We start from the raw sequence: 115343 nt of genomic DNA on the forward strand, positions 1-115343 counted from the left end.
ATGACTATGAAAATTTATATAATTGTTTTTTTTCTTCTTTTTGGATTATCTGCCAATGCTCAAAAAAAAGAAGTTCAGCAATGTATTGAATCATTTTTCGAAGGATTTCATCAAAGAGATTCTATAAAAATAAAATTAGTTTGTTCTGAAAAAATGATATTGCAGTCTATTAGCGAAAGCACTGCAAAAGGGAATAAATTATCTAATGAAACTGCAAATGAATTTTACAAATCCATAGCATCAATTCCCACAACTTTGAAATTTCAAGAAAAAATATTAAGTTATAATATTCAAATTGATGGATCAATGGCTCATGTTTGGGCTCCTTATGAATTTTATTTGAATGATAAGTTTAGTCATTCTGGTGTGAATACTTTTACTTTGTTTAAAGAGAAAGATTCTTGGAAAATTATTTATTTGATTGATACAAGAAGAAAATAATTAATTTTTGAGGATTTCAGTATTATAATACAAGCAAATATCATTTAGAAGACATTCTGGACATTTTGGTTTAGGTCTGCAGATTTCACGCCCTAAAAAGGAAATTGCCATTCCTATTTCTGACCAAATATTTTTAGGCAAGACTTGCATTAAATCTTTTTCTACTTTATTTCCATCTTTAGATTCTTTAATTATTCCAATTCTTGGAGCAACTCGTATTACATGTAGATCTGCAATAATTCCTTCTGCAGGTTTGCCAGTTTCTCTTAAAATTACATTTGCAGATTTTCTACCAATTCCTTTTAATGCTGTTAATCCAGTCATTGTTAGAGGAATATCCTTATCTTCTTGTATAGTTGTTGCAATATCTAAAAGCCATTGAGCTTTAGTTCCGTGATTTCGAACTTTCGATATAAAAGGTAAAAAAGTTTCTAAATCAGTTTTTGATAAACTTTTAAGTGTAGGGAATTTTTCAAACAAAGCTGGTGCAATTGAGTTAATATTGGCATCAGAATCTTGAGCAGATAAAACAACCATAACCAATAATTGATATGGATTTTGATAATCTAATGGATGTTTTTTGTTTTTGTACTTTTTTAAAATGGGTTTTAATTTAGTTTCCCAGTTTGATGTTTCTCCAAATAGATCCATTTTAATCTCTTTTAAAATAATAATGAAATAGTTATCTATAAAGTTAATTGATTTTGATGAATTCTAGAATTTTTTTGATAACATTTTGATTTCCAAGTATTTTTCTATGCCCCAATCCATCGGTTAAAAACAAAGTTCCATTTTTAAGGTTTTCGTGAATGTGTTTACCGGCTTTTACAGATACCTCAGGGTCATCATTATCATGGATAACTAAAACAGGAATATTAATTTTCTTAGTCGCTCTATAAGCTGAAAAATCATCCATTTTTACTTGGTATTTTTCTTCAAAAGCATCTCTTAAACGATTGCTAATTTCTTTTTGCAAACCTAATTTAAAAGTAAATTCATCTAAAATATCTTGAACAATATCTCCACTTCCTATAATTACTGCCTTTTTTACTCGAAGCCCATCTTTAATTGCGTTTAGAACAGACATTCCACCTAAAGAGTGTCCGATTGCAATTTCAAAAGGTCCAAATTGCTTTTCTATTTCTAAAACAGAAGCAATAAACTCCGACATTATTGTTGTTTTACCTTTTGATTTTCCGTGTGCCGGCGCATCAAAGCTAACTGTGGAATACCCTTTTGCTAAAAGTTCGTCTGCAATTTTAAAAAGTTGTGTTCCTCTTCCAGACCAACCGTGAACCAATAATACTTTACGTTCACTTTGCCCATAAGTATATGTAACAACACTTTTATCAATTGCTGGAACATAAATTAATTCTTGAATGCTTTTGGCATCCATTTCTAATTCTCGTTTAGGAACTTTATGTTTTATTGGTGTTGTGAAAATCTTTGCAGACAAATTTTGTAACTAATTTTGTAGAAATAAAAGCGCATATTTTCGCAGATATTATAATAATCTTAGGAATTTTTAATGATTTAATAGGATTGATTGCCTTTTTTGCCATTTCAATAAAACTTATTTTAGGGAAGGATTTTGCTTGTTTTTTTGCTAAATTTAAAAAACATAAAAGTAGTATATAAATTATTGCTTCTTATGATAATCATAAATTAATTTCTAAAATGGAAATATTTCATATTAGCGCAGAATGTTATCCTGTGGCAAAGGTTGGCGGATTAGGTGATGTTGTGGGTGCTTTACCTAAATATCAACAATCTGCCGGTCATGATGTTAGAGTTGTAATTCCTTGTTATGACACTAAATTTAGAAAAGAAAATGATTTTGAGTGTGTTCATTGGGGTAATGTTAAATTAGGAAATTTTAATTTCCCGTTTAGTGTCTTAAAAGAGACAACAGACAAATTGGGTTTCGAACTGTATTTAATAGAAATTAATGAATTGTTTAATAGACCAGATGTGTATGGTTATGAAGATGATATCGAAAGATTTTTGTCTTTTCAGATAGCAACACTAGATTGGATAATCGCTAGAAGTGCAATTCCAGACATTGTTAATTGCCATGATCATCATACTGGTGTTATTCCGTTTATGTTGCAGTTTGCTTATAAATATGAAAGTTTAAAGAATGTAAAAACAACTATAACTATTCATAATGGTTTATATCAGGGGTGGTTTGGTTTTGATAAATTATATTATTTGCCAGAATTTAATCTAAAACATGTTGGGTTTTTAGAATGGAGCAATTCGATAAATTCATTGGCCGTTGGCATTAAATGTGCAAATGCCATAACTACTGTTTCTCCAAGCTATTTGAATGAAATTAATATATCAGCAAATGGATTAGAATCACTGTTTAATTCTGTAAGAAATAAATCGAAAGGAATTTTAAACGGAATTGACATCGAAGTTTGGAATCCTATGAAAGATCAAATGATTGCCGAAAATTATTCGATTGAAGATTTTGAAACGGGAAAAAGAAAAAATAAAGAAAAGCTGTGCGAAGAATTTGAATTAGATCCGTCAAAACCATTATTTAGTTTTATTGGACGATTGTTTGAAGAAAAAGGAGGCGATTTGCTCCCGCATGCTTCTGCTTTGGCATTGTCTGAACATTTCGAAGAAATTAATATTTTGATTTTAGGATCGGGAAATGCAGAAATTGAATCGCAATTAACGCAACTTCGAAATGATTATAAAGGAAATTACAATGTTTTTATAGGTTATAATGAAGATTTAGCGCATTTGATTTATGCAGGTTCAGATTATATTTTAATGCCTTCTAGGGTTGAACCATGCGGGTTAAATCAAATGTATGCTATGCGTTACGGAACTATTCCGATTGTTAGAAGAACTGGAGGGTTAAGAGATACGGTTGTTGATTTTGGAGATGACGGAAATGGCATTTGTCATGATCAGGCTTCGGTAGCAGATATATGCTATTCAATAAATCGTGCTGTTAGGTTGTATGAGGATAAAATAAATTTAAATAAAGTTTTAACGAAAGGAATGTCAGCAGATCATTCCTGGGAAAGTGTTTGCCAAGAATATATCGAAATATACAACTTAATAATTCAGCAAAATGAAATTTAAAAAGAAAAATGTAGTTGCCATTATTTTAGGAGGTGGACAGGGTTCACGTTTATTTCCATTGACAGAAACAAGATCAAAGCCGGCAGTTCCTATTGGAGGAAAGTACCGTTTGGTCGATATTCCGATTTCGAATTGTATTAATTCTGATATTTTTAAAATATTTGTATTGACGCAATTTAATTCTGCATCTCTAAATGCTCATATTAAAAACACTTTTAATTTTAGTATTTTTAGCCAATCTTTCGTTGATATTTTAGTCGCAGAACAAACTCCTGATAATCCGACTTGGTTTCAGGGAACTGCTGATGCAGTAAGACAATGTATGTCACATTTTTTAAAGCACGATTTTGACCACGCTTTAATTCTTTCTGGAGATCAGTTGTATCAAATGGATTTTAATGAAATGCTTGAAGCGCATATTGCGGCTGATGCTGAAATTTCTATTGCAACTTTACCAGTAAATGCCAAAGATGCTCCAGAATTTGGTATTCTTAAAACAGATCATGAAAACAACATTCATGCGTTTATAGAAAAACCTCATGCTTCTTTATTGCCAGAATGGGAATCTGAAGTGAGTGAGCAAATGCAAGAAAAGGGGAAAAAGTATCTTGCTTCGATGGGAATTTATATTTTCAATAAACCATTGCTAGAAGAATTAATGGCTGACCAAGAAACGAAAGATTTTGGAAAAGAAATTATTCCGCAAGCTGTTGGGAAGCATAAAATCTTAAGTTATCAATATGAAGGATATTGGACAGATATTGGAAATATAGAATCATTTTTTGAAGCAAATATTGGTTTAACTGCAGATATTCCAGAATTTAATTTATTTGATAACGAAAACAAAATCTTTACTAGACCAAGATTATTGCCTCCTTCTAAATTTAGAAATTCGATTATCAATCAATCTTTAATTTCTGAAGGCTGTATTATTAATGCAAAAGAAATTAAAAGCTCTGTAATTGGTATTCGTTCTAGAATTGGCGAAGGAACTGTTTTAGAGAACTGTTACGTAATGGGTAATGATTTCTATCAGGATCTAGAAGAATTAAATCATGAAAGCAGTATTAATAAAATTCATGTTGGTATAGGAGAGAATTGTTATATCAAAAATGCTTTGGTTGATAAAAATGTTCGTATTGGAAACAATGTGCATATTTCGGGAGGAAAGCATTTAGACAATTTTACTAATGAATTATACAGCATAAAAGACGGAATTGTTGTTGTCAAAAAAGGAGTAACATTATCTGATAATTTTAGAATTGAATAATCTAAATTAAGTTTCAATAATAATTCCGATTGCTATCGGAACCATCTTCAATTGTCTTAAAAAATAAATATGACTAAAGTAATCGCACACTCTCTTTTTACCGATTTTGATATAGATTTATTCAAAGCAGGCAAACATTTCAGATTATATGAAAAACTTGGAGCTCATTTAATTGAAGTGAACGGAGTTAAAGGCGTTTATTTTGCTGTTTGGGCTCCAACGGCTCAAGCTGTTTCTGTAATTGGTGATTTTAATTATTGGACGCAAGGTGAACATAATTTAAATGTTCGCTGGGATTCTTCTGGAATTTGGGAAGGGTTTATTCCAGATATTTCAAAAGGAGCACTTTATAAATACAAAATTCAATCTAATATAAATGGCGTAGTTACCGAAAAAGCCGATCCCTTTGCACGTTATTGCGAAAAACCGCCTCATACGGCATCTGTAGTTTGGGACTTGGATTATAAATGGAAAGATGATAATTGGATGCAAAATCGTCAGGATTTTAATGCTCTAGACAAACCCTATTCGGTTTATGAAGTGCATTTAGGTTCTTGGAAACGAGGAGATCATAATCGATTTTTAACTTATCTTGAACTTGCAGATGATTTAGTAAAATATGTAAAAGAAACTGGTTTTACACATGTTGAGTTTATGCCAATTATGGAGTATCCTTATGATCCTTCATGGGGATATCAATTAACAGGATACTTTGCGCCAACTTCTCGCTTTGGGAAACCGCAAGATTTTATGGTCTTGGTAGATAAATTACATCAGGAAGGAATTGGTGTAATTCTAGATTGGGTTCCATCACATTTTCCAGATGATGCGCATGGTTTAGGATATTTTGACGGCTCGCATTTATACGAACATCCAGATAGAAGAAAAGGATATCATCCAGATTGGAAAAGTTTAGTGTTTAATTATGGAAGAAATGAAGTTCGAGCTTTCTTAATAAGTAATGCTGTTTTTTGGCTTCAGAATTATCACATCGATGGACTTCGTGTTGATGCTGTTGCTTCGATGCTTTATTTAGATTATTCTCGAAAAGATGGTGAGTGGGAAGCTAATATTTTTGGGGGAAGGGAAAATTTAGACTCAATTAGTTTTCTTAAAGAATTTAATGAAGTAATCTATTCTAATTTTAATGGTATTCAGACTATTGCAGAAGAAAGCACTTCTTTTTCTATGGTTTCGAGACCCACTTCTTTTGGAGGTTTAGGTTTTGGAATGAAATGGATGATGGGTTGGATGCATGATACTTTAAAATATTTCGAGAAAGAAACGGTTTATAGAAAATACCATCAAAATGAATTGACTTTTTCTATGACATATGCGTTTACTGAAAATTTCATGCTTCCATTTTCTCATGACGAAGTGGTTTATGGCAAAAAATCTCTGATTTATAAAATGCCTGGAGACGAATGGCAACGTTTTGCAAATTTAAGATTGTTGTACGGTTACATGTTTACACATCCAGGAACAAAATTGCTCTTTATGGGTGCTGAATTCGGTCAAACAGGGGAGTGGAATTTCGAACAAAGTTTGGACTGGCATTTATTACAATATGACTTTCATTCTGGGATAAAGAGATTGATTACCGATTTAAATCAATTGTATAAATCACAGCCTGCTTTGTATGAGAAACAATTTACTGGAGACGGTTTTGAATGGATCAATTATTCCGATCATCAAAATGCTGTTTTGTCTTATATCCGAAAAGGAAATAATCCAGATGATAATATTATTGTAGTGTGCAATTTTACTCAAGTTGTTCGAGAAAATTATAGAATTGGTATTCCTAGAAAAGGCAAACTGCAAGAAATTTTTAATAGCGATGCCAAATTATATGGCGGAAGTGGTATAGAAAATTCTAAAATTCTAAAAACAGATTCAATATCTTATGATGGAAGAGATTTTTCTGCCGAACTAGTTTTGCCACCTTTGAGCGTTACCGTATATATTTTAGTTTAATTTAAAATCTTGAAGTAAGATTTTGTTATTATATCGTTTCAAAATTATCAAATTGTTGATTTTTTGTTTGGTAATTTGTAACTCATTCAGAAAAAACGTTTTCGTGAATAAACCTTTTATTCATAGGGTGTTACAGACTTTTTTTGTATGTTTGAATGAAAGAAAATGTTATAAATTAATTCATTGGAGATATGATTACAAACACATCATTAGAATACAAAGGCGATTTATATCCATCAAAAATTGTCTCGTATGAACATGAAGGAGATTCTATTTTCTTTAATACGGATAATAAGGTAATTTTAAAAGTTACTATTCTTCGTGATAGTTTAATTCGATTCCGTTTTACTACAAAAGGCTATTTCAGCAACGATTTTTCATATGCCATTGATAAAACACAACTTCATGGCTACAACTTTTTGGAAGTTACTGAAGAAGAAACCTACTTTCAAATTAGAACTAGTAAAGTTAAATGTAAAATTCAGAAAGCAGATCTTCGTCTTGCGATTTACGATTTAAATGATTTTCTAATTCTTGAAGATGAACTTGGTTTTCATTGGGAAGAAAGCTACGAATATGGCGGGAATATTGTAAAAATGAGCAAATTCGCTAAAGATGGCGAATGTTATTACGGTTTAGGCGATAAAGCCACTCAAATGAATCTTAAAGGCAAAAGAGTAGAAAATTTTGCTACAGATCAATATGCTTACCAGAAAGATCAAGAACCGTTATATAAAGTGGTTCCTTTTTATATTGGACTTCATAACAAACAGTCTTATGGTATATTTTTCGATAATACTTTCAGAACTTTCTTTGATTTTTGTCAAGAAAGAAGAAATGTTACTAGTTTCTGGGCTGAAGGTGGCGAAATGAACTATTATTTTGTTTATGGTCCTCAAATGCAGGACGTTGTTACCACTTATACCGATTTAACAGGTAAGCCAGAATTACCGCCACTTTGGGTTTTAGGATACCATCAATGCAAATGGAGTTATTATCCTGAAAATAAGGTTAAAGAAATTACATCAAAATTTAGAGAGCTTCAGATTCCTTGTGATGCCATTTATTTGGATATCGATTATATGGACGGATTTAGATGCTTTACTTGGAATAAAAACTATTTTCCCGATCCAAAAAGAATGGTTTCTGAATTAGCAGAAGATGGTTTTAAAACTATTGTAATTATTGATCCAGGAATTAAAATTGATAAAGATTACTGGGTTTATAAAGAAGCTTTAGAGAAAGATTATTTCTGTAAAAGAGCCGACGGTCCTTATATGAAAGGAAAAGTTTGGCCAGGAGAATGTAATTTCCCTGATTACACAAATCCCATAGTTAGAGAATGGTGGGCTGGTTTATTTAAAGAATTAATTGCAGAAATTGGAGTAAAGGGAGTTTGGAATGATATGAATGAACCAGCTGTTATGGAGGTTCCTAATAAAACATTTCCCATGGATGTTCGCCATGTTTACGATGGAAATCCTTGTAGCCATAGAAAAGCTCATAATATTTATGGAACTCAAATGGCGAGAGCCACTTATCATGGTGTAAAACGATTTGCATATCCAAAACGTCCGTTTGTCATTACAAGATCGGCTTATGCTGGTGCACAGCGTTATACATCATCATGGACAGGTGATAATGTAGCAACTTGGGAACATTTATGGATTGCAAATATTCAGGTTCAGAGATTATCTATTTCTGGAATGGGATTTACAGGCTCTGATATTGGGGGTTTTGCCGAACAGCCAACAGGAGAATTGTATGCACGTTGGATTCAATTAGGTGTTTTTCACCCTTTCTGTAGAACTCATTCTTCTGGAGATCATGGAAATCAAGAACCTTGGGCTTTTGATGAAGAAGTAATTAATATTACTAGAAAATTTGTGAGTCTTCGTTACCAATTGTTGCCTTATTTGTACACTATGTTTTGGCAATATATTGAGGAGGGAGTTCCTATGCTAAAGCCATTGGTTTATTATGATCAAGATGATACGCAAACACATTATCGCAACGACGAGTTTATCTTTGGAAACCAGATTTTAGTCTGCCCTATACTTGAACCTAATGCTGTAGGTAGACGTATGTATATTCCTAGAGGGGAATGGTATAACTATTGGACCAATGAGTTGTTTATCGGAGGAAGAGAAATTTGGATTGATACCAAATTTGATGAGATTCCTGTCTTTGTAAAAGCTGGAGCAATTATTCCAAAATATCCTGTTCAACAGTATGTAGGCGAATTAGAATTTGATGAATTAACGTTGGATGTTTACTATAAAAATGGTAAAGAACAGTCGGCTGTATATGAAGATGCTCAAGATGGTTACGATTACAAAAAAGGACGCTACAGTTATTTGTCGCTACGAAATGTTGGAAAAGAAAAGGAATTGATTATTCAACTTCATAAAGAAGGGAAGTATATAACTCCTTACACTAAATATAAAATCAATCTTATCGGATTGCCTTTTAAAGTTGTAGAAATAGAAATTGACAACGAAAAGATTGAATTTGACAAAATTAGTTTTGAGCAAAATAATTTCTTAATAGTTGATAAAGAGTTTAATGAACTTCATATTGTTGGCGAATAGTTAAATTTTGATATTTTTTTATTTTAATGTATAAAATATTTTATTTTTTTTAATCGTATTTTTGTTATAAAAATAGCTCGAATTATGAAAAAATATATGTTTTTAGGAGTTTTTGGGGCGCTTGTTATGGCTTGTGCAACAAATCCAATTACTGGAAAACAAAATTTGAATTTTGTTTCGAATAGCGAATTGTTTCCAACTTCTTTTCAGCAATACAGTACTTTTTTGTCTGAAAATAAAGTTATTACAGGAACGGCAGATGCAAAACTTGTTGAAAATGTTGGATTTAAAATTAAAGGTTGCTGCCGAAAAGTATCTAACATATTTAGGACAGTCACAGTATTTAAAAGATTATCGCTGGGAATATAAATTGGTTGATAATAAAGAAGTAAATGCTTGGTGTTTGCCAGGAGGTAAAATTGTGGTTTATTCAGGGATATTACCTGTTACACAAAATGAATCTGGTTTGGCAACAGTTATGGGGCACGAGGTTTCGCACGCTTTAGCCAATCACGGAGCACAAAGAATGAGCGCTGCGCAACTTCAGCAAATTGGGGGAGCCGTTTTAGATGTTGCTACAACAAATAAATCTGCACAAACAAGAGAAATATTTTCACAAGCTTATGGAATGGGAACTGAGGTAGGAGTAATGCTTCCTTTTAGCAGAAGCAACGAAAGCGAAGCAGATAAAATTGGTTTGACATTGATGGCAATTGCAGGCTATAATCCGGATGATGCAGTTGCATTTTGGACAAGAATGTCGGCAAAATCTGGTGGTTCTTCGACTCCAGAATTCATGAGTACTCACCCTTCTGATGCAACAAGGATTGCAAATATTAAAGCTTTAATTCCAGAAGCAAAAGCAATTGCGCTAAAAGTAGGAACTATTAAATAAAATATATTTTTAGAACATCAAGAAAAGCTATTCATAACGAATAGCTTTTTTGTTTATAATTTATTAATGAACGAATTGGATAATTTCTATCTGATTATGATAAAAATTAGATAAATTCGTAGCCTATTAACAAAACCATTTCTATGAAAAACCTACAAAAAGGAGATAAGAAGCTTTTAAATGCTTGGGCATTTTATGATTGGGCAAACTCTGTTTATACTTTGACAATTGCTTCTGCTGTTTTTCCAATTTTTTACGAAGCTTTATTCAGTGATCGCGATCATTACATCGATGTTTTCGGAATGCATCTTAAAAATTCGGCTTTAATTAGTTTTATTACTGCAGTTGCGTTTTTAGTAGTTTCCTTCATTTCTCCATTATTATCAGGAATTGCTGATTACGTAGGAAATAAAAAATCCTTCATGAAGTTTTTCTGTTACATGGGAGCTTTATCCTGTATGGGATTATATTGGTTTGATCTGGATAATATATATATCGGATTAGCATTTTATTTTCTTGGGCTATTGGGATATTGGGGAAGTTTGGTTTTCTATAATTCATACTTGCCAGATATTGCTTTTGAAGAACAACAGGATGGAATAAGTGCAAAAGGGTATTCTTTAGGATACTTCGGAAGCGTTCTTTTGTTGGCTATCAATTTATGGATGATAATGGGAGCTGAAAATGATATTGCAAGAATGGAAGCGATGAAATATTCTTTTGTGATGGTGGGAATATGGTGGATTTTATTTAGTCAATATACGTATTATTATTTGCCAAAAGGAAGTAAAGAAACAGGACAGAAACTAACAAAAGCTGTTGTGTTTAATGGTTTTAAAGAACTAAAAAAAGTCTGGGCATTATTACAGGAAAATATTCCCTTAAAGCGTTACTTAGGAGGTTTCTTTGTTTCTAGTATGGCAGTGCAAACTGTAATGCTTGTTGCAACCTATTTTGGAGCACAGGAAATTCAATGGTCTTCAAAAGAAGAAAGTACAATAGGTTTAATAATTTGTATTTTATTAATTCAGATTGTTGCTATTTTTGGAGCACTTTTAACTTCTTATGCTTCTTCTAAGTGGGGAAATGTTCCCACTTTGATATTTATTAATGGAATCTGGGCTGTATTTTGTGCTTTGGCTTATTTCATAACATTACCTACACATTTTTATGTTATGGCAACCGTAGCAGGATTTGTAATGGGAGGAATTCAGGCTTTATCACGTTCAACCTATTCGAAATTATTGCCAGATACCGAAGATACAGCATCGTTTTTTAGTTTCTATGATGTTGCAGAAAAAATAGGAATCGTGATAGGAATGTGTGTTTACGGAATTATTGATCAAATTACAGGAAGTCCGCGTGCTGCAATTGTAATTTTGGCAATTTTCTTCGTTACATCAATATTTCTGTTAAGAAGAGTACATAAAAAAGACGTTTCAAACTAATTGAAACGCCTTTTTATAAAACCAATATCACGAATTGCAAGGATTATTTTGATTGATGATTTTTTTTGTAACTCGTGATATTTTTTTGAATAGTTAGCTTTTTGAAATAGTTCCTGATCCAGAAACTTTAGTATCTTTTTTTTCAGGATTTCCAACATATCTAATATTTCCAGAACCAGAAACTCTAGCCGTTAAGCTTTCGTCGCAAGCAACTTTACTGTTTCCAGATCCCGAAACATTAGCCTCAACAACCTTCGATTTTAAATCGGCAAGCATTAATATCTCCAGAACCAGAAAGTTTAGCTGAGAAATTAGTAGCAGTTCCTTTTAAACGTACATTTCCTGATCCGCTTACGTTCAGTTCTAAATTATTGGTATCAACCGGTAAAGTAAAATTTCCAGAGCCAGATAATTTGATTGAAAATTTATCATTTTTGATCACATCTTTTGATTGAATATCGCCAGATCCTGCTAAGCTTAATTCAGAGATTTTTTCAAATGGAACGGTAACTTGAATTTTACCTGAACTTGTACGTATTTGAGTACCTTTCTCCACATAAATTTTTAATGAATTATCTTCAACTTCGACTTTGATAACAGCTAATAAATTTTCTTCTCCTTTGATAGTGATTTTCCCCTCTTTTCCAGACACTAAGTCCACATCAAAAGAACCTGCTACTTTAATACCATCGTAATCTCTAGTAGATCTTGTTTCAGTAACTACCTTTCCGTTACCTTGTATTTTGTTTTGTGCATTAACTGTGCTATTTGTAAAAAAAATAGCTAGCGCTAATAATAAAATTGATTTTTTCATTGTTTTGATTTTTAGATGATTAATTTTTTGTTAGCGAAATATTTCCGTAGTTCGAATTTATATTGATTTTATTCTGACCTTTTTTCTTGTAGAAACCTGCAATTCTTTTGTTGTTGCTTTTAATCTCAGTAACAGAAACTTCTAATGAATTATCATGTTTAATGTTTGAATATCTTGCAGAAATATCAAAATCAAAAGCATAATTAGGAACATAACCAATTGTAATGTCTGTATATCCTGAGTTTATTGTGATATTTCCAGCTTTTTCTGTTACTGTTCCGATACTGATTTTACTGTAATTGGTATCGTAGCTAAAGTTGCTTGAAATTTCTCCAATAATAAAAGTCAAATAGTTTCCTGAACCACTCAAAGAATTGATTTTTTGAAATTTAAAAGTTCCATAGTCGCAATCAGCTTTAATATTCTGACCATCATTTAAATTAACATCTGTATAGTTTGCACTTAGATTCAAATTACCAGAATCATTAATCTTAAGATTAGAATATCGAGCATCAATATTTCCTGTTTTAATGTAATCTATACTTGAATTTTGGCAATATTGAATAGAGATTTGATTGTTTGATCCGTTTAGTTTGCCTAAAGCAACTTTTCCGTACTTGCAGTCAATATCTGTAGAAGATTCTGCATTTGGAACCGAGATATTACCGTATTTATTGACCAATTTCATAGATCCATTTTTTGGAATTTTAATCACATAATTGATCTCAAAACTATTATTACTTCCTTTACTTTTAACATTAGAGCTTCCAAGTTTTGTCACAGCAGAAACCAATCCCTTAAGAGCAGTAATATCAACGTCTATACTATTTAAACGTTCATTTACCCAATTTTCATTTGGTCCATTTACTTTTATAGTAATGTCCAAATCAATTTTGTCTTCGTCCCAAGTTGTAACCGTTATGCTTCCGTATTTGTTGTCAACATCTATTCCTGCATTTGAATTGACGATATAAGTTTTTTTGATGTTTTTTTGTTTAGTGATATAAGTGTCATCGTTTGAAAACCCTAATATAGGAATCAAAAGAAACAAGATTAGTAAGTTATAGTGTTTTTTCATTAGAGTTGTTTTTTAGTTTTTCGTTGTCTTCAATTCTTTTCAGAACGGTTTGCAAAAAAGAAATACGCGTTTGAAGATTGCTAATCATGGCATATATAATTTGTTTGTTCTCACCATTTTTTTGCAGTTCATTTATAATTTTTTGATAATCAGCATCAAAAGTTTTCATCTGATTCATCGCATCATTAATAATCTGCTGATTTTCTGGCGAATTTTTCTCTTTCAGTTTAACCAGTTCGTTGTCAATTAGAATATTGAAAATAGAATCGGTGCGTTTAGTTTCTTTAGAAGCAAATTTGAATTCTTTTGGTTTTTCATTTTTATAAAAAAGTGATACTCCTAACATCAATACGATCGAAGCGGCAATAGCAGTTGCGAACCAATATCTTTTCTTAGGCTCTTTTTTATTTAATTTTTGTAGAAAATCGACCTGATGATCAGAATTTAATTCCTGAATATCCCATTGGTTTTCAAATCTGTTGAATAATTCGTCTAAATTGTCTTTTTCATTTTTCATAATTCCAATTCATTTTATATCTCTTCCAATTTTTTTCTCAAACTGTCTTTGGCTCTGCTCAAGGTTGTTCTGCAATTTGCATATGTGATGTTTAAAATTTCGCAGATTTCTTCTTGATCATAACCTTCAATGTAAAAAAGCGTCAATACCATTCTGTAATTATCTTTCAGCTGTAAAATGGTATCTAAAACTTGTTTTACTTTAAGTGAGTTCAAGTCAATGTTTTCAGAAATAATTCCATCATTTTCTTCAATTTTATAAAGTTGTTTACTTAAATCTTCTACCTGAAAAGAGTTGTTTTTCTTGTAAAAATCGATGCTATAATTGATGATTATTTTTTTTAACCATGCGCCAAAAGCCACTTCTTGTTTATAGTCATTGATTTTTGTAAAAGCTTTTAAGAAACCTTCCTGCATGACGTCTTGTGCAAAATGTTCGTCTTTTACAATACGAAAAGCCACATTATACATCGCTTTACAATAGCGATTGTATATTTCAAATTGCGCTTTTTGATTGTTGTCTTTACAAAGCGCAATTAGTTCTTCGATATTTTGGTTGTTTATATTCAAGTAGTGGCTTTTGGTTTTTAGTAATGACTGTGCTTTTTTTGGTTTGTTACACTTTTATAAAATTAATTTTATTTTTTTTGAAATGAGTTGATAATTTTGATAATAATAGAGAGTAGGATTTTTATTTCATTTTATAAAATCTATATTTGCAGATAAAACGAATAGCTATGAAAAAAAAATATTTTTTGTTTCTTTTAATTTCAACAATCGGCTTTTTAAGCTCTTGTAATCAAGATTTTGATAGTGGCCTGGATTTTTCGAACTCTGAAAACAATGGAAATGAAAGTGCAGGCGAAAAAGCCATTTTTAGTGCCAAAATTGGAGACGAAGAGTTTGTTGCAAATACTACAACTGCTGTTGTAACTGATGACTATGTATTAATAGCAGGGACTAGATCGTCAAAAGGAGATTTAATTCAAATCATTTTGCCTAGTAATAAAGTAGGGACATATACATGGGCAGAAAACCAAGAAAATGCAGAAAAATTTGTTTTAGCTTATGTTCAAGGAGTAGATGGATATGCATTTGTTAGTGCCTCAAACGAAGATGCGGCATTTTTAGGCGTACAGAATTATACAGATACAGCAATCATTAAAATCACTGGAGTAAATAAAACTAAAAAAACAATTTCTGGCACATTTCAGTTTACTGGATTTAGTGATACAGAAGATGGTTCAACTGCGATAAAAGTTATTACAAAAGGTAATTTTGAAAATATACCTTATACAGATGATATTCCTGCTGAAGATTCTGATGATGTTTTGAAAGCAAAAATAGACGGAGTTGATTATACAAACAATAAAGTTGATGTAAGTAGTGTAATTGCAAGCGGTAGTAATCCGTATTATAGTATAGTAGGTAAAAACAACAATGATAATTCTAGCGTCGGTTTAATGATTAATAAATCATATTCTGTTGGAACCTATGAAGCTTCAAGCAATTTATCAGTTGAAGAAGGCGAGCTTGTAAATGTTATTGGCGCTTCTTACAGAACAAATGACCTTTTGTATAATTCTAAATCAGGGTCACTTACAATAACCTCAAAAACAGCAGAAAAAATGGAAGGGACTTTTAATTTTGTCGTTCATAATTTCACTACAGATGATGAAAAGACTATTACAGGCTCTTTTAGTATAGATATAAAGATTTAGAGCAAAGATACTATATACAAATTTAATCCGCCTTGTGCGGATTTTTTTGGTAATGCAATTTGATTTTATTAGTTTGGCTAATTAAATAGATATCATATCTTCCATTCTTGGCATAGTGATTGTCTGTTTTAATAATATATCTTGCAAATTAAGCGTATAGTCTGTTTTTATTAGAAAAAAATGAATTTTAAACGTTAATTGCAAGTTGTATTAAACTTTTAATGACAAAACGACTTATATATTATTATGTCAAACCATAAAATACTTACTATTGACAATCTGTCACTTCAAGAATTTGACTCAGAGGCAGAATTAATTCCATTGTTGACTCCAGAAGACGAAGAGGAAATGAATAATGAAGAACTTCCTGTTTCGCTTCCAATTTTACCTTTACGTAATACTGTTTTATTTCCAGGAGTTGTTATTCCAATTTCAGCAGGAAGAGATAAGTCAATTAAACTGATTAATGACGCTAATGCAGGTGGAAAAATCATCGGTGTTGTATCTCAAATTAACGAAGAAGACGAAGATCCATCAAAAGATGATATTCATAAAGTAGGAACTGTTGCACGTATTTTACGTGTTTTAAAAATGCCTGACGGAAACGTAACAGTTATCCTTCAAGGAAAAAAACGTTTTGAAATTGACGAAGTGGTTTCTGAAGAACCATACATGACAGCAACTATTAAAGAAGTTACTGAGGAGCGTCCAGACGAAAATGATTCTGAATTTACTGCAATTTTAGATTCTGTAAAAGAATTAGCAATACAAATCATTAAGGAAAGTCCAAATATTCCTTCTGAAGCTACATTTGCAATAAAAAACATTGAAAGCCAGTCGTTTTTGATCAATTTTGTATCTTCAAATATGAATTTATCAGTAAAAGAAAAACAAGGCCTTTTATCGATAAATGGATTAAAAGAACGTGCTTTAGAGACTTTGCGTTATATGAATGTAGAACTTCAAAAATTAGAATTGAAGAACGATATTCAATCAAAAGTTCGTTTTGATTTAGACCAGCAACAAAGAGAATATTTCCTTCACCAGCAAATGAAAACCATTCAAGAAGAATTGGGAGGTGTTTCTCAGGAAGAGGAAATGGATGAAATGGGGCAGAAGGCTAAAACAAAAAAATGGGACGAAAAAACGCAGAAACATTTCGAAAAAGAATTGTCTAAAATGCGTCGTATGAATCCGCAGTCTCCTGATTTTGGAATTCAAAGAAATTATTTGGAATTGTTTTTAGAATTGCCTTGGGGTGAATATTCTAAAGATAAATTCGATTTAAAACATGCTCAGAAAATTTTAGATAAAGATCATTTTGGACTTGATGAAGTTAAGAAAAGAATGATCGAGCATTTGGCAGTTTTAAAATTGCGAAATGACATGAAATCGCCAATTATATGTTTAACAGGACCTCCGGGAGTTGGTAAAACTTCTATTGGACGTTCTGTGGCGGAAGCTTTAGGACGTGAATATGTTCGTATTTCTTTAGGAGGTTTACGCGACGAAGCGGAGATTCGTGGACACAGAAAAACCTATATTGGAGCAATGCCTGGACGTATTATTCAGAGTTTAAAAAAGGCAGGAACATCAAATCCTGTATTTATTCTAGATGAGATTGATAAACTATCAAATGGCAATAGCGGTGATCCGTCTTCGGCTTTATTAGAAGTTTTAGATCCAGAGCAAAACAGTGCTTTTTATGATAATTTCCTTGAAATGGGATACGATTTATCTAAAGTTATGTTCATTGCCACTTCAAATAATATGGCGAGCAATTCAACCTGCTTTACGTGACAGAATGGAAGTAATAAAAATGTCAGGCTATACAATTGAAGAAAAGGTTGAAATTGCCAAAAGACATTTATTTCCAAAACAATTAGAAGCTCACGGTTTAACAGCAAAAGATTTGACTATTGGCAAAAAGCAATTAGAAAAAATCATAGAAGGTTATACAAGAGAATCTGGTGTTCGTAACTTAGAAACTAAAATTGCTCAAGTAATCAGAAATGCGAGCAAAATCGGTTGCCATGGAAGAGGAGTACAACAAAAAAGTTACGGATGAAGATATCGTAGCAATTTTGGGAGTGCCAAGACTTGAGCGTGATAAATACGAAAACAATGATGTTGCTGGTGTTGTAACAGGTTTAGCTTGGACAAGTGTTGGAGGAGATATTCTGTTTATTGAATCTTTAATTTCTGAAGGAAAAGGTTCATTGACCATCACGGGAAATCTTGGAACTGTAATGAAAGAATCTGCTACAATTGCATTAGAATATATAAAAGCAAATGCTAAGAAATTAGATATTAGCACTGAACTTTTCCAGAAATATAACATTCACTTACACGTTCCGGAAGGAGCGACTCCAAAAGACGGACCAAGTGCTGGTATTGCAATGCTTACTTCATTAGTTTCGCTTTTAACTCAGAAAAAGTAAAGAAAAACCTTGCTATGACTGGAGAAATTACACTTCGAGGAAAAGTACTGCCAGTTGGCGGTATTAAAGAAAAAATCTTAGTCGCCAAAAGAGCAGGAATTAAAGAAATTATTCTTTGTCACGAAAACAAAAGCGATATCGATGAAATCAAAGCAGAATACTTAGAAGGTTTGAGTTTTCACTATGTTAAAGAAATGAGCGAAGTTTTAGCTTTAGCTTTGACAGATCAGAAAGTAAAAAATGCTAAAGAATTAAAATAAAAATCTTTTAGTTACATATATAAATTCCAAATTCCAATTTAACGATTGGGATTTGGAATTTTTTTATTTGACTTTAATTTAAGTGTTATATAATTTTATATTTGCACTTGCGTTATTCCCATATAGTGCGACAAAAACAAATGCTCAAAAAAGTTGTTTTATTTTTTCTAATCTTAATCTGTTCGTGTTCTTTCGGACAAGTTGGAGGGCGCTACACTTATCAATTTTTAAACTTAACTACTTCGCCAAGACAAGCGGCATTAGGAGGAGACATTATTACAATATATGATGATGATGTTAATCAAGCCATGTCGAATCCTGCTCTTATAAATGCGGATATGGATAATCATTTAGCGTTGAATTACGGAAGTTATTATGGCGAGGCTTCTTACGGTACTGGATCGTATGCTTATACTTACGATAGGCATCTTCAGACTTTTTATGCTGGAGTTACTTATGTTAACTACGGCACATTTGAAGGATATGACGAAAATGGCCAGGCAACTTCGAATTTTACAGGAAGTGAAGGTGCTTTATCGCTTGGATATGCATACAATGTTCCTTTTACAGATTTATACATTGGTGCAAGTGCTAAGCTTATAACTTCATCTTTAGAAACATATAATTCAATAGGAGGTGCGGTCGATTTGGGGTTTTTATATGTAGATGAAAAGAACGATTTGAATTTTGCTCTTGTATTTAGAAATATGGGAACTCAGTTTACTACTTATTCAGGGATTAAGGAGAATCTTCCGTTTGAAATTGTTGCGGGTATTTCGCAAGAATTAGAGCATGTGCCTATTCGTTGGCATCTTTCGGTAGAAAATATACAGCAATGGAATATCTCTTTTTCGAATCCTGTTCGCGGAGAAACTAATATCGACGGATCTACTAGTCCAGAGAAAGTCTCTTTTGTAAACAACGCTTTAAGGCACGTAGCTTTTGGAGTTGAGCTTTTTCCTAAAAAAGCATTCAATTTTCGCGTAGGTTATAATTTTAGAAGAGGCGAAGAATTGCGTGTAGAAGAACAGCGTAACTTTTCGGGAGTTTCGTTAGGGTTTGGTTTGAGAATGAATAAACTGAAATTTAATTACTCTTATTCAAGATATACATTAGCGACAAATACAAGTCTTTTTGGTTTAACCTTAAATTTTCAATAATTGCTCTTGTTCGATTATTTATTGATCAAAAAACAAATAATTTTAATACTTCATATCCAGATAAAGATGGCTACATTTGCAGTAACTTTGATACCGAAATCTCTATTATTGCGATAAAGCAGTCATAAAAAGAATAAAAATTAAAAAATAAAAAATTGAAAAAAATTACCATTGCTATCGACGGATTTTCATCTACAGGAAAAAGCACGCTTGCAAAACAATTGGCAAAAGAATTAGAATATGTTTATGTAGATACAGGTGCGATGTACCGTGCTGTAGCTTATTTTGCAATGCAACATACTTTAATTGGAGCTGATTTTTTCAAGAAAGAAGCTTTGATTGAGGCTTTATCTGGCATTAAATTAGAATTTAAGTTTAATTCGGATTTAGGTTTTGCAGAAATGTATTTAAATGGTGAAAACGTAGAGAAACAAATTCGAACTATTGAAGTTTCTAATTTTGTTAGTAAAGTGGCGACCGTTTCAGAAGTTCGTGCTAAATTAGTAGAACAACAGCAAGAAATGGGAGCCAATAAAGCTATTGTAATGGATGGAAGAGATATTGGAACAGTAGTTTTTCCAAACGCAGAATTGAAAATTTTTATGACCGCAAGTGCCGAAACACGCGCACAAAGACGTTTTGATGAATTACAGCAAAAAGGAGATAATGTTTCCTATGAAGAAGTTTTGAAAAATGTAGTTGAAAGAGATCATATGGACACACACCGTGAAGATTCTCCTTTAGTAATCGCAGATGATGCAATTGAGATTGATAATTCTTACTTAAATAAAGAAGAGCAATTTGTCTGCAGTTCTAGAATTAGTGAATGATGTTGTTAAAACTGCATAATTTTTTGCAGATATTATTTTAAATGGTAGTTTTACCGCTTCATTTTTACAAAAGAACAAATTTATCATATGGGGATTAAAAATAGATTGATTTTAATGAGCTTTCTTCAATTTTTTGTTTGGGGAGCCTGGCTTATAACAATTGGAAATTATTGGTTTGGCACAAAAGCATGGGAAGGAACTCAATTCGGGCTCGTTTTTGGAACCATGGGAATCGCTTCTCTTTTTATGCCTACGCTTACAGGTATTATTGCCGATAGATGGATTAATGCCGAAAAATTATACGGTGCTCTACATATTCTTTACGCGGTAGTTCTATTCGGAATTGCGCAAGTTACTACACCAGATACTTTTATTATTGTAATGCTTTTGGCAATGTGCTGTTATATGCCAACAATCGCTTTAAGTAACTCGATATCTTATACTTCACTTAAATTAAACAACAAAAACATCGTAAAGGATTTTCCGCCAATTCGTGTTTGGGGAACTATCGGATTTATTGTTGCCATGTGGATTACCAATTTAAGCGGAAGTAAGGCAACTGAATATCAATTTTATATTGCTGGAGTTGGAGCTTTAATTCTTGGAATTTACGCTTTTACTTTGCCAAAATGTGAGCCACAGCGTTTGATTAAAGAAAATGCAACTTGGATAGAAACTTTTGGTTTAGAGTCTTTTAAGTTGTTTGCAAACTATAAAATGGCTTTGTTTTTTGTGTTTTCTATGTTTTTAGGAGGAGCACTTCAGTTGACAAATGCTTATGGAGATGTGTTTTTGGATGAGTTTAAGCACTTCCCAAAATATGCCGATTCTTTCGTTATTCAATATTCGACTATTATTATGTCAATTTCTCAGGTTTCTGAGACATTGTTTATTCTTGCGATTCCGTTTTTCTTGAGACGTTTTGGAATCAAACAAGTAATGCTGATTAGTATGCTAGCTTGGGTTCTGCGTTTCGGATTATTTGCTTTTGGAGACCCTATAAATGGTTTATGGATGATTATCCTTTCTTGTATCGTTTACGGAATGGCATTTGATTTCTTCAATATTTCAGGTTCTTTATTCGTAGAAAGCAATACTGATTCTAAAATTCGTTCTTCTGCACAAGGTTTATTTATGATGATGACCAATGGAGTAGGAGCTGTTTTGGGAAGTTTGACTTCTGGTTGGGCAATTGATCGTTTCTTTACAAAATCGTTTGCTAATACAACTGAATTAGCGGGATTTTTACAAACGGATGCTTCAAATGAAAAGATGGCAGAATTTGTAAAAAGTCAAGGGAATTCAATTTCTGCAGATGGAATTTTTTCAAATCCAGTCCTAATGAAAGACTGGCACACTATCTGGCTTTCGTTTGCGCTTTATGCTTTGGTGATTGCGATTGCTTTTGCTGTTTTGTTTAAGCACAAACATGATCCAAAAGAGATAGAAAATTTAAGTCATTAATATTTTAGACCTATGAAAAAATCCCGTTTTCGATTTATTGAAAACGGGATTTTTTTCTTTATGTGTATATTTGAAATAATATTCTTAATTTTTAATATGCAGCATCAGCAGAAAAAAACACTTCCACCTTTTAAATCTATTAATTCAAAACCAATGCTTTTCTTAAATGCAGTTTTTGGTTTGTTTTGGGTATTCTGTGCGCTTTTCTTTTTGGGAGGAATCGTTTTTTTATCAATAAATTCTCGTGAAGAAACTGGACTGGATGAAAAAGGAACTCTTGCCTTATTTTGTATATTCTCTCTAATTATTCTAGCGATAATAGCCTTGATACTATATTCTAGAAAAAAGATGTACACATCAATTATAATTGACGAAAAAGGAATCCGCTATTTGAATGTATTCAATAACAAAGTTAGAAAAGAAATTCGCTGGAGTAATTTTGCGAAAAGAGAGAAGGTTGCTTATTTATTAGAACCTCCAAAATTTGATGTTTCTTATATTCGACAATCCAAATCTTTTTTTGACCAGTTTTTCTGGCCGGTCTTAATAAATAATAAAATAGAAGTTCATAGTGAAATGTTTTTAGGTAAACATTTTTTTGCAATGCTCTATGCAAATCGATTAGAATTGATTAGAACTTTTTTACTTGGATTGGCACATTACAGACCAGATATTACAATAAATCCGGAAATTTTTAGTAATCATTATATTGATAAGGAAAGTTATACTATTGATTATAGTCAACGCAGAAAAATTGGAATTATAGCAGGATTAGTTTGTGCCTTGATTTTTACAATTATATATTTTTTGGTTTTCTAAATAGTAAGCAGTTTTTTAGGATTACAATTTTTTCAATATTTTAGTGTTTTTAACGTCTATGAGCAGACCAAACAAAAAATCTTCCTCCATTTAATTCAGTAACTTCCAGCCCGTCTAAAATCAAAAATTATGGTTTAGGTTTTCTAATGTTGATTTCTTTTCTATTGGTTTTAGGGGTTTTCTTTTTTATTTTGTTTTTTCTGCCTTTTGAACAAAATATGATTTGCATATGCATTTTATTGATTCTTCCTATAATTCTTCAAGTCATTTATTTAAGAAAAACTATGAAGCATACCACTACGATTATTGATAATCGCGGTATTCATTATGTAAATAGATTTAATGATAAAATTGAAAATACAATATCATGGAATAGTTTTGAAAAGAGCGACAATTTTAAAGGAAAAATAACAGGAATAAATTCCTCATCTAATTCAGATCTTTTGCGATATGATGTTTTTGTAAAAACGGTTGGAAGCGGCAAATATAGTCACGAAGCGTTTTTCTGGTTCATTTCGGCAAACGGAAATATAGAAGCTCACAAAGAAACATTTTCTGGAAATCATATTTTTAGTATGCTTTATTCAAACAAACTTGAGTTAGTAAGAGGTCTGCTGTTAGGATTATCACACTTTAGACCTGACTTAAAAATTCATCCTAAAGCTTTTGGTATGTATTATATAAATCCTGATACTTTTGCCGTAGAATATGAAAAAAGAAATGAAGATATTAATTCAGCTCTTTTTATAACGGCACTTGTTATTATAGTTACAGTGTTTGTAATGTTTTTTGTTTTCTTTTAAATTTAATATCTCTCATATTTAATATAAACGCTATAGGCTTTTGAAATCTACAGCGTTTATTTTTTATTTAATTTTTCCTGAAAAGAAAACTTTTATTTTACTTGGAAAACTTAATTTTAATTCAATTTTGCAGGTTATAGAATATATAGCAGTTAGCAATGAGTTGTCATGATTATTGCTAGATAAATAATAAGTTGCTTATCTGTTTGTAATTACAAAAAAAATGTATTAATTTTGCAGTCCTTTTGGCAGAGAAGAGTTTCCATTAGGAATCAACCATTTATGTAAAACAACTTCTGTATTTTCTATCGCATAAAGAAACTCGAGAAAAACAGAATACAAATTTTTTTATCAGCATGTCTGAACAAACAAAATCACAAGAAGAGTTTTTAGCAAATTTTAACTGGCACAACTTCCAAGAAGGAATCGATGCAGTAGATGAAAAAAACTTGCAAGAGTTTGAAGAACTAGTATCAAAAACTTTCATCGCTACAGATCAAGAAGAAGTAGTTGAAGGAGTTGTAGTTAGAATTACAGATAGAGACGTTATCGTTGATATCAATGCTAAATCTGAAGGTGTTATTTCTTTAAACGAATTTCGTTACAACCCAAATTTAAAAGTAGGTGACAAAGTAGAAGTATTAATTGACATCCGTGAGGATAAAACAGGTCAATTAGTATTATCTCACAGAAAAGCACGTACTATCAAATCTTGGGATAGAGTTATTGCGGCTAATGAAACTGGAGAAATCGTTAACGGTTTTGTTAAATGTAGAACTAAAGGAGGTATGATTGTTGACGTATTCGGTATCGAAGCGTTCTTACCTGGATCTCAAATTGACGTTAAGCCAATTAGAGACTACGATGTATATGTAAACAAAATGATGGAATTCAAAGTGGTAAAAATCAACCACGAATTCAAAAACGTAGTTGTATCTCATAAAGCTCTTATCGAGGCTGATATTGAAGTACAGAAAAAAGAGATCATCGGTCAATTACAAAAAGGACAAGTATTAGAAGGTGTTGTTAAAAACATTACTTCTTATGGTGTGTTCATTGACTTAGGTGGTGTTGACGGATTAATTCACATTACTGACCTTTCTTGGAGTAGAATCAACCACCCAAGTGAAGTTCTTGAATTAGACCAAAAATTAAACGTTGTAATCCTTGATTTCGATGATGAGAAAACAAGAATTCAATTAGGATTGAAACAATTAAACGCTCACCCATGGGATGCTTTAGATGCTAACTTAACTGTTGGTGATAAAGTTAAAGGTAAAGTAGTTGTAATCGCTGATTACGGTGCATTTATCGAAGTTGCTGAAGGTGTTGAAGGTTTAATCCACGTTTCTGAAATGTCATGGTCAACTCACTTACGTTCTGCTCAGGACTTCGTGAAAGTTGGAGATGTTGTTGAAGCAGTTATCTTAACTCTTGACAGAGATGATCGTAAGATGTCATTAGGTATCAAACAATTATCTCAAGATCCATGGACTGACATTACTTCTAAATACCCAGTAGGTTCTAAACATACAGGTATCGTTAGAAACTTTACAAACTTTGGTATTTTCGTAGAATTAGAAGAAGGAATTGATGGATTAATCTACATTTCTGACCTTTCTTGGACTAAGAAAATTAAACACCCATCTGAGTTTGTAAACGTTGGTGAAAAACTTGATGTTGTAGTATTAGAATTAGATGTTGAAGGACGTAAATTATCTTTAGGTCACAAACAAACTACTGCTAATCCTTGGGATCAATACGAAGATTCTTTCGCTGTAGGAACTATCCACAACGGTGAGATTTCTGAAATCGTTGACAAAGGAGCTACTGTAGAATTCGGAGATGATATCGTTGCTTTCATTCCTACTCGTCACCTTGAAAAAGAAGACGGAAAGAAATTGAAAAAAGGTGATACAGCTGATTTCAAAGTAATTGAATTCAACAAAGAATTCAAAAGAGTAGTTGCTTCTCACACTGCTATCTTCAGAGAAGAAGAAGAGAAAAACGTGAAAGCCGCAACTGAAAATACTTCATCTAACTCTACTACAAATGCACCAGCTGCAACTTTAGGAGATAACAATGATGTATTAGCCGCATTAAAAGCTAAAATGGAAAAAACTGAGAAAAAATAATTCTTAGTTTTTTATAAATAGAAAGTCCCACAGCAATGTGAGACTTTTTTTTATCCTTTTTTCTAAATTTTAAGATATTTTAACAAATAAAGTTGTGTTATTATCTTAAAAAGTTATTTTTGTATGAAAATACCACATATGAAAAAACTCTACTTTTTACTTTTATTATTTTGCTTCTTTAATCTAGGTAATGCCCAAATTATCAATATTCCGGATATTAATTTTAAAATGAAGTTAATAGCACTTAATGTGGATACAAATTCTAATTTTCAAATAGAGGTTAGTGAAGCATTAAGTTTAAATTTTTTAGATTTAAGCAATTCAAACATTAGTTCTTTTGAAGGATTAGAGAATTTTGTCAATCTTGAGTATTTGAATTGTAGCAACAACCCAGTGAATAGGGATATTGATTTTAATGTTTTAAAAAAACTGGTTTATTTAAATTATTCTTCTATTCAATCAAAAAGGTATTTAAAAATTACAGATCTACCAAATTTAGCTACATTACGAATTGAAGGTCTCATAAACTTAGAATTTTTGGAATGCACAGGTAATCCTAAACTTGCAACATTAAGTGTAAATGGAGCTGTAAATCTAACCGAAATGTGGGCTTCAAATAATGCTTTGACATCGTTAGAGATTGAAGGATTGACAAGTTTAAAAAAATTGTATTGTCAAGTTAATAAATTAGCAACATTAAATATTGACGCTTTAACTAATCTTGAAGATTTAGAATGTGGTGGAAATTTATTAACATCACTAAATTTAACCCAATTAACGAATCTTAAAGGCCTGGCATGCAGTAATAATAAACTATTTAAATTAGATGCCAGCAATTTATCAAACCTTACAACATTAGATTGCAGTTTCAATGAAATTTTTGAGTTAAAATTGAATGGAATAAATAATCTTAAAAATCTAAATTGTCAGTCTAATCAATTGTCAGCTTTAAGTTTGAATAATTTAACAAATTTAGAATCTCTTTGGTGCGGTGTAAATCAATTGCAACAATTAGATCTAAATGCTTTAACAAAACTTGTTGATTTAAGATGCGCTGCTAATCAATTTTCATCTTTAGATTTAAAAGGATTAACTAATATTACAATTTTTGAATGTTATCTTAATCAACTTAAAACTTTAGAATTAAGTGATTTAAAAAAAATCAAGCGCTTAAGATGCGATCAGAACCAGCTTAATACATTATTCATTAAAAATGGCAGTAATGAAACAGAGCTAAATTTTTCAAAAAATCCTGACCTAAAGTATATTTGTGCAGATGAAGGCCAATTGTCTCAAATTCAAGATCTTCTAGATAATTATGGTTATGCTAATTGCAATGTTAATACATATTGCTCTTTTAATCCGGTCGGAGAATATTATACTATTCAAGGGGATAGTAGAGTAGATGAAGATAACAACGGTTGTGATAGTCAAGATTTAAGTTTACCAAATTTAAAGTTTAATCTATCTGATGGAACTAGCAGTTCTGGTTTTATAGCCAATGGAAATAATTATTCTATTTCTTTACCAACTGGGTCACATTCGATAACTCCTGTTTTAGAAAACCCTACATACTTTTCAATTTCACCATCAGTTGTAAATGTCGATTTTCCATCGCAGATAAGTCCATTGAATCAAAATTTTTGTATTACGCCAAACGGAACACATTCCGATTTAGAAGTTGTCATTTTGCAAATCAATGTCGCAAGACCAGGATTTAATGCTACATATAAAGTTATATATAAAAACAAAGGAAATACAATTCAATCTGGAACAGTAAATTTAACTTTTGATGATTCTGTTTTAGATGTGATTTCAGTAAATCCGTCTGCATCTTCTCAAACCACAAACGTTCTATTGTGGGATTTTTTGAATCTAAAACCATTTGAATCTAAGGAAATTACTTTAACAGTTAAAATAAATTCACCAACAGAATCTCCTGCTGTAAATAATGGAGATATTTTAAAATTTACAGCTACTGTTTTATTGCAGGGAAATGATGAAACGCCAATAGATAATGTATTTACATTAAATCAAACAGTTGTTGGTTCTTATGATCCAAATGATAAAACTTGTTTAGAAGGTTCTGTGATTACCTCAAAACTAATAGGAGAATACGTGCATTACATGATTCGTTTTGAAAATACAGGAACATATGCGGCTCAAAATATTGTGGTGAAAGACATGATTGATCCAAATAAATTTGATATATCAACTTTAATTCCGACGAGTTCAAGTCATTCGTTCATTACTAAAATTTCAGAAGAAAACAAGGTAGAATTTATTTTTGAAGGAATTAATCTTCCGTTTGACGACGAAAATAATGACGGTTATATTGCTTTTAAGATAAAGACAAAACCAACATTAAAAGTAGGAGATTCGTTTACAAATGATGCAAACATTTATTTTGATTATAATTTCCCTATTTTAACTAATAAGGCTATTTCTACATTTAATTCAACATTATCAAGTGAAGATTTTAATTTTTCTAGATACGTAAGTTTATATCCAAATCCGGCAAGTCAGTTTTTAAATATTTCGCAGCACCAGAATATCGAGATACAATCGTTTGAAATTTACGATATTTTAGGGCAGTTGGTAATTGCAATTCCAAATGCAAAAACAACTTCGAATATTGATATCTCTAAATTAAAAACAGGCAATTATTTCATAAAAGTAAAATCAGATAAAGGAAATTCTAGTTCAAAATTCATTAAAATTTAAATAGAAAGTCCCACAGCAATGTGGGACTTTTTTTTGCTTCAAGTTTCAAGTTTTTTAGTTTGACTGAGTTGAAACCTTAAAATGATTTCTTTATTTCAAAGCTAATAATTTAGATTCTTGTGGTGTAAAATCATTTACAATTACATATGAACTTATATCTGCAATTGCCATTTCATCTAAAATATTAACTAAATTCTTAAAATTGCTTTTTTTGCTAGGTTTAATAATAACAACCATTCCTTGTCCTGGTCTTCCTAATTGAGCAGAATAATTAAGCATGTTTTTATTTTGTTTTAAAAGCTCTTGTCTTATTCCGTCCTTTCCGTATCCAAACTTTTTAGGAGCAACTTTGGGCACTTCTAGTAATCCCATATAAGACACTAATTTATTATCATCTCCCAGTAAAATTGTATAAGATCTATTTTCTCCACAGCCACCTGTCCAGCCACATGTATGTGCATCATAATCTGGCAGACTTAGATGCATAGCTTTGTTTTTTCGCAATTCTATTGTAACCATAAAAAATATAATTAGCAAAAAAAGAGACACTAACCATTGCAGTTAAATCAACTCTTGAACTTAGCTTTTTACTTCTGACTTTTTGAGGTAGGTTTTTCATGATAAATTGGTTTTGAATTTAAATTTAAAAAGAAAAAGAATGCCAAAAACATCAGGTTAAAAAAAAGAAAAATATAGCATTAAAGGCCTATTAATCAGTGTGAATTGAGAATTTTTCAATATTTTTTTTAATTATTTTAAATTTTCTTAAAACCAAAAGGAATTATTAGCCGTAAATGACATTATAACTTAAAAATTAATAATTATGAAAACTAGAAAATTTTTAGCCACTGCAGTTTTAGCTTTAGCATTCGGATTTACATCTTTTGCACAAAAATCAGTTATGGTTGGCGGTGCAGCGATGTACCCAAATAAAAATATAATTGAAAATGCCGTTAATTCAAAAGATCACACAACATTAGTAGCCGCAGTAAAAGCTGCCGATTTAGTTACAACTTTAGAAGGAAAAGGACCATTTACAGTTTTTGCTCCAACAAACGAAGCTTTTGATAAATTGCCAAAAGGAACAGTTGAAACTTTATTAAAACCAGAAAATAAAAAGAAATTGCAAACAATCTTAACCTATCACGTTGCTTCTGGAAAATGGAGTTCTGCTGATATCGCAAAAGCAATAAAAGACGGAAAAGGTAAAGCAACGATTAAAACAGTAAGTGGCGGAACTCTTACTGCATGGATGAAAGGCAAAGATTTATATATTACAGACGAAAACGGTAATAAAGCTAAAGTAACAATTGCAGATGTGAATCAATCAAATGGTGTAATTCACGTAGTTGATGCAGTATTACTACCTAAAAATTAATAAAAATCTCCAGAATTAGATTTCCTACAATGAAAAGGCCCTGTAATTATTACGGGGCTTTTTTTATTTTTTAGCCGTTAATGTTGCTCCTGCAGAGGCTACAACAACGCAAACTACAGCAAGAATTTCGTGAAAACTTAAATTTTCATGAAGAAATATAAATGCGCAAATAGAAGCCGCTGCTGGCTCTAAGCTCATTAAAATACTAAAAGTACGTGGAGGAAGTTTTCCTAAAGCTTTCATTTCTAAAGTGAATGGAATCGCACTAGATAAAAGAGCAAGTGCAACACCCATTCCGAATAGCTTTGGCGTAAGATTATCTAATCCGCTTTCTAGAAAGCCAAATGGCAGGACTAAAAGTGCCGCAAATAGCATTCCTGTTGAAACGGCGTAACCGTCATTCATTATTTTTGAAATTTTTCCTCCCAAAACAATATACGCACTCCAGAACGCTCCAGCCAAAAGCGCACATATAATCCCAATAGGATCTAATCGATCGTTTGTCCAAGGAGCGATAAGTAAAATGCCAATTGCTGCAAGCATAACCCAGCAATAATCAACTAAACGTTTTGAACCTGCTATAGCAAGCAATAACGGACCAACAAACTCTAAAGTCACGGCTAAACCGATTGGAATTTTTTCTATTGCGATATAAAAAATTAAATTCATGGCTCCTAAAGACAAACCATACGGAATTACAATTTTCCACTGTTGGAGAGTTATCGCTTTTAGATTTGGTCTATAAGCCAATAATAAAATTAATGCTGAAATACCAATACGCATAGATGCTGTACCAGCTGCGCCGATTGTAGGAAATAGTGTTTTGGCAATTGCAGCCCCACATTGCACACTAATAATAGCTAATAGTACTGCTGGAACAGGAGGAAGGCTGATTTCTCTGTTTTTCATAAAAAATAGGACAGAATTATAAATGAGTATATTTCTGTCGGATAAATAAAATGTATTCTAAATTAATTGCCCAATGCTTTTTTTGTAACATAGGCGCGATAACCAATAATAGCCATTTGCCATTTCTTAGCCTTAGAAATATCTAGACCTTGTTTGGTAAAGCTCGGCAAAAGTAGTTTATTTAGTTTAGCTAATAATTTATACATAGTAGATTTGTTTTGGCAAAGATAAAAAAATAAAAGACTTTGTGATTGAAACAAAGTCTTTTGGGTAGTAAAATGTAAATGTATTTAAATTCTGAGAATCAGGTTTTCATCGCCATCAGTTTCACGATTTATTACATTTTTTGGAGCTTCCATCCATCCCGTTTTATTGATGACAAATTTAAAAAGATGCGTTTTATTTTTTTCAAACTGTGATTTAGGTACCGATAATTCAAATGTATTTTTGCTTTTCTGAATCATTTGAAAATTAGGATCGTTAGGATTCCATTTATCAAAAGAACCTGCAATTGAAACATTTTTAACCAATTTTGGATCTAAATTCTTGTCATGTTCGTACAAGAAGACAACATTGTCGTTAACAATTTTGTAACCGTAAATGCCAGATTGTTTTTTGTTTACACTTAATAAATCATTAGAAAGTCTAATAACGGCTTCACCAAGTGCATTGCCTGTATTTTCGTCACTTATATTTACAATAATTGAAATTCCTAAATGACGTTCGGGATAAATAACTAACATGTTTTGAGTTCCAAATGCACCACCATGTTTCCAGCAGTTTTTTCCGTTTTCATCAACTTGGATATAATCCCAAAAATATCCGTTCCAAGTTGTTTCGCTATTTAGGAGATTTCGTTGTGTTTCTTGAATAATTTTATTTTTTGTATTCAGTTCATAAGCAATAAATTTGGTCAAATCACCTAAAGTAGATTTTAGCATTCCAGCAGCGCCCCAAAGATTATCTGAAATGTTTGGCATTAGAACACCTTTTAGATTATAGCCATTTGCAATAACTGCATTTGGATTTAAATTTATGCCACTTGATTGCATGTCAAGTTTTGAAAAAATATTTTCTTTCAAAAGCGTTTCATAACTTTTCTGATAGATATTTTCTAAAATATGAGCCGTAAGGTTGAGACTTCCGTTACTATATTTGAATTTAGTTCCAGGCAAAGTATCTAATTTGATCGTTTTAAGATCTTCGAAAAACTTTTCACGACTATACATTTCGTCCATCTTTTTAAAAGCTAAATAACTGCTGTCATTTCTGTTTTTTCTTAATTCAGCATTATCTGGAAGATCTTTATCGAAACCAGTTCTAAAAGAAACCAAATCTTTAATAGTTATAGGCGTTCCATTATATTCTAGGTTTGGATAGGATCCAGTAATGTATTTTCTAATATCATCATCTGGATTTAATTTTCCTTCTACAACAGCTTGCGCAGTAAGTAATCCGGTAAATAATTTGGTTATAGAAGCAACTTCAAAAATAGTATTGTTGTTGGCAACGTTTTCTTTTCCTTTATCAATTTCTCCGTAATGTCTGGTAAAAGTTTTTCCATTTTTAACAACTCCAATTGAAATGGAATTGGCTTTTGACTTTCCCATTAAAAGTGAAGCAGTTTTGTCCATTGCAATGTAGATGTTCTTTTCTGCTGTATTCTTTTGTGCTAGAATTGAAAAGCTAAAACATAAAAACAAGACTATAATGAGCTTTTTCATTTTCGTAAATATGTTTTTTATTTATTAAAGAAGCTGAAATTACTTTGCTAGCATTTTATTAATTTTCTCAAGCATTTCTTTTGCATTATTGTTATCTGGAGAAAGGGCTAATGCTTTTTGATAATTTTCTTTCGAAAGCGTTAATTGATTGTTTCTAAAATAACCATCAGCCAAACTATCAAAAGCATTTCCAGATTTTGGATTCTCTTTAGCATTAAGTTCAAAAACTTTTAGTCCGTCACTCAATCTTCCGTGATCTAATAAAGTATAACCGATAACATTCAATCGATATTCAAAATCCCAATTAGGGTGATTCTTTTTTATTGCTAGATAATTCTCTTCAGCTTTTGTAATGTTTGGTTTTAAAAAATCTGATTGACTTTTTCTCCCGCCAAAAGAAAGTCATCTGTAAGAGTTTTGTCTACAATCGAAGCAACATGGTTAATTACTTGACTTTGCACATACAAATTCGAATATTTATGACCATTAGACAGAAAGATTATCGTTAAATCACGATCGATGAATTTTCTAAAAGCAGTTTCATTGCCGCCAGTAAAACCATAAGAAAGGACTTTATTAACTGGTACGATTTCCCAACCGAAAGCAAAACGATCTGTGTTGTTAGCAAACGGAAACGATTTCCACATTTCATATTTGATTTCTTTTTGAAGATAAATGTCTTTGTCTAAATTTTCGTTCCAATAAATGAAATTCTGTAAAGAAATATTTAAACCATTGGCAGAATGAGCGTCGGTACCAAAGTTTGAAGTGCTTTTAACGTATTTTCTTGTTTGATCGTTATAATTGTATCGAAAAGCACTATTGGGTATTGCTTCACCAAAATTGGATGAAAAGTAAACACCAGATTTTATAGAAGAAAATTGATTTTGTAAAATATAATCTTCAAAAGTAAAACCAGTGATTTTCTCTACGATTTTGGCAAGAAACAGATAATTAGTTTGATTGTAACGATATTGATTACCTGTTGTAAAATCCATTGGCTTTTTAGACAGTAAAGCTATTTTTTCGGCAAGTGGCGCAGTTGTCGGAATTTCTTGAAACCTTATAATATCTGGGAGCCCAGAAGAATGAGAAAGCAAATTTTTGATTTTTACATCTTGCCATTCTATTGGAGTATTTTCTAGATATTTTGAAATAGGATCTTCAAGTGATAACTTTCCTTGCTCTATAAGTTGAAATATCCCTACATTGGTAATTAATTTGGTAGTAGAAAAATTTTAAAAGCAGTGTTTTTATCCACTGCTTTATTATCTTCTATAGAAGCTTTTCCAAAATATTTTTCATAAACAATTTTACCATCTTTTATTACTGCCAATGCCACACCAGGAATTTCATTTATTGCTATTACTTCTTTTATATAATTGTCAATTTTTTGTTCTGTTGATTTGTCAGCTTTTTTTTGACTAAAAGATAAATTAAGAACGAATAGCAAAAAGACGGTAAGAAAGGACTTCATATAGATTAAGCTTTTTTATTCTGCTTTTCCATTTCCTTCATGTCTTTTGCATGTTGTTTCATGTCCTTAGCATGTTGCTTCATATCTTTTGCATGTTGTTTCATATCAAGCTCATACTGTTTCATGTCTTGCTCATATTGCTTCATGTTGCTTTCGTAGTCTTTAGAGTCATCTCCAAAATCAAACTTAAAGTCATAGCTGAATTTTTCCATGTTAGCATTGAATTTTTCCATTGCTATTTCATATTTCGCCATTTCTTTTTCGTACACCTCTGCTCGTTGTGACATGATAGATTCAATTTGTTTTTCGTAAGCTTTCAATTGTGGCTCAAATGCTTCCATTTGTTTTCCGAAAGCTTCCATGTCTTTTTCAAATTTAGCCATTGCTACTTTGTCAGTTGGGTTTTTAGGAGCAATTGGAGGTTTTGGCATTTTTGACATATCAATTGGTGGAGCAGGAGGAATTGGTCCGCCAGGAAATGTTGGTGGAGTTGGAGGTACTGGTGCCACAACATCAGAATCTGCATGATTGCGAACCACAACTCTTTCGTTTCTGATTATTATTGGCATTCTAAGATTTCTATCAGTATTAATATTGATAGATTTTGCTCCATTCTCGTCTGTTCCAATAGCTAGTTCACAGTCTTTAATAGCGTCGTCACCATCGATTTTGATAGTTTGTTTTTTACCAGAATCTGATTTTACTTTGATTTGAATTGCAGTCAATTCTTCTTTTGTATTTCTTTTTACATCCGAAATTTCGACGTCAAGATTATGGTTTGACTTTAATTTTCCAGGCAATTCATTTAATTCTTTGTCAGTAGTATTTTTAGTGATTTTGATTGTTTCTTCAGCATCTTTTACTGTGTCTCTTTGGATTGTGGGAGTTTCGGTTTGTTTCTTTTCTTGCGCAATGGTCTTTATTTGAAATAAAAGAACAAACGCACCAAGAGCCGGAATTACTGCCGAATACTTCCAGTAATTTCTTTTGTTTGATTGATTTTTGTTTAACATGACAATTCGTTTTTTGATTAATGATTGATAAAAATGATTGGTGATTGCAACGCAAGTTTCATGCGTTGTTATTTTTAATAACGTGTATTGATACGCTTTTTTGTCGGCAATTTTTTTAGAAGCCTCACTGTCTGCAATGAATTCAAGGTTTTGCAAGATGGCTTTTTTATAAAGCCATATAATTGGGTTAAACCAAAATAGTATGCAAAAGATTCTCGAAATCAAAACGTCTATAGTGTGCTTTTGATCGCTATGCACTTTTTCATGTTCTAAAATGCTTTCTAATTCTGCTGAAGTATATAGTGATGAGTTATATACTATGTAATCAAAATAAGAGAAAGGAGCTATATTTTCATTTACATCTATAAATTTAAAATCTTCCTGCTGTTCAATTTTTTTCCTTTTAGAACAGAATTCAGACTGTAAAAGTCAAACGCAAATTTGATAATAAAAGCTAGAAAACCCATTCCGTAAACTACTGCCAAAACCAAACTCCAGTTGATTTCAAAATTTTCTTCTTCAATAACAGATACATTTGTAGGCGAGTAGTGAGCTTGGTATGCGGCTACATTACTATTAGAAACCGGAATGTTTTTTACATCCGTTGTCGTAGTTGTGATTATTGGATCTGGTGTTGGCGCAGGTGGCGCCTCAACCCAAATTACTTTTGTGTATACTACAAAAGGCAATATTACAGAAGTAATTAATCCAGCAATTAAAAACCAGCGTACTACTGTTGAAAAAAGTTTCTTTGCGAAGTAAAAAAATGTAAGCAAAATAAAACATTGCTAATAACCCGCTCGATTTTAGTATAAAAATGAAAAGTGCTTCCATAACTATTTTTATTATTTGCCTTCTGTTGGATTTTCGATCATGTTTAAGATTTCACGTAATTCATCTGCCGAAATTTTTTCTTCTTTAGCAAAAAAAGAAACCATGCTTTTGTATGAGCTATTAAAATAATTATCTATTGCAGTGCTCATGAACCCTTTTCTATAATCTTCTATGCTTACTGCTGGATAATACTGATGTGTATTTCCGAAAGCATTGTGTGCAACATAACCCTTTTCTTCTAGATTGCGAACAATGGTAGATAAAGTGTTATAATGAGGCTGATCTTCTAAAATCTCTGCTTGAATCTCTTTCACAAAAGCTTTTTTTAGCTTCCATAAGATATGCATGATTTCTTCTTCTTTATTGGTCAGTTTTTGCATTTCGTAATTATTTAAAAGATTAAAACGTCTTTATTTCTTAGTTTTAATTTCGACTATGCCATTTTCACCTTTTTCACCAAAAAGAGCTACAGCATCAAGACTTCTATAAACCTTTACCGATTTAATGCTCGCTAGGCGGAAGACTATTCATATCAAAATCAGAAGACATATCTATTCCGTCTAGAATTATAAGTGGCGAACTTGTTTTTACATTAGTTTTTGCGAGCATTTGAAACAGCAACAGTTGTACCTGCATCAGTTGTTGTTATCACTTTAGTATTATTGTCTTTGTCAACAATTACAGTAGTGCTACTAGTAGATGAGTTAGTATTGCTACTAGTTTTTGTGCTAGTATTAGAATTAGTGTTAACATTGGTTTCTGAATTAGAAGTTAAATTTTTGTTTACCGCAGTTTTAGAAGTTTTGTTTTTTTTGTCATTTACGCTTACTCTCTTGCTTGTAGCGGCTTTTTCTTCAAAAGTTTTTATACCAGCTTTTATAGTGCCGTTTTTATTTAAAATTACAAGGATTCCAAAATCTTTGATGGCTTCATCTCCACTTTGTATAGATTGAGATTTTTGTGTTCCATAGACTACATCAACTTTAAGAGATGTTAATTGATTTTCTGAGTTTCTTTTGATGTCAGAAACTTCTAAATCAATGTTGTAAGTTGATTTTAAATCCTTTTTTAGATCTTTAAACTCGGTGTCGGTTGTTTTTTTTGTGATTTTGAAAATATTCACCGATTTAATTTCGTTCGAAACTATTTCTAAATTTTGCTGTCTTTCTTTTGCAACTACTTCTACCTGAAATAAAATTACAAAAGCAGCCAAGGCAGGAATTACGGTATAATACTTCCATGAATTCCTCTTTTTTGATTGATTTTTGTTTAACATGACTATTCGTTTTTTGATTAATGATTGATAAAAATGATTGGTGATTGCAACACAATTTTCGTGCGTTGTTATTTTTAAAAGAGTGTATTGATACGCTTTTTTGTCTGTAAGTTTTTTAGAAGCTTCACTATCAGCAATGAATTCTAAGTTTTGGCTAATTGCTTTTTTGTAAAGCCATACAATTGGATTGAACCAGAAAATAATGCTGAAGATTCTAGAAATCAATACATCAAGAGTATGATTTTGATCGCTATGAACTTTTTCATGTTCCAAAATACTCTCTAATTCTGAAGCAGTGTACAGTGATGAGTTGTACACAATATATTCGAAATAGGAGAAAGGCGCGATGTTTTCGTTTATATCTACAAATTTAAAATCGGCTTGCTGTTTGATTTTTTTCCTTTTATAATAGCATTCAAACTATAAAAGTCAATTGCTAGTTTTATTGTAAAGATTAGAAAACCAATACCGTATAATCCTAGAATAATATAATTCCAATTAAATTCTGCAGATTCATTTTGAGTAACACTTAATAATGTTGATTGAATATTTGTGTTTAAATCGGGAGCAGCATCAATCCAAATTACTTTCGTGTAAGTCAATAATGGTAAAATTATTGAGACAATCAAACCAGATAACAGAAACCATCTGTTGCTATTAAAAAATGTTTCTTTGCGAAGTAAAAAGTAATAAGCGCAATAAAACATAAGCATTAAACTGCTTGATTTTGCGATGTAAATGAAAACTGCTTCCATAACCGATTATTTTTTTTCGTTTTTATTTTCAATCATTGATAAAATTTCACGTAATTCATCTGCCGAAATTTTTTCTTCTTTGGCAAAAAAGGAAACCATGCTTTTGTAAGAACTATTAAAGTAATTATCAATTGCGGTTTTCATAAATCCTTTTCTGTAATCTTCAATTGCTACAATTGGAAAGTATTGATGTGTATTTCCAAAAGCGTTATGTCCAACATATCCTTTCTCTTCCAGATTACGAACAATTGTCGACAATGTATTGTAATGGGGCTGATCTTCGGTGATTTCTGCCTGAATTTCTTTTACAAAAGCTTTTTTAAGCTTCCATAAAATCATCATAATTTCTTCTTCTTTGTTTGTTAACTTCTGCATCTTCTCTAATTTTAATTCAAACTTACAACTATTTTTCTAGTTACGCAACTATAAAAATAGTTATTTAACTAAAAATTAAGTTTGCTTTCGGTTTTGAGCGCAAAAAGACCATTCAAATTTAATAGTAATAAATTGAATTATAAGGATTTAAAAAGTTAAAAGTTGTTTTTAAGAAATCTTCTCGTTGATTAGAGCATTCTTAATCCAGACGCAGCAGCCAGTTGCAACAACGCCAATACATGCCATGAAAAGCCAGTTGATTTGATAACCAAATCGGGTAATAATTTCAAACCCAAGTTTAGAACTAATAATATGAGCTAGACTAAAACTCATAGTGTATAGTGCCATGTATCTGCCTTCTTGTCCGCGAGGTGCACGACTTAAAGCAAAAGCATTAGAAAATGGAAAAGTAAGAACTTCACCAATAGAAATACATACCATACTTACAACCAAAATTCCTGCCCAGAAATTAATTAGTAATAAAAAGAAACTACTAGCCATTACAAAAGATCCTACAATAATAATTCTGATTTTTGGAAAAGCTTTTCGTTCTAAGAATCCAACAGTTGGCATTTCGAGAGTAAAAATCAATAACCCGTTTAAAGTCATTAATAAGCCCGTTTGAAATTCGCTTAGACCAAACTTTTCATTATGATATAAAGGTAGAGTAGTAAATAGTTGGAAGAAAATCATTGCTGTAATGAAGCTTACAAATAAGAAAACCCAGAAAATTTTATCATGAAAAACAGATTTTATATCTGCAGACACTTTCTTCTTTATCATCGTGAGTAACTTTTTTCTTTTCTTTTACTAATAAAGCAAAAATAGAAATGGAAACAATACAAGAAGCTCCATCAACCCAGAAAAGGCCAGAATAACCCATTCCCATAATAATTAAACCTCCAAGAGCTGGTCCTGCGGCAAAACCTAAATTTACAGCAAGACGTACAAGTGTTAGTGCACGAGTACGGTTTTCTGGTTTTGCATAAGCGCCAAGAGATACAAACATAGCAGGACGAAACATATCTGCAATTGTCATAAGAACAAACATTGCGAAGACAAAGTGACCAGAAAGTGGTAATAAATTGCACAAAAAACAGAGAGACTCCACTGGTAAATAAACTGAAAATCATGATTTTATAAAAACCAATTTTGTCTGATAATTTGCCTCCAAGCCAAGAACCCAACATTGATCCTAATCCAAAAGCAACCATAATCCATCCGACTTGATTGTATGTAAAATGAAGATCTTCCTTTAAATATTTAGATAAAAAAGGAAGAACCATTGTTCCAGCGCGGTTAATAAAAGTGATGATGGCAAGGATCCAAACTTCTCTGGTGAAACCTCGAAAGTTGTTAATGTAATGAGTTAGTGCAGTTTTAAGCATTTTATGTGATAAATTATCGTCACAAAGTTAGCAAACTTTGTCTCGTTAAGTGGTTGTTGTTTTGTTACTTTTGAACTATTTTTGCAGAAAATTTCTAAGATGAAAACTATAAACGCCCTAGCTTTATTGTTGGTATTTAATTTTGGCTTTGCCCAAAAAAAGTTCAATAAAGCCGATGCTCAAAAATTCCAAAAGAAAATCAATGCAGAATATGCTGATCCTAAGACGAGTCCGTTGATGGCTGAAGATTTAAAAACTTTTAAAAGCTTAGATTTTTTTCCAATTTCTGAAACTTATTTTGTGAATGCTACTTTAGTAAAAGCAAAAGGCGGAAAAGTTTTTGAAATGAAAACTTCTGGAACGCGTACTCCTAAATATATCAAATACGGAACTTTAAACTTTAAGATAAACGGAAAAGCTTTTCAGCTTGCAGTTTATCAGAGTTTAGAACTTTTGGTTCAGGAGCAATATAAAAACCATCTTTTTTTGCCTTTTTCAGATTTAACAAGCGGGAAACAAAGTTATATTGGCGGTCGTTATATCGACTTAGAAGTTCCAAAAGGAAATACGATAGCAATCGATTTTAATCAAGCTTATAATCCGTATTGCGCTTATAATTATAAATATTCTTGTCCGCTTGTACCGCAGGAAAATGATTTAAAAATCGAAATTAAAGCAGGTGTAAAAGCTTTTCATTAATGGAATATTTTAATTTTCATACTCATCAATTTACCAATCAATCTAACGTTTTAGAACTGGTTAATCAGTATCCAAAAGATTTTGATGCTGAAATTCCATTTTATTCTATTGGAATTCATCCTTGGTATATTGACGAAAGTCGAATTGATGAAGATTTGAAAATTATAGAAGCAAAATTACAAACTCAAAATTGCTTGGCAATTGGCGAATGTGGTTTAGACAAAAAAATTGAGGTTCCTTTTGATTTACAAGTTTCAGTTTTTGAGAAACAGTTAGAATTAGCAGAAAAATACAGAAAACCAGTTGTTATTCATTGTGTTGCGACTTTATCAGGAAGTAATGGCTATCAAGAAAAAAGGAAAGTGACAGTTCCGTTGATTATTCATGGTTTCTCAAAGAATAATCAATTGGCAGAACAATTAATTGTCGCCGATTTTTTTCTTTCATTTGGAAAGTATTTGTTAAAGAATCCAGATTTGAAATCGGTTTTTCAAAACGTTCCAAACGATCGTTTTTTCTTAGAAACGGATACTATTGAAGAATCGATTCAGCAAGTATACGAATTGGCTTCTGAGTATAAAGAGTTAAATTTAATAGAATTAGAAGAAGTTATTTCAAGTAATTATAGAAAGATATTTAAACAATAAAAAGAATAAAAAGTAAATAGTTTTGTGTTCAAAGTTTGTCACCCTGAGCGAAGTCGAAGGGCATTCCAATTAGAAGGGCTTCGACTTCGCTCAGCCTGACAACGGGGGAAAAACTTGAAACATTAAACTTGAAACAAAAAATAAAAATCAACAAAAAAGAATATATGGCAGAATGGACAGAAAGAGCTGAGCTTTTGTTTACTAAAGAAGGATTAGAAAATTTACAAAAATCTAATGTCTTAGTCGTTGGATTAGGAGGTGTTGGATCTTTTGCAAGCAGAATTTTTAGCAAGGGCAGGTGTAGGAAATATGACAATTGTAGATGGAGACGTTGTAGATATTACTAATATCAATCGTCAATTGCCAGCTTTGCATTCAACAGTTGGTCAGCCAAAAATTAAAATTGTAGGTGATCGTTTAATGGATATTAATCCAGAATTAAATCTAACTCGTGTTCAAGAATTTCTTTCTCCAGAACGCGCTTTTGAGATTGTTTCTCCAGAATTTGATTATGTTTTGGACTGTATTGACAGCATTACTCCAAAATTAAATCTAATTATTGCTTCAAAGCGCAAAAGAGTAAAAATCATTAGCAGCATGGGGGCTGGCGGAAAAATGTTGGCTTCTAAAGTAAAAGTAGCTGATATTTCAAAAACTATAAATTGCTATTTTTCTAAAACAATCCGTAAGCGTTTAAAAGAAGTAAAAATTAACAAACTTAAAGTAGTTTTCTCTTCTGAAATTCAAGACGATAAGAGCTTAAAACTAACAGACGGGAAAAACTTCAAAAAATCATTCTACGGAACAAACAGCTATATGCCTGGATTATTTGGTTTACACGCTGCAGAAACAGTGATTAGATATTTGCTTAAAAAATAAGGTTCTAAGATACTAAGATTCTAAGGTGCTAAGTTTTTTGTGGCTGGTAGAGTGAATCTTAATTTTTTAGATCTTATAAATAGAACTTAAAGCAAGCTTTGTCAAAGTTTTAAACTTTGACAAAGTTAAATACAAAAGAGAGAAACCTTAGAATCTTAGTATCTCAGAATCTCAGAAACTTAAAAAAAATGATTAAAACAGTAATTTTTGATATGGATGGCGTAATTGTTGATACAGAGCCTGTTCATCGTTATGCCTATTATTTACAATTTTCAGAATTGAATATCGAAGTTCCTGAAGAGATGTATACCACATTTACAGGATTTTCTACTAGAAACACATTTCAAACTTTAAAAAGTTATTTTCCAAGTGTAGAGCAGGAGGTGGAAGATTTAATTCAGAGAAAAAGAACCATTTTTAATGATGCTTTTGATACTAAGGAAGATTTGCATCTTTTGGATGGTGTTGAAGATCTAATTAAAGACTTGTATAACAACGGAATGCAGTTAATTTTAGCTTCTTCGGCTTCAAAAGTAACAATTGATCGTGTTTTTACAAGATTCAATTTACATCAGTACTTTACACATATTGTAAGTGGAGAAGATTTTCCTCAGTCAAAACCAAATCCGGCGATCTTTATTCATGCAGCTTCACTTTCTGTTGCGCCAAAAGAAGAATGTATCATTATTGAAGACAGTACCAATGGCATAAAAGCGGCAAAAGGCGCAGGAATTTACTGTATAGGATATAAGAGCGAGCATTCGCATCTTCAAGATTTGTCTGAAGCTGATTTAGTTATCGAACATTTTAATGAACTAAATGCTGAAAAAATATCACAGCTAAAGGGTTGAATTATAGAAAATTTAACATTTGTTCCCTGATTGAATTTGTAAATTTGAATAAAAATAAAACTTAAAATAATGAAGAAACTACTTATTGCTTTAGCCCTGATCTTAGCACCATTAGCATCAGAAGCACAAGTAAAAACGCCACAGGCAAGTCCAAAAGGATATATCAAGCAAACTGTTGGTTTAACCGATGTTGAAGTTACCTATTCAAGACCTGGAGCAAGAGGAAGAGCTGTGTTCGGAAATCTAGTTCCTTTTGGAAAATTATGGAGAACTGGAGCTAACGAAAATACAATCATCAACTTTAGCGATGATGTAGTAATTGACGGAAAAACGCTAAAGAAAGGAAAATATGCAATTTATACAGTTCCAAGAATTGAAAGCTGGGATATCATTTTTTACCTTTCTACAGACAACTGGGGATTACCAGAAAACTGGAGCGATGCTTATGTAGCTTTAAAAACTACTGTAAAAGAAGATGCACTTCCAACTCCTGTTGAAACTTTTACAATTGGCATTAACGGTTTAGATCCTAATTTTGGATATTTGGATATTTCTTGGGAAAACTCTCATGTAGCTTTAAAATTTGAAGTTCCAACAGCTAAAATTGCTGTAGCTAGTATTGATAAAGCTTTAGCTGGTCCAACGTGGAATGATTATTTCAATGCTTCTCAATATTTATTTCAATCAAACGGAAATATTGAAACGGCTAGAACTTATGTAGATAAAGCTCTTGATATGAGTTCAGATAAACCATATTATGTTTCAAGATTGAAATCGTTGATTCAAGCAAAACAAGGCGACAAAAAAGGAGCAATTGAAACTGCAAAAGCTTCTTTAGCATCTGCAGAAGCTGCAAACAACGCTGATTATGTGAAATTGAACAAAGATAGTATCGCTGAATGGAGCAGATAAGACTTTAAGTCTCATTTTATAAAATTTAAAAAATTCCAAAGCTTTCGGGTTTTGGAATTTTTTTTGTTTTTTCTTACCGCAAAGAGCGCAAGGTTTTTCGATTTGCTTGTTCTTTAACGCAAAGTTCGCAAAGCTATAGTAAATAAACTTTGCGAACTTTGCGTAATCTTTTGCGTTCTTTGCGGTAAAATAATTTTAATTTAAACTAGGTGGTTCAGGAATTTTCACTGTTTTTTTAATTTTCTTTATTAAAAGATAAAAGGTAATTCCTCCAAGAATAATTAACAAAGCGATCTGAAGCTGGCCAAGTATATTATTTCTATTGTACATTGCATTTGCAGTGGCAAGTTTTGCTTTTCCTTCTTCAATCTGAATTTGCGATAGAGATTCAAGTGTTTTTAAAGCTTCGGCACTAGAGTTGGCTATTCTATCCCAATTTTTGCTTTCTACCTGCTTGTTTATTTCTTTACAGGAAAGTAAAAAAGCATCAAAATATTGTTTTTCTTTATTGGTTAAAACCGTTTTAGCGTACAGATCATCAATTGTGTGAATAATATTTAGCGTATGAATGATTTCATCTTTTTTAATATTATCACTTAGGTTCAATTTTTCGGCTTCAGCTTTTATAAAATGAAGTTCTTTAGAATATTGAAAAATGTAATGCGCTACTACCAATCGGTCCTTATAAATCGCATTAATATTATCGTTTACGTTTTTGGAATTTAGTAAAGTATTAAAATTTCCAAGTAAAATAATCAGCATTACGATTAATAGAATAAAAGCGACTTTGGTTTTGTTGCTGTATTTTTTTGAATCTCTCATAATGACGATTTTTAGGAGTTAAAATAGCATTCTTGCGATAGACTAAAATAGTGTTTTTTACTTAAAATAATGGAAAATCCGATCGCAATCTAAGTTTTCAGGATGTTGTTCACTGCATCTTTTGTTTTTCCTACAGTTATCTGATGTTGCTTTTATCGAGGCTAGGTTATGACGTTTTTTAATAGACGAAAAGGAATCTATTTTTAAAACTTATAGAATTTAATTTGTTTTCCATTTGCTTCAAAAATTAGCTCGTTTTTAAGCTGAAAATCAAACTTGTTTCCTTCCCATATATTTTCAAACTTATTTTTTGATGTTGGTTCAAGAAGAAAAAGTGACTGATTATTGAAATTTGCATATAACCTTTTATTATTAAGTGAAATAGTAATAACTTCCTGATTTTCGTGGTTTTTGTAAATACCAGTTATCATTTCTAAATCTTCCTTAACGGGTTCGTAAGCTTCAAAGTTGATTGTATAAGGTTTGTTGAAGTAGTTGCTTAATGCAAGCAATTAAAATCTTTTTCTTATCATATATTGCACCGTTTGTAACTATAGCAATAGCTAATTTTTCATTTGGAAAATAGGATAGGAGCGAACTAAAACTATCTATTTGGCCACGATGAACAAAACCATTTTTGTTATAAAAAGGAAGTGCAAAAATTCCCATTCCATATTTGTCTTGAATCTGAGTCATCATTTTTAAACTCTCAGAACTAATAATTTTTCCTTGAAAAAGCTTTTCAATAAAAAAAGTCAAATCTGATGGAGTTGAAACAATTGCGCCTGCTCCTAAAGGAACTGACATATCTCCTTCAGAATCTTTTTCCCATTTATCAGAGAAATAGTAAGAGTAACACTCATTATTCTGAATACTAATTTTGCCACCAAAGTAGGTGTTTTTTAGTTTTAAAGGTTTTATTATTTGTTCTTGTAATAGTTCTGAATACGTTTTTTTATACGTTTTTTCGAGAATTAAAGTCAGCAGATAATAATTAGAATTGCTATAATCTGCTTTAGAATCAGGTTCAAAATCACTTGGAAATTTACTTATAATAGAGATCATTTCTTCTTGTGACTTTGCTTCGGTGTATCCATTGGCAAATTCGTCGGTCGCTAAAAGTTCATGAATTCCACTTCTGTGATTTAGTAAATTGCCGATGGTAATTTTTTGCGAATTTACAATTGTTGGAAAAAACGAATTAATAGTCTGGTCAAGACTAATTTTTTTAATTCGACAGCTTTTAATACCAAAGCTGAAGTGAAAATTTTGGTTGTAGAACCAATACGAAATTTAGTATTCGCAGATAAAGATATGTTGTTAGCTATGTCTGCCTTCCCAATAGAATTGGAATAAATCTGATTTCCATTTTTAGAAATGGAAATGCTTCCCATAAATAGGTTTTTATCGTTTAAAGCTTTGAATAGGCTGTCAAGTTTTGCATTATTAAGTTTTTGCGACTGAACAATTGATACTGTAATTGCAAAAGCAAAAACAAGGCAAAATTTAATTTTCATTTTTCTCTATCAATTTAGAATTGAAAGATAGATTATTTTAATATTCGATAGTGTTATTTATTTCTTCTTTTTTAAAAAATAAAAACTGAATTAAAAGCGCCAACACAATCGTTAAAATAGCTCCAATAAAATTTAGCCATAAATAACCCAGTTTTTCTTGTCTGTAAATCATAAAATAATAGATTACAAAAATGGTAAGCTGACTTATAATTGCACTAATAAACATTGATTTTGCTTGAACTCGTTTAGTATAAAAAGCTACAAGAAATATTCCTAAAACGGTTCCGTAAAATATGGAACCAATAATATTTACAAGCTGAATTAAATTTTCAAACAATGTTCCAACGCAAGCAAAAAGTATTGCTACAACTCCCCAGAAAAGCGTAAAAAACTTAGTAACGTTCAAATAATGTTTCTCTGATTTTTCTTCTTTCTGATTTCGCTTATAAATATCAATCGCTGTTGTAGAAGCCAAAGCCGTCAATCCAGAAGCTGTAGAAGACATTGCCGCTGAAAGAATAACGGCCAGCAACAATCCGATTAGGCCTTTTGGTAGATAGTGCAGAATAAAGTGAAAAAATACATAATCTTTATCATTTGTTTCTGAATTGCTATCGGCTCTTGAGATTATTTCTTTGGCTTTATCGCGAAGATCTTTTTCTTTGTTTGATAAAGCAACCAATTCTTTACGCAAAATAGGATTATCGTAATCTTGATTTAACTGATCGATATATAATAAATTTATAACTTTTTTATCTTCAGAAAGCTTAACTAGCTTTTCTTCCAAAACATGATATTCTTGCTTGTAAACAGACTTCTCAATAGCTATTTTATTATTTGGATTAAAATTTAATGGAACTGGGTTGAATTGGAAAAATACAAAAACCATAACTCCCGTTAAGAGAATGAAGAACTGCATTGGAACTTTTAGAAGTCCGTTCATAATTAATCCCATTTGGCTTTCGCGAACTGATTTTCCAGATAAATAACGTCCCACTTGCGATTGGTCTGTACCAAAATAGGCAAGAGCTAGAAAGAAACCTCCTGTAATACCGCTCCAAAAAGTATATTTTTCTTCAGGATCAAAAGAGAAATCAACGATATTCATTTTGTCATTGGCACCGGCAATATGCATTGCGCTATTAAAAGTCATATCGTTTGGCAAGTAATGCAGAATCAAGAAAAATGTGATAAACATTCCAGACATGATTACAAACATCTGCTGTTTTTGCGTAACGTTTACTGCTTTTGTTCCTCCAGAAAAAGTATAAATAATTACCAACACCCCAATAATGATATTCATTACAGTCAAATTCCAACCTAAAAGAGCCGATAAAATAATCGCCGGAGCATAAATGGTCAAACCAGTTCCTAAACCTCTTTGCACTAAAAATAAGATAGCAAGCAAGAGAACGTGTTTTGACATCAAATCTTTTTTCTAGAAATTCATAAGCGGTAAAAACTTTGCTTTTATGATATAATGGAATAAAGGTCAAACAAATGACAATCATCGCAATTGGCAAACCAAAATAGAATTGCACAAAACCCATTCCGTCATGATAGGCTTGTCCAGGCGTAGATAAAAACGTAATTGCACTTGCCTGTGTTGCCATTACAGAAAGTCCGACAGTATACCAAGGCGTTTCATTATTTCCTAGAATGAAATCTTCTACGTTTTTACTGCCTCGGGTTTTCCAAGAGCCATATCCAACAATAAATAATAATGTTACAATAAGTACGATCCAGTCAAATAGCCGCATAGGTTATGAGTATAATTGCATGATTAAGAAAAAAATAGCAATATAAATTGCGTTAGCTACCAAAACATAGGTGTAACTTTTTTTCCATTTTTTTGTCTTTTTAGCTTCCATATTTTATTGCTTTAAATCTTGTTTAGGAGCTTCAATTGGTTGTTTTAGAGAAATAATGTTCGATAACAATCTGTATGCTCCAGAAACTCCTTCTGGTAATTCTCTAAAGAAACTCAAACCTGTGTAAATGTAATATCCTTTTCCGTATGGCGCGACAAGCAAAGCTCCATCTTTTGCAGATTCTCCTTTGTCGTGTGATGAAATAATAGGAGTGAATGCAGGATCATATTCGTTTGGATAGTATAGACCTTGTTCTTGTTTCCAACCTTGAAAATCTTTTTCAGAGATTTTATTTGGTGTATTTAAAACAGGATGATTAGGTGCCAAGAAAGTGATTTTAGCATTTTCTTCTGTTACACGATCGTTCGATAATTTAAGCGGATATGGAGCAATTTTATCTGTTACTAATTTTCCGTTTGTGTTGTATTGAACGATCATATTTTTACCGCTTTTTACAAAATTGAAAAGTATATTTTGCTTGTTTGCCAAAGCATTTACGGTATTGTAAGCGCGAATTCGGTAATTACAGTGCTGAAAGAATCTAATTTTTCAGGTGTAATTTCTTCAGGTTTTAAGATCGAAACTTTATATCCCATTTGAGTCAAACTCTCAGGAACTTCATCTCCTGCGCCCATAATGTAAGCAATAGCTTCACCAGAAATCTTTAAATCAATTCTAATACATTTTGACTCGGCTGATTTTAAAACCATTTGTTTAGTGATGTGGCTGAATTCTATATTAGTTTGATCTTTATCAAAACGCTTATTGTCAACAATTGCGACACTTTTTGCGATAACTTCTTCTGGATTAACAGGCGGAGTCACTTCAAAATAAAAGATTTGCTCGTTGCCTTTTTTGTCTAAAGTAAACGGAATTTCTTTTGGAGAAACAGACCAGCTATTTGGCAATTCAAGTTGTAGATTTCCTTTTACATTATCTTTTCCAGCGCGAACTTTCACTGGAACCATTTTACTTTTGGTATTTCCAAAAATTAAAACTTTTTCAAGAATAGAAGTAGTCACTTCTGGAACGATATCAAGAAAGTTATACATTTCGCCTTTTACGCCATCATTGTATTTGTAGACAACAGTGCGCTCAAACGGAATTTCTATATCGTTGATTTTTACATTAAATACAACTTTTGTATCTCTTATAATATCTGGAGTGCCAATGATTTCTTGATTAGAAACGATGTACATTCCAACAGTAGCTTTTTCTTTTAGCCAATAAGGCTGTGTGTATTCAATATTGTTTGGAAGCTGTAATTGCAGATTGATTTTCTGATCATCGTTGTTTTTTAAAACGATATTTTGAGCTGTTGTTTGGCTGTCTGGAAGCGTAGTAACGCTAATTAATTGCATTTCTACAGCGCATCTGTTAATAGCCTCTAGGCTCAATTTAACAGTACTTCCTGGAGTTGCTTCCTGCTCGTTGGCAACAGCTTCAAGGTACAAACCAGAACAAGATGCAATAATATTTTTTATAGCAACTAACTTAATAGTTTTCCAATGTAGATCGTCTAGAGTTTGAATCATAGAATACGCTTTAACCAAATCTGGAATACTGGCTGATGGATTGCTAAAATCGTATTTTGAAATAATTGACGAAATTAAATCTCCAACTGGTTTTCCGTTTTTAACGCGATTCCAGCTTGTATCAATTCCATCAAATAAATTATCTCGTTCTTTTGGAGTTTCTCCATTAATCAGCTCTAAATATTCTGTTTCTTCACCACGAACGCCTGTACTGCCAAAACCTTGCGATTGATGACGGCTTCGGCTTAAAGCGACAATTTCTTGATTTGACTTCCCAATTCCAGTGTAGTAAACCCCTGTTTCAATCTTTGTAAATTTTGATTTATTGGCTGCATCAAATTTTTCCTGACTTCCATAAAACCACCAAGAAGGATTAAAAAACTGACGTTTTACCTGCCAAGGTTTTACATATTTTAATTGTTCAGGATAAACTTTAGGATCGTTTGTTAATTTGAAACTTTCAACGCTTAACATTGCAGAAGAAGTATGATGACCGTGTGTTGTTCCTGGCGAACGATGATCAAATCTATTGATGATAATATCTGGCTGAAATTTTCTAATAGTCCAAACCACATCGGCAAGTACTTTGTCTTTGTCCCAAATATCTAAAGTTTCTGAAGGATTTTTTGAAAAACCAAAATCATTTGCTCTAGAAAAAAATTGTTCTCCACCATCTATTTTGCGAGCTTCGATCAATTCTTGAGTTCTGATAACGCCAAGTAATTCGCGTAATTGCGGGCCAATTAAGTTTTGTCCGCCATCTCCTCTTGTAAGAGATAAATAACCAGTTCGGGCATTCATATCATTGGCTAAATACGAAATCATTCTAGTGTTTTCGTCATCAGGATGTGCTTGCAACATACAAAACAGAACCTAAAAAATTTAATTTTTTGATTTGATTGTAAATTTCAACTGAATTTAGTTTTTGTGGCTGTTGCGCAAATGAAATTTGAAAACCTATAAAAAATAGAAGAAAGATTTGAGCCTGTACTTTTCGCATATTCTGGTTAATTGTTTTTTTGAAAGTGCATCAAAAATACTAATTATTTTATGGAACAGTATTTAAATGAAATGTTAATGATTGATTATTTAATTGATATTTTAAGAAATAAAATAAAAAAAGTCGCCAGATTATTTCTGACAGCTTTTCGAAAATATATATTTGATGCCGTTTACTGCTTATTTCAATTTGTTTTCTGTATCAACGTAGTTTCCTGTAATAGTTACGCCAGTATTTTTTGTAACTTTACCATAAACTGTAATTGAAGATGTGTTGCCAACGAACTCAATTTGAGCGCCACTATTCAATGTTAAATCTCCCCAGATTACAACCGAACCTTCAACCACTAATTTTGCACCAGAGTTGATAATTAATTGTGTTGGAGTAGATTGTTGGTATTTACCTTGAGATAAACTTCCTCTCATATTGAAAGTACCACCACTATTTAAAGTTAAGTTATTAAGAATCGCAATAGAACCACAATGTGTTAAAACAGCTTTAGAGTTAATAATTGCCGAATTAATAGCTGTTGCTCCTTGGTAGGATTTTATATCATTAGAATTTAAAATCAAATCTTTACCTTGATTATACAAACCGTAAGTTAAACAGCTTGCAAAAGTGGTACTTGGTTTTTCCATTTTAATAATTTTCAAACCACCTGTTCCGCTTGCAACATAAATATAATCACCACTTGATTTTACATAGTTTGAAGAACCAGCAATTCCTACAGAACCTAATAAATTAAGTTGTGTTGTAGATTGGTAAACATTAAGACCTAATGCACCATTTGCAACAAAAGCATAACCGTCATTAAAAGAAACTGCATTTGTTACATTATCTTCGCCCGCAGTTGTGATTCCGATAGTCTGCAATTTTGATCCACTATTGATATCATAGACACCAAGACCATTTGGACCTTCAGAAACAAAAAGTTTTGTTCCGTCAATATCCATTGTTCTTTTTGCTCCACTTACATCATTCGATGTTGCAAAGCTTTTCTGTAAAGCTAGAGTAGACTGATTGTAAATGTTAACACCTTTAGTTCCGCTTAAAGTAACCACCTTATCGCTTGTTAAGGCAATAGAACGCAAATCTGCCAATGCGGCTTTTCCTGCTATTACTTTTGTAGAACTGTTTATTTTATACAAACTCCCGTTATCTCCTGTTACTGCAAAATAGTTAGAAGTATTGGTTGCAACATCTGTTGTAACTCTGCTTTCTAAATAATTTGTTTTTAGTTTATCTGTTAATAGGCCTGAACTAAGCTCCATGTTAAACACAATTGCCGGATTTCCCGCAAGCTGAGTATCTTTATCGACATCTTTTGCAGCTCCGATAATTAAATTTGATCCTGAGAAAGTCAGAGAAGTAATATCAGTATTTGGAATTAAAGCAGAAGTAACCAATTTAGGTTTGTAAGGATCTGAAACATCAATAACGTCAATTGCTCCAGAATAAGCATCGCCTCTCATGATATAAGAAACATAAGCATAATTTCCGTTTACAGTCACGTGACTGGCTTGAAGTGTTCTTCCGATTGCATCAACTGGTGGTTTTACTTCGGCAATTTGAACAAGAGGGAAAGAAGTGTTGGTAGTCTCCGCAGATTTTCCTGTCAAAGCACCATTTTCGATCGAAATTACCCCAGAATTAGTTAAGTCAAGTCTTTTGTTTAAAGTAGATTGATCTGAGGTAATAGTAATGTTATTTGACGATTGTCCATCGTTTTTGTTGTCATTGTTATCGTCACAACCTATTAACAGTGACATTGCTAAAAATGAAAGCAAATAAACATTCTTTTTCATAAATTTCTTTTTTGGATTTTAAAATTCGGCGCAAATATATATCATAATTGTATTAACAAAGTGCTTTTTTTGACGAAACTTATTGCAATACAGTTATTTATGTTGAATATACAACATTTTAACAAAAGATGCAATTAAACAATTCATAAAAAAAGAGAGTATCAAAAAATTGATACTCTCTTATATTGATTGCTAATAATTTAGCATTATCTTCTTCCGTGACCTCTTCCATGATCATCATGCCCGTGATCGTCATGGTGTCTATCGTGTTTGTCATGCTTATCGTAATGTTTGTAGTCTTTACGATCGTAGTGACGACGATCATTGTAGCCGTATACTGGTCTTGGTTTGTATGGTCTTTGTGGAGCTCCATGATATCCTTTATAGTATTTCACTCTGTGACGGTCGAAATAAGTATAAGGAGTTCTACCATGATAATCTGTCAATACTACTTTATAACCTCCATACAAATCATAGTTTCTATATTGCCTTGGCAAGTAACTTGCTCTTACCCATCTTCCTCCTCCGAAATAGATAAATTGAGACGCACGAACATCGTAATAAGCTTCAATATCTGGAAGATAATAATATTCCATTTCGGTATATCCGACTGGTCCCCAAGCAGGTGGGTTTCCTATATTCACGTTTATCGATACTTGGGCTTGTGTGGCGTTTGCAACCATTAGAAATAATCCGGCGATTGCTAATTTTATCGTTTTCATCTTTTGTTAATTTTATAATGTTAATCTTGAATAGGGATATTCATATACTGTGCCAAAAAATAAAAACAGATGTATTTTGTCGGATAAAAATGCATTTCAACGAGTAGCCAAAACGTTATAAATACTTTAATTCGTTGGTTTTTAAAGTTTTATTTCATTTTCGAAATTCTTCAAAAAAAAACAAAAATTACTTGTAATTGACAACTCTTGGTTTTGCAAGTTCAAAGCTTTGAAGTCCATAATCAGTCGTTTCAAAAGTATTTGTTTTAAAGACATTATCTCCTTGTTGTGGAATACTTGGATAATAAGAAAGCGAAAGCTGGAAAGAACTGAAAACCAAATAGTCATTACTGATTAATAGTCCGATCGTTAATTTAGAATAAGGCTTGTTTTTGGTCATAGCGATTTCAGGACTTCCTAAAACCGCGATTGAATAATTAAAAAATGGATTTAAACGGAAACCTAATAAAGAATGTGGAGAATATGTCTGCGTTTGCAATGACAGAACAGCTTTGCTTGTTCCGTACAAATAACTATTAAATCCTGCCAAGCCATTTTGCCCGTTAATGTTTAATTGATCTCCAATAATATCGTCTCTATTTATTCCAATTACGACTTCCGGATTTACGAATTGTCTAATCTTCCATTTTCCTATACTATATAACTTAGTAAAATAATTGGATTCAAACAAAAATGAGGTTTGATAGGTTTTCGACTGATGAAAGAATGTTCCCGCTTCAAAATTCATGCTCAGAAATCCCAAACGGTAATAATTTCCAAAAGAAAACTGAGCTCCAACATAGGGCCTCCAAAACGTATTTTTATATTGATATCCAAAAGTGACTCCATATATTCGTCCTATCGGAACGTCTTCAGTTTGTCCATTTCTAAAAATGTAGCTATCTTTTATAAATTTTCGCGTATTTAACCCAATTCCGCTAAGAATTAATTTTTCAGAAGAATAAAAATGATTCGGGTCATAAATTTCCGAAGGCGTCTCACTATAATTTACATTTAGAAAACGTGCAGTCGTAATTAAATTCGTAATAGCTTTATTTTGGTCTTCGTACATTTTAAAAGCACGACCAACCCAAACATCTTGCGAAGTATATTTTTTAGGCTGATAGGCAAAAGTAGAATCGGGTGCTTGCAATGTGTCTCTCCTAAAGCTTTCGTCCACATAAAATCCTCCTGCCCATTTAGTCAAAGGAGAGTAGAAGTCTCTTTCAATATCTATACTTTTAATATAATTATTGTCCAAATCCATATTGTAATGAAGAACTGTCCCTACATAAGTATTTTTAATATTTGGGATTGTATAAGTTGCGTCGTTGGCAGTTCGACCGTCATCAAAACGGTTGGTAAAACGATATTCTAATTGCTGTCCGCTTCCAAAGAAATCTTTTTCCTTAAAACCAATCGACATTTGATTACTAGAAATCGAAAATTTCGGAATGGTACTCCAGGAATCTAAAACGCGAATTGTTACATCTACAGAATCTGAGGCTTGTCCAACACTTTGATTGGAGATTCTAACAGCAGTTACATAGCGTTGCGCACGAATTAAACGTTCAGACTCGAGTACTTTATATGTATTGTAAGGAGTGTTTTTCTTAAAAAGCAATAAATTATAAATTGCTATTTTTTTCGTTTTTAAATGCATTCTATTACCCATTCTTTCTCCCCAATTTTTAGGCACTTGATTCGTATCAGCAACAGAATAACCAAAAGGATCTAGAGTGATAATATTGATTTTTCTAATTATTTTGCCATCGTAATTGGTTGAATCAATAGGAACGAGCAATTCTTCTTTTTTCTTCGGTTTTTTAGATCTAAAGAATAATTTATGCATTGCCTGCGTAAATTTATTTTTCTTAGAGTAATTTCTAATTCTAGTGTATATTTCTGTGGTATCTTTTTGAGTTTTTGGCTCTTTTTTAGTTTGATCTACCTGCGCATATCCGCTTTGCAAACAAAAGCACAACAAAATAAAAATCAGTATTTTTTTTTGTAAAGACATTCGGTAGTTTTCTTCTAATAGTTTAAAGTTTTATGAATATAAGGAATAAACAAATGCTATGCTAGCATAACGTTCTTTTTAATTTTCTGTTGTAATTTTTCTTTTTCTCCAGACAAATTTCCTCGGAACATGATTTCCCATAAGATATCCCCAGGCAGAAAGCGAGTCAATTCGATCAAAAATAATTTTAAGAATTGCTAATAGCGGAATTGCTAAAAACATTCCCGCAATTCCGGCAGCGGCACCTCCAACAATAATTCCCATAATAGAAACGAAAGCATTTATTTCTACTTTAGTATTAATAATTAATGGAACAAGCAGGTTATTATCAATAAACTGAACAATAATATTTACAATTAGAATTCCGAGAATTACTGAAATTTCTCCAGATCCTGTTAATGATGCTAGAACTGTAATAACTCCAGCAATAAAAATTCCGATATAAGGAATCAAATTTAGAATTCCTGTAATCAATCCGAGAAGAATGAAATATTTTACGTCAATAATCCATAAACCTAAACCAGTTAATATTGATACCACGATCATTTCAATAATTAAACTTACAATATAATTATTGATAGAAACTTTAATCTGAGACAAAATATCCTGCAAAACCGCATGGTTCTCTTGTTTGATTAATTTGGCAAAAAACAATTTAAAATGTTCTTTATAAATTAAAAACAAAAAGGTGTAGACGATCATAATCGTGCTATCTAAAAGAACATCACTTATGGAAATGATAAATGAACCTAATTTAGCCTGACCTGTTTTAACAGAGTCTTTTGTAACAGAATCCAAATATTTTTTTTGATCGCCAATGCTTACCTCAAAATTTTCTCTGATAAATTTATGAATTTCAAGAATAAAAGAATTTGCATTTTTCTTTATCGTCTCAAAATCATTTGCCATATAAGTCGCTTGATAAGAAATGAAGACCAATACCGCCACAATTACAGATATAAAAATAGCGAGGCAAATAATTGCAGCGAGATGCCTTGGCAATTTAAGTTTTGTGTTAAAAAAAGTAAATATCGGAAGCAGTAAAACGGCAAATAAAAACGCCATTAAAACTGGTGTAAGAATATCTTTTCCGATGCAAAAAATAAATGCAAAACAAATTAAGGAAACAAGAATAAAGGAAAGTTTTGCATAAAAGGGTAGTGTTACAGGCCGAGTCATTTTAATTTTATTTAGCTGAATTTATAAAACAAATATTACACTTTATTTGTCTTTTTACGTTCTAGCTTTTCTCGTGCCCGTTATAAAATTCCCATTAGAATTTAGTCAAAAAACTCGCGCTCTTCATGTTTTGCAGGAATAATAGAAATTCCTTTCTGAAGTAATAAATTGTTAGGGAAAATTATTTTTTCTCCTTCTTTTGTTTTTAAGCTTACATGAAAGGTATTAATATCTTCGATTTCAGCTTCAATTGGAAAATCTTTATCATGAATTTTAATGGTGTCTCCAATCCTAAAAGGAAAAGAGAAAAACAGAACCATTCCTGAAGTAATATTGCTCAAAATAGACCATTGCGCAAACATGGCCACACCAATTACAGTTGCAATAGAAGAAATCGTAATAAAAATATCTTCTGTCTGAACTCCCCAGATTATTATCAAAATGGTTACAAGAAGTATATTCATTAAAATATTAATATACTTAATAACCAAATTGGTACGATGTTCAAATAATTGGCTTGTAGCGGCAAAACGCCTTATTAGTTTAGCAATTACTATACGCAATACAATCAAAACTCCAATAAGAATGATTGTTGCGATTATTTCTCGGCTATACTCTTTAAAAGAAAACATAAATAAATTTTTAAACTAATGTAGTCAAAAATTCGTAAACTTTGGCTGTCGGAAGCCCCATTACATTGGTATAAGAGCCTTCTACTTTTGCAACTGCCATAAAACCAAACCATTCCTGAATTCCGTATGCACCAGCTTTATCATAAGGTTTGTAGTTTTCGATATAATATAAAATAGCTTCGTCAGACAAATCGTTGAAAGTTACTTTTGTAATATCGTGCAATAGAGTAGAAGAGTTTACTGTTTTAAAACAAACCGAAGTGATTACGTCATGTGTTGTATTGGACATCGATTTAATCATGGCAAAAGCTTCTTCAGCACTTTTTGGTTTTCCTAAAGCTTTATTTTGATGCCAAACAATCGTATCGCTTGTTACCAAAATCTCATTTTCATTTAATTCACCTTCAAAAGCATTCGCTTTTAATTTGGCAAGATAATCAGTTATTTCAGTTGCTTTTAATTCCGGCGGATAAATTTCCTCGATGTCTTTTAATCGAATTTCAAAATCAAGATCTAAATCCTTAAAAAACTGCTGTCTGCGAGGCGAACCAGAAGCTAGAATGATTTTATATTTTTTTAGTTTTTCTTTAAGCATTGTATTTTATGTTTAAGGCGATAACCAAGATTGATAAAATTCCGAAGAACAAAATAAGTTTTAAAATGGTGCTTAAGTGATGAAATTCTTTTTGAGATTTTGCACTGAAAATTTTAACGATAAAATAAAGTAATGGTGCCAAAACCGTAGCAAAAGCATAAAATACAGCAATATAAAGCTTGTTTTGCATAAGGTAAGTGTTGCAATAAAGTCCAGAGATAATAAACGCAACGATAGCAAAACCTAAAGTAATTTTTGCGACTCTGCTTACCCCAATTGCAACTGGCAAAGTATTCATTCCCATATTATAATCGCCATTTACATCTTCGATATCTTTTACAATTTCTCGGATAAAATTAATTACAAAAGCAAATATGGCATAATCGCTTAGAATTGAGAATAGACTTGCCATTTGAGCTTGATTTTCGATTGTTGTAGCAGGAAAAAGATCAAAAACACCAATTATTAGCACGCTTGTCGCTAAAAGCAAAGCCACAACAAAATTACCTAAAAGCATAATTTGCTTGAGACTTGTAGCATAAAAATACAAAAGTGAGGCAATTAAAATAAAAAGTGAAGCAAAAGTCGGTCTCATGATAATATTCGACAAAATAAAACCAATGGCAACTCCAGAAATATTCAAACCTATATAAATATTGTAAGCAGCAGTTTCTGTGATTCCTTTGCCAACAACAACATCATTTGGTTTGTTTATACTATCTGTTCCTACATCGTAAATGTTATTGATTACATAGCCTGCAGCGGCAAGAAGTATAGTGCTTAAAACTAACAATCCGTATTGCCAATCTGCCAATGCCAGCGGGACTTGTTGTTGTTTTAAAAAAGCATAACGAAAAAGCAACTGCATAAATGCAAGCATTAAAAGGTTTTTGTAACGAATAAGATTTAGGAATTTCATTTTTTTAGGTTCTGAGGGGCTAAGATTCTAAGATGCTAAGTTTTTTCAATTAACAATTCACAATTAGATTAATCGTGTTTTCCGTTAAAGTACTCCATCCATTTTCCTTGTACTTTCATTACTTGTTCGATAACATCTCTTGCAGAACCGCGTCCGCCTTTTACGTGCGAAATATAACGGCAGATATTTTTAATTTCTGGGCTTGCATCTTGCGGACAAGTTGGAAGTCCAACTAATTTCATTACATGAAAATCTGGGATATCGTCTCCCATATACAGTACATTTTCAGGTTTGATATTGTTTGACTCACAATAAGCCGTGAAAGTTTTTACTTTATCAGGAGTTCCTAAATGAATGTCATTTATACCCAAATTACGAAGACGAATACGAACGCCTTCATTGCTTCCTCCAGAAATAATGCAAACATGATAACCGCTTTCAATTGCGGCTTTCATTGCGTAGCCATCACGAATATTCATTGTTCTTAACATTTCGCCTTCATTGGTTACAAAAACAGAACCATCTGTAAGTACGCCGTCTACATCAAAAACAAACGTTGTGATGTCATTCATTATTTCTTTATAACTTTTTCCCATTATGCTGTATAGATTGTGTTAGGATTTTATAGATATTTTTTTTGTTTTCGTCTTGTAAAAAAGCCATGTGCGCATCAGTTGTAATAGAATCATGCCGTATTGCCGGTCCGGTTTGCGCATCAATAGGATCTAATGTATTGATTTTGTCTGCTGTTTCCTGAATTAAAGGTTTTAAAACAGCAAAAGGAACTTGATTTTCTTCACAAATTTCATGTCCTATTTGGTATAAATGATTCGTGAAATTGCTAACAAAAACGGCAGCAACATGAAGTGCTTTGCGTTGTTCTGAACTAATAGAATAAACTGCAGTCGAAACGCTTTTTGCAATGGTTTCCAATAGTTTAAAATCGGCTGTGTTTTCAGCTTCCAAACAAAAAGGAACAACAGAATAATCTAATGTTTTGTTCTTAGAAAATGTCTGCAACGGATAAAAAACACCACGGCGATTTTTCGGATTTAATAGTTCTATTGACGATGTTCCAGAAGTATGAACAACTAATTGATTGTTAAAAGGAAGTTCATTTGAAACCTCTGTAATCGCATTGTCAGAAACTGAAACAATATGTAAGTCAGCAGGTTCTAAAGCTTTAAAATCTGTGACAATCTTTTCAGAATCAATCAAATGGAGTACGGCTTCTTTCTTACGAGAAAAAACCTGTTTAATTTCAACAATTTTGTCGCCAGAAAAAGCTTTTATCAAATGCTGTGCGACATTGCCCGAACCTATTATTGTTATCTGAATCATGAAAGCAAAATTAGTATTATTTTTTTTAATGCTGTTGTGTATTGAGTATACATAAATGCTTTTTTGAAGTTTTTATTGTTCTCTATTTTTTGTTAGAATCCTAACACTTTCTATAAAAAAGCCATTATTTAAAAATAACATCTTTGTTTTGTAAGTTTAAACTTTATATATTATCAATTTGTTTGAAAAATAGTCTTTATTTTTGGTTTTTATTAACAAAAGCCAAAGCCTGCTAATCAACATTTTTAAGTACTTTTGTCGCACTTTTATACAATGTAATCCCTAAGAAATGGATAAAAAAATATTCTCCTTTTTGTTTTCTACACGTTTAATGGCCGTTCTTTTTTTAACATTCGCAATTGCAATGGGTGTTGGAACTTTTATCGAAAGTAAATACAATACCGATACAGCCAGAATACTAATTTACAATACTTGGTGGTTTGAAGCGATTATGGCCATCTTTATGATCAATTTCTTCGGAAATATCAAAAAATACCAATTGCATAAAAAAGAAAAATGGGCAACACTTTTGTTGCACCTTGCTTTTGTTTTTATCATTTTAGGAGCTTTTATTACTAGATATATCAGTTACGAAGGAATGATGCCAATTCGCGAAGGCGCGGCAGAAAACCAAGTTTATTCAGATAAAACCTTTTTAACCATTTTTGCAGACGGTGAATATAAAGGAGAAATGAAAAGAAGAGTTTTTGAAAAAAATCTTTTGTTATCTCCTGCTACTAACAACGATTTTACTATTTCAGGAAAATTTGATGAAACTCCTTTTGAAGTTACTTATTCAAACTATATCATGGGAGCTAAAGAAGTGGTAAAACCGGATCCAAGCGGAACTTTATATCTTAAATTAGTCGAAGCTGGAGCGGGAGGAAGAGAAGAACACTACTTGAAAGAAGGTGAAGTTCAGAATATTCATAATGTTTTATTTGCTTTAAATAAACAGACAGACGGTGCTATTAACATTAATACAACTGGAAAAGAATATACGATCCAGACTCCTTTTGAAGGGGAGTTTATGCGAATGGCAGATCAGTTTAAAGGAAAAGTTACAAAAGACAATGTACAGCCTTTAATGATGCGTTCTTTATATAGCATTGGAGATATTAGAATTGTATTTCCAGAGCCTCCAATGAAAGGAAAAGTAGAGTACGAATCAAATAATGATTTTAAAGCAAAATCTCATACTGACGCTTTAGTGGTTAAAGTAAAGGCTGAAGGCCAAGAAAAAGAAGTAATGGTTTTTGGTTCTAAAGGTCAGGTTGGAGAAGCTAAAACAGTTAAAATTGGTAATATAGAATATTCTTTATTCTACGGAAGTAAAGCTTACATTTTACCATTTAAAGTTCGTTTGAACGATTTTATTGCTGACAAATATCCAGGAACAGAAAAAAGTTATTCTGCTTTTAAAAGTAAAGTAACTGTTCAGGACTCTACAGAAACTTTTGATGCAGATATTTTTATGAACCACGTTTTAGATTACAAAGGATTCCGTTTCTTCCAGTCTTCATTTGATCCAGACGAAAAAGGAACTGTTTTATCTGTAAATCACGATTTCTGGGGAACAAACATTACTTATTTCGGATATTTCCTTTTATATATTGGTTTAATGGCAATTATGTTTACTAAACATTCTCGTTTTGGTGATTTGAAACGTAAACTTGAAGCTATTCAAAAGAAAAAAGAAAAATTGATTACGATTCTGATTCTGATGATTAGTTTAACTGGTTTTGCGCAGCAGAGTCCACATGTTCATTCTCATGATCACGATCACGCGCATTCTGCAGATCCAAATGATCATGCGAATCACGTAACAGCACCACCAAGTAAAAAACAGTTAGATTCGTTATTAAGTATATATAAAGCACCAGAATCTCATGCGAGCAAAATTTGGACGTTTGATTATTCAGGATGCTGGAGGTAGAATGAAGCCAATTAATACGTTTTCATCTGAATTGCTTAGAAAAGTAAGTCATAGTGATACGTATAACGGAATGAATTCAGATCAGGTATTCTTGTCTATGACACAATACGCACAAGTTTGGATTCAGATTCCATTAATATATATTAAATCTGGAAATGATAGTATCCGTAAGATTATCGGAATTGATTCTAAAGATCAATACGCTCCTTTTGTAAAATTCTTTGACGAACAAGGAAACTACAAATTATCTCCATATTTAGATGCAGCTTACAAAGCCGCAAATCCAAATAATTTCGAGAAAGATTTTGTTGAAACCGATAAAAAGGTAAACTTAATGGAATCAGCATTGAGCGGAAGCATTTTGAAAATCTTCCCAGTTCCGAATGATCCAAATCATAAATGGGTTTCTTATTTAGAACGTGAAAGTGCAGGTTTTAAAGGAATGGATTCTACTTACGTAAAACAAATTCTGCCATTATACTTTAGCGCGCTAAATAATGGTTCTATCCAGAAAAACTTTGATACAGCCGATAACTTGGTGGAAAGCATTAATGGTTTCCAAAAGAAATTTGGAGCAAAAGTAAGACCAAGCGAAGATAAAATTGATGCCGAGATTGCTTACAACAAATATGATGTTTTCAAAGTATTGCCATATTGGTACATTACAGCATCTATCTTTATGTTGATGTTTACGATTCTTAATATTTTTTTCGAGAAAAAATGGCTAAGATTTACTGTAAACGGTTTTCATATTATTATCGGATTATTGTTTGCACTTCATACCGTTGGATTAATTGCGCGTTGGTATATTTCGGGTCACGCACCTTGGAGTAACGCGTACGAATCTATTGTATATGTAGCTTGGTCTACGATGTTCTTTGGATTGGCTTTTGATAGAAAATCGAAACTTACAGTAGCTTCATCTGCATTTGTTACAGCAATGATCTTAATGGCGGCATACATGAACTGGATCGATCCAGAAATTGCAAACTTACAGCCAGTTCTTAATTCGTATTGGTTAATGATTCACGTAGCAGTTATCGTAGCTAGTTATGGTCCGACTGCGTTAGGAATGATTTTAGGTTTTGTTGCTCTATTATTGATTTTCTTTACAAATGATAAAAATAAAGCCAAAATGGATTTGCATATTAAAGAAGTAAGTTACATTAACGAAATGGCTCTGACTATTGGCCTTATCATGCTAACAATTGGAAACTTCTTAGGTGGACAATGGGCAAACGAAAGTTGGGGACGTTACTGGGGATGGGATCCAAAAGAAACTTGGGCTTTAATCTCGATTATGATTTATGCTTTTGTAATTCACGCTCGTTTTGTTCCAGCCTTAAGAGGAAAATGGTTCTTTAACTTAATGAGTATGTATGCTTTTGTTTCAATCTTGTTTACGTACTATGGAGTAAACTTCCACTTAGTAGGTTTACACTCTTATGCAAGTGGAGAAGCACATTCATTAAACTGGATTTACTATTGCTTGATTACAATTTCTATAATTGGAGCGGTAACCTATCCAAAGTACCGTAAATACTATAAAACTAAAAAAGTTAAGAAATAAATAATTTACAATAATTATTAATTCATAAAAAAGGTTCAACATGATGTTGAACCTTTTTTTATATCAAATTTTAAAGTTTGCCAAAGAGGAGAAGTACAATAGCAGTTATTAGAAAAAAGCAAATTAGAAAAATAAGATGACTCAACAGAGTTAAGAAAAATGCTTTGATTTTAGACATTTTATTAAAAAACTGCATATTTGTCCAAAAGATTAAAATAATGCCAATAACATACATTACATTGTTGTACTGTGCTATATGTGAAGTATGATTTAGAAAAATCAATACCGGCATTGTTACTAATTGTACAGATATTCTTTGAGCCGCCTTAAAAGTATTGAGTACAAATAGTTCAACAAAATTATACCCCTGTTTTCTAAAAACAAGATAAGTGCCAATAGTATAAATAGGAATTGAGCCTACTGTAACCCAAGAAAAATGTGTGGCAAACCATTCGTTTATATAATCAGAATCGATATTTGAGGTCTTTGCCGCTTCAAAAGTATTAATGTGAAAGTAATGATATAAAAGACCATAAAGCGTTGCAAGGACCACAACCAAAGATAAAGGCTTAAAATGATGAACTCTTTTTCCTTCGATAAATTCTCGGATAGAATGCCCAGGTCTGGTAAATAATTGTTTCAAAGAATACAAAATGCCTTTATCAAAATGCAATAAACCATGCTGAATATCATGCCATAAAAAATGAGCATTAATTTTGTGCGTTTCTGCAGTCTGACCGCAGTTGTTGCAATAATGACCTTTAAAAATCTGATGACAATTTTTGCAAATGATTTCCATTAGAGCTCGGTATTGATTTTATAAATTATTTTTTTTGACGCCATTAGGATACATAATAGCCAATAATACTATTATCAGTAGAAAATTATATTCAACACCATTTCTTCCACCGCCTACAACAAACCAGCCTTCTTTAAAATGCACTAAAACAATTCCCATTATGAGGACAAAAATGGTTACAAAACCAGCAAGTTTAATGTATTTATTAACCAATAAAAGAATTGCCGCAACTACATGCGACAATTTAATGCTCCAAGCAAGAAACACACCATAAGGAGCAAATCCAATTTGATTGAGAAAAAGATTTCCAAAATCATTAATGCCATTATTAAACATTCCGGAAACAGAATGGGTGAGGAGAATAATCGCCATTGCGATTCTCAAGAGTAAGTTTGCATTCATAAATTGGTTTTTGGTGAATTAAAAATAATAAAAAAACGCATATTACTCTGAATATGCGTTTTAGCTTTTTATAAAAGATTAATTTCAAACTTTTCCTAAAGTATAAAGTTGTGTCATTGTTGGAGTTGGGCTTCCACCAGCTGGCTCTAAAGTAATTCCAAATGCTTCTGCAGAATCGGTTTGATTTACAGCGAAAATTTTCTGAGAATTTCCTTCAAAATTATCCAATAAACCAATGCTTGTTGGTGTAAGAACAGGACTTAACTTTAAAGACCAAACCTGATAAACCATTCCTTTTGGAGGAGCTGGTAAACCTGCCGCATCGATATAAGTGGTTTTAGTCTGCTTATTCCAATATACTTTTGCAAAAGAAGTTGGCGAAACAGCCTGACCGCCAAGAGTTACACCAGTATTTTTAATATCTCTAACAATACTCAAGTTTTTCTCGGTTTGCTTATTCTGTTGATCTAAAAAGGCATATTCGCGCTGAATTTTGTTCTTTTCATTTCCAACAGTAGAAATCGCTTCTTTTGTTTTTGTCAATTCTAAAGTCTGATATCCTAACCCTAAAAGCAATAGCACTGCCGCAGCCCAGCCTACATATTGCGACCAGTTTGATGCTGGTTTCATGTCAACTACTTTTCCGTGTTTAAGTTCCAGACGAGCTTTAATTTTTTCGAAATTCTCTACAGAGTGGAAAGGAGAGAAGCTAGAAGAAAGCGCAATGACAGCCTTTTCTATCGAGATAATTTCCTGATCCATTTCTGGGTTCTTTTTTGCCATTTCGGCAATTTCGAGATTTTCTTTTTCACTTAATAGACCGTAAACATACAGCTCTAAAATTCCTGATTCTATATATTCTTGTGCTTCCATTATATCTTCAAATAATTACGTAAATCGTTAATACAGTTTCTGTTTTGTGTTTTGATAGTTCCCAGTGGCAGTGCCAATTCTTCTGAAGCTTCTTGCTGGGTATATCCTTTAAAGAACAATAAATTAATTATTTCGATACATTTTGGTTTTAGTTTTTTTACAAATTCCTGAATTCCAATTGCATCAAGTTTATGACTCAATTTATTGCTCTCGTCTAAGAGATTTACGAAATTATCTGATGAAAGGTTTTTTTGGCTGTTGTTGTAGTCTTTAGAACGAAGTTTATCTATCGAGGTATTCCTGGCTATATTTAAGATCCAAGTATAAAATCGGCCTTTGCCTTCATTGTAGGTGTCAATGTTTTTCCAGATTTTGACAAAAACATCTTGAAGCACGTCTTCTGCTTCTTCTCGATTTTTGATTAACACATGAATGACAGAAAACAGACTTTTTGAGTACATGTCGTACAAATGCGTAAAAGCTTTTTCGTCTTTTTTGTAAATTAAAACTAGCAGTTCTTCTTGACTCATAGATTTGGATTTTTAAGTTTAAACATTAAAAGTTAAGATGTTATTCGCTAACTGTTATAAAGATAATTTATTTTTTTCTGATATTTTTTATTTTTTTTAATAGCCAAAACCCTAAGAAAATAAAGGGTTTTAAAAAAAAGTGCATTTTTTTTCACTTTTTTTAAAACCAAAAACAATCCTATTACGTAAATGTATTTTATAAGGTCAGAATGATCTTATAGAAAGCAAAAAGCCAATTAGAAAATTTAGAAAGCTGTTGTTATAAAATTATTATAGAGAATATGGATAGCAAAATAATAATGAAAATATTAATAGTTGGATTAACAACAGTTTTGACGTTGATCGATTTTACTGAAAAGGATTTTTTAAAAGACATTTTGCCAAATAGCAGTAATAATGCTGGGCAAATGCTGAGATAATAAAGAGAAAACAAAAGATATTGAATAGTTGATGCACTCGGACTTCCAGACCGAAGATTTTTTTAATATGTCTTTCGGATATTTTAGGATTTAAATTTACATCAATACAAGCCAGTTAAAGATTTTTTTGAAAGCCATTTGACATATTGGGGGGAAAGAAATTTTCGAACACAACCGAGTCATCAACTATAATTTATAAAAGATTGCATAATAATTAATTCATGGTTTGATTTGTTTGTATGGGGGGAAGCCTAACGTCTGATTAACGTTAGGCTTCATTTTTTATTTAACTTTTGATTGGCAAAAATTAAAGCCTTAAAATAGTTTTTGTAAAATGGATTTTAGCTAATTTTATAAAAAATTATACGATGAAAAAAATACTATTTATACTATTTGGAGCTACAGTTTTGTCTGCGACAGGATTAAATGCTCAAACCAGTACAAACAAATTATCTAAAAAAGATAAAACCATGGCAAAAGAAACAATTTATCAATTTAAGGTTGAAGATTTATCAGGAGACACTTTTGACTTTGCTTCTTTAAAAGGCAAAAAAATCTTGATTGTCAACACTGCTTCAAAATGCGGTTTAACACCTCAGTACAAAGATTTAGAAGCAGTTTATAAAGAATATAAAGATAAAGGTTTTGTAATTGTTGGTTTTCCAGCAAACAACTTTGCATCTCAAGAACCAGGAACAAATAAAGAAATCGAAACGTTCTGCCAACAGAATTACGGAGTTTCTTTTCCGATGATGAGTAAGGTTTCAGTAAAAGGAAGTGATATGTGCGAAGTATATAAGTTCTTGACCGAAAAATCTAGAAATGGCTTGCAAGATTCTGAAGTAGAGTGGAATTTTCAAAAATACTTAATCAATGAAAAAGGTGAATTGGTTAAAGTAATTAAACCAAAAACTTTAGTTACAGAACCTGAAGTAATTAATTGGATTAAAAGCTAAAAAACATTAAAAAAGCCCAAATTTGCATCTTCAAATTTGGGCTTTTTTTTGTTCTAAAGTTTCAAAGGTACAGGGTTATAAATACTTTGCGTCCTTTGCGTAATTCATCGCGTCCTTTGCTGTTAAACTAAAATAAGTTGCATAAAAACCAAATCGAGCCAGTGATCAAATTTGTATCCAACTTCACGAATTGTGCCTGTAGCAACAAATCCGAATTTTTCATGAAAAGCAATACTTCCTGCATTATCGGCATCAATTGCACCAATCATAACATGATAACCTTGCTCTTTTGCCAAACGAATTAATTCTGTCAAAAGTTTAGAGCCAATTCCTTTTCCTATAATGTTATCAACAACATATACAGAATGCTCAATAGTATATTGATAGCCAATTTTTTCTCTAAACTGTCCGTAACTTCCAAAACCAACCACTTCGCCATCTAAATCGGCTACTATTACAGGAAGATTCTTAGCTGTTTTATCTTCAAACCATTTGGTCTGAACTTCTAAAGTTTGAATTTCATAACTGTAATTAGCAGTTGTATGCAAAATAGAATGATTTACAATTTCTAAAATCTTTTGCAAATCGTTTGGTGTTGCAGGTCTTAATATAATGCTCATTGGTAATTGTTGTCGTTTATTTGGTGTTGAGTTCAGCTAATAGGACGTCTACTTCCTTTGAATTCCAGTCCATTTCTTTGGCTATTGCTTTGGCATTTTTGGCATATTCTAAAGCTTTTTTCTTATTTTTTAATTTATTATAAAGTTTGGCCTCAAGTAAATTTCCGTCGTAAGAGTCATTTAATTCTAGAGAACGATCTACCCAAGAGATAGCTTTTTTTAAACTTTCTGCGTCTTTAATATGCTTAAAATAAGTGTTTCCGATGTCTTTTAAGAAACTAGCATCATTCCAAACCAATTTCTGAGTATCTTCAAGAGTTACTTTTTTATAAAAATCCCATTTCTCGGTTCTTTCTGCCAATGTCAAATCATATTTAAAAACTAAAGAATCTGTCTTTTGCAATCGAATTGATTTTGCAACTTCTCTTTGTTTATAGTAGTTTACAGTATCTAAATTGTCAACCAAAGGTCGAAGTAATTCATTTACAATACTTTCAATTTTACGATCAACACGACTTTGAGAAGCTACCGCGGCAAAATCTTTCTGATGATTTAAAACATATTGAAATTCTCGAGATTTAATATCAGTAACACCATTTGCAATAACACGCCAGTTTAACTCACTAACTAATTGTTTGTCAGATTGTGTGTTCAAATAAATATGCGTTGGTATTGACAACTCCGTTCTATCTTTTCCTTTTCTCAAAGTATTTAAATAATAAAAGAACTTATCTGAATTGCTAGGATCGGCAAGAAATTGTTTTTCTAAATGAGGCAATTGCATCTTGGGATTTAAAGCATTATTAAGCTCGTTAAGAAATTCTGGTTTCTTTAATTCGCCCTTTAAAGCATAAATTAAAGTTTCGTTACTATCGATAAATAAAAAAGTAGGAAGCGATTTGGTGTTGAATTTCTCTTTTAAAGCAATCCCTTCTTCTTTTTCAATGTTTTTGTAAGTGCAGACAAAATTCTTATTCAAAAAATCTATTACAGCAGGATCACTCAAAACTTCTGTTTTCATTAAATTGCAATGTGGGCACCAATCGGCATAAAGCATTACAAAAAGAGGTTTTCCTTCTTTTTTAGCACTTTCTAAGGCCGTTTTATATGGAACATCAACAGGAACAAATTGATTCTGAGAAGTAATGGTTTGAAAAGTAATAGATAAAAATAGTATAAATAAGAAACGCATATTATGTCTGGCTTTTATTAATTATTCGATTTTACAAATATATTCCCTTTTTTGAGAAACAGCCTTAATATATTCCTAATTATAATATAAATCAAGTGCGAAGTTTGTAACTTTGTAAGCAAGATGAAGAAAAATTATATCAGGATTTTTCTTTAAAAAATAGTAATACACGACCGGAATGATTTACCCCAAAATAGCGCTAGCACAAAGCATTATCGAAATTTTATCTGCCAAAGGCATTGTTAATATTATAATTTCTCCAGGATCTAGAAACGCACCGTTAACTATTGGTTTTGCTCAAAATCCAAATTTTACCTGTTACAGTATTGCAGACGAGCGATGTCTCGCTTTTTTTGCATTAGGAATTGCCCAGCAAACCAAACAGCCAACAGCAGTTGTCTGTACTTCAGGATCAGCTTTATTAAATTATTATCCGGCTATTGCAGAAGCATTTTACAGCCAGATTCCCTTGATTGTTATTTCTGCTGATCGTCCGCAGAGCAAAATTGATATCGGAGACGGACAAACCATTCGTCAGGAAAATGTTTTTGCCAATCATTCTGTTTTTAATGCCAATTTAACAGAAGAAGCTTCAGAAGAGAATGATTTAAAGATCAATCTAGCCATTGAAACAGCTATTCTTAAAAAAGGTCCAGTTCATATCAATGCGCCTTTTGAAGAGCCTTTATATGAAACTACAGAAGAGCTTTCTGTAAAGCCAAAAATCACAAATCTTGAGTTTGTAAATTTTTCAAAAATTATAGAAAACAGCAACGAGTTTGTTTCGGTTTGGAATAATACAAAGCGAAAATTAGTTTTAGTTGGAGTAAACGAAGCCAATAGTATTGATCAAGAAATTATCGAAAATCTAGCCTCAGATCCTTCAGTTGTTGTACTTACAGAAACTACTTCAAATCTTCATCATGAGAGTTTTATTAATTCAATAGATACTTTAATTACACCTTTTGATGATTTTGATTTTAAACAATTTAATCCAGAAGTTTTAGTGACTTTTGGTGGAATGGTTGTCTCAAAAAGAATTAAAGGTTTTTTAAGAAAATACAAACCAAAACATCATTGGCATATTGATACTTTACGTGCTTACGATACGTTTGGCGCTTTGACAAAACATTTTGAAATGCAGCCAAATGATTTCTTTAAAGATCTATTTTCAAAAACAGTATTTGTAAAGAGCAATTATTTCAAAAACATTGATACCGTTTATAAAGCAAGATTAGAGAAAAGAAAGGAATACTTAAGTAAAATTGAGTTTTCAGATTTTAAAGCTTTCGAAAAAGTTATACAATCGTTGCCTAAAAACAGTTTGTCGCAAATTAGCAATAGTTCTGCCATTCGTTATGCGCAATTAATTGATATTGATGATTCTATTGAAGTTTTCTGTAACAGAGGAACGAGTGGAATTGACGGAAGTACATCTACAGCAGTGGGTGCTGCGCTTGGAAACGAAAAACAAACTGTTTTTGTTACTGGAGATATTGGCTTTTTGTATGATAGCAATGCGCTATGGAATTCTTACATCCCGAAAAACTTCAAAATTATTTTAATTAATAATGCAGGAGGTGGAATTTTTAGGATTTTACCTGGACATCAGGAAAAACCTGTTTTCAATACTTATTTTGAGACGTCACATAGCTTGACTGCCGAACATCTAGCAAAAATGTACGGATTGAATTACTTTGTGACTCAAGATGTCCAGTCATTAGAAAATGGAATAGAATCTTTGTATAATTCTAATGATGTTCCATGCATTTTGGAAATATTTACTCCAACATTTGAAAATGATAAAATCTTAAAAGAGTATTTTAAATTTTTATACTAAATTGAAGTTAGATATTTGTTAATATGCTTATTAATCATTTTTTGGCTGTAACGTTGGTGCTATTCACTAAATATTTACTGACCCAGCACTTTAAAAAAGAAAGCGTGTTTAAATAATTAAATTTCGCACATCGCAAAATCCCTTTATAACCCAATTCTATAAAGGGATTTTTTAATTTTTGCCTACAGTATAAGTTTTGTTAAATTAATTTCATAGTACCGCTTCAAACTTCGTACCTTTGCGGCTCAGAAACTTAGCAGTTGTACTGCTTAGAAATACATTAAAATGCTAGAAATAGGAAAATACAATACCCTAACTATATTACGTGATACCAAAGTAGGTTTGTTTTTAGGTGATCCTGAAAATGATCCTGATGGAACTCACGATGTTTTACTTCCAAATAAATATGTTCCAAAAGTATTTGAAATTGGTGAAGAATTAATCGTTTTTGTTTACTTAGATCACGAACAGCGACCAGTTGCAACAACTTTAGTTCCGTATATCTTATTAAATGAATTTGCTCTTTTGAGAGTAAATTACATCAATAATGTTGGTGCTTTTATGGATTGGGGAATGGAAAAAGATATTTTGGTTCCGTTTAAAGAACAGGCGCGTCCGATGGAAAAAGGAAAACGTTATTTGGTTTATCTATATATGGACAAACAAACTAATCGTTTGGTAGCTTCCAGCAAAACCAATCAGTTTTTGAACAATGATCAGTTAACAGTAGAAAAAGGAGAAGAAGTCGACTTGATCGTTTCGCATATTACCGATATGGGGATCAATGTCATCATTAACGAGCGCCACAAAGGACTTTTATACAAAGACGAAGTTTATGATGATTCGATAAGAACCGGAAATAGAATGCGTGGCTATATTAAAAACATTCGTCCTGATAACAAAATAGATGTTGCGCTTCAGCCTCAAGGTGTTGAGAGTATAGAACCAAATGCCGAAAAAATATTAAGCGAGCTAAGAGCAAGTAGAGGCTTTCTTAGATTAAACGATAATTCTCATCCAGAAGATATTAAAACTGTTTTGAAAATGAGTAAAAAATCATTCAAAAAAGCAATCGGATCTTTATACAAGGAAAAACTGATTGAAATTAAAGAAGATGGAATATATCTTGTAAAAGAATAAAAATTGAGAAATTCTAATATGGAAATTCCAATTGATAATTGAAATCTATAATTTGACTTTAGCCTTTTGGAATTTGGAGTTTAAAATATTGAAATTTATTTTGCGCTAGCAAAATTATTATAACACAAAAGGTCAGCTCATTACAAGCAGCCTTTCGCTTTTTATTCAGTTTTAAAAAAAATTGTAATTAAAAAAAAACAGAAATAAAATAATTCGAATCCATCTCAGAACAATAGCTTTACGAATTTTAGAAATCGTCCCATTGACGGTATGTCTTTTAAATAATCAATGCACCTATCTTAAAAGCAAAAAAAGAGAATTTCACGGCTCATCCATTGGTTTTATAATATAACTTTTAGAAAGTTGTGAATTAGTACTTTTTTCCTCTTTTCGTTATCATTTCTATACTAATTAATAGACAATTCTAACATTTAACCTTAGGTGTTACTTTTTTCTTTTTGAAGTTTCGACAAACACATAAATCATTTGCTCTTTTAATTGAGGTTTGTTACTTAAAACCCTAAAAAAATGAGCGACAAATTTTTTAAATTTTCTCAAAAAAATCATTTTTTAGGTTAATAAATCAGTGAAAGAAAATCAATCTAAAATCTTTGAAATAGTTTGTATCTCATTGATTTCTAGGGTGTAAAATTAATTATTATTTTTCTAAACTAATGTTAAAAAATGTTATTTTTTGTAGGTAAATACCAATTGTTAACATTAGAAGTCAATTTAGTAAAGACTTAAGACTGATTGAGTAGGTAAAGTAGTAAAAATGATTTATTTTTACCGTATAATTATTTTAAACAAAAAATCAAAATGGATTGGATTACAGCCAGAGAATTTGAAGATATAACTTATAAAAAATGCAATGGAGTAGCGAGAATAGCCTTTAACAGACCAAATGTTAGAAATGCATTCCGTCCAAAAACTACTTCAGAATTATACCAAGCTTTTTACGATGCACAAGAAGATACTTCAATTGGAGTTGTTTTACTTTCTGCTGAGGGACCTTCAACAAAAGATGGAGTTTACTCTTTCTGTAGTGGTGGAGATCAGAATGCACGCGGACATCAAGGATATGTTGGAGACGACGGACAGCACCGTTTGAATATTCTGGAAGTACAGCGTTTAATTCGTTTTATGCCTAAAGTTGTTATTGCAGTAGTTCCAGGATGGACTGTAGGTGGCGGACATAGTTTGCACGTAGTTTGCGATATGACACTTGCAAGTAAAGAACATGCTATTTTTAAACAAACAGATGCTGATGTAACTAGTTTTGATGGCGGTTACGGATCGGCATATTTAGCTAAAATGGTTGGTCAGAAAAAAGCACGTGAAATTTTCTTTTTAGGTAGAAATTATTCTGCTCAAGAAGCTTTTGAAATGGGAATGGTAAATGCTGTAATTCCGCATGATGAGTTAGAAGCTACTGCTTATGAGTGGGCACAAGAAATTCTTCAAAAATCGCCAACATCTATAAAAATGCTGAAATTTGCAATGAACTTAACAGACGACGGAATGGTTGGACAGCAAGTTTTTGCAGGAGAAGCCACTCGTTTAGCTTACATGACCGAAGAAGCTAAAGAAGGTAGAAATGCTTTCTTAGAGAAAAGAAAACCAAACTTCGGCGAAAATAAGTGGTTACCATAAATAAGTTATAAAATAGTTTCAAGTATCAGGTTTCAAGTTAAGAACCTGAAACTTGAAACCTGAAACTAAAAAAACAAAACAAATAATGAAACATTGGATTGAAGCCGCAAGATTGCGCACATTACCTTTATCAGTTTCCGGAATTATAGTTGGAAGTATTTACGCTTTATCAAATCCAACAGAAACCATTAACACTCCAACAGAAGTATTTAGCTGGAAAGTTTTTGGTTTTGCTCTATTGACAACACTGGGATTACAGGTTTTATCCAATTTTGCAAATGACTATGGCGATGGAGTAAAAGGTACTGACAATGCTGATCGAGTAGGGCCACAACGTGCTATTCAGAGCGGTGTAATTACCCCTCAAGCAATGAAAAAAGCCATTATTATTACTTCATTTTTGACTTTATTATCTGCAATTATATTAATTTATTTTGCATTCGGAAAAGACAATTTCGGGTATTCAATCTTTTTTCTATTGTTAGGAATCGCGACTATTATTTCTGCAATTCGCTACACAGTTGGTAATTCTGCCTACGGATATAGAGGTTTTGGAGATTTATTTGTTTTCATTTTCTTCGGATTAGTGAGTACTTTGGGCGTAAACTTTTTATATGCAAAAGAAGTAGAACCGCTTTTAATTCTTCCAGCTGTTGCAATCGGATTATTGAGTGTTGGGGTTTTAAATCTTAACAATATGCGCGATCAGGAATCTGATAAAAAATCGGGTAAAAACACTATTGTAGTGCAAATTGGAGCTCAAAAAGCTAAAAATTACCACTTCTTCTTGATTATTACAGCAATGATTTTGGTGGTTGTATTTGCTATTTTAAGCGATTATAACTTTGACCAATACTTGTTTTTATTGGCATATATCCCGTTGACCAAACATTTAATCACGGTTTACAAAAATCAAGATCCAAAATTATTAGATCCAGAATTAAAAAAACTAGCATTAAGCACGTTCTTGCTTTCTATATTACTTACAGTATGCATGATTTCTTTGATTTCAGACATTATTGTAAACCTCTTTTTAGGAGGAAGATAAAACAATGTTTAACTTAAAAAGTGACAAAATGAAAATTACATACTACGGACACGCTTCATTAGGAATTGAAGTAGGAGGAAAACACATTATTGTAGACCCATTTATTACCGGAAATCCACAAGTCGCTACAATCAATCTGAGCACTATCAAAGCAGATTATATTTTATTGACGCATGCACACGCTGATCACGTTTTGGATGTTGAAGCTATTGCAAAAAATACAAATGCAGTTATTATTTCTAATGCAGAAATTGCAAGCCATTATGCTAAAAAAGGATTCAATTCGCATCCAATGAATCACGGAGGAAGCTGGAAATTTGATTTCGGAAAAGTAAAATATGTAAATGCAATTCACTCAAGCAGTTTTCCTGACGGTTCTTACGGAGGAAATCCTGGAGGTTTTGTAATTGAAGGCGAACATAAAAACATCTATATCGCTGGAGATACAGCTTTGACTTACGACATGAAATTGATTCCGCTTCGCACAAAACTAGATTTAGTTATTCTTCCGATCGGAAATAACTTTACAATGGATGTTGAAGATGCTATTATCGCTTCAGATTTTGTAGAATGCGACAAAGTTTTAGGATACCACTATGATACTTTTGGTTATATTGAAATCAATCATGAAGAAGCAATTCGCAAATTTTTCGATAAAGGAAAAGATTTAATGCTTTTACCTATAGGAGATTCGATCGAATTATAATTGTCATCCTGAGCGGAGTCGAAGGAAGAAGCTAATCCCGCTATACGCTATATCTTTTGTGGCGAACCCCGCCACAAAAGGATATCGCCGCTATCGGGGCTAGGGCACTCAATTCCATAAGAAAGTTATTTGGCATAATCTATGTTAATTGAATTAAAGTTTTTTAAAGTAAAAATCATTTTAATCTGTGAAATCTGTGGCAATTAAAGCATCATCACAAAATACAACTTTCAAACAAATCCTTTTATTACTATTTATCGTAACTTCCTATAACGCTTTTGCACAAAAAGATGGTTATTGGGACAAAGAACGTGCAACAACTAAAGAAATCATGGTTCCCGCACGCGATAGAATTGCTATACCAACGGAAGATTTACCAGTTGGAACTACAGAAATTGTATACAGAATTACACTTTTAGATAAAAACCAAGAAATGGCCAATAGCTTGGTTTCGGTATTAAAAGCCATTCCAGACCCTACAGGTATAAGCCAAGGCTCTGCAGGTGCGGTTTTCTTAATGTCAAAAATTTCTGGAGAAGATAAATGCACCTATTCGATTTTTACATCTAATGAAAATGCTAAAAAGTATATTTCAGATGGTAAAATTGACAATGCCTGTTATTCTCAAGCAGAACCTGTAAGTAAAGATGCTAAACGATTATCTGTAAACAGATCTTCTTGCTTAAAAGAAAATATTAATACCATTTGGTTTGGCTTTGAAAGCAAAAACTGGTTGTTGAGCCAAAAAGTGGTCTTAGAAGTAGTGCCTTGGGTAGACACAAAACTAAATCGCGGTTGGAATCAAGACAACAAAAACGAAATTATAAGCTTGTGCAAAACTTCTACAATGGCACAAAAAATGGCAAACTCAGATGATTTTTGCGTTTGTATTTTAAATAAAATTATGAAGCAATATCGCTATGATGAGTTTCAGAAATTATTGGCTGTCGAAAAAACGAAAGTTTATAAAGATTTTGGAAACAGCTGTTATCAAGATGCTGATATATCTAAAAACGTATTCAACGATTTAAGAACTCAGGTAGCTTCTTTAATAAAGACGCAAAAATATAACGAAGCAATTCCAAAATTGAATACCATTGTAAGCGAAGGAAAAGCAACAGCTGTAGATTACAGTTATTTAGGCTATTGTTATATTTTGACCAAACAATATGCAAAAGCTTTAAAAGTTCTGCAAGAAGGCGAGAAACTTGATGATACAGAATTATTAATCAAATTAAACTTAGCACATACTTATTTAGTAAGTGATGACTACAGTGCGGCCAAAGCAATTTACAAAAAATATCAGACTCAAAACGTAACCGATAGTTTAAGCTGGATTGTTAAAACAAAACTTGATTTTCAGGCTTTTGAAAAAGCGGGTCTGCCTTCAAAAGACTTTGAAAAAATCTTAAAATTATATAACTGAGAAACTTACTGGTGCAGAGCTATTTAAAGTTTTTTAAACTTAACATCTCAGTACTTAGAATCTTAGCATCTTAAAAAAAATGAAAGCATCTTATAATAAATATTTACTAGAATTTAAACGTCCATCTGGAACTTCTAGAGGAATTATGACCGAAAAAGAAACTTGGTTTATAATACTGGAAGAAAATGGCAAAAAAGGAATCGGTGAATGTGGAATATTACGTGGATTAAGTGCTGACGATCGTCCAGATTATGAAGAAAAATTAAAATGGGCTTGCGAAAATATCCATTTGGGAGAAAACGCATTATGGAATGCATTGCTAGAATTTCCTTCTATACAATTTGGATTAGAAATGGCTTTTTTATCTCTTAAAAGCGAAAATCCATATATTTTGTTTCCATCAGATTTTACCACTAATTTAAGTTCAATAGCTATAAACGGATTAGTCTGGATGGGGGAATCTGCTTTTATGAAACAGCAGATAGAAGATAAATTAGCCGATGGTTTTAACTGTATAAAGCTTAAAATTGGAGCAATCGATTTCAACAAAGAATTGGAGTTATTGCAATTTATTAGAAGTTATTTTTCGCCAGAAGAAATAGAAATTAGAGTAGATGCCAACGGCGCTTTTTCTTCAACAGAAGCTTTAGATAAATTAAATAAATTGAATAAATTTCAGCTTCATAGCATAGAACAGCCAATTAAGAAAGGACAGGTTGCAGAAATGGCTCAGTTGTGCAAACAGACACCATTTCCGATTGCTTTAGATGAAGAGCTTATGGGTGTATTTTCATTAGAAGAAAAAGAAAAATTACTGCAAGAAATAAAACCGCAATATATTATTTTAAAGCCAAGTTTTATTGGAGGTTTTCGTGGTACGCAAGAATGGATCACTTTGGCAGAAAAGTATAATATAGGCTGGTGGATAACCTCTGCATTAGAAAGCAATATAGGATTGAACGCTATCGCACAATGGACATTTACCTTGAATTCAGATATGCCTCAAGGTTTAGGAACTGGAGCTTTATATACTAATAATATAGATTGCCCTCTTGAAGTAAAAAAAGGCCAGCTTTGGTATAATATTTCTAAGAATTGGTCAAATTTCTAAGATTTTTTATGACATCTTAAAGTTTGTTAAATCTCAACTTTTGTTTTTGAGACTTAGAAACTTAGTGTCTTTTACTCTTTTCCTCCCAACAAACTATCTTGCCAATCTTTCAATTCTTTCCACTTTCCTTGATAAGCCATTAGTGCTTGTTTTGCCCAAGTGCTTGGATTATGCATAGCGTAATTTTCTCCACCTGCATCCAAAATTGACTGTAGCTTTTCGGTAGAAGCTTGAGATAGATTTTGCCAAGTTTTTATTCCTGCTTCAACAAATAAAGACTCTATTTTAGGGCCAATTCCTTCTACTATTTTGAGGTCATTTTCTTTTATCTTTTTACCTAAAGCATTTTCTGCCAATCCTGGTTCAAAAGGAATTACGACGGGAGCAGTTGCTTTAGTTTTTACAGCAAGATCAGCTTCAAGTTTTAAGATTCTTGCATTCAAATTTCTCGTGTGAGCTTTGCAAACATCTAAGTCGGCTTGAAGAGCAGTTGAGAGAGAATTATCATTCTTAGAATTAACTTTTCCTAGTATGTAACCTAAAATCCCACAGATTACACCTAGTGCTATTGGTATTACAACATAAGGTACATTCATGATTTTTATATTTTAGAATTAAAATTACAGTCAATTTTATATTATGGCAGAAATGATTTCTACTCATAACCAGCTGTTTAATGAGGTGTTAGGTTCTATCAAAATTACTCAAAATACTAATTGCAACATGTTAACAATCAGTTATATTGAAGTTTTTTATTTCTAGTTTCATAGAATAAATTAACTTTTTTTCATTTTTTAGAAGTTCAAAGGCTAGATTAAAATGAGTAACTTGCATAAAAAATAATCTGCATTTAAGATGATCGAAATAGAAAGAAAGTTTCTAGTAAAATCTGATGATTTTAAGAAACAAGCTTTTGCTCAAAATGATATTGCTCAGGGCTATTTGAGTTCTGTACCTGAGCGCACAGTTAGGGTCAGAATAAAAGGACACAAAGGCTTTATAACCATAAAAGGAATAAGCAATACAGCAGGTATGTCTCGTTTTGAGTGGGAAAATGAGATTCCGTTAGACGAAGCTCAAGAGTTACTAAAATTGTGCGAAAAGGGTAAAATTGAAAAAACACGTTACGAAATAAAATCTGGCAAGCATGTGTTTGAAGTTGATGAATTTTATGGCGAAAATGATGGCCTAATAATGGCTGAAATTGAATTGAACTCTGAAGGCGAAACTTTTGAAAAACCTGAATGGCTTGGCGAAGAAGTAACAAACGATGAAAGATATTATAATGCTTATTTAAGCAAAAATCCATATAAAGATTGGCAAAAATAAAATGGCAGAATCAAAATACGACCTTATTATTGTGGGAGGAGGACCAATTGGCCTGGCTTGCGCAATAGAAGCTGAAAAGAAAAAATTAAATTATTTAATCATTGAAAAAGGAGCGATCGTTAATAGCATTTTTAATTATCCGTTATATATGACCTTTTTCTCTACTGCAGAAAGATTAGAAATTGGTGAGATTCCGTTTAATTGTCTTGCACCAAAACCTGGACGTCAGGAAGCTTTAGAATACTACAGAAATATTCATCGTTACTTTAAATTCAATATTAATTTGTTTGAAAGAGTTCTCGATGTTCAAAAGGAAAATACCATTTTCAAAATTAAAACAGATAAGAACAATTACGAAGCTACGAATGTTATAATAGCAACTGGTTTTTATGATATTCCGATTGAAATGAATGTTTTAGGTGAAAGTTTGCCAAAAGTTCGTCATTACTATAAAGAAGCACACGAATATGCTTTTAGAAAAGTTTTGGTAGTTGGAGCCAATAATTCTTCTGTAGACGCAGCTTTAGAATGTTGGAGAAAAGGAGCAGAGGTTACAATGGTAATTCGTAAAAACGAAATTAATAGCCGTGTAAAATATTGGGTAAAACCAGATATTGAAAACAGAATAGAAGAAGGAAGCATAAAAGCTTTTTTTCAATCGAATATTACTGAAATCCGAGAAGATGAAGTAGAAATTGAGACTCCAAACGGAAAAGTTACAATTGAAAATGATTTCGTTTTAGCTTTAACAGGTTATAAACCAGATTTGAGCTTTCTTGAAAAAATTGGAATTCAGCTTTCTGATGATGAATTGAAAATTCCTGTTTACAATCCAGAAACGATGGAAACTAATGTAGAAGGTTTATTTCTTGCAGGAGTAGTTTGCGGTGGAATGCAGACGCATAAATGGTTTATTGAAAACTCAAGAATTCATGCTAGTATGATTGTAGATTATATTACTGCAAAATAAAAAGTTTGCCACAGATTAAAAGGATTTTTAGGATTAATCATTTAAATCTTTTTAATCTGTGGCAAATAAATTTAAGAACTACAAGACAGCATAGAACAGCCAACCTTAGTTCTAGCCCAATCTGGGCGTTTTGCAAACCATTTTTCAAATTCTGGTTGTTCATCGTACGGATTTTTCAAAAGCTGAAATAATTCATCAACCAAAGAATAATCCTCTTTATCTGCAGCATCAATTGCTAATTGTGCCATGTAATTTCTCAGAACATATTTTGGATTAATTTGATTCATTTTTAAAATTCTTTCTTCATCAGAAAGCAATTCAGAGTTTAATCTCTTTAAATAAACTGCAAACCATTTTTGCCAAGCATCGAGTACATTTCCTTTTATCTCTTCTGGAATATAAAATGCATATTCTACTTTTTCGAAGGCTTGTTCTACAGAATCATCTTTTTTTAATCTTACTAAGATTTCTAAAAAAGATGGTCATGTCAGTTTCTGACAATTGTAAAATTTCTTCTAAACCTTTAATTATTTTATCATCAGCTTCACTTGAAGTAAATAGACCTAATTTACTTAAGAACATTTCTTTATATTCAGACTCAAATTCAATTATAAATGAATCCAAAATTTTTTCTAAAGGAGCGGCTTCATTAATTAACGGATAAAGCGCATTGGCTAATTGAAACAAATTCCATTGTGCAACTTGCGGCTGATTTCCGAAACGATATCTTCTATTTTGTCTGTCTGTTGTATTTGGAGTCCAATCTGGATCATAGTTTTCCAACCATCCGTAGGGACCATAATCAATCGTAATTCCATGAACTGACATATTATCAGTATTCATTACTCCATGAACAAATCCGACACGTTGCCAATGCAGAATCATTTCGCGAGTTGTATCGGCAACTTTCTGAAAGAATTGTAAATATTGTTCTTTTGGTTCTCCTTTTATCTCAGGAAAATAATGTTGAATAGTGTATTCAACAAAGTGTTTCAAGTTTTTTAGTTCATTTCTAGCTGTTAACATTTCGAAACTTCCAAAACGAATAAATGAAGGAGCAACACGACAAACAATTGCACCTTTTTCGTATGCAGGATTTCCGTTATATAAAACATCTCTTAATACCTGATCTCCAGAAAGAACAAGCGAAAGCGATCGAGTAGTTGGAACACCCAAATGATACATTGCTTCGGCACATAAATACTCTCTTATAGAAGAGCGTAAAACTGCCAAACCATCTGCAGTTCTTGAATACGGAGTTTTTCCAGCACCTTTTAGTTGCAATGTATAAAACTGATTATTGTTTTCAACTTCAGTTAAATTGATTGCGCGACCGTCGCCCAATTGTCCTGCCCAGTTTCCAAATTGATGACCAGCGTAACACATTGCATAAGGTTGTGATTCTGGAAGAATTTCTTTTCCAGAAAATATATTTAGAAATTCTTCTGAGTGAATTTCATCTTTAGAAATCCCAACTAATTCTGCAACTTCTTCAGATGCATGAATCAATTTTGGATTTGAAGGCTTTACTGGATTTACGTATGAAAACAGCGTGTTTTTAACCTGACGAACTTCGTTTGTCAAATCTGGATCTGCTGGTAGTTCGGCAGTAAATCGATTATTTATTCTAAGATTTTTCATTTTGTTTTCTTTCTATATGCCACAGATTACACAGATTAAAAAGATTTTTTTGTTTGCCACGAATTACACAAATTTCTAGTAATTTTAGGTTTAGTTAGAATAACATTCGTGAGAATTCGTGTAATTCGTGGCAAATAGAGAATAAATAAAAATTTTTCAATCGATATAATCTGTGGTAAACTTAAATTTAGCCAATTAACATATCAGCGTACATTTTTTTAAGTTTTTGAATTTTTGGATCAATTACAACTTGACAGTATCCAGCTTCTTGATTTTCATTATAATAATTTTGATGATAATCTTCAGCTTCATAAAAAACTTCAAAAGGTTTTAATTGCGTTACAATTGGATCGCCATATGCAGGTTGTACTTCTTCAAATACTTTTTCTGCAATCTCTTTCTGTTCATCATTATGATATAGAATGATAGAACGATATTGCGTTCCACTGTCTCCGCCTTGACGGTTTAAAGTTGTTGGATCATGACTTGTCATGAATATAAAAATTAAGTCATGATATGAAATTATGTCAGGATTAAAAGTCACTTGTATTACTTCGGCGTGTCCGGTTCTTCCTGTACATACTTCACGATAAGCAGGATTCTTTATAAATCCGTCTGAATAACCCGATTTTATTGATTCTACACCTTTTAAACGCTGAATTACAGCTTCTATACACCAAAAACATCCGCCACCAAAGGTAGCTACAGATAAATTTCCCATAAATAATACTTTCTTTAAAGTTTAATGCCTATTAATTCGATAGGATATTATGATAATTTATTAAAAAAAGTTGTTTTAACTAAAAATACCAAACGGTAATATAGTGTTTGAAGTTTACTATTGATAAATTCGCAATTTTATAAAAAACTATATATATTTGCAATCAAACACAAGGCACAACTAATGGATAGCAAAAATAGTACCATGACCCTGGAAACTTATTTTCAGGAATTTAGACAAAATATTGTCGGTATAAATCAAGAATTTACTTCGCCTTATGGCAGAAAATCAATAATTTACACAGATTGGACTGCCAGCGGAAGATTATATCGCCCAATTGAAGAAAAACTGCTAAATGCATTTGGACCTTTTGTAGCCAACACGCATACAGAAACGACTGTATCTGGTACTGCTATGACAAAAGCGTATCATCATGCAAGACACATTATTAAGCGTCACGCTAATGCGAATCATGATGATGTTTTGATTACAGACGGAACTGGAATGACGGGAGTTATCAATAAATTTCAGCGTATTTTAGGATTGAAAATTCCAGAAAACTTGAAAAGCTTTACAAATGTCCCTGCCGAGAAAAAGCCAATTGTTTTTATTTCGCATATGGAGCATCATTCTAATCAGACTTCTTGGTTAGAAACTATTGCAGATGTTGAAATTATTCCGTCTTGTGAAAAAGGACTTTTTAATTTAGAGAACCTTGAAGCTTTACTTGAAAAATATAAAGATAGAACGATAAAAATTGCTTCTATTACAGCATGTTCGAATGTTACGGGTTTAAGAACGCCTTTTCACGAAGCAACGAAAATTAATGCATCACTATAATGGTGTTTGTTTTGTTGATTTTGCTTGTTCTGGACCTTATGTAGAAATTGATATGCATCCAGCAGACCCAGAATCTTATTTAGATGCTGTTTTTATGTCTCCGCATAAATTCTTAGGAGGTCCAGGAACATCTGGTGTTTTAATTTTCAATAAGAAATTATACAACAATATGATTCCTGATTGCCCGGGAGGAGGAACGGTAAGTTGGACAAATCCGTGGGGAGAACATAAATATATTGATAATATTGAAGATCGCGAAGATGGAGGAACTCCTGGTTTTCTTCAAGTTATCAAAACTGCTTTGGCAATTGAGTTAAAAGAAGAAATGGGAATTGAAAACATAATGGAGCGTGAGCACGAAATTGTTGATTATGTTTTCTCTCAATTAGAACCAGTTGAAAATATTAAAATTTTAGCAGGTCAGCATAAAGAACGTCTTGGTGTAATTTCATTTTTCATTGATGATCTTCACTTCAACTTAGGAGTTAAGATTTTAAATGATCGTTTTGGAATTCAGACTAGAGGAGGGTGCAGCTGCGCAGGAACTTACGGTCACTATTTATTACATGTTGATCAAGAAACATCTAATAAATTGGTTAATGAAATTACGATTGGCGATTTAATCAAAAAACCGGGATGGATTAGAATGTCGATTCACCCGACAACTACTTATGAAGAAATTGCTTTTGTTTGCAGAAGTATAAAAGAGTTAGTCGCAAATCATAAAGCTTGGGCTTTGGATTATTCTTATGATAAAGAGCGTAATGAGTTTATTCATAAAGATGCAACTTCTTTTGAAGATGAATTAGTGGAAAGCTGGTTTAAATCTTAAGCCCTAATACTTAAAAGGCTTATATTTTTTTTAGCCACAGATTAAAAAGATTAAAGGATTTATAAAAAATATGTCTGAAACTTTCTAATCTGTGGCTAATTTTTTTAACGAAAAGAGCGCAAAGATTTTTATAGATTTTGTGTGATAATCTTTGTGTTTATTGAGGTCGCAAAGGAGAAAAACTGACTTTTTTTTGCTAAAAGTTTCAGAACTGTTGAGTTTGTTATTTCTTATGAAAACTAAACTTCTAATTTAGCCCCGATAGAAGTGAAAATCCTTTTGTGGTGGGGTTCACCGCAAAAGATTGAAACGAATAGCGGGACTGGACGTCTTGAGAAAACGAATTTTTCTGCTTTTAAAAAATTACATAATCAATCGAACACCACCTAAATCGGCAACACGATAGGAGAATTTATTTCCAGGCGAGCCGATAAACATAAAGTTTTTGGGGATTTTCCATTTCTCAGAAAGTTCATCAATGATTTCTGGACCAAATACACCGTCAATTTCTATGTATTCAATGTCTAGCCCTCCATAAGCACGATCTAAAACTTCTAAGTCTTTCTTTAGCACTTCGTTGTTTACAGTGTCTTTTTTGACATGAACAATTTTTAATTTCTTAGTTGTTTCGTTGTCTTCAACATATTGCAAAACTTTATTTAAGATTGTTATATCGTCTCCTTTTGTAAAGAAAACAAATTCTTGCGAATTGATTTCAGAGCTAAGTTTCTCCAAATAACGATTACTGAGAATCACCATTTTACGTAGCGGCTGATAGAAATATTCTAAAGCTTCAATTAATAAACGGATTAAGGTAACGCGATTGAGCATAATTCCGATAAAGATTAAGGCCGGAACCATGTATTGTAAAAAAGTGTAAAATGAATTGATATTAAGGAGCATGTTTCCGAAAAATGTCGCAATCACCGAAGCTACCGCAATAACAACTGAAATGCCACGAGCACGCTCTGGTCTAGGAAGTTTTCTGCGTTTGTATTTTAAGAGTAAATTTCCAATTCCGAAAAGTGCCATTACAGCTAGGAAAGAAAAGGTATAAACTCCAGCTAAAGATTCTAAATGTCCGTTTGTTGCAAAAAGAACTGAAATACAAAGAATTAAAAAACTTAAAACAATTCTATAGTGAGAACCTCTTTTATTTTGTTTTAAAAAATAATTAGGTAAAATACGGTCTAATGTCATTCGATTTAAAAGCCCAGAAACTCCCACAAATGAAGTCAAAACGGCTCCGCAAAGTACCATTACAGCATCAATAGAAATGAGCCAAGCAAGCCATGAACCACCAGTGGTTTCTCCTAAATGTGCCAGAAGCGATTCCTTGTTTTCGCCTACTTCTGTAAGTGGAATTACACTTATTAACAAAATAGCAATTACCGGATTGAAGAAACTCACTATTCCCCACATGTTACCAAGTGTTTTTGGAAAAACGCCTTGTTCCTGTTCTTCTACAAAGTTGGCTGAACTTTCAAAACCAGAAATCCCTAACATAGCGGCAGAAAAACCTAGAAAAAGAGCTGTTTCAATACTTCCAGACGTAATTGGAGTTTGCCAATTAATATGAAAAGTATCTAAACCATGAGTCAAAACAAACCAGATTGATGCCAAAACAAGCAAAGCCAAGGTTCCAATATGCGTCATAAAAATAATAACTGCTACAAATGCAGATTCTCCGATTCCTAAAATAGCTAATCCTGTAAAAAGTACTAAAACTACCACCGTTGCTATAGTTACATTAAGATTCTCAAAGATTCCGTGTAGGTAATGCATTCCTTCAGAAGCTGAAATTACAGCAGTTGCCATATAAGATAAAACCGTTAACGTTGCAGCCAAGGAAGCTAAACGTTTTGTTGAAGTGTTTAATAAAACATTGTAAGCTCCTCCGTTTAAAGGAATTGCACCAACAACTTCTGCATAAATTTTTTCTGAAAAGAAACAATACTGCAAGCAACAATTAAAAGAGAAATCCAAGCATATTGTCCTGCATATAAGATGGTCAAAGCTGAAACATATAGACAAGAAGAGCTAATATCGTTTCCACAAATTGCAGTTGCCTGTAATTGATTTAATTTTTTGTGTACGATTTCTTTCATCAGTATTGATAATTAACACTTTTAATAAAATTTAAGTAACAAAATAATTATAATCGAACGTAGGCAGATAATGTATAAAATACGAAAAATACTTTGTGCTGTTTTATTTGCTTTTTGGAACTGTCTAAGCGCCGATAGCGCTTGTGCCTGAACTTTTTTCTGAAAAAATCCTGTCCATCCCAATAAATAACCAGTTAAGCCAAAGGCTTGTTTTGACCATTTCCAAACGTCAAAGTTATCAGTGTGTTTGATAATTAATCCGTCTTGAAAGATAAATTCGGCCGAGATTTTATTAATAACTTCTCTATTTGTTTTGCTAAAGTTATATGTAGCAGTCCAATTTGCCGAACCAGTTGAATCGTCTGCCTTTACGTTTGAAAATTCGATTTTTAGCTTGCCTTTACTTTTTAAAAGCAACATTTCCCACATTTTAGAAACCTGTTCTTCTTTTAATAAACCAAAAGCTGGATCAATAAAATGAACTTTCGGATGATAGCATTCACTCATTGTTTTAGCATCTGCATTTGCGAAAGCGGTATAGAATTTTGTTATTAAGGCTTCATTTGGATTCATAAAAAAATATTTATGTTAAATATAAGATTTATTAGATTAAAAAATCATTATAAAACACTAATTTCTTTAGCTGTATCAAATGTTTTTTTAGATTTATCAAATGCAGTTGAGAAATACTTCATTTTATTATAAGCTGTAAAATGACCGGTTAGATTTCCAGAAATGTCTGGCCCGCCAACAATTATAAATCGTACAGCATAAATATCTGTCTTTTTAAGTTTTAGCCATTCTGCAGCTGTAAAATAGTAATAAGCAGTTGTTGTTCCGTCTGCAGATTCTTTTACATTTTTGTCTGTACATGCAATAACATCAGCATTTGTCAGATCGACATAAACACCACCAGCTATTTTTGCTTTGTCACTTGCTGTAGAAATGGTTAGTTTTAAAACACCTCCTTTATCTGTTTTAGCTATTTGAACATTGATTTCGCCAGAGTAAGCATATTTATCGCAGATAAAAGGGTATTCCTGCGTTGCAGGATAAGGTGCTGAACCTTTAACGCTTATGGTTTGCTGTGCTGAAGCAAAAGTTGAAACAAATAACAACAGGAGTAGTGGAAGTTTAAAATTCATATATATATAGTATTTATTGATCAGCTAATTTGGCATCAAATTTCTCATCCCAATCCATTGATTTTATGGCAGAAATAAGATTGTCTTCATTTACAAAAATGCGCAATTCTTTATTGGCCACTTTTTTGGTGTACAATGCATGATAGCGGTAAATGACTTCATGTTTGGTTTTGTAAACTCCGTCTAATTTTAAGTCTATGAAACTTCCATAGTATTGCCTAAATCTTTGGCAGGTTTTAGTTAAACGCTCTTCTGTAGTGTTTTCCATAACCGATTTAGTTACTTCAGTTTCATTAAAAGGTTTAAATTTTGAAGTGTTACAAGTTTCTAAAACTCTCTTTCCTAAATCATAGGCTTTTCGTCTGCTGATTTGCACTTACTTCTTCTCCAGAAACTTTTTTAATTTTTAAATCTTCCGTATCTCTACTTACTGTTTTCGATTTACATCCAATTAATAATAACAAACATATAATCAATCCTGCTTTCTTCATAACTATTTAAGTAATTTTTAATAATAAGTTAGGATCGGGACAATTTTCGATATAAAAGTTTAGGTCTTTTGTATTGCATACACCAGGATAATCTCCCCAGTAATCACCAATTTTATGGATAATCTGAAAGTGGACATGCGGCGCATAATCCCCATTTACTAAAGCGCTTCCTAAAGTCGCAATCTTTTCACCTTTCTTAAATTGGTCTCCGATATTTAAATTTTCTATACTTTCTAACGATAAATGTCCATATAAAGTATAAAATTTTTCATTTTCAATTTCATGCTCCAATATAATAGTAGGCCCATAGTCTCCCAATCCAATATTATTTTTAAAACTATGAACTGTTCCATCAAGTGCAGCAAGCACAACTGTTCCTTCTTCTGCCCAAAGATCTAGACCAATATGAATATTACGTTCTGGTCTAGAAGCATCCAAAAAATGGGGCTTCTTTGATATAGAAATCTTCCTTCTATATAACCGCCAAATGCAACTTTAGCGCTATTTTCTTTAAGAAAATTTGAAATGTATTTTTCAAAATCTTCTGAGGTATCTAATTTCTGACTTATTAATTCTTCATTTGAAACCGATAAATTTAACGGCGTATATTCTGAGATATTAATTGAGGCATCAATAATTTTAGTAGGTGGTAGAGAATTTAAGATTGAGGCTAGGGGTTTCATGAAATTTAAGCTACTTTATTAATTATTATTAATTCATTGTGGACTTCTATTCGGGGAAGCATTTTGGTTTGAAATAATTTAGGATTTACTTCTGCAACATACTTTCTATTTCTAATATTATGTGCTTCATCTAATATCATGGTATTGAATAAAATAAAACCATCATCTTTTAGAAGCGTACAGATTCTATCTACAAAAAACTTTTCAAACAAGAAATTCGGCATATGAGTGTCTTCAAAAATGTCAATTATAATAAGATCGTACTTATCTTTTGTTTTTAGAACAAATTCAAATGCATCATCAATAACAACTTCCAATTCCTTAATTTGGTAAAGATTAAAATACTTATTAGCAATTTGGATCATATCTGGATCGATTTCTACTCCAGTTATTTTTTCCTTGTATTCAATCTCATTTACTAATGTTTTAACGACACTTCCACCAGCAACTCCCAATAAAAGAATATGCTCCATTTCTTTAATTTTCTGATAACCAATATTTCTAAGCCCGTATCTTAATATACGTTGCAAACTTCCGTATGAATAATTTGTGTTTTCAGTGTCTAATACTAATTCTCCATTTGCCCACGTGACCTCGATCATTTTGCTTCTGGCCGATTTTTTCTTGAAAATTTTTATTGGAATTATGTAACTGAAAAATTTTTGAATCATTTTTTATGCTTTTACTCAAATTTACCATTAAATCTTTTATTTTGCACCAAATATTAAACCTTTAATGAAAAAACTATTATACAAATTCATATTTTTCAAGCTAATGGGCTGGAAAATAGTAGGTGTAGAAAATGCCGAAGTTAAAAAATGCATACTAATGGTAATGCCTCATACAAGTAATCATGATTTTTATATCGGACTTTTCACTCGCGGAATTTCGGGACTACAGATGAATTGGGTAGGAAAGAAGGAGTTATTTAAATTCCCTTTTGGTTATTATTTTAGAAATGTTGGTGGAGAACCTTTAGATCGCTCTGGCGGATTAAATAAAGTAGATTCTATTGCGACTATTTTTGACAGAAAAGAAATCTTTCGTTTGGCGGTTGCACCAGAAGGAACTAGAAAAGAAGTAAAAGAAATAAAAACGGGATTTTATTTTATAGCGCTTAAAGCGAATGTACCAATTGTTCCGGTAGCTTTTGATTGGGGTAAGAAAGAAGTAAATCTTGGAGCGCCATTTTATCCGACTGGAAATTATGAAGCCGATTTTGAAGTTTTGAAAAAACACTATATTGGTGTTCTAGGAAAAATTCCGCAAAATGGGGTAAAACTATAATTTTTGAGATTTTTTTCAAACGCGTGAGAATCGCGTATTTGAAAATTTTTTGAACAGAGAGTCAAATATGCGCTAAATTTTGCATTATGGTGCATAAGCTTTAAAAGTGCCATTTTTGTAAAATAAAACTATTTTTTCAATTTCATCATCTTCTAAATCAAAGTTTGCATTTTTAGGATTTGGTATTTTTTTTGTTTCCGTTTTTTCTTCTGCATTCACTTTTATAGTAGAAAACAAATCTGTGCTTTGATGTTGATTTTGTAAAATAGGAGCGGAGGTTTGCTGAACTTCCTGAACAGTTTGCTCATTGCTTTTTGGAAAAACTCCTCTTCCAATTAAAATCCAATACAGATCAACATCAGGGAAAACCTCCAGAATTTTCATTACAAAATCTAAACTAGGTTTGTTTCTTCCAGACAAGAGATGAGACATACTAGAACGCTGTACACCAATTTTATCAGCAAAGGCTGATGCATTTAAACCGTAATAATCCAATACGGTTTCGAGTCTTTTAACAAAATCATCGATGTTTACCATTGTAAATTTAGATTTTAATTTTTCGTATTTACAAATGTAAACAAAAACAAGCAATACTCCAATCTTGCTGTTGCAATTTTAAAAGTACTTTAGTTTTATGTTAAATATAAAATTTATATGATAACATATAAGTTATTGAAATTAATATAATTATGTCGTAAAAAGCAAACTAATTAGCTCTATTGAAACCAGTTGAAGCTTTAACTAATAAAAACTTTATAAAACTGTTTACAAATCTAAATTATTAAATACTTCTTTAATTTACAATTGTAAAAATAAAGATATTTACTTTTGTAAACTAATCGAAACACAATGAATTTAGAACAGCTTTTTATACAATACAAAGAAAAGTCCATATCTGGAAGATATCTTACTCTAGACCATATTAAACCGCTTTTGGATAAGTTGAATACAAATGGTCAAGTACAGATTATTGGCACATCTGTTTTAGGCGAACCTATATATAGTTACCAAATCGGAACCGGAAAGACACGTGCTTATTTATGGTCGCAAATGCACGGGAATGAAAGTACGACGACCAAAGCTTTATTTGATTTCATTAATTTATTAAATGATGACACGGGTTTTGCAAAGCAAATGCGAGATACTTTTACATTTTACTGTATTCCGATCCTTAATCCAGATGGCGCAAGACTTTACACTCGTGTAAATGCTAATGAAATAGACCTAAATCGTGATTCGCAAGACTTATCACAGCCAGAAAGCAAAGTATTGCGTGAAGTATTTGAGAAATTCAAACCTGATTTTTGTTTTAATCTTCATGACCAACGCACCATCTTTGGAGCAGGCACAACCGGAAAACCAGCAACAGTTTCTTTTTTAGCTCCATCTTATAATGAGGAAAGAGAAGTAAACGATAATAGATTGAAAGCGATAAATATCATTGCTGGAATCAATGAAGAGCTTCAGAAATACATTCCAGGACAAGTTGGTCGTTTTGATGACTCGTTCAATATTAATTGTATAGGAGACACTTTTCAATTTTTAGGAGTTCCAACTATCTTATTTGAATCAGGACACTTTCCAGGCGACTACGAGCGCGAAATCACTAGGAAATTCATCTTTTTCTCGTTAATTTTAAGCTTCAAACTGATTTTCGAAAACGATTTAGTTGACAATAGATTTGGTGAATATTTGAATATTTCACAAAATAATGTGGTTTTTTATGATTTTATGTATAAAAATGTCAAAATAAATTATGATGGTATCGAAATTATTACGAATTTTGTCGCACAATACAAAGAAGAATTAATCGAAAATAAGATTCATTTTAATGCTTACATAGTTGAAGTAGGCGAGTTGGAAAATTATTTTGGACATTACGAATACGATGCAAAAGGCGCAGAATATTCCGACGATTTTCAAAATCTTCCTAAAATGGGTCAGAAAGCAAATTTTTATTTAAATAAAAATGTTAAATTTGTTAACGGATTAATAAAAAGTTAATTTTTATGTGAATTTGTTGTTTTTTATATATAATTTTATACTTTGTAATAGCAATTAGTAATATTAATTAAACAATTATGAGTAAATTTCGTTTAGATGAAGTAGATCACCAGATTTTAGATATGTTAATAGACAATACGAGAGTTCCGTTTACTGACATTGCAAAAAAACTATTGATTTCTGCTGGTACAGTACACGTTAGAGTTAAAAAGATGGAGGATGCCGGTATTATCATGGGATCTTCATTAGCCTTGGATTACGATAAATTAGGTTATTCATTTATTGCTTATGTTGGGGTTTTCCTTAACAATACATCTCAAACTAAATTTGTATTGGAGAGAATCAATCAAATTCCATTCGTAACTGTAGCTTCTGTAACTACAGGAAAATTCAACATCTTTTGCAAAATTAGAGCAAAAGACACTAAACACGCGAAAGAAGTTATCTTCATGATCGACGATATTGATGGTGTTTACAGAACAGAAACTATGATTTCATTAGAGGAAAGTATTAACGATAAGAAGCGTTTGATGCATACTATTTTCAAAAATATGTAAGAATTTCTCTTGAATGCTATATTAAAATATAACCTCAAGTTTATTCTTGGGGTTTTTTTATGACTAATTAACCAACCAACTATAACACGATTATGTATACGTTGCCAAAAATTGAGCGTTTTAATCAAGACGTTCTCTCAAAATACCACATTTATAATAGTGTTTTTATAACATTACCCTTTGATTCTATCGATAACACAGGAGTTTTACTCCCTTTATTTACAGAAACTTGCGAAACGGGCTTTAAAAAACAGGAAACTCCAAAAGAAATTGTAGATTTCTTCTCTAATAAATTCTTAAGTAACGCTTCTGAAGCTGAAAAAATCGACCTTATGTTTCGATTTATTCAATATATAGAGCGTCAAATTGTATTATTTGATGCTATTGAAGATGCTCGCTTTTCCTGAAGTAAATAATATGGAAGGGCGTGGGTCTCTTCGTGACATTAAAGAAAAATCAGATGCCAAAGAAAAAGATGACGAATTAATTGAATTCTTAGAAAACTTCAACGTTCGTACCGTTTTAACAGCGCATCCAACTCAGTTTTATCCTGGACCTGTTTTAGGAATTATCAATGACTTGACAGAAGCAATTCGTAAAAATGATCTTTTGGAGATTAAACAATTGCTGGCTCAATTAGGAAAAACTCCTTTTATTCAGAAAGAAAAACCAAATCCTTACGACGAAGCGGTAAGTTTAATTTGGTACCTAGAAAATGTATTTTATGCTACAGCAGGAGAAATTGTACATTATCTGCAAAAAAATATTGCGGAAGGAAATCCGATTCAAAATCAGTTAATCAAACTTGGTTTCTGGCCAGGAGGTGACCGCGATGGAAATCCTTTTGTTACTACAGACATTACGCTTAAAGTTGCAGATCGTCTGCGAACTTCAATTTTGAAGTGTTATTATGTAGAAATGAGAAATCTAAAACGTAAGCTAACTTTCTCAGGAGTAGATACTTTAGTAGCAGAACTTGAACATAAACTTTACCGTTCTGTATTCTACTCTAAAGGTGATATTTTTATCACTTTAGAAGAATTATCTACGCAATTAGAGAAAATCCGAACTATAATTATTGAGAAACATCAGTCATTATATTTGGATGAATTAGAAGCGCTTTTAGTAAAAATCAATTTATTTGGTTTTCATTTTGCAACTTTAGATATTCGTCAAAACAGCAAAATTCATAATGCAGTTTTCAAAGATGTAGTAAATTACTATCTGAATTCTGGTTCAGATATTTTTCCTAAAAATTATTTCGAATTAACAGAAGATCAAAAAATTGATGTTTTATCGAAAGTTAAGGGCAATTTAAATCCGGCTGATTTTGAAAGTGAAATTACAAGATATACTTTAGAATCTGTTCAAGCTATTAAAACCATTCAGCAAAATAATGGCGAAGAAGGAGCAAATCGTTATATTATTAGTAATAACGAAAGTGCCTTGAATGTGATGGAAACTTTTGCCATGATTCGTTTGAATAATTGGGAAAAGCCAACAGTAGATATTATTCCGCTTTTCGAATCTGTAGACGATTTACAAAATGCGCATTCTATAATGGAACAGTTGTATACCAATCCCGAATATGCCAAACATTTGAAATCTAGAGGAAACAAACAAACAATCATGCTTGGATTCTCTGACGGAACTAAAGATGGTGGTTATTTAATGGCTAACTGGAGTATTTATCAAGCTAAAATTTCATTGACAAAAATCTCTAGAGAATACGGAATTAAAGCTATTTTCTTTGATGGACGCGGTGGACCTCCGGCTCGTGGCGGTGGAAAAACACATAAATTCTATGCGTCTCTTGGACCAAAAATCGAAAATAACGAAATTCAGATTACAGTTCAAGGTCAGACAATTAGCTCTAATTTTGGAACATTAGATTCTTGCCGTTATAATATCGAGAACTTATTAAGTGCAGGTGTTACTAATCAAGTTTTTAGCAAAGAGAAAAATGAACTGACTGCAGATGAAACTCAAATCTTGACAGATTTAGCTAATTTGGGGTATGATAAATATTTAAGCTTCAAAAATCATCCGAAATTTATTCCGTACTTAGAAAAAATGAGTACGCTGAAATATTATTCAAAAACGAACATTGGAAGCCGTCCTTCAAAAAGAAGCAAATCTGAATCATTAGATTTTGCTGATTTAAGAGCAATTCCGTTTGTGGGTTCATGGAGTCAGTTAAAACAAAACGTTCCAGGATTCTTTGGAGTTGGTTCAGCTTTAAAACATTTTGAAGAAGCTGGTCAGTGGGATAAAGTAAGCGATTTGTATCACAATTCATTATTCTTCAAGACTTTGCTAGAAAATAGTATGATGTCATTAGCAAAATCTTTCCTGCCATTGACAGCTTATATGAAAAATGATCCTGAATTTGGTGAATTCTGGCAGATCATTTATGACGAGTTCTCAGAAACAAAACGTCTTTTATTAAAAATTGCAGATCACAAAACTTTGATGGAAAATTATCCTGATGGTATTGCTTCAATTCAAATTAGAGAACGTATAGTTTTACCTTTATTGACAATTCAACAATATGCTTTATTGAGAATCAATGAGTTAAATAAAGAGCAAACTCCTGATGAAGAATTAATTAAAGTCTATGAGAAAATCGTAACAAGATCTTTATTTGGAAATACTAACGCAAGTAGAAATTCAGCTTAAAATATAAAAAATGAAAGCGAGCAGAATTATTAGATAACGAATATTCAGGTCATTTTGGAACCTACGTCAAAGCAGCTGGAGACGGAATTTTGATTGAAGAATTAGAAATTTCGCTTCACGAGTTTATCCGATTTGTGCAAAATATTCCAATGGATAAATTTGATTATCGCTACGCAGAAGGGAAGTGGACAATCAAAGATATTATCCAGCATGTTATTGATACAGAAAGGATTTTTGCTTATCGTGCTTTGCGATTTTCAAGAAACGATAAAACGCCTTTACCAAGTTTTGAAGAAAGCGATTATGCAGACAATACAGATTCAAACAAGAGAAGCATTCAAGATTTGCTTACTGAATTTTCAGCTGTAAGACATTCAACTTTATTGTTTTACAAAAGTTTGTCAGAAGAACAGTTGAAGAGAATTGGTACAGCGTCTAATAATCCAATTTCTGTTCGTGCTTTAGGTTTTGTAATGATTGGACATCAGAAACATCATCAGAAAGTATTTGAGGAAAGATATTTGTAAAAATTGAATATAAAAAAAGCTGTACTATTGAAGTACAGCTTTTTGCTTTTAGAAATAGAGCTTCGACTCCGCTCAGCCTGACACGCCAATAAACACTATTCATTGTCAGGCTGAGCGGAGTCGAAGCCTTTCTTTTATATCTTTTGATTCTTTCTCTCCAAAAAAGCCAAGCCGAATCGAATCTTATCATAAGACATCTTTTCTTCAAAATATTCGTAGTAAGGCCTTAAAGCGTTCGGATTTTCTAATTCAATTTTTGCTTTTTCAATTTTCAGAATTTCATCTTCAGATACAAATTGACTTAAATCGATATCATTTCCATCAATGTATAATTTAGCCAAATGAGAAATAATAGTAGTTTCTCCTAAATTTCGTTGTCCTGCGATCTCTTCAACAGAAAGCCCACCTTGAAATAATTCTAATGTTTTTTTATAAGTGTTATCTTTTTTTCTTTTTTAACAACCGATTTGTTTCGCTGAAATTCAATTATTGCTTTTATGAAATCATCTCCATATTTTTCGAGTTTCACTTTACCAACACCTTCAACAGCAAGGAATTCTTCATCTGTTACAGGTTTTAGAATTTCCATTTGCCTTAAGGCAAGCATCACTAAAAATAACATAAGCAGGTACTTCTTCTTCTTTGGCAATTTCGTAGCGCAATTTTCTAAGTGTTTCAAAAAGCGAGTTTTTCTCAGTCTTGACTTTAGTTTCTTTTATTTGATTCTTGTCAATTACCTTTTTCACAACAGTTGTCAGTTTTACTTGTTCACCTTCAAACAGAACTTTTTTTGCAAAAGAAGTAAGCAGAATTTTATTATGTTGATGAAAGGCAATTTCGCAATATCCTAAATTGATGAGCTGAATAAGATATTGATTCCAATCGTACCAAGAAACGTCGTGGCCAATTCCGTACGTTTTCAGCTCTTGATAATTTTTTTCGTAAATATACGCGTTTCTCGAGCCTCTCAAGAAATCGACAATAACAGCCAACGGTTCAGATTCTTTTAAACGCACAATAGCAGACAAGGCCTTTTGCGCGAGAATCGTCCCGTCAAAAAAAGTTGGCGGATTTTTGCAAATATCGCAGTTTCCACAATTCTCCGTAACCAATTCACCAAAATAAGACAAAAGAATTTTTCTGCGACAGCTTACAGCATCCGCATATTGCTTCATACGATCTAACTTTGCAAGCTGAATATCTGAGTTCAATCCTTCGGAAGCAAATTTTTGCAATTGGATTACATCTGCGTAACTTTCAAACAAAACGGTTTCTGCAGGAAGACCATCTCGACCAGCACGCCCGATTTCCTGATAATAACCTTCAATATTTTTTGGTAAGTTATAATGAATCACCCAACGAACATTCGATTTGTCAATTCCCATTCCAAAAGCAATTGTAGCGCAAACTACTTGACAGTCATCATTTATAAATTGATCTTGAGTTTTAGCACGCGTTTCATTATCTAAACCAGCATGATAGGCTTTTGCTTCGATGCCATTCTTCTTTAATTTTTCGGCAAGTTCTTCTGTCGTTTTACGACTTAAGCAATAAATTATTCCAGACTCATTGGGTTTATTTTCAATAAAATCAATTATTTGTTTAACGCGATCCAAAGCTGGACGAACTTCTAAACTTAAATTTTTACGATCAAAAGACGCAATAAATGTCTTTGGATTCTTAAGATTTAATTGTTTAGATATATCTGTTCGCGTTGCTTTGTCAGCCGTGGCAGTCAAAGCTAAGATTGGAGTAGAAGGGAAGCGGCTTTTTAAATATCCTAAATTAGTATAAGCAGGTCTAAAATCATGTCCCCAAGACGAAATACAATGCGCTTCATCAATTGCTATTAAACTAATATTCAACTCATTGAAAACCACATCTAAGTAAGAAAGACTTTCGGGAGCGATATAAACTAATTTAAAATGATTTGATTTTAAGTTGTCTATATAATATTGCTGTTCTTGTGATGATTGAGAACTATTAATGTAACAAGCAGATATTCCGTTGGTTTTCAAGCTGTCAACCTGATCTTTCATTAATGCAATCAAAGGCGATATTACAACTGTAATTCCTGGCAAAATTAGAGCCGGAAGCTGAAAACATATTGATTTTCCTCCTCCAGTTGGCATAATAGCCAAGGTATCTTGACCAGATAATATGGTGTTAATTATGGTTTCTTGATTTGGTCTAAATTTTTCGAAACCAAAATTTTCTTTTAATGTGGTATGTAGAATTTCTGAAGTCATAGGCATATATTTTTATTCAAGATTTAAATGTAAAAATAATCCTATAAAAATAAAAATTTAAATTAGTTTTGTTATTGTGCGTATCATAAAAAAAGGAACCCCAAATAGAGTTCCTTTTATTTATTAAAAAGAAAATGAATTAATCTTCATCATCTTCGTCTTCTTCATCATAATCAGTGTCTGCTTTATCGTCATCATCGTCATCGTCGTCACCACCGTCAGTATCTGGTTTGTCATGATTATCATCATCGTCGTCATCGTCGTCGTTACTAATATCATCATCAAGATCCAAACCTTTAACTGGTGCAATTGCATCTACATCAACATCTAAATCGTCATCTTCATCGTAGTTTTCAATTCTGTCAGCAAGTTTAGTACTAATTTTTACTAAGTAAATAGTGTCTTCAGTACGAACTTCAACAGCTTCGACCAATTCGTTTTTAGCATTTCTAAAACGGATTACATCCGAATCATCATAACCATCAGGAAATTTTTCAACCAAAAGGTTTAAAATTTCGTTGGTAAGTTTAGCGTAGTCTACTATAACTCTTTTCATAAATTATCTTATAAATCTAATAAGTATGCAAAAATTAACGGAGCAACAATTGTAGCATCCGATTCAATAATAAATTTAGGGGTTTTGATGTCTAATTTACCCCAAGTGATTTTTTCATTTGGTACTGCCCCAGAGTAAGAACCATAACTAGTTGTTGAATCTGAGATTTGGCAGAAATAACTCCAAAATGGAACATCGTGCATTTCCATATCTTGATATAGCATTGGAACAACACAGATAGGGAAGTCACCCGCGATACCACCACCGATTTGGAAGAATCCAATTCCGTTTGAACTGTTTTTAGAATACCAATCCGCAAGGAAAGTCATGTATTCAATTCCAGATTTCATGGTAGATGCTTTTAAATCTCCTTTAATTACGTATGAAGCAAAGATATTACCCATTGTACTATCTTCCCATCCTGGAACGATAATAGGTAAATTTTTCTCTGCAGCTGCATACATCCAGCTATCTTTTAGATCAATTTCGTAATATTCTTCTAAAACGCCAGACAATAACATTTTATACATAAATTCGTGCGGGAAGTAACGCTCACCTTTGTCGTCAGCATCTTTCCAAATTTTGTAAATATGTTTTTGTAAACGACGGAAAGCTTCATGCTCAGGAATACACGTATCCGTAACACGGTTTAGTCCTCTTTCCAATAAAGCCCATTCGTCTTCTGGTGTTAAATCACGGTAGTTAGGAACTCTCTCGTAGTGAGAATGAGCTACTAAATTCATGATATCTTCTTCTAAGTTTGCTCCAGTACATGAAATAATATGCACTTTGTCTTGTCTGATTACTTCGGCAAAAATTTTACCAATTTCTGCTGTACTCATTGCGCCAGCCATACTTACCAGCATCTTAGCACCATCAGCTAATTGTCTGCTCGTATGCCTTTGCAAGCATCTACTAATGAAGCAGAGTTAAAATGCAAATAGTGTTTTTCAATAAACTGACTGATTGGTCCTTTCATTTTTTTTGTTTTTTTTTGAATTAAAAAGTTTAACCTTTTTGGATGTTAATGCAAATTAAGAATTTTAAACAAATTTCTTTCACTTAATCTACCGTTTTTTATAACTTTTTTTTGTAGCCTAAAATCTTTAAAACATCGTCTGAAGTCTGTTGTTCTGAGAAAACCTCGGTTGCCAGAATTCCATTTTCATCACGATCAATTAAGATATGTTTTGGCTGTGGAATCAGACAGTGGTGTAAACCGCCGTATCCTCCAATTGTTTCTTGATAAGCGCCAGTATTAAAGAATCCGATGTATAATGGTTTCTCTTTGCTGTACTTAGGCAGGTAAATTGCATTCATGTTTTGCTCAGAGTTGTAATAGTCGTCACTATCACAAGTCAGACCTCCCAACAGTACCCGCTCGTAAGTATCATTCCAGCGGTTAATAGCCAGCATGATAAAACGTTTATTTATAGCCCAAGTATCTGGTAAAGTGGTAATGAAAGATGAGTCGATCATATTCCATTTTTCTCTATCATTTTGTTGTTTTTGATACAAAATCTGATAGATTGCACCACCGCTTTCACCTACTGTAAATGATCCAAATTCCGTAAAAATATTTGGAACATCAACTTCAGCTTCATCACAAGCAATTTTAATTTGATTGATAATTTCATCAATCATATATTGATAATCATACTCAAAAGCAAGTGAGTTTTTGATAGGGAAACCACCGCCAATGTTTAGTCCGTCTAGTGTAGGACATTCTCTTTTAAGAGCAATGTAAACTTTAATACATTTTACAAGCTCATTCCAATAATATGATGTATCGTTTATTCCGGTATTGATAAAAAAGTGAAGCATTTTAAGCTCTAATTTATCATTCTCCTGAATTTGTTTTTTATAGAAAGAAACTATGTTTTTATAACCAATACCTAATCTAGAAGTATAAAACTCAAATTTAGGCTCTTCTTCAGCAACAATACGGATTCCAATTTTGAATTTTCCTTTAATTTCTGCTTGAAGCAAATCTAACTCTTCGTAATTATCAATAATCGGAATAGTATTTTTATGTCCGTTATTAATTAATCTTGCGATGTTATTAATGTACTCGTCTCTTTTAAAACCATTGCAAATTACATATGTACTTTTGTTAATTTTACCATTTTCTAATAAATTCTCAACAATATTCACATCAAAAGCAGATGACGTTTCGATATGAATGTTATTCTTGAAAGCTTCATTCATAATGTATTCAAAATGAGAGCTTTTTGTACAATAACAGTAATAGTATTTTGCGTCGTATTTATTCTTTTCCATCGACTTTCTGAACCAAGCTTTTGCTTTGTTGATGTTTTCAGAAATCTGAGGCAAATAAGTAAACTTTAATGGCGTACCATACTGTTCAACCAATTTCATTAAATCGATATTGTGAAACAATAGGTTGTCTTTGTTTAATTTAAATTCCTCTTGCGGAAAGTAATATGTTTGGTTTATTAGATCAGAATATTTTGTATTCATTTATTTATCAATATTTTAGAGATTGTAATTTTATTTAATTTTAGGTTTTTGGGGACTTAATCTTAAATTCAAACTCTAATATTGGCAAATATAATAGGCAGTTTTTCATGCTCCGCTTTTGTACATTGGAAAACATCAAAACAAAATGGGCTTTTACTATTATAAAAACGATTCAACATTCTTAATAAAGAAGTGTTGAGCCTGTTTCTGTAAGAGCTAAAGTGCCTTTGCTGATTGTTTGTTTTCATGGGGCAAATGTAAAAAATAATATATACCAAATGCAATGCTTTTGATTAAAAAAAGTTTAAGATTTATAATCGTCAAACGCTTCTAGAATCAATTTATTTTCAACGGATTGGTTAATTTTTATTTTTCCGATTCCTTCAATCAATGCAAATTGAATTAAACCGTATTCATTTTTTTTGTCGTGAATTAACAATTCTAAGATCGGATCGATGTCTTTTTCCTCAAAAATCACATCGTCATAGATATCTTTAATAACTGCTTTAATTTCTCTATATTCTTCTTCAGAGATTAATCCTTTTTGTAGCGAAATATAACTTTCCAAAATCATTCCAACAGCAATAGCTTCTCCGTGCAGTAAAGTTGTTTTTTCTTCACTTTCTAGAAAGTATCCTTCAATAGCGTGCCCTAGCGTATGTCCGAAGTTTAGAGCTTTACGTATATTTTTCTCAGTTGGGTCTTGAATAACGATTTCATTCTTAATTTCTACAGAACGATAAATCAATTGGTCTAATTCATCAAAAACAATTGATTTTAAATCTGAAAATTGTCTCCAATATGGCGCATCGTATATTAAACCGTGCTTTAGCATTTCTGCCAAACCAGAACGCATTTCGCTTTGAGGTAAAGTTTCTAGATATTGCGTATCAATTAAAACCATTTGCGGCACATTGATAACTCCGATCTGATTTTTAAGATTTCCTAAGTCAACACCTGTTTTTCCTCCAACAGAAGCATCAACCATAGATAATAATGTAGTTGGGATATTAATAAAGTCTACGCCTCTTTTAAAAGTAGAAGCAACAAAACCGCCTAAGTCTGTAACAACACCACCTCCTAAATTAATAATAAGCGATTTTCTATCAGCTCCAAGTTCTGTCAAGATATTCCAGATCTCAATACAGGTTTCTATATTTTTGTTTGCTTCTCCAGCTTCAAACTCTATGATTTCTATTGCTAAATCAGTTTCTAAAAGCGGAATAAATTTAGATAAGCAATATTCATTAGTCTGATCATCAACAATTATAAATATATTAGAATATTTACTTTCTCTTAAATGTTTATTTAAAGCTTCGTAAGCATTCTCATTAAAATGCACGAGATAATTATTGGCTTGAATAGATTGCATAGTTCTTTTAGTTAATTTAAAGCGCAAAATAAGGCATTTTTACCTTAATAATATTCAAACTTTAAGGCTAATTTGTGTAAAATGCGGGTTTGCTTCTTTAAAATTAAGATAAAATTCTTTTAAGTAGTAAACATTTACTTCATAAATTTATGCTTTTGACATTCTTATTAACAATATACAAAAATTTGATGCCGTTTGATAAAGAATATTCAAAACACTCTCTATATTTGCATAAAAAATAAAACTTAATGGAAAAGATATTCGACAACACTCAAGTTGCGTTTTCACTAAAAAGCGACACAGAGCTTGATAGAGCTTATTTCCTTTTCAAAATGATTGACAGCGAACCTCTTGTAAGAATTGGTACAGCTGTAACTAATTTTGCAATTAAAGCTCATTTACCAGTAGAAGGATTAATTCGTGCAACTGTTTTTGACCATTTTTGTGGTGGTGTAAACGAAAATGACTGTCTTACTGTTGTAGACAAAATGTTTACAAAAGGAGTTTCTTCAGTTTTAGATTATTCTGTTGAAGGAAAAGAAGAAGAAGAGCAGTTTGATGCCGCTTTAGAAATGACTTTAAGAACAATCGATTTTGCTAAAGAACGTTTGGCAATTCCATTTGCAGTTTTTAAACCAACTGGTTTAGGCCGTTTCGAATTATATGAGAAATTAGGAGAAAAACAAACTCTTAACCCTGCAGAACAAGCAGAATGGGATAGAGTAGTAGCTCGTTTTGATAAAGTTTGCAGTGAAGCGCATAAAAAAGATGTAGCTTTGTTAATTGACGGTGAGGAAAGCTGGATGCAGGATGCTGCTGATGATTTGGTTACCGACATGATGCGTAAATACAATAAAGAAAAAGCAATTGTATTTAACACTTTACAAATGTACCGTTGGGATCGTTTAGATTATTTGAAAAAAATTCACGAAGTTGCAAAAACTGAAGATTTCTATATCGGAATGAAATTGGTTCGTGGCGCTTACATGGAAAAAGAAAACAAAAGAGCAGAAGAAAAAGGCTATGTTTCTCCAATTTGCGTTTCTAAAGAAGCTACAGACGTAAATTATGACAATGCTGTACAATATATGTTAGAGCATATTGACAAAATGGCCATTTTTGCAGGAACTCATAATGAATTAAGTTCATACAAATTAATGGAAATGATGGCAGAGAAAGGAATCGCTAAAAATGATTCTAGAATCTGGTTTGGACAATTATATGGAATGAGTGATAATATTAGTTATAACTTAGCAGAAAATGGTTATAACGATGCTAAATACTTACCATTTGGACCTGTAAAAGATGTTATGCCGTACTTAATTCGTCGTGCAGAAGAAAACACTTCGGTTGCTGGGCAAACAAGTCGCGAATTATCTATGATTAAAGCAGAACGTAAGAGAAGAAAAGGAAAATAATTTTTAGTTTTCTGTTTTCTGTCTCAGTTTAGAGATAAAAAAAACTCCAATCTTTTTTGATTGGAGTTTTTTTTATCAATTGAGCGGAGTCTAGATCCTGTTTATGAATTACTAAACTGTAAATTACTCAAGTTTTTATAAATACCGTTTTCTAAGTTTATTAATTCTTGGTGCGTTCCTTCTTCTGAAATTTTTCCGTTGTCAAGAACTAGAATTTTATCTGCATTTCTAATTGTCGAAAGACGGTGAGCAATAATAATACTTGTTCTTCCTTCCATTAACACTTCTAAAGCTTCTTGAACAAGTTTTTCGCTTTCGCTATCTAAAGACGATGTAGCTTCATCCAAAATCAAAATACTTGGATTTTTAAGCAATGCTCTCGCGATTGCAATACGCTGACGCTGACCTCCAGAAAGTTTAACGCCTCGTTCTCCAACCAAAGTTTCGAATTTCTCAGGAAAACCATCCACAAAATTATAAGCATTGGCTTGTTTTGCCGCTGTGATAATCTCTTCTTCAGTAGCATTCGGATTTCCGTAAGCAATATTTTCTCTAATTGTTCCTCCAAATAAAATTACGTCTTGAGGAACGATACTCATATTTCCGCGAAGATCTTCTAAATCATAATCCTGAATATTTTTACCATCAACTAATATTTGTCCAGAAGTTATGTCATAAAAACGCAATAAAAGAGAAGAAATAGTAGATTTTCCTGCACCACTTGGTCCTACGATTGCAATTTTTTGTCCGAATTCAGCAGTAAAATTAACATCTTTTAAAACCTGAACTTCTTTTCTTGAAGGATAACTAAAAGCAACATTATTGAAAGAAACGTTTCCTTTAATTTTTTCAACTGCAGAAAGTCTTGGTTTAGCATTAATTTCTTCAGGAGTTTCTTCTAATAATTCAAAAACACGTTCTGTTGCACCAACTGCTTTTTGGATCTGCGCATACATTTCTGCAATTCCGCCAAAAGAAGCTCCAATAAAAGTAGTATACAATACAAACGAAATTAAATCACCAACACCTTCAACTTCTCCTTTAATCGTTAGTGTAATTCCGTACCAAACAACAGCAACAACACATCCGAAAAGGCAAAGAATAATAAATGAAGCAAAATAACCTCTGTATTGACCACCTTTAATGGCAATTTTTACAATTTCTCTAATCTTGTTTTTATAGCGTTGAATTTCGTACCATTCGTTAGCAAATGCTTTTACATTACTAATTCCTTGTAATGTTTCTTCAACAATAACTTGACTTTCAGCAACTTTATCTTGTGTTTTTTTTCCGTATTTACGAATGAATCTTCCAAAGATTACAGCAGCAACCGCCACAACAGGCACAATTGCTAACATCATTAAAGTTAATTTTGGACTAATGCTTCCTAAAATTATAAAACCTCCAATAATTAGAATAAACTGACGTAAAAACTCTGCAATAGTTGTACTAAATGTATCTTGCAATTGCGAAATATCTGCGCTTATCCTACTATTAAGTTCTCCAACGCGTTTTTGCGAATAAAATGACATTGGTAATTTTATCAAATTCTCATATAAAGCAAAACGAATGTTTGAAAGCGAGTTTTCGGTAAAATTCACAAACAATGAAATTCTAAAAAAAGAGAAAATAGCCTGAAGTCCTAAAATTGCTATTAAACCAAGAGCTATTTCATTTGCTTTTGAAAGGTCTTTATTGGTAACACAATCCACTAACATTCCCATTAATTTAGGAAAAGCTAGGGCAGTGGCACTTGTTAAGAATAAGAATATCAAACCAAGGAAGAATTTCCATTTATGGTTTTTAGCATATTTAAAAATTCGGAGAGCTTTTTGAAGGGAGTTAGAGTTTAATTTAGCTTTAGGTAAATCATTTTCTTGAAATCTTGCCATTTGAATATACAATTAAGGTACGCAAAGGTATAACTATAGCAAATGATTACAAAAAGAATATCCTCATTTAGTCTCAAGGCATTCAATTTTTAACTAAATTTTAAAAAACATACATTTTTACTCATTTTTAATTCATTGATAAATAGAATTCTAAAAATTTTATTAGATCTTTTTTTTACTTTTTTCAAAAAAAGACTTGGAAATATAAAATCTAGCTGTATATTTGCACTCGCAATCACAAACGATAGCAACCTAGTAAAATAGGGCGATTAGCTCAGCTGGTTCAGAGCACCTCGTTTACACCGAGGGGGTCGGGGGTTCGAACCCCTCATCGCCCACAAAACTCCTTAACTAATTAAGGAGTTTTTTTTTGATTTTCTTGAATGTAATGATTTATGCTTTACACTCAAATTTTGGGGAGATACTCAAGCGGCCAACGAGGGCAGACTGTAAATCTGCTGTGTGAACTTCGCAGGTTCGAATCCTGCTCTCCCCACAAAAACAATAAAGCCTGTAAATCTTAGAATTACAGGCTTTTATTTTTTAATAAGTTTATTTTATAAGCATAGTTACATATTTAATTTCTTTATCTCTTGATTTACAATAGAAATTAAAATACTGATTTTTAAAACGAGCAAATTATAGAATAGTTCCTATATTTAAACGAAAAAAAACTTATTTAAGTTTTCAACTTCAATCTGAAATCTAAATCTTGAACACAAAAATTGGCAAAACAAAAATCTAACCTAAACTGGTATTTTATATTTACAGGAATTTTAATATTGTATTTAAGTTTATCCTATAATCTGACATCTAAAAAAACAGAGTTACAAGAAATTAGAGTAGAACTAAAAAATGATATCGCCAGTGCAAAGGGCAGAGGTACTTCTGATTATAAAATTTGGACAAAAACCTTTGAGAATCGATTTAATATCTTGAATGCAAGTGTATCTAAAGAAAAACAGGATGTTGTATCAAATTTAAAACAAGGCCAAAAGGTCGATTTATTAATTAAATCATCAGATTTTAAAAAACTTTCTGAAGGCAAAGAAGATGTAACTGTAATCGGGCTTAGTTTAAATGGAAATTCATTAATGACGCAAGATGAATTTTATCATAATCGAGAATTATACAAAATTCGACAAAGAACAACAGCGTTTTTTTTAGCCTTTATGTTATTTTTAAACGGTTTGGCAAAAATTCCTCAGAAAGTGAATTATATTATCATTGGAGTTTTTATTGCTGTGATAATTATTATGCGATTTTTTGAAATAGGTATTTATTAAAATTATAAATGTTTTAAAAATAGTATAGACTTTAATTACTGATTGCTTTTTTCCTTTTAAAAACAAAATCATATTGATTGATTGTAGTTTTAAACCTATCATTTTCAAATTCATATATTGGCTTTTTGTATATAAGTTCATTGGTCTGAAAATGAAAATGATAAAAAAAGCCATTTTTTATCTGAACATTCGTTTCAAGAACGGTTATCAAAAAAGTTTCTTTTGTGTTATAATCCATTACAGTTGTTAAACAGATAAATTTGTAAATTTCATCATTAAACGGCTCAATTTTCAGTTCTATTTTAGAACCAATTGGCATCCAATCTGTCATATTGTAATTGATTCTTAACTGACCAGTTTCTTTAAGCGAAATCCAATCTCCAAGCAATTCGCCTGCACTTACAATGCTAGGCTCATAAAGGGTTTCGAATTTTAATCCGTTTAAAATTGCATTAAAAATATCTGTTACATAAATCTTATTTTCAAGTTGCTCATAGATTATTCGTCCAATTTTCTTGCGATCTTGATTTAAGAACAATTTTGATTGTAATACTTGATTAAAATCATTAGACACTAAATTAAATCTGTTAGAATTAATTGACTCAAATATTTTTATGAATGAAGCTTTGTTCTCCTGATTCAGAACGATGTTTAAATTTAATTCGTTAAAACTGCCATATCTGAGCTTTTCGTTAAATTCAGATAATAGTGTATTATATTCTAAAGGCATTAATTCTTCAAATTCAGGATGGTTTAGCAATTCGAATAGAATGAAAAATACAAATTTTCGTTCGGTAAATGTCTGGTCAAATATTCTTAATATGTTCATTTTTAGATTTTATGAAAGCAAATAATACTTGTGAATTTCTTTATTTAAAAAATGAATCAAGACTTTCTTTTTTCGCTTTTTGATACTTTTCGATATCAGTATTTAAAAATCCGCTTTCTTTTAAAAATTGTAATGGATCTTTTATATTCAATATATCATCTATTGCCTTTTGCTTGTCTTTTTGTTTATTAAAATAAGATTCAATTATTTTATATCCAATCCAATATCCTAAATCATTTGGTCTGTCATCTTTATTTGAAGTTCCATACAACCAATCTTGATAATCGGTATTTTTTAATCTTGTTACAAATTCTTGGCACAATTTATTTTGGTTTTGCGCTCCATATTTATACGAAAACTGATTAATTGATTCTCCAGAAATAAGTTCGCCAATAAAATCTGCACCACCTTCCATCAAACACCATTTTAAGAGCATGTCTTTACCTGTTATGTTTTGCTGATAATGTATTAGTTCGTGCGCAATTAAGCCCGAAATTCCATCTAGATTTTGAAGCTTTTCAATTCCAATAATAACTCCTTCAGGAGCAGAGGTTCCGCCTGAATTAAATCTTCCGTAAACAAAATAAATAGGAGGAAATTTTGCTTTTGGATACCAATATTTTAATGAGCTGTAAATAGCTCTCACTCGCTTTTCTTTAGAAGAAAGACCATCTAAAACATTTCTCGAAGACTCATAATCTAATTTTCTTTTTTTACAACTGTAAAAAGAGAGTCAGCATTAATAATTCTGTTTTCAGTAAAAGCTTTAACTCCAGGAGAACCTTTTTGAATGTACTCCACAAATGGATTCTCTTTTGATTTGTCCATTTTGTCAAAAGCTATCCAGAAATTATCTGAATCTTTAGTTTCAAATACTGCATCTAAAGGATTGTCTGAGAAATTACTTTGTCCAAAAACAGGAACTTTAATGTAAATTATAGCAAATAGAATAATAAATTTAAGCTTCATGGGGTTTCTTTAAAGGAGTTATCTGTATTTTTCTAAAATTAAACACATTAGAAAAATATTCTTTTTCTTTATCTTCTAGAATTAGCAAACCGTTACAATACGTTATTTCAAATCGGGCACTTTCTAGAAATAAATGTTTTAATCTATAATTATAATCGAGTTCTTTCTCAATCGCGCTAATGATGTTTACAGATTCTTCTTTCTCAGTTTTAAACCATTCGCCGATTTCTATTGTTTTTTTGATACTAAAAGGCAGTTCTACATCATCATATTTCCTTTTAAATAAACTCAAGCAAAAATGATAAACCGTTTCCTCTGGCACCAAAAGCGTTTTTTTATCAAAATGCAGATTATACGTAATTCTAAAATTCGTTTCATCTTCGAGCTGAACGCTAATTTTATTTACTTCATTCACAAAAATGATTGAATTCGAGAAAGTATCAGATTTGTGATTGAAACACTCTGATAAAATTTTTAAATTTTCGATAATTGGTTTATCCATTACGCAGGAAGATTGATTTTTCGGAGCACTTATTACAGCAAATTTTGGTTTGCTTTGATCTTATTTGTTTTTATCAAAATCATCTGGCCATAATCCAAATTTAACCATGTTACCACGATATTTTTCTAGCTCTTTCTCTTTAACCAACTTTTCCCATTCTTCATTTTCCATAGATTTTTGATGAAAAGAGGATACTTTTTGTGATTTTGAATAATTATTAATCTCAATCCTTTTATTGATTCTAACTTTTTGATCGGAAGTTAAATTAACAGCAATCTGTTTCCACAAATCGGATATTGGATTTTTTTCAACAAGTTGGGCCAATAATTCTATTTCCTGATCATTCAGGTTTTTTGGAAAATCGTCCGGACTAAAATCTTTCATAAAATATTTCGTTTAATTCTCTATTGTTCATCAAAATATTCATAACCAGAACTCCCTAAATATCTTTTTCTACCGTCGGGTAATTCAAATCTGGTTTTTAAATTTATAAAACATTTCTTTGCGTGGTAAAAGACTTGTATTTTAAATTTTTATCCTTAAAAATTAACGCTTTTATAGAAGTATTCATTGTAAAATAAGTAATACTTATAAAATCTCCAGTTTCGATTTTCTGGTAGTCTCTTTCATAAATAGAAACGTTTCTGTATTTCTCTTCAATTGGAGAATAAATTGTTATTTCATGAGAAATTGTATCCGAATCATAACCTTCATGAGTTACAATCTCTTTTTTTAAAACTTTCACATTTCCCTCTATCTTTTTTTGAAAAAACAAACCTCGTTTTCTTTCTAAAACCGTTATCAATGCTTGGATGGTAATATAGATCCAGAAACCAAAAACTACCAATATCATCAAAATAGCAAATCCTTTGTCTTCATTGTCTTGCTTTTGTACAGCTAAATAAATTAGATAAATTGGCAGAACTATAGAAAAGAGAGCTAAAAGAACTAACAAAATATATCCTTTTTTCAATTTTCGTTTAAGAAATTTTATATCCTCAGTATTTAATTCTTTAATTTCTAGAATTTCTTGCATTGAATAACTTACTATTTATATACGCTAATATAAGCGAAATCCTCTTACTAATATTTTAATATTTATAAAATAAAGCTTCATGCAACTATTGCAGATTATCATAAAAAGCAATATATTACATTCAATCAAAATTAAAATTATGGAACAACAAAAAGACTGGTCAATAGATGAAATTCAGAATGTTTGGAAACTGGTTTCGAAACTTCATGATGGACAAAAATATGGTGGATTTAATGAAGGCGATAGAGTAGAATATCTTAATCATATTGGAAGTGTTGTTTTTGAAGTTCTAAATGCTCTTCGATTTACAGAAAACATGAATGCTGATTTAGCCATTAAATGTGCGATGCTTCATGATACGATAGAAGATACAGAAATAAAATACGAAAAAATAATGGAACTGTTTGGAAATGATGTAGCTTCTGGAGTACTTGCTTTAACAAAAAACGATAAAATCGAAGATTCTTCTGAAAAAATGATAGACAGTTTAAGAAGAATCAAACAACAGCCTAAAGAAGTTTGGGCAGTAAAAATGGCTGACAGAATTTCAAATCTATACCAACCGCCTTTTTATTGGAATGATGACAAAAAACTATATTACATTACTGAAGCAGAAATCATTCATAATGAACTAAAAGAAGGAAACGAATATTTAGCAAACCGATTGAAACTTAAAATAAATGAATATCATCGGTTTTTGAGTTCGAATCAAGTAATATAATAAAAAAACTCCTCAATTTGCTTGATGAGTTTTTTTTTACTTAGAAAGAAATTATTTTACGACTAAATGTGATTTTTAAAGTGTTAATATGACAAGAGTTTCAATTCATTTTTATATTGGTAAATTAAAATATTACAGCCAGCATAAAATGCAGAATCTAAATCTCTTTTTAGCGTTTGTTTTAATTGTTCAAATTCTAAATCGTAAATTATTATATCAAAATTTCTTATAACACAAATCAATCTATCAGTAATATAATGAGTATATAATGTGCCAAATCCTAAATAAGCAAACTTAGTTTTGATTATTCTAGATGGTTTTTCATTATCTAAAATGGAATACTCTAAAATAGAAAAACTGTCAGTGTAAAATTTATCGTTTGTATAAAGTAATACTACAAACCGATCTCCTTTTGAATTAAAGCATAAATTATGAAAAGCTCCATTAAACTCAAGATCGTCCATATCATAAAGCAAATCAATATTATTTGACTCATTAAATTTAAAAATTTTAACGCCTTGAACTCCATAGTTTGCGTGATGAGTTATAAAAGCAAATTGATTAGCAATATTAGTTTTTGTTACTGATTCAATATATTCATAACCAGACCATTCTTTTTCGGGATATAATTCATCATCACTTAATAAAAACTCAAAAGAAGTATCCTCTTTTATCCAATATACTTTAATGGGATTATGCGTATAGTATTCATCTAAAATTGTAACAAACTCATTTTCTTTATGATAAATCAGGAATATTTGGTTCTTTGCTCTAGCAAAATGTTTTTTATAAATATTAACCCCTTCAGAATTAAAATGATAATAATAGATGTTATCACTATCAATCAGGCATAATATTATAAAATTTTGGTCATGCTCTAAAAATGTCTCTATAATAGCACTTCTAGTCACTTCAGGAGAATGGAGAAGTTTAAGATTAATATCTTTTAAAAGATTAAACTGTTCATCATAAATTAATAAGTGATATGAATAGTCCAGTGATACTAATTGATATATTTTTCTATTATTTTTATCAAAATAAATTGTAACAATTAAATCAGTATAGTCTCGAAAATCGTTAAATAAATATTCCAGATCTACAAGATTGCTTGGAAAGTTACTTTCATTTTTATCTTCTAAAAAATTATAGCTTCGAAGAACGGTATGATTTTTATTTGGGTTTTCATTATTTTTTATTGCATAAAATGCAATAAGCGTAATACCAAAAAGTATAATAAGAGTAGAAAATATAATCATTTAAATAAAAGGTTATTTTTTTTAGTTCAATTTAATTAAACATTCTCCTTACTCAACCTATCCAATTCTTTCAACAGAGTAGGAAATCTAAATTCTCCCGCCATACTCTCTACTTTTTTATATGCTTCTTCCAAATCAATTCCGATAGAAGTGATATATAGCGGTTTCTTGCTATCACCTCTAAAAAGTGCTTTTTTATTCTTTTCTATAGAAGCAAAATTGGTTTTTGCAACACCAATAATTGGAATTTCTTTATTTAGTTTTTCATACAAATAGCCGCCTAAACCATATTTGTTTTCATCGTTTAAATAAACAAATCCGTCAACTACAATAACATCAACAGTCGACAAATCAATTTGTTTTAATAAGCTCAAAATACAAGGTAGCTCTCTTTTATAGAACTCTCCAGGAATGTATTCTTCTACATTGTTTATTGTTTCAGAATGAATTTTAAAGTTTTTGTCTTCATTCCATTCTGCAAATTCAAGACAAATTGTTTTTGCTTTTTGGTCAAAATAATAAGTGTCAAAAGCTAAGATCATTTGGTGTAAAATATTTTAATTTTAGCTAATATAGAAAAACCTTACAAGGAAATTATCTGATCTTTAGTAATTAATTATAAACTTTCTGAAACATTTTTTTATGTCCTTCTAATTCAGACATAAAAGAAATTCTAAAATTTAAAATTCAGTTTTTGATAGCTTATCAAATAAATGTAGCTTAGCTAATATTTTTAAGAAACAAATCCAAAAAACTACATCAAAATGAAATGGATTACCAGAGAGAGACCCAAAATAGATCGAATTGCCTGTCCTTGGCTGATTCGAAAGTTTGTCGATCTTGAATCTGAATTTATTTATGTTCCTTTTGATGACGTTATAACCAAAGCAAAGGAACTTGAAGCTATTCCGTTTGATATTCCAAATGTTGAGTTTACTCATTATAATGAAGAAAGCACTTTTGATTATATAGTCAAAAAATATGAAATTAAAGATCCAGCAATTAAGATTATTGCAGGAATTGTACGCGGCGCAGATACTGACCGACATCAAATTTCGAAAGAATCGGCTGGACTTTGGGCAATTTCTTCTGGGTTAGCTTATAACATTAAAGATGATTATGAGCTTTTAGAACAAGGCATGATTCTTTATGATGCTTTGTATAGCTGGGCAACACATTTGTATCAGCAGAATCATTTACAGAATAGTCCGTTTGAGAAATTATTGCATGAAGTTTATAACAAGTTTATTAAAGACAAAAAAACTTCTGGAAAAACGCCTTCTTGGGTTAAAGATTTAAAGAATATCATTCAAGATCAAATAGACACACAATTTACTTTTGATTTAAAGAAAATTTCAAACGAACTTAATTTGAATCCTTCCTATTTATCTCGAGAATTTTCTAAACATTTTGAAGATTTAAATTTTGGTGAATATGTTAGAAAACTTCGTATTGAAAAAGCAATCATTCTTATCGAAAATTCGTCTCATACCTTAACCGAAATAGCTTATATGACAGGATTTTCAGATCAAAGTCATTTTACGAGAATTTTCAAACTTTATACGGGAAAAAATCCTTCTTCTTATAGAAAAAAACAAAAAAGTAAACCAGATACAAAAGGTAAATTGAATTCTATTTTTTGAAAACCAATGCTCATAGCTTTGTTTATCAAATCAAAAACTAGAAACAATGTTATTTAAACGGATTTTATTTTTTACAGTGCTACTTATTGGTTTTACGTCTTTTTCTCAAACTACATATCCTAAAATAGGGGGATATTTTGGTATTATGCATCCAATAGTCACTATTAATGAAGATGAAACTACTGTAAATTTTAGAGATTATTATGCTGTTGGTTTTCCTACTGGAATAAATATCTGGAAAAACGAAAAAATCGGATTCTCATTTGAAGTCGTTCCCAATATAAAAGAAGATCAAGGAACAAGCAAAGTGACCAATTTGCTATTCCATCCAGGCGTTTTGGTCGCTTTAGGAAAAGGCTACACATTTGCTGGACGAGCTGCTTTTGAAAGTGGTGGAAGATATGGTTTTACGCCTGTTTTCAATAAAACAATTATAAAAAATACAAGCTGTAGTTATTACCTTGCTGTGCCATTGCCCGTTCGTTTTGGAAATGATCATCCTGCTAGTTTTACTGTAGGTTTTCAGTTTGGAATTGCTTTTTAAGGTTCTTAAAAAGAATTAAATCAAGTGTTTGCCAAATTAATTGATTAATTTAGTTATCAATAAAAACCTAAGCTTATGAAAACTAAAATGATATGGGCCAACTTGGTTTCGAGCGATATACAGAAAACAATTCAATTTTACACCGCTCTCGGTTTTAAGCAAAACGGACAAGAAACGAAAGAATTGGTAAGTTTTGTTTTTGGAGAAAATGATTTTGTAATTAACTTTTTCACACCAAAAAGATTAGAAAATGCCATAAGAGGAAAACTCTCTAACACAGCTGTAGACAACGAAATTGTATTTTCTTTGTCTGCAAGTAGTGTAGAGGAAGTTGATCTTTGGTACAATAAAATAAAAGAAATCAACGGAACCATTTTCTCAGAACCTGAAAATTTTGAAGTTGGTTATACCTTTGGTTTTTCAGATCCAGACGGGCATAAATTTAATTTTCTGTACTGGCCGGGAATGTAGTTTTTTTGTCATATGGCAAATTCTCAATAAAAACTTATGCCTAACTTTCGTGTATGAAAGAATTAGTAAATTATATATTGCAATTTGGCAATTTAAATCAGCAACAGATTGATTTGATTTTAACGCAGGCCAAAGAAAAAGAAATCAAAAAAGAAGAATATTTTTCTGAAGCTGGAAAAATAGTCACTGAAGTTGGCTTCATTATAGAAGGAATAATGCGCGTTTGCTACTACAATAACAAAGGAGAGGAAATCACAAAATACTTTATTGACGAAAATAATCTAGTGGTAGATTTAGAAAGTTTTGACAATAATATTTGCTCGTCTGCTTATGTACAAGCGGTTACAGATTGCAAAATTATTGTGTTTTCTAAAGCCAATTGGCAAGAATTACTAGACACAATTGTTGGTTGGGACACGATTGTGCATAAAATCATTTCGAAAGCATTAATTCAGAAAGTGGCTAGAAGAAGTCCCTTGGTTTCAGAAGATGCTACAACTCGTTATTTATCTTTTATGG

93 protein-coding genes, 2 tRNA genes and 18 pseudogenes (1 of these 113 cut by a window edge) are annotated in these 115343 nt (G+C 31.7%); 48 read left to right on the forward strand and 65 right to left on the reverse strand.

What is annotated here, in order from left to right:
• Positions 1-6: 6 nt before the first annotated feature.
• Positions 7-441, forward strand: a complete 435-nt coding sequence (locus P5P87_RS03465; RefSeq protein ID WP_278021585.1) for a nuclear transport factor 2 family protein — start codon at positions 7-9, stop codon at positions 439-441.
• Here the strand turns inward: P5P87_RS03465 and P5P87_RS03470 are convergent, their stop codons facing one another.
• Positions 442-1092, reverse strand: coding sequence for an endonuclease III domain-containing protein (locus P5P87_RS03470; protein WP_278021586.1), 651 nt, complete (start codon positions 1090-1092; stop codon positions 442-444).
• A gap of 43 nt (positions 1093-1135) precedes the next feature.
• Positions 1136-2003: pseudogene (locus P5P87_RS03475) on the reverse strand (alpha/beta fold hydrolase).
• Positions 2004-2118: 115 nt separating this feature from the next.
• On the opposite strand from P5P87_RS03475, the gene P5P87_RS03480 reads away from it, so the two are divergent.
• The 6 genes and pseudogenes from P5P87_RS03480 to P5P87_RS03505 all read left to right on the forward strand — a co-directional run bounded on the left by P5P87_RS03480 (position 2119) and on the right by P5P87_RS03505 (position 11724).
• Positions 2119-3546, forward strand: coding sequence for a glycogen synthase (locus tag P5P87_RS03480; protein ID WP_278021587.1), 1428 nt, complete (start codon positions 2119-2121; stop codon positions 3544-3546).
• Entirely contained in the window at positions 3536-4816 is a 1281-nt protein-coding gene (locus P5P87_RS03485; protein WP_278021588.1) for a glucose-1-phosphate adenylyltransferase, read from the forward strand. The genes P5P87_RS03480 and P5P87_RS03485 overlap by 11 nt, the downstream gene beginning before the upstream one ends.
• Positions 4817-4885: 69 nt before the next feature.
• Positions 4886-6790 (forward strand): 1,4-alpha-glucan branching protein GlgB, encoded by a 1905-nt coding sequence (gene glgB / locus P5P87_RS03490; RefSeq protein WP_278021589.1) that lies wholly within the window; start codon positions 4886-4888, stop codon positions 6788-6790.
• 191 nt (positions 6791-6981) lie between these two features.
• A complete protein-coding gene (locus tag P5P87_RS03495) occupies positions 6982-9381 on the forward strand; it encodes a glycoside hydrolase family 31 protein (protein ID WP_278021590.1) in 2400 nt (799 codons plus the stop codon).
• A gap of 84 nt (positions 9382-9465) precedes the next feature.
• Positions 9466-10276 (forward strand): annotated as a pseudogene (locus tag P5P87_RS03500) (M48 family metallopeptidase).
• Positions 10277-10419: 143 nt separating this feature from the next.
• A complete protein-coding gene (locus P5P87_RS03505; protein ID WP_278021591.1) occupies positions 10420-11724 on the forward strand; it encodes an MFS transporter in 1305 nt (434 codons plus the stop codon).
• A 93-nt stretch (positions 11725-11817) separates the two neighbouring features.
• Here P5P87_RS03505 and P5P87_RS03510 read toward each other — a convergent pair whose 3' ends face one another.
• From P5P87_RS03510 to P5P87_RS03530, 5 genes are read right to left on the reverse strand one after another with little or no spacing between them, the layout of a single operon-like run.
• Entirely contained in the window at positions 11818-12000 is a 183-nt protein-coding gene (locus P5P87_RS03510; protein WP_278021592.1) for a GIN domain-containing protein, read from the reverse strand.
• Positions 11969-12538, reverse strand: a complete 570-nt coding sequence (locus P5P87_RS03515; RefSeq protein ID WP_278021593.1) for a head GIN domain-containing protein — start codon at positions 12536-12538, stop codon at positions 11969-11971. Before P5P87_RS03515 ends, P5P87_RS03510 begins: the two co-directional genes overlap by 32 nt.
• A gap of 19 nt (positions 12539-12557) precedes the next feature.
• The gene (locus P5P87_RS03520) at positions 12558-13616 is read right to left on the reverse strand and encodes a hypothetical protein (RefSeq protein WP_278021594.1); all 1059 of its coding nucleotides are present in this window, start codon (positions 13614-13616) and stop codon (positions 12558-12560) included.
• The gene (locus P5P87_RS03525) at positions 13600-14133 is read right to left on the reverse strand and encodes an anti-sigma factor (protein WP_198855549.1); all 534 of its coding nucleotides are present in this window, start codon (positions 14131-14133) and stop codon (positions 13600-13602) included. Before P5P87_RS03525 ends, P5P87_RS03520 begins: the two co-directional genes overlap by 17 nt.
• A 14-nt stretch (positions 14134-14147) precedes the next feature.
• Positions 14148-14702 carry an RNA polymerase sigma factor gene (locus P5P87_RS03530; RefSeq protein ID WP_198855550.1) on the reverse strand — a complete coding sequence of 185 codons (555 nt, stop codon included), beginning with the start codon at positions 14700-14702 and terminating at the stop codon, positions 14148-14150.
• A gap of 167 nt (positions 14703-14869) precedes the next feature.
• On the opposite strand from P5P87_RS03530, the gene P5P87_RS03535 reads away from it, so the two are divergent.
• The 9 genes and pseudogenes from P5P87_RS03535 to P5P87_RS03575 all read left to right on the forward strand — a co-directional run bounded on the left by P5P87_RS03535 (position 14870) and on the right by P5P87_RS03575 (position 28489).
• Positions 14870-15853 (forward strand): DUF6252 domain-containing protein, encoded by a 984-nt coding sequence (locus P5P87_RS03535; protein ID WP_278021595.1) that lies wholly within the window; start codon positions 14870-14872, stop codon positions 15851-15853.
• 246 nt (positions 15854-16099) lie between these two features.
• Positions 16100-18554, forward strand: a pseudogene (gene lon, locus P5P87_RS03540) (endopeptidase La).
• Between the two features lie 140 nt (positions 18555-18694).
• A complete protein-coding gene (gene porQ / locus P5P87_RS03545) occupies positions 18695-19714 on the forward strand; it encodes a type IX secretion system protein PorQ (RefSeq protein ID WP_278021596.1) in 1020 nt (339 codons plus the stop codon).
• 155 nt (positions 19715-19869) lie between these two features.
• A pseudogene (cmk, locus tag P5P87_RS03550) lies at positions 19870-20563 on the forward strand ((d)CMP kinase).
• 68 nt (positions 20564-20631) lie between these two features.
• Complete coding sequence (locus tag P5P87_RS03555; protein WP_278021597.1) at positions 20632-22008, forward strand: nucleoside permease; 1377 nt, start codon at positions 20632-20634, stop codon at positions 22006-22008.
• Between the two features lie 96 nt (positions 22009-22104).
• Entirely contained in the window at positions 22105-22827 is a 723-nt protein-coding gene (locus tag P5P87_RS03560; RefSeq protein WP_278021598.1) for a hypothetical protein, read from the forward strand.
• A gap of 284 nt (positions 22828-23111) precedes the next feature.
• A complete protein-coding gene (locus P5P87_RS03565) occupies positions 23112-23630 on the forward strand; it encodes a hypothetical protein (protein ID WP_278021599.1) in 519 nt (172 codons plus the stop codon).
• 356 nt (positions 23631-23986) lie between these two features.
• Positions 23987-25765 (forward strand): 30S ribosomal protein S1, encoded by a 1779-nt coding sequence (rpsA, locus tag P5P87_RS03570; protein ID WP_198855558.1) that lies wholly within the window; start codon positions 23987-23989, stop codon positions 25763-25765.
• Between the two features lie 228 nt (positions 25766-25993).
• Positions 25994-28489 carry a DUF7619 domain-containing protein gene (locus P5P87_RS03575; RefSeq protein WP_278021600.1) on the forward strand — a complete coding sequence of 832 codons (2496 nt, stop codon included), beginning with the start codon at positions 25994-25996 and terminating at the stop codon, positions 28487-28489.
• A gap of 90 nt (positions 28490-28579) precedes the next feature.
• Here the strand turns inward: P5P87_RS03575 and P5P87_RS03580 are convergent, their stop codons facing one another.
• The gene (locus P5P87_RS03580; protein WP_340696632.1) at positions 28580-29008 is read right to left on the reverse strand and encodes a biopolymer transporter ExbD; all 429 of its coding nucleotides are present in this window, start codon (positions 29006-29008) and stop codon (positions 28580-28582) included.
• A 304-nt stretch (positions 29009-29312) separates the two neighbouring features.
• Between P5P87_RS03580 and P5P87_RS03585 the strand changes: the two genes are divergently transcribed.
• Positions 29313-29867, forward strand: a complete 555-nt coding sequence (locus tag P5P87_RS03585; protein ID WP_198855560.1) for a fasciclin domain-containing protein — start codon at positions 29313-29315, stop codon at positions 29865-29867.
• Between the two features lie 63 nt (positions 29868-29930).
• On the opposite strand, the gene P5P87_RS03590 is transcribed toward P5P87_RS03585, so the two are convergent.
• The 11 genes and pseudogenes from P5P87_RS03590 to P5P87_RS03640 all read right to left on the reverse strand — a co-directional run bounded on the left by P5P87_RS03590 (position 29931) and on the right by P5P87_RS03640 (position 39618).
• Positions 29931-30776 (reverse strand): EamA family transporter, encoded by an 846-nt coding sequence (locus P5P87_RS03590; RefSeq protein ID WP_198855561.1) that lies wholly within the window; start codon positions 30774-30776, stop codon positions 29931-29933.
• Between the two features lie 62 nt (positions 30777-30838).
• On the reverse strand, positions 30839-30982 hold the full coding sequence (locus tag P5P87_RS03595) for an SsrA-binding protein (RefSeq protein WP_111368963.1): 144 nt from the start codon (positions 30980-30982) through the stop codon (positions 30839-30841).
• Positions 30983-31066: 84 nt separating this feature from the next.
• Positions 31067-32500, reverse strand: coding sequence for a serine hydrolase (locus P5P87_RS03600; RefSeq protein WP_278021601.1), 1434 nt, complete (start codon positions 32498-32500; stop codon positions 31067-31069).
• A gap of 39 nt (positions 32501-32539) precedes the next feature.
• Positions 32540-32785, reverse strand: a complete 246-nt coding sequence (locus tag P5P87_RS03605) for a hypothetical protein (RefSeq protein WP_278021602.1) — start codon at positions 32783-32785, stop codon at positions 32540-32542.
• Positions 32786-32862: 77 nt separating this feature from the next.
• A pseudogene (locus tag P5P87_RS03610) lies at positions 32863-33977 on the reverse strand (serine hydrolase domain-containing protein).
• Positions 33978-33982: 5 nt separating this feature from the next.
• Complete coding sequence (locus tag P5P87_RS03620; protein WP_340696633.1) at positions 33983-35248, reverse strand: M56 family metallopeptidase; 1266 nt, start codon at positions 35246-35248, stop codon at positions 33983-33985.
• 104 nt (positions 35249-35352) lie between these two features.
• Positions 35353-35766, reverse strand: a complete 414-nt coding sequence (locus P5P87_RS25755) for a hypothetical protein (protein WP_340696634.1) — start codon at positions 35764-35766, stop codon at positions 35353-35355.
• Between the two features lie 69 nt (positions 35767-35835).
• Positions 35836-36204, reverse strand: a complete 369-nt coding sequence (locus tag P5P87_RS03625; RefSeq protein WP_278021604.1) for a BlaI/MecI/CopY family transcriptional regulator — start codon at positions 36202-36204, stop codon at positions 35836-35838.
• Positions 36205-36793: 589 nt separating this feature from the next.
• A pseudogene (locus tag P5P87_RS26055) lies at positions 36794-37855 on the reverse strand (M56 family metallopeptidase); the annotation flags it as partial.
• Between the two features lie 6 nt (positions 37856-37861).
• Positions 37862-38230 carry a BlaI/MecI/CopY family transcriptional regulator gene (locus P5P87_RS03635; RefSeq protein ID WP_095931146.1) on the reverse strand — a complete coding sequence of 123 codons (369 nt, stop codon included), beginning with the start codon at positions 38228-38230 and terminating at the stop codon, positions 37862-37864.
• 168 nt (positions 38231-38398) lie between these two features.
• Positions 38399-39618, reverse strand: a pseudogene (locus tag P5P87_RS03640) (MDR family MFS transporter).
• Positions 39619-39717: 99 nt separating this feature from the next.
• On the opposite strand from P5P87_RS03640, the gene P5P87_RS03645 reads away from it, so the two are divergent.
• From P5P87_RS03645 to P5P87_RS03665, 5 genes and pseudogenes are all read left to right on the forward strand, one after another.
• Complete coding sequence (locus P5P87_RS03645; protein WP_198855568.1) at positions 39718-40317, forward strand: DUF1684 domain-containing protein; 600 nt, start codon at positions 39718-39720, stop codon at positions 40315-40317.
• On the forward strand, positions 40317-40964 hold the full coding sequence (locus P5P87_RS03650) for a TatD family hydrolase (protein ID WP_278021605.1): 648 nt from the start codon (positions 40317-40319) through the stop codon (positions 40962-40964). The genes P5P87_RS03645 and P5P87_RS03650 overlap by 1 nt, the downstream gene beginning before the upstream one ends.
• A 164-nt stretch (positions 40965-41128) precedes the next feature.
• A pseudogene (locus tag P5P87_RS03655) lies at positions 41129-41843 on the forward strand (tRNA threonylcarbamoyladenosine dehydratase).
• Between the two features lie 188 nt (positions 41844-42031).
• Entirely contained in the window at positions 42032-42694 is a 663-nt protein-coding gene (locus P5P87_RS03660) for an HAD family hydrolase (RefSeq protein WP_278021606.1), read from the forward strand.
• 69 nt (positions 42695-42763) lie between these two features.
• Positions 42764-43606 (forward strand): DUF2911 domain-containing protein, encoded by an 843-nt coding sequence (locus P5P87_RS03665; RefSeq protein ID WP_198855571.1) that lies wholly within the window; start codon positions 42764-42766, stop codon positions 43604-43606.
• A 195-nt stretch (positions 43607-43801) separates the two neighbouring features.
• Here the strand turns inward: P5P87_RS03665 and P5P87_RS03670 are convergent, their stop codons facing one another.
• The 14 genes and pseudogenes from P5P87_RS03670 to P5P87_RS03740 all read right to left on the reverse strand — a co-directional run bounded on the left by P5P87_RS03670 (position 43802) and on the right by P5P87_RS03740 (position 59564).
• Entirely contained in the window at positions 43802-44428 is a 627-nt protein-coding gene (locus P5P87_RS03670; RefSeq protein WP_278021607.1) for an MCP four helix bundle domain-containing protein, read from the reverse strand.
• 203 nt (positions 44429-44631) lie between these two features.
• A complete protein-coding gene (locus P5P87_RS03675) occupies positions 44632-44940 on the reverse strand; it encodes a hypothetical protein (RefSeq protein WP_278021608.1) in 309 nt (102 codons plus the stop codon).
• Positions 44891-45945 (reverse strand): annotated as a pseudogene (locus tag P5P87_RS03680) (serine hydrolase domain-containing protein). The gene P5P87_RS03675 and the pseudogene P5P87_RS03680 overlap by 50 nt, the downstream one beginning before the upstream one ends.
• Positions 45946-45982: 37 nt before the next feature.
• Positions 45983-47705: pseudogene (locus tag P5P87_RS03690) on the reverse strand (sodium:solute symporter family protein).
• 114 nt (positions 47706-47819) lie between these two features.
• A pseudogene (locus P5P87_RS03695) lies at positions 47820-50351 on the reverse strand (PIG-L family deacetylase).
• A gap of 179 nt (positions 50352-50530) precedes the next feature.
• A complete protein-coding gene (locus P5P87_RS03700; RefSeq protein WP_278021610.1) occupies positions 50531-52156 on the reverse strand; it encodes an LVIVD repeat-containing protein in 1626 nt (541 codons plus the stop codon).
• Positions 52157-52362: 206 nt separating this feature from the next.
• Complete coding sequence (locus P5P87_RS03705; RefSeq protein ID WP_198855578.1) at positions 52363-52878, reverse strand: hypothetical protein; 516 nt, start codon at positions 52876-52878, stop codon at positions 52363-52365.
• A gap of 187 nt (positions 52879-53065) precedes the next feature.
• Positions 53066-54898: a BamA/TamA family outer membrane protein gene (locus P5P87_RS03710; protein ID WP_278021611.1), complete on the reverse strand. Its 1833-nt coding sequence runs from the start codon at positions 54896-54898 to the stop codon at positions 53066-53068.
• 78 nt (positions 54899-54976) lie between these two features.
• Entirely contained in the window at positions 54977-56077 is a 1101-nt protein-coding gene (locus P5P87_RS03715; protein ID WP_198855580.1) for an AI-2E family transporter, read from the reverse strand.
• Between the two features lie 101 nt (positions 56078-56178).
• Entirely contained in the window at positions 56179-56709 is a 531-nt protein-coding gene (locus tag P5P87_RS03720) for a mechanosensitive ion channel domain-containing protein (RefSeq protein ID WP_198855581.1), read from the reverse strand.
• A 10-nt stretch (positions 56710-56719) separates the two neighbouring features.
• On the reverse strand, positions 56720-57304 hold the full coding sequence (locus P5P87_RS03725) for a Maf-like protein (protein WP_278021612.1): 585 nt from the start codon (positions 57302-57304) through the stop codon (positions 56720-56722).
• On the reverse strand, positions 57297-58223 hold the full coding sequence (locus P5P87_RS03730; RefSeq protein WP_278021613.1) for a geranylgeranylglycerol-phosphate geranylgeranyltransferase: 927 nt from the start codon (positions 58221-58223) through the stop codon (positions 57297-57299). Before P5P87_RS03730 ends, P5P87_RS03725 begins: the two co-directional genes overlap by 8 nt.
• A gap of 68 nt (positions 58224-58291) precedes the next feature.
• Positions 58292-58819 carry a KdsC family phosphatase gene (locus P5P87_RS03735; protein WP_198855584.1) on the reverse strand — a complete coding sequence of 176 codons (528 nt, stop codon included), beginning with the start codon at positions 58817-58819 and terminating at the stop codon, positions 58292-58294.
• The gene (locus P5P87_RS03740; protein ID WP_278021614.1) at positions 58803-59564 is read right to left on the reverse strand and encodes a Rossmann-like and DUF2520 domain-containing protein; all 762 of its coding nucleotides are present in this window, start codon (positions 59562-59564) and stop codon (positions 58803-58805) included. The genes P5P87_RS03735 and P5P87_RS03740 overlap by 17 nt, the downstream gene beginning before the upstream one ends.
• A gap of 289 nt (positions 59565-59853) precedes the next feature.
• Here P5P87_RS03740 and P5P87_RS03745 point away from each other — a divergent pair.
• Positions 59854-63070, forward strand: a pseudogene (locus P5P87_RS03745) (cytochrome c biogenesis protein).
• A gap of 70 nt (positions 63071-63140) precedes the next feature.
• Here P5P87_RS03745 and P5P87_RS03750 read toward each other — a convergent pair.
• From P5P87_RS03750 to P5P87_RS03765, 4 genes are all read right to left on the reverse strand, one after another.
• Positions 63141-63869 carry a DUF3667 domain-containing protein gene (locus P5P87_RS03750; RefSeq protein WP_278021615.1) on the reverse strand — a complete coding sequence of 243 codons (729 nt, stop codon included), beginning with the start codon at positions 63867-63869 and terminating at the stop codon, positions 63141-63143.
• Between the two features lie 18 nt (positions 63870-63887).
• Positions 63888-64271, reverse strand: coding sequence for a DoxX family protein (locus P5P87_RS03755; RefSeq protein ID WP_278021616.1), 384 nt, complete (start codon positions 64269-64271; stop codon positions 63888-63890).
• Between the two features lie 84 nt (positions 64272-64355).
• The gene (locus P5P87_RS03760; protein ID WP_278021617.1) at positions 64356-65144 is read right to left on the reverse strand and encodes an anti-sigma factor; all 789 of its coding nucleotides are present in this window, start codon (positions 65142-65144) and stop codon (positions 64356-64358) included.
• Positions 65144-65674 (reverse strand): RNA polymerase sigma factor, encoded by a 531-nt coding sequence (locus tag P5P87_RS03765; RefSeq protein WP_198855590.1) that lies wholly within the window; start codon positions 65672-65674, stop codon positions 65144-65146. The genes P5P87_RS03760 and P5P87_RS03765 overlap by 1 nt, the downstream gene beginning before the upstream one ends.
• Before the next feature lie 787 nt (positions 65675-66461).
• Here P5P87_RS03765 and P5P87_RS03770 point away from each other — a divergent pair.
• Entirely contained in the window at positions 66462-67049 is a 588-nt protein-coding gene (locus P5P87_RS03770) for a glutathione peroxidase (protein WP_198855591.1), read from the forward strand.
• A 122-nt stretch (positions 67050-67171) separates the two neighbouring features.
• Here the strand turns inward: P5P87_RS03770 and P5P87_RS03775 are convergent, their stop codons facing one another.
• The gene (locus P5P87_RS03775; RefSeq protein ID WP_198855592.1) at positions 67172-67669 is read right to left on the reverse strand and encodes a GNAT family N-acetyltransferase; all 498 of its coding nucleotides are present in this window, start codon (positions 67667-67669) and stop codon (positions 67172-67174) included.
• Between the two features lie 16 nt (positions 67670-67685).
• Entirely contained in the window at positions 67686-68861 is a 1176-nt protein-coding gene (locus P5P87_RS03780) for a thioredoxin family protein (RefSeq protein ID WP_278021618.1), read from the reverse strand.
• A gap of 178 nt (positions 68862-69039) precedes the next feature.
• Here P5P87_RS03780 and menD point away from each other — a divergent pair, with 178 nt between their 5' ends.
• From menD to P5P87_RS03815, 7 genes are all read left to right on the forward strand, one after another.
• Positions 69040-70701 carry a 2-succinyl-5-enolpyruvyl-6-hydroxy-3-cyclohexene-1-carboxylic-acid synthase gene (gene menD / locus P5P87_RS03785; protein WP_278021619.1) on the forward strand — a complete coding sequence of 554 codons (1662 nt, stop codon included), beginning with the start codon at positions 69040-69042 and terminating at the stop codon, positions 70699-70701.
• A gap of 285 nt (positions 70702-70986) precedes the next feature.
• Positions 70987-71841 (forward strand): CvfB family protein, encoded by an 855-nt coding sequence (locus tag P5P87_RS03790; RefSeq protein WP_278021620.1) that lies wholly within the window; start codon positions 70987-70989, stop codon positions 71839-71841.
• An 819-nt stretch (positions 71842-72660) separates the two neighbouring features.
• The gene (locus tag P5P87_RS03795) at positions 72661-73494 is read left to right on the forward strand and encodes a 1,4-dihydroxy-2-naphthoyl-CoA synthase (RefSeq protein ID WP_278021621.1); all 834 of its coding nucleotides are present in this window, start codon (positions 72661-72663) and stop codon (positions 73492-73494) included.
• An 85-nt stretch (positions 73495-73579) separates the two neighbouring features.
• The gene (gene menA, locus P5P87_RS03800) at positions 73580-74542 is read left to right on the forward strand and encodes a 1,4-dihydroxy-2-naphthoate octaprenyltransferase (protein WP_278021622.1); all 963 of its coding nucleotides are present in this window, start codon (positions 73580-73582) and stop codon (positions 74540-74542) included.
• Between the two features lie 28 nt (positions 74543-74570).
• Positions 74571-75248, forward strand: coding sequence for a metal-dependent hydrolase (locus tag P5P87_RS03805; RefSeq protein WP_278021623.1), 678 nt, complete (start codon positions 74571-74573; stop codon positions 75246-75248).
• A 187-nt stretch (positions 75249-75435) separates the two neighbouring features.
• Positions 75436-76674, forward strand: a complete 1239-nt coding sequence (locus P5P87_RS03810) for a tetratricopeptide repeat protein (protein WP_278021624.1) — start codon at positions 75436-75438, stop codon at positions 76672-76674.
• 79 nt (positions 76675-76753) lie between these two features.
• Complete coding sequence (locus tag P5P87_RS03815) at positions 76754-77785, forward strand: o-succinylbenzoate synthase (RefSeq protein WP_278021625.1); 1032 nt, start codon at positions 76754-76756, stop codon at positions 77783-77785.
• 71 nt (positions 77786-77856) lie between these two features.
• Here P5P87_RS03815 and P5P87_RS03820 read toward each other — a convergent pair whose 3' ends face one another.
• Positions 77857-78381: a hypothetical protein gene (locus P5P87_RS03820; protein ID WP_278021626.1), complete on the reverse strand. Its 525-nt coding sequence runs from the start codon at positions 78379-78381 to the stop codon at positions 77857-77859.
• Positions 78382-78640: 259 nt separating this feature from the next.
• Here P5P87_RS03820 and P5P87_RS03825 point away from each other — a divergent pair, with 259 nt between their 5' ends.
• Both P5P87_RS03825 and P5P87_RS03830 read left to right on the forward strand, forming a co-directional pair.
• Complete coding sequence (locus tag P5P87_RS03825; RefSeq protein WP_198855601.1) at positions 78641-79114, forward strand: CYTH domain-containing protein; 474 nt, start codon at positions 78641-78643, stop codon at positions 79112-79114.
• A 1-nt stretch (position 79115) separates the two neighbouring features.
• Positions 79116-80084 carry a YpdA family putative bacillithiol disulfide reductase gene (locus P5P87_RS03830; RefSeq protein WP_278021627.1) on the forward strand — a complete coding sequence of 323 codons (969 nt, stop codon included), beginning with the start codon at positions 79116-79118 and terminating at the stop codon, positions 80082-80084.
• A 71-nt stretch (positions 80085-80155) separates the two neighbouring features.
• Here the strand turns inward: P5P87_RS03830 and P5P87_RS03835 are convergent.
• Positions 80156-81725: pseudogene (locus tag P5P87_RS03835) on the reverse strand (protein adenylyltransferase SelO).
• A 187-nt stretch (positions 81726-81912) separates the two neighbouring features.
• Entirely contained in the window at positions 81913-82446 is a 534-nt protein-coding gene (gene msrA / locus P5P87_RS03840) for a peptide-methionine (S)-S-oxide reductase MsrA (protein WP_278021628.1), read from the reverse strand.
• A gap of 183 nt (positions 82447-82629) precedes the next feature.
• On the opposite strand from msrA, the pseudogene P5P87_RS03845 reads away from it, so the two are divergent.
• Positions 82630-84118: pseudogene (locus P5P87_RS03845) on the forward strand (aminotransferase class V-fold PLP-dependent enzyme).
• 363 nt (positions 84119-84481) lie between these two features.
• Here the strand turns inward: P5P87_RS03845 and P5P87_RS03850 are convergent.
• The 8 genes and pseudogenes from P5P87_RS03850 to P5P87_RS03880 form a co-directional block, all read right to left on the reverse strand.
• Positions 84482-86080, reverse strand: coding sequence for an APC family permease (locus P5P87_RS03850; RefSeq protein WP_278021629.1), 1599 nt, complete (start codon positions 86078-86080; stop codon positions 84482-84484).
• Entirely contained in the window at positions 86020-86226 is a 207-nt protein-coding gene (locus P5P87_RS03855) for a hypothetical protein (RefSeq protein ID WP_278021630.1), read from the reverse strand. The genes P5P87_RS03850 and P5P87_RS03855 overlap by 61 nt, the downstream gene beginning before the upstream one ends.
• A 21-nt stretch (positions 86227-86247) precedes the next feature.
• Positions 86248-86799: a nuclear transport factor 2 family protein gene (locus P5P87_RS03860; protein ID WP_278021631.1), complete on the reverse strand. Its 552-nt coding sequence runs from the start codon at positions 86797-86799 to the stop codon at positions 86248-86250.
• A 47-nt stretch (positions 86800-86846) separates the two neighbouring features.
• Positions 86847-87371, reverse strand: a complete 525-nt coding sequence (locus P5P87_RS03865) for a hypothetical protein (protein WP_198855608.1) — start codon at positions 87369-87371, stop codon at positions 86847-86849.
• Positions 87372-87384: 13 nt separating this feature from the next.
• Entirely contained in the window at positions 87385-87747 is a 363-nt protein-coding gene (locus tag P5P87_RS03870; protein ID WP_340696637.1) for a hypothetical protein, read from the reverse strand.
• The gene (locus P5P87_RS25770) at positions 87719-87862 is read right to left on the reverse strand and encodes a hypothetical protein (protein ID WP_340696638.1); all 144 of its coding nucleotides are present in this window, start codon (positions 87860-87862) and stop codon (positions 87719-87721) included. Before P5P87_RS25770 ends, P5P87_RS03870 begins: the two co-directional genes overlap by 29 nt.
• 6 nt (positions 87863-87868) lie before the next feature.
• Positions 87869-88545, reverse strand: a pseudogene (locus P5P87_RS03875) (peptidoglycan DD-metalloendopeptidase family protein).
• Between the two features lie 5 nt (positions 88546-88550).
• On the reverse strand, positions 88551-89216 hold the full coding sequence (locus tag P5P87_RS03880) for a spermidine synthase (protein ID WP_198855611.1): 666 nt from the start codon (positions 89214-89216) through the stop codon (positions 88551-88553).
• A 64-nt stretch (positions 89217-89280) separates the two neighbouring features.
• Between P5P87_RS03880 and P5P87_RS03885 the strand changes: the two genes are divergently transcribed.
• Positions 89281-89832, forward strand: a complete 552-nt coding sequence (locus P5P87_RS03885) for a 1-acyl-sn-glycerol-3-phosphate acyltransferase (protein ID WP_278021632.1) — start codon at positions 89281-89283, stop codon at positions 89830-89832.
• A gap of 84 nt (positions 89833-89916) precedes the next feature.
• Here P5P87_RS03885 and P5P87_RS03890 read toward each other — a convergent pair whose 3' ends face one another.
• The gene (locus P5P87_RS03890) at positions 89917-90369 is read right to left on the reverse strand and encodes a helix-turn-helix domain-containing protein (RefSeq protein WP_278021633.1); all 453 of its coding nucleotides are present in this window, start codon (positions 90367-90369) and stop codon (positions 89917-89919) included.
• Between the two features lie 312 nt (positions 90370-90681).
• Here P5P87_RS03890 and P5P87_RS03895 point away from each other — a divergent pair, with 312 nt between their 5' ends.
• From P5P87_RS03895 to P5P87_RS03910, 4 genes and pseudogenes are all read left to right on the forward strand, one after another.
• Positions 90682-91836: a M14 family metallopeptidase gene (locus P5P87_RS03895; RefSeq protein ID WP_278021634.1), complete on the forward strand. Its 1155-nt coding sequence runs from the start codon at positions 90682-90684 to the stop codon at positions 91834-91836.
• Positions 91837-91913: 77 nt separating this feature from the next.
• On the forward strand, positions 91914-92393 hold the full coding sequence (locus tag P5P87_RS03900) for an Lrp/AsnC family transcriptional regulator (RefSeq protein WP_008468989.1): 480 nt from the start codon (positions 91914-91916) through the stop codon (positions 92391-92393).
• Positions 92394-92485: 92 nt separating this feature from the next.
• A pseudogene (locus tag P5P87_RS03905) lies at positions 92486-95072 on the forward strand (phosphoenolpyruvate carboxylase).
• Positions 95073-95161: 89 nt separating this feature from the next.
• Complete coding sequence (locus P5P87_RS03910; protein WP_278021635.1) at positions 95162-95599, forward strand: DinB family protein; 438 nt, start codon at positions 95162-95164, stop codon at positions 95597-95599.
• A 134-nt stretch (positions 95600-95733) separates the two neighbouring features.
• Here the strand turns inward: P5P87_RS03910 and recQ are convergent.
• The 5 genes and pseudogenes from recQ to aroB form a co-directional block, all read right to left on the reverse strand.
• A pseudogene (recQ, locus tag P5P87_RS03915) lies at positions 95734-97848 on the reverse strand (DNA helicase RecQ).
• Between the two features lie 139 nt (positions 97849-97987).
• Entirely contained in the window at positions 97988-98404 is a 417-nt protein-coding gene (locus P5P87_RS03920; RefSeq protein WP_198855618.1) for a DNA primase, read from the reverse strand.
• An 8-nt stretch (positions 98405-98412) separates the two neighbouring features.
• Positions 98413-99383 (reverse strand): annotated as a pseudogene (locus P5P87_RS03925) (deoxyhypusine synthase family protein).
• A gap of 98 nt (positions 99384-99481) precedes the next feature.
• Positions 99482-100885, reverse strand: a complete 1404-nt coding sequence (locus P5P87_RS03930) for a type III PLP-dependent enzyme domain-containing protein (RefSeq protein ID WP_278021636.1) — start codon at positions 100883-100885, stop codon at positions 99482-99484.
• Positions 100886-101189: 304 nt separating this feature from the next.
• Positions 101190-102257 carry a 3-dehydroquinate synthase gene (aroB, locus tag P5P87_RS03935; RefSeq protein ID WP_198855621.1) on the reverse strand — a complete coding sequence of 356 codons (1068 nt, stop codon included), beginning with the start codon at positions 102255-102257 and terminating at the stop codon, positions 101190-101192.
• A 248-nt stretch (positions 102258-102505) separates the two neighbouring features.
• Between aroB and P5P87_RS03940 the strand changes: the two genes are divergently transcribed.
• A complete protein-coding gene (locus P5P87_RS03940) occupies positions 102506-103675 on the forward strand; it encodes a proline dehydrogenase family protein (protein ID WP_278021637.1) in 1170 nt (389 codons plus the stop codon).
• Between the two features lie 101 nt (positions 103676-103776).
• Here P5P87_RS03940 and P5P87_RS03945 read toward each other — a convergent pair whose 3' ends face one another.
• A complete protein-coding gene (locus P5P87_RS03945; RefSeq protein ID WP_278021638.1) occupies positions 103777-105567 on the reverse strand; it encodes an ABC transporter ATP-binding protein in 1791 nt (596 codons plus the stop codon).
• A gap of 263 nt (positions 105568-105830) precedes the next feature.
• Here P5P87_RS03945 and P5P87_RS03950 point away from each other — a divergent pair.
• The 3 genes from P5P87_RS03950 to P5P87_RS03960 all read left to right on the forward strand — a co-directional run bounded on the left by P5P87_RS03950 (position 105831) and on the right by P5P87_RS03960 (position 106853).
• Positions 105831-105905: transfer RNA gene (locus P5P87_RS03950), tRNA-Val, on the forward strand.
• A 77-nt stretch (positions 105906-105982) separates the two neighbouring features.
• Positions 105983-106063, forward strand: a tRNA-Tyr gene (locus P5P87_RS03955).
• A gap of 229 nt (positions 106064-106292) precedes the next feature.
• Positions 106293-106853 carry a hypothetical protein gene (locus P5P87_RS03960; protein WP_278021639.1) on the forward strand — a complete coding sequence of 187 codons (561 nt, stop codon included), beginning with the start codon at positions 106293-106295 and terminating at the stop codon, positions 106851-106853.
• Between the two features lie 31 nt (positions 106854-106884).
• Here the strand turns inward: P5P87_RS03960 and P5P87_RS03965 are convergent, their stop codons facing one another.
• The 6 genes from P5P87_RS03965 to P5P87_RS03990 all read right to left on the reverse strand — a co-directional run bounded on the left by P5P87_RS03965 (position 106885) and on the right by P5P87_RS03990 (position 110189).
• Complete coding sequence (locus tag P5P87_RS03965) at positions 106885-107682, reverse strand: hypothetical protein (protein WP_198855625.1); 798 nt, start codon at positions 107680-107682, stop codon at positions 106885-106887.
• A 40-nt stretch (positions 107683-107722) separates the two neighbouring features.
• A complete protein-coding gene (locus P5P87_RS03970) occupies positions 107723-108328 on the reverse strand; it encodes a DUF2268 domain-containing putative Zn-dependent protease (protein WP_278021640.1) in 606 nt (201 codons plus the stop codon).
• Between the two features lie 53 nt (positions 108329-108381).
• Entirely contained in the window at positions 108382-108651 is a 270-nt protein-coding gene (locus tag P5P87_RS03975; RefSeq protein ID WP_278021641.1) for a hypothetical protein, read from the reverse strand.
• On the reverse strand, positions 108641-109153 hold the full coding sequence (locus P5P87_RS03980; protein ID WP_278021642.1) for a hypothetical protein: 513 nt from the start codon (positions 109151-109153) through the stop codon (positions 108641-108643). The genes P5P87_RS03975 and P5P87_RS03980 overlap by 11 nt, the downstream gene beginning before the upstream one ends.
• A 60-nt stretch (positions 109154-109213) precedes the next feature.
• The gene (locus P5P87_RS03985; RefSeq protein WP_278021643.1) at positions 109214-109537 is read right to left on the reverse strand and encodes a hypothetical protein; all 324 of its coding nucleotides are present in this window, start codon (positions 109535-109537) and stop codon (positions 109214-109216) included.
• A gap of 103 nt (positions 109538-109640) precedes the next feature.
• Positions 109641-110189 (reverse strand): hypothetical protein, encoded by a 549-nt coding sequence (locus P5P87_RS03990; RefSeq protein WP_278021644.1) that lies wholly within the window; start codon positions 110187-110189, stop codon positions 109641-109643.
• 139 nt (positions 110190-110328) lie between these two features.
• Here P5P87_RS03990 and P5P87_RS03995 point away from each other — a divergent pair, with 139 nt between their 5' ends.
• Positions 110329-110910: an HD domain-containing protein gene (locus P5P87_RS03995; RefSeq protein ID WP_278021645.1), complete on the forward strand. Its 582-nt coding sequence runs from the start codon at positions 110329-110331 to the stop codon at positions 110908-110910.
• Between the two features lie 83 nt (positions 110911-110993).
• On the opposite strand, the gene P5P87_RS04000 is transcribed toward P5P87_RS03995, so the two are convergent.
• Positions 110994-112166 (reverse strand): hypothetical protein, encoded by a 1173-nt coding sequence (locus tag P5P87_RS04000; protein WP_278021646.1) that lies wholly within the window; start codon positions 112164-112166, stop codon positions 110994-110996.
• 35 nt (positions 112167-112201) lie between these two features.
• A complete protein-coding gene (locus tag P5P87_RS04005) occupies positions 112202-112708 on the reverse strand; it encodes an endonuclease V (RefSeq protein ID WP_278021647.1) in 507 nt (168 codons plus the stop codon).
• Between the two features lie 222 nt (positions 112709-112930).
• Between P5P87_RS04005 and P5P87_RS04010 the strand changes: the two genes are divergently transcribed.
• The 4 genes from P5P87_RS04010 to P5P87_RS04025 form a co-directional block, all read left to right on the forward strand.
• The gene (locus P5P87_RS04010) at positions 112931-113809 is read left to right on the forward strand and encodes a chromate resistance protein ChrB domain-containing protein (RefSeq protein ID WP_278021648.1); all 879 of its coding nucleotides are present in this window, start codon (positions 112931-112933) and stop codon (positions 113807-113809) included.
• A gap of 46 nt (positions 113810-113855) precedes the next feature.
• The gene (locus P5P87_RS04015; RefSeq protein ID WP_278021649.1) at positions 113856-114353 is read left to right on the forward strand and encodes a hypothetical protein; all 498 of its coding nucleotides are present in this window, start codon (positions 113856-113858) and stop codon (positions 114351-114353) included.
• 75 nt (positions 114354-114428) lie between these two features.
• Positions 114429-114824, forward strand: a complete 396-nt coding sequence (locus tag P5P87_RS04020; RefSeq protein WP_278021650.1) for a VOC family protein — start codon at positions 114429-114431, stop codon at positions 114822-114824.
• A gap of 53 nt (positions 114825-114877) precedes the next feature.
• A protein-coding gene (locus P5P87_RS04025) for a Crp/Fnr family transcriptional regulator (RefSeq protein WP_278021651.1) crosses the window boundary here: on the forward strand, positions 114878-115343 show its 5' portion. It continues 104 nt past the right edge of the window; only the first 466 of its 570 coding nucleotides appear in the window; it begins with the start codon at positions 114878-114880; its stop codon lies beyond the right edge, outside the window.

This window comes from Flavobacterium ginsengisoli, from assembly GCF_029625315.1.
Lineage (GTDB): Bacteria > Bacteroidota > Bacteroidia > Flavobacteriales > Flavobacteriaceae > Flavobacterium > Flavobacterium ginsengisoli.

Bases quoted from the DNA above. Each gene is read 5' to 3' on its own strand.
- P5P87_RS03465 (WP_278021585.1), top strand. From the start codon at position 7: ATGAAAATTTATATAATTGTTTTTTTTCTTCTTTTTGGATTATCTGCC.
- P5P87_RS03470 (WP_278021586.1), bottom strand. From the start codon at position 1,092: ATGGATCTATTTGGAGAAACATCAAACTGGGAAACTAAATTAAAACCC.
- P5P87_RS03480 (WP_278021587.1), top strand. From the start codon at position 2,119: ATGGAAATATTTCATATTAGCGCAGAATGTTATCCTGTGGCAAAGGTT.
- P5P87_RS03485 (WP_278021588.1), top strand. From the start codon at position 3,536: ATGAAATTTAAAAAGAAAAATGTAGTTGCCATTATTTTAGGAGGTGGA.
- glgB (WP_278021589.1), top strand. From the start codon at position 4,886: ATGACTAAAGTAATCGCACACTCTCTTTTTACCGATTTTGATATAGAT.
- P5P87_RS03495 (WP_278021590.1), top strand. From the start codon at position 6,982: ATGATTACAAACACATCATTAGAATACAAAGGCGATTTATATCCATCA.
- P5P87_RS03505 (WP_278021591.1), top strand. From the start codon at position 10,420: ATGAAAAACCTACAAAAAGGAGATAAGAAGCTTTTAAATGCTTGGGCA.
- P5P87_RS03510 (WP_278021592.1), bottom strand. From the start codon at position 12,000: ATGCTTGCCGATTTAAAATCGAAGGTTGTTGAGGCTAATGTTTCGGGA.
- P5P87_RS03515 (WP_278021593.1), bottom strand. From the start codon at position 12,538: ATGAAAAAATCAATTTTATTATTAGCGCTAGCTATTTTTTTTACAAAT.
- P5P87_RS03520 (WP_278021594.1), bottom strand. From the start codon at position 13,616: ATGAAAAAACACTATAACTTACTAATCTTGTTTCTTTTGATTCCTATA.
- P5P87_RS03525 (WP_198855549.1), bottom strand. From the start codon at position 14,133: ATGAAAAATGAAAAAGACAATTTAGACGAATTATTCAACAGATTTGAA.
- P5P87_RS03535 (WP_278021595.1), top strand. From the start codon at position 14,870: ATGAAAAAAAAATATTTTTTGTTTCTTTTAATTTCAACAATCGGCTTT.
- porQ (WP_278021596.1), top strand. From the start codon at position 18,695: ATGCTCAAAAAAGTTGTTTTATTTTTTCTAATCTTAATCTGTTCGTGT.
- P5P87_RS03555 (WP_278021597.1), top strand. From the start codon at position 20,632: ATGGGGATTAAAAATAGATTGATTTTAATGAGCTTTCTTCAATTTTTT.
- P5P87_RS03560 (WP_278021598.1), top strand. From the start codon at position 22,105: ATGCAGCATCAGCAGAAAAAAACACTTCCACCTTTTAAATCTATTAAT.
- P5P87_RS03565 (WP_278021599.1), top strand. From the start codon at position 23,112: ATGAAGCATACCACTACGATTATTGATAATCGCGGTATTCATTATGTA.
- rpsA (WP_198855558.1), top strand. From the start codon at position 23,987: ATGTCTGAACAAACAAAATCACAAGAAGAGTTTTTAGCAAATTTTAAC.
- P5P87_RS03575 (WP_278021600.1), top strand. From the start codon at position 25,994: ATGAAGTTAATAGCACTTAATGTGGATACAAATTCTAATTTTCAAATA.
- P5P87_RS03580 (WP_340696632.1), bottom strand. From the start codon at position 29,008: ATGGTTACAATAGAATTGCGAAAAAACAAAGCTATGCATCTAAGTCTG.
- P5P87_RS03585 (WP_198855560.1), top strand. From the start codon at position 29,313: ATGAAAACTAGAAAATTTTTAGCCACTGCAGTTTTAGCTTTAGCATTC.
- P5P87_RS03590 (WP_198855561.1), bottom strand. From the start codon at position 30,776: ATGAAAAACAGAGAAATCAGCCTTCCTCCTGTTCCAGCAGTACTATTA.
- P5P87_RS03595 (WP_111368963.1), bottom strand. From the start codon at position 30,982: ATGTATAAATTATTAGCTAAACTAAATAAACTACTTTTGCCGAGCTTT.
- P5P87_RS03600 (WP_278021601.1), bottom strand. From the start codon at position 32,500: ATGAAAAAGCTCATTATAGTCTTGTTTTTATGTTTTAGCTTTTCAATT.
- P5P87_RS03625 (WP_278021604.1), bottom strand. From the start codon at position 36,204: ATGCAAAAACTGACCAATAAAGAAGAAGAAATCATGCATATCTTATGG.
- P5P87_RS03635 (WP_095931146.1), bottom strand. From the start codon at position 38,230: ATGCAGAAGTTAACAAACAAAGAAGAAGAAATTATGATGATTTTATGG.
- P5P87_RS03645 (WP_198855568.1), top strand. From the start codon at position 39,718: ATGAAAACTATAAACGCCCTAGCTTTATTGTTGGTATTTAATTTTGGC.
- P5P87_RS03650 (WP_278021605.1), top strand. From the start codon at position 40,317: ATGGAATATTTTAATTTTCATACTCATCAATTTACCAATCAATCTAAC.
- P5P87_RS03660 (WP_278021606.1), top strand. From the start codon at position 42,032: ATGATTAAAACAGTAATTTTTGATATGGATGGCGTAATTGTTGATACA.
- P5P87_RS03665 (WP_198855571.1), top strand. From the start codon at position 42,764: ATGAAGAAACTACTTATTGCTTTAGCCCTGATCTTAGCACCATTAGCA.
- P5P87_RS03670 (WP_278021607.1), bottom strand. From the start codon at position 44,428: ATGAGAGATTCAAAAAAATACAGCAACAAAACCAAAGTCGCTTTTATT.
- P5P87_RS03700 (WP_278021610.1), bottom strand. From the start codon at position 52,156: ATGAAAAAGAATGTTTATTTGCTTTCATTTTTAGCAATGTCACTGTTA.
- P5P87_RS03705 (WP_198855578.1), bottom strand. From the start codon at position 52,878: ATGAAAACGATAAAATTAGCAATCGCCGGATTATTTCTAATGGTTGCA.
- P5P87_RS03710 (WP_278021611.1), bottom strand. From the start codon at position 54,898: ATGTCTTTACAAAAAAAAATACTGATTTTTATTTTGTTGTGCTTTTGT.
- P5P87_RS03715 (WP_198855580.1), bottom strand. From the start codon at position 56,077: ATGACTCGGCCTGTAACACTACCCTTTTATGCAAAACTTTCCTTTATT.
- P5P87_RS03720 (WP_198855581.1), bottom strand. From the start codon at position 56,709: ATGTTTTCTTTTAAAGAGTATAGCCGAGAAATAATCGCAACAATCATT.
- P5P87_RS03725 (WP_278021612.1), bottom strand. From the start codon at position 57,304: ATGCTTAAAGAAAAACTAAAAAAATATAAAATCATTCTAGCTTCTGGT.
- P5P87_RS03730 (WP_278021613.1), bottom strand. From the start codon at position 58,223: ATGAAATTCCTAAATCTTATTCGTTACAAAAACCTTTTAATGCTTGCA.
- P5P87_RS03735 (WP_198855584.1), bottom strand. From the start codon at position 58,819: ATGGGAAAAAGTTATAAAGAAATAATGAATGACATCACAACGTTTGTT.
- P5P87_RS03740 (WP_278021614.1), bottom strand. From the start codon at position 59,564: ATGATTCAGATAACAATAATAGGTTCGGGCAATGTCGCACAGCATTTG.
- P5P87_RS03750 (WP_278021615.1), bottom strand. From the start codon at position 63,869: ATGGAAATCATTTGCAAAAATTGTCATCAGATTTTTAAAGGTCATTAT.
- P5P87_RS03755 (WP_278021616.1), bottom strand. From the start codon at position 64,271: ATGAATGCAAACTTACTCTTGAGAATCGCAATGGCGATTATTCTCCTC.
- P5P87_RS03760 (WP_278021617.1), bottom strand. From the start codon at position 65,144: ATGGAAGCACAAGAATATATAGAATCAGGAATTTTAGAGCTGTATGTT.
- P5P87_RS03765 (WP_198855590.1), bottom strand. From the start codon at position 65,674: ATGAGTCAAGAAGAACTGCTAGTTTTAATTTACAAAAAAGACGAAAAA.
- P5P87_RS03770 (WP_198855591.1), top strand. From the start codon at position 66,462: ATGAAAAAAATACTATTTATACTATTTGGAGCTACAGTTTTGTCTGCG.
- P5P87_RS03775 (WP_198855592.1), bottom strand. From the start codon at position 67,669: ATGAGCATTATATTAAGACCTGCAACACCAAACGATTTGCAAAAGATT.
- P5P87_RS03780 (WP_278021618.1), bottom strand. From the start codon at position 68,861: ATGCGTTTCTTATTTATACTATTTTTATCTATTACTTTTCAAACCATT.
- menD (WP_278021619.1), top strand. From the start codon at position 69,040: ATGATTTACCCCAAAATAGCGCTAGCACAAAGCATTATCGAAATTTTA.
- P5P87_RS03790 (WP_278021620.1), top strand. From the start codon at position 70,987: ATGCTAGAAATAGGAAAATACAATACCCTAACTATATTACGTGATACC.
- P5P87_RS03795 (WP_278021621.1), top strand. From the start codon at position 72,661: ATGGATTGGATTACAGCCAGAGAATTTGAAGATATAACTTATAAAAAA.
- menA (WP_278021622.1), top strand. From the start codon at position 73,580: ATGAAACATTGGATTGAAGCCGCAAGATTGCGCACATTACCTTTATCA.
- P5P87_RS03805 (WP_278021623.1), top strand. From the start codon at position 74,571: ATGAAAATTACATACTACGGACACGCTTCATTAGGAATTGAAGTAGGA.
- P5P87_RS03815 (WP_278021625.1), top strand. From the start codon at position 76,754: ATGAAAGCATCTTATAATAAATATTTACTAGAATTTAAACGTCCATCT.
- P5P87_RS03820 (WP_278021626.1), bottom strand. From the start codon at position 78,381: ATGAATGTACCTTATGTTGTAATACCAATAGCACTAGGTGTAATCTGT.
- P5P87_RS03825 (WP_198855601.1), top strand. From the start codon at position 78,641: ATGATCGAAATAGAAAGAAAGTTTCTAGTAAAATCTGATGATTTTAAG.
- P5P87_RS03830 (WP_278021627.1), top strand. From the start codon at position 79,116: ATGGCAGAATCAAAATACGACCTTATTATTGTGGGAGGAGGACCAATT.
- msrA (WP_278021628.1), bottom strand. From the start codon at position 82,446: ATGGGAAATTTATCTGTAGCTACCTTTGGTGGCGGATGTTTTTGGTGT.
- P5P87_RS03855 (WP_278021630.1), bottom strand. From the start codon at position 86,226: ATGAAAGAAATCGTACACAAAAAATTAAATCAATTACAGGCAACTGCA.
- P5P87_RS03860 (WP_278021631.1), bottom strand. From the start codon at position 86,799: ATGAATCCAAATGAAGCCTTAATAACAAAATTCTATACCGCTTTCGCA.
- P5P87_RS03865 (WP_198855608.1), bottom strand. From the start codon at position 87,371: ATGAATTTTAAACTTCCACTACTCCTGTTGTTATTTGTTTCAACTTTT.
- P5P87_RS25770 (WP_340696638.1), bottom strand. From the start codon at position 87,862: ATGAAGAAAGCAGGATTGATTATATGTTTGTTATTATTAATTGGATGT.
- P5P87_RS03880 (WP_198855611.1), bottom strand. From the start codon at position 89,216: ATGATTCAAAAATTTTTCAGTTACATAATTCCAATAAAAATTTTCAAG.
- P5P87_RS03885 (WP_278021632.1), top strand. From the start codon at position 89,281: ATGAAAAAACTATTATACAAATTCATATTTTTCAAGCTAATGGGCTGG.
- P5P87_RS03890 (WP_278021633.1), bottom strand. From the start codon at position 90,369: ATGGTAAACATCGATGATTTTGTTAAAAGACTCGAAACCGTATTGGAT.
- P5P87_RS03895 (WP_278021634.1), top strand. From the start codon at position 90,682: ATGAATTTAGAACAGCTTTTTATACAATACAAAGAAAAGTCCATATCT.
- P5P87_RS03900 (WP_008468989.1), top strand. From the start codon at position 91,914: ATGAGTAAATTTCGTTTAGATGAAGTAGATCACCAGATTTTAGATATG.
- P5P87_RS03920 (WP_198855618.1), bottom strand. From the start codon at position 98,404: ATGAAAAGAGTTATAGTAGACTACGCTAAACTTACCAACGAAATTTTA.
- P5P87_RS03930 (WP_278021636.1), bottom strand. From the start codon at position 100,885: ATGAATACAAAATATTCTGATCTAATAAACCAAACATATTACTTTCCG.
- aroB (WP_198855621.1), bottom strand. From the start codon at position 102,257: ATGCAATCTATTCAAGCCAATAATTATCTCGTGCATTTTAATGAGAAT.
- P5P87_RS03940 (WP_278021637.1), top strand. From the start codon at position 102,506: ATGGAAAAGATATTCGACAACACTCAAGTTGCGTTTTCACTAAAAAGC.
- P5P87_RS03945 (WP_278021638.1), bottom strand. From the start codon at position 105,567: ATGGCAAGATTTCAAGAAAATGATTTACCTAAAGCTAAATTAAACTCT.
- P5P87_RS03965 (WP_198855625.1), bottom strand. From the start codon at position 107,682: ATGAACATATTAAGAATATTTGACCAGACATTTACCGAACGAAAATTT.
- P5P87_RS03975 (WP_278021641.1), bottom strand. From the start codon at position 108,651: ATGAAGCTTAAATTTATTATTCTATTTGCTATAATTTACATTAAAGTT.
- P5P87_RS03980 (WP_278021642.1), bottom strand. From the start codon at position 109,153: ATGGATAAACCAATTATCGAAAATTTAAAAATTTTATCAGAGTGTTTC.
- P5P87_RS03985 (WP_278021643.1), bottom strand. From the start codon at position 109,537: ATGAAAGATTTTAGTCCGGACGATTTTCCAAAAAACCTGAATGATCAG.
- P5P87_RS03990 (WP_278021644.1), bottom strand. From the start codon at position 110,189: ATGCAAGAAATTCTAGAAATTAAAGAATTAAATACTGAGGATATAAAA.
- P5P87_RS03995 (WP_278021645.1), top strand. From the start codon at position 110,329: ATGGAACAACAAAAAGACTGGTCAATAGATGAAATTCAGAATGTTTGG.
- P5P87_RS04000 (WP_278021646.1), bottom strand. From the start codon at position 112,166: ATGATTATATTTTCTACTCTTATTATACTTTTTGGTATTACGCTTATT.
- P5P87_RS04005 (WP_278021647.1), bottom strand. From the start codon at position 112,708: ATGATCTTAGCTTTTGACACTTATTATTTTGACCAAAAAGCAAAAACA.
- P5P87_RS04010 (WP_278021648.1), top strand. From the start codon at position 112,931: ATGAAATGGATTACCAGAGAGAGACCCAAAATAGATCGAATTGCCTGT.
- P5P87_RS04015 (WP_278021649.1), top strand. From the start codon at position 113,856: ATGTTATTTAAACGGATTTTATTTTTTACAGTGCTACTTATTGGTTTT.
- P5P87_RS04020 (WP_278021650.1), top strand. From the start codon at position 114,429: ATGAAAACTAAAATGATATGGGCCAACTTGGTTTCGAGCGATATACAG.